We start from the raw sequence: 113,263 nt of genomic DNA on the forward strand, positions 1-113,263 counted from the left end.
CGCGGTGAATGCCGGCAGCTATACGATCACGGCCGGTGGCCTGAGCTCGGACAACTACGCCATCAGCTATGTCGGCGGGACGCTGAACGTCGATCGCAAGGCGCTGACGGTAACCGCTGCCAATGCGACGAAGACGTATGACGGCGTGGCCTTCACGGGCGGCGCTGGCGTGACCTACGCCGGCTTCGTGGCGGGCGAGGACGCGGGTGACCTGGGTGGAACGCTGAGCTACGGCGGTACGGCGCAGGGCGCGGTGAATGCCGGCAGCTATACGATCACGGCCGGGGGGCTGAGCTCGGGCAACTACGCCATCAGCTATGTCGACGGGACGCTGATCGTCGATCGCAAGGCGCTGACGGTAACCGCTGCCAACGCGATGAAGACCTACGACGGCGTCGCGTTCAACGGCGGCAATGGCGTGACCTACGCCGGCTTCGTGGCGGGTGAGGACGCGGCTGACCTGGGCGGGACGCTGAGCTACGGCGGCACGGCACAGGGCGCGGTGAATGCCGGGAATTACACGATCACGGCCGGGGGGCTGAGCTCGGGCAACTACGCCATCAGTTACGTCGGCGGGACACTGAGCGTCGATCGTAAATCGCTGACGGTGACGGCGTCCGACGCGACGAAGACCTATGACGGCCAGTACTTCACGGGCGGCGCCGGCGTGACCTACACCGGTTTCGTGGCGGGTGAGGACGCGGGTGACCTGGGTGGGACGCTGAGCTATGGCGGCACGGCGCAGGGCGCGGTGAATGCTGGGAGCTACACGATCACGGCCGGGGGCCGGAGCTCGGGCAACTATGCCATCACCTATGTGGCCGGCGCACTCGCGGTGGATCGGGCGTCCCTGACCGTCACGGCCGAGGATGCCGAGAGGTTCGAGAGCGAGGGCGATCCGGTGTTCACGGCGCGTTATGACGGCTTCGTGGCCGGCGAGGGGAGCGAGGTCCTGATGGGCAGCCTCGTGTTCGAGACGGCCGCGGATGCGGGGGCAGCGCCCGGGGCCTATGCCATCCATGCATCCGGCTTGTCGGCCGGCAACTACGACATCGCCTATGTCGACGGTGTGCTGACCATCTTCCCGGACCCGGCGACCGAACTGCCAGACGCCGGTGTGATCGAGACCATCACCCAGAACGACGTGCATCGCCGCTTCCTGGCGCGGCCCCTGACACCGCTCGCCGCCCTGCCGATCGACCTCGGCATGCTCCATATCGAGATACGGGGGCAGCCGCTCTTGATGAATCCCTATTTCAGGTCGCTGCTGCAGTTCGGTGCCGCCGCCGCCGGCAGTCCGATGGTGGGCGATGCCGAGGGCCGGAGGGGCTGGCTGCAATGACCAGGATTTTCAAGGCCCTGTCTCGTCCGGCCGCGGTGGCGTTGCTCGCCTTTGCCGTGATGCTTCCGGCCGCCGCCGGGGCGCAGACCCTGCCGTCCGGTGCGGCGCCCGACCGCATCGAGGATCGCATCCGCCTGCCCCCCGTGGTGACGCCGCCCGCAGAGCCGATCGATATTCCCGAGGTCACGCCCCAGGCGGCGCCGACCGGCGCGGAAGCCGTCACCTTCACCCTGAAGGCCGTCGATCTGGTGGGTAATTCGGCCATCGCCGGCGAGACTCTGCTCCCCTTCTTCGCCCCCTACCTGGACCAGGAAGTGTCCCTGGCGACGCTCTACGAGATCGCGGCGGCGATTACCGCCGCCTATCGGGACGCCGGCTATGTCCTGAGCCAGGCGGTGGTCCCCGCCCAGCGCATCACCGATGGCCGTGTCCGGCTCCAGGTCTTCGAAGGCTATGTCGACAAGGTCACGATCCAGGGTGAGGACCCGTCGGGCCGGATCGCGGCGATGGCGGCGGAGATCGCGGCCTCGCGGCCTCTCAGCAGTACCGTGCTGGAACGCTACCTGTTGCTGCTCCAGGATATCGCCGGTCTGTCGGTCCGGGCCATCCTGACGGCGTCGCCCGACGTCCCCGGGGCCGCCGATCTGACCCTGGTGCCGGCGCGGGACGAGCTGCAGGGCTATGTCTCGATCGACAATCGCGGCACGCCCAGCCTCGGCCCCTATCAGGCGACGACGGCCCTGACGATGAACGACCTTTTCGGCTGGGATGGCCGCGCCACCGTTACCCTGTTCACGGCCCCGATCGACGACGAGCTCCTCTACTTCTTGGGGCGGGTCGAGCAGCCGCTCTGGCACGACGGCATGGTGGTCAGCCTGGCGGCGTCCTACAGCCGGACCCGGCCGGGGGCCGCCCTCGAACCCTTCGACAACGAGGGCGAGGCGAAGTCCTTCGATTTCGGCCTCGATCAGGCCATCATCCGCTCCCGCGGGCTGTCGCTCGCCGCGGGTATCGAATTCAACTGGCGGGACTCGACGGCGGATTTCTTCGCCAGGACGTCGCCTGTGAATCTCTACGACGACCACCTCCGGGTCCTGCGGGCCAATCTCGATCTGAATTTCGTCGACGGCTGGTCGGGCACCGACGATCTTTCCCTGACCCTGTCGCAAGGCCTCGGTGTCGCGGGGGCCAGCGACCGGGGCGATACGAATCTGTCGCGCGCCAACGGCGATCCCCGGTTCACCAGTCTCAAGGGCGAATTCGGACGGGTCCAGCCGCTTGGGGCCGTCTTCGCCCTGTCGTTCCGGGGCGCCTTCCAATTTGCCTTCGATCCCCTGCTGGCCTCGGAGGAAATCGGTTTCGGCGCGACCAGCTTCGGCTCGGCCTTCGAATCCTCGAGCATTTCCGGCGACAGCGGCCTGGGCTTGCGCCTGGAGGCCATCTGGTACTGGACATTGCCCCCCGAAGATGCCGGCGGTCTTCAGGTGCAGGGGCAGAGCTATGGCTTCGCCGACGGCGGCTTGATCTGGCAGCGCGATTCTGGTGCCCGGGAGCGAGGCCACGACAGCCTGAGCTCCGTCGGGCTGGGCTCGCGCCTGCAACTGCAACCGGGACTTTTCGGCGGCTGGGAGCTGGCCTTTCCCGTCGTCAATCCCGCCGACACGCCGAAGCCGGACAGCGGCCGGCTCTTCTTCCAACTGGGAGCATCCTTCTGACATGACATCAATGTTCCGCTCGGCGCGTTTCGGGATTGTCCCGGCCGTCCTGCTGCTCGCCCTCGGCGCCATGCCGGCGGGTGCCGCCGAAACGCCGCCGGACATGGAGACGCAGACCTTCGGCAACTGGACCCTGCGCTGCCTCGCCCAGGGCCAGCCGGAAGTGCCCTGCGACATCGTCCAGGCCGCGAACGACAGAGCCACGGGACGGCAGATCATGCAGACGTCCTTCGCCTATGTGGCGACGGAGAAGAAATACATCGGCCAGATCGTGCTGCCCCTCGGCTTCCTGCTGAAGCCCGGCGTGTTGATCCGGATCGACGGGGGGGCGGATATCGCCGACTGGCCCGTCACCCGATGCGAACCCCAGGGGTGCGTCGTCGAAACCCTGCTCGAGGCGAATGCCCTCGAGCCCTTCCGCCGGCACGACGACGCGACTGTCATCGTGCTCGACCAGCAGGGCAAGCCCCTGGCCTATCCCTTGAGCTTCAAGGGCTTCGCCGCCGCGCTCGATGCCCTGACCGCCAGACTTGCCGCAACCGCCACCAAGACCAAGTGAGGCCATGATGACCGTCACCACCGGAACCAAGACCGCGGAAGTCGAATCCGCCGACGCCCGTCTGCCGCTGTTCTACGAACGGCCCGAGATCCTGGATTCGGGCCGCCATGGCACCATTGCCCTCCAGCCGCTGACCGATTTCGGCTTCGCCCGCAAGACCAATTCCCTGCCGGTCACGGCCGAGGAATTCTTCGAGATGGCGGGCCATTATCCGATCGTCTTCGTGCCCGGCGCCGAGGCGGCGCCGGTCGTCGTCATCGGTCTCGGCGGCGATCACAATCTCTTCGTCGAGGCGGACGGGCGTTGGGCGCAGGGCCATCCCGTTCCGGCCTATGTCCGGCGCTATCCCTTCATTCTGTTCGAGCCCAAGGGCGGCGAACGGTTGCCGCTGTGCGTCGACATGGCGGCCGGCGTGATCGGCGAGAAGGCCGAAGGCGGCGAGGGCGAACCCCTGTTCGACGGTGCAGGGCCGACCGCGGTCGCCAAACATGCGCTCGCCTTCTGCGAAGACTATCAACGCCAGATCGTCGCGACGCGGGCGCTGTCGGCCGCGCTGATGGAGGCGGACCTCCTGGTGGAACGCAAGATCACGATCGCCGCGGGGGCGGGCGGGCGGCACGAAATGGTCGGCCTCCTGATCGTCGACGAGGAAAAATTCAATGCTTTGCCCGACGACACTGTCCTCGCTTGGCGCCGCAACGGCTACCTGGCGGCCGTCTATGCCCATCTCCTGTCGATGCGCCGCTGGCCCGATCTCGCCCTGAGGTTCGAGGGCACGGTCGCCAAGCCGGCGACGACGAACTGACAAGGCTGTTAACAAGCATGAAATAGGGATGCCATTACGGGGGTGGTCGCGGCGCAGACGGTGCCGGGGACAGGGGCACCGCCTCATGCGACGGCGTCGAAGAGCAATTTGCGATGACATCTGGCCCCCGCAACCAAATTCAGCCCACGGGCGAAAGCCCGTGGGCTTTTGCTGTCCCTGACCTCACGCCCGCAAACTCTGGCCGGATGCGGGACAAGCTTCTGAACGAGCCCCTGTTCTTCAGCCTGCGTCACGCCCGCGAGGCGGGTGCCGACTGGATAGAGGATTACAACCCCGAGCCGCCATGGAGCATCAGCGATTGTGGATGAAGCTCGTGATCAGGTCGCCAACCAGTTCGGGGGCTTCGTGGTGAGGGCCATGGCCCATGCGGGGCAGGACGAACAGATGCAGGCTCTCCCAGTCACGGACGAGGGGGTACCAGTTTGGCGTCGGAAAAACGATCTCGTGGTCGCCGGCGATCACCAGGATCGGAATGCCGGCCCGGGCGAGGAAATCGCGATAGCCGGCGGTGTCGGGGAACAGGTCATCGGCGCTGCGATCCTTCAGCAGACGCAGATAGACCTCGGGAGCGATCGGCGGGCTGCGGTCGGCGCCGCGCGCCGCGATGCGAAGATGCGAGGCCGCCGCCGCCGCCCGGCTGCGCGCCGAGAGGGGCTCGAAGAAGAGCACGGTCTCGTCTTCGAGATCGTTCTCGGGCTTCAGCGCGCGCTCGAAGAAGATGGGGTCGGGCGCATGTTCGAGCCGGCCCGGCGGCGTGGTGCCGATGAGGATGAGATGGCTCACGCGCTCGGGCACCAGCGCGGTCACCACCTGGGCGGCCATGCCGCCGAGCGACCAGCCGCCGATGACGAAACGCTCGAGACCGAGGGCATCGGCCAGGTCGATGGCATCGCGCGCCAGGGCTTCCGCGCGATAGCTGGCCTCGCCCGAAGATTGCCCGAGGCCGCTGTAATCGAAGGTGATCACGCGGAAATGCGCGGCGAGACGGTCGAGGAAGGCGGGATCCCAACTGTCCAGCACGCCCCTGAAGCGCAGGCAGAGCAGGAGCGGCATGCCCGTGCCCAGCTCGCGATAGGCGATGCGGCGCCCCCCGATCTGGGCGAAGCGGGTGGCGACGGTGGTCGCCGTGACGGTCGATGCGGTCGTGTCCATGGCGGGCTCCCTCGGGATATCGCGTGCTGCCGGCCCTCACTGTGAGGGCGACCGGGCGAGGCGGAAATTCTCCGATCGCTTGGCGGAGCCATACCAAGGTGTGATCCCGGCAATCCCCGGTCCGATGGCGCGGGCGGGCACCCGCGAGCAATGATTCGGCCCTGCACCGGCGACAGCCCCTCTCCCTGACCGGTGCGATCGCGCCTTGGTTCCGCCCGGACCGCTGCGCGACGGGCGGGCCGGCCAGATCATCCCCCATGGCCGGCTCGCCCGGCCTTTCCGCCGGGGCTGGCTGCCAAACCAAGGTATACTTGCCCGGACATCCTCCCCCTCCCACCATGGCACTTGCGTCGAGGACGGTGGCTGTCGCCGGACGCGCTCCGGAAAGGTTCCGTCATGGCCGTCGTCGTCTCTTTCGCCCGTCCGACCCCGGCCCTGCCCACGGCTGTCGCCGGGCACGCGGGCCGGGACGGACGCTGGTAATGGCGGTGGCGGCGCTGATCGTCGCGATCGTCGACGACGACGACGGGTTGCGCCGGGCCCTGTCGAGCCTGCTGCGCGCGGAGGGCATGGCCGTCCGCGCCTTCGAGAGCGCGGAAGCCTTTCTGGCGGCCTCGGCGATGGAGATGCCGGATGCCGTTCTGACCGACATCCAGATGCCGGGCATGAGTGGCCTCGACCTGCAGGACCGCCTGAGCCGCCTGCATCCAGGCTTGCCGGTATTGGTCATGACGGCCCTGCCGGATCGACCCCTGCGCGAGCGGGCGCTGTCTTCCGGCGCGGTCACGGTCCTCGATAAGCCAATCGACGCCGATCTCCTGCTCGCGCGATTGCAGGGCTTGGCCAACAGGGGGGAAGACTGATGGCACGGATCGCATATCCTCTGGCATCATCCGCCGCATCGGCGCGTTCGCGAGGTGTCGACATGACCGGGACCGAGGCCATCGTCCACATCGTCGACGACGATCCTTCCATGCGCACGGCGGTCGCCGCGTTGCTGCGCTCGGTCGGGATGCGCTCGGCGACCTATGAATCCTGTCTCGATTTTCTCGCCGCGGCGCCATCCGACGTCGCCGGCTGCCTGCTGCTCGACGTGCGGCTGCCCGGGCTGTCCGGGCTCGACTTCCAGGCGCGGATGCGCGAACTCGGTGTCGAGTTGCCGGTGATCATGATCACCGCGCATGGCGACGTGCCGATGACCGTGCGCGCCATGAAGGCGGGCGCGGTGGATTTCCTGCCCAAGCCCTTCCGCGATCAGGACCTGCTCGACGCGGTCAATGCCGCGATTGCCCAGGATGTCCGGCGCCGCGCCGCGGGGGACCAGATCCGGGCCCTGCGCGCCCTGCACGAGAGCCTGTCCCTGCGCGAGCGGCAGGTGATGGCGCTGGTCACGGCCGGCCTGCTCAACAAGCAGGCGGCCCATGAACTCGGCCTCAGCGAGATCACGGTGAAGATCTATCGCGCCGGCGCCATGAAGAAGATGGGCGCGCGCACCCTGGCGGAACTGGTGCGCATGGCGGAGCGTCTCAATTCAGGGGATGGCCGGCCCTGACCTCCGCGGTGACGGCGCCGGACAGCGGGGGCAGGCTTACGGTGAAACGCGCGCCCTCGGCGTGATTTTCCGCGCTGATGCTGCCGCCATGGGCCTGGACGATCGACCGGCAGATCGAAAGCCCAATGCCCATGCCTTCGGGTTTCGTCGTGAAGAAGCCATTGAACAGAAGGTCCAGATTCTCGTCGGCGATGCCCGAGCCGGTATCGGCGACGCTGATGCGGATCTCGCCGTCGCGCCCTCCGCGGGTCGAGACCGTCAGGCGCTTCGGCTTCGGACCGTTGCCGGCCATGGCATGGATGGCGTTGAGCGCCAGGTTGACGATCACCTGTTGCACCTGGACCCGGTCGCCGGTGAAGTCCGGAATATCCTCGCCGAGGTCGAGCGCGAGGTCGACCGCCTTCGACTGGCATTCGTGGCGCACGATCAGCAGCGAATCCTCGACGACGTCGTTGATCGCCAGCGGCGACAGCACGGGATCGCGTTTCAGGGCCATGCCGCGGATGCGCGCGATGATGTCGCTGGCGCGCTGGGCGTCGTCGACCATCTGGCGGGCCAGGGTGGCGACCTCGGTCAGGTCGGGCTCGCGCCGGTTCAGCCAGCGCAGGCTGGCCTGGCCGAGCGCGGAAATGGCCGCCAGGGGCTGGTTCACCTCATGGGCGATCGAGGCGGTCAATTCCCCCAGGGTGGAGATGCGGGCCGCGTGCGAGAAATCGGCCTGGGCCTGACGCAGCCTTTCCTCGGCGCGCTTGCGGTCGTCGATGTCGACGGTGGCGATCACCGTGACGCCCAACTCCTGCAGTGCCGGCGGGTAGGAGATGGAAAAGGCGACGTCGATCTCCTGACCGGCGAGGGTCATCATGCGCGTCTCCTCGAAATGGCCGCCGCGTCCGGCCCAGCGCGCCTCCAGCGACCGGCGGAACGGGCCCGGGTTGCGATGCCAGTAGCGATAGGCGGTGGTGCCCGCGAACTGGTCGGCATCGCGCCCCCCGCACAGGCGCACGGTCGCGGCATTGACCTCGCGCACCGTGACCGATTCCATGCAGTGGCGCAGGAATTCCGGGTGCTCGTCGAGGTAGGCGGAAAGATCGGCGATGCCGGCCCGCTTCAATCCGGCCAGCAGCCCGACGAGACGCGACGTGTCGCATTGCCAGAGCGCGACGGGCATGTGCCGGAACAGGTCGCCATAGCGCCGCTCGCTCTGGCCAAGGGCGCGGTCGGCCTTCTTGCGCTCGCTGATGTCGACGAAACCGACGACATTGATGCCCCGGTCCATCAATTCCGCCGGGAAGGACATGGTGTAGATGACGTCGACGACATTGCCGGCCCAGGTATCGACCTGCGTCTCCTCGGTGTAGGACGGTCGGCCGGTCAGGCGCGCGATCAGCGAGCGGCGGATGGTATCCGGGCGCTGCTTCCAGCCCCAGGCGATCGGTCCCTTCATGGCCTCGACCGACGGGCATTCGAACAGGCGCAGGGCCTCGGCGTTGGCGCCCTCGATCCGGGGCAATTGCAGCGCCTCGTCGATGAAGGCCGGATGGTCGCGGATATAGGCCGGCAGATCGTCGATCCCTTCGGCGCGCAGGGCCGCCAGCCGGGCGAAGAGCGGCTTCATGTCGAGCTGGAACAGGGCGACCGGCATGTGATGGAAGAGATCGCGATAGCGATGTTCGCTCAGCGCCAGCTCGCGGTAGGCGCGCTTGTGGTCGCCGATGTCGAGCAGGCTGATCAGCACATTCTCGCCGCGCGGCCGGGCCGGCGTGGTCCAGGTGGTGAATTTCACGTCGATCAGGCCGCCGCGCGCGGTCGACAGGCGCAATTCGACCGCGTCGAAGCGACGGTGGTGGAAACGGCTGACGAAGGCGCGGCGGAAGGCCCATTCACTCTCCGCCGGCACGAAGGGCCCGGCCGAGCCGAGCACGGCCTGGCGTGACGGCGCCTCGAGCAGCTCCGACGCCTTCTCGTTGGCGTCGACGAGGCGGATCGCCTCGATGCCCCGGCGCACCAGCGCGGGCTCGGCATCGAAATGACGATCGAGATCGGTCACCCCTGCCGCCCGCAGGTCTTCGAGCAGGTCGTCGACCGCTTCCATGTCGGCCTCGAGATAGCCGACGGCCATGGCCTCGAACAGACGGCGGTAACGCTCCTCGGTGCGTTTGCGCTCGGCCTCGGCCTTGCGCCTCTCGGTCAGGTCGATGACGCCGACCAGCACCGTGCCCTTGGCCTTGTGCCCACTCGGCCAGCAGACGGTGAAGAGGGCGTCGATGCGCCGTCCGTCATAGGCGGTGACCACGGTTTCGGTGCTGTAGCGGTCTTCGCGGCGGGCGGCGGCGATCAGGGATTCGGCGAAGACATGGCGGCTGTCGGCGGGCCAGGCCCAGCTCATGGGGCCGGACAGGATCACCTCGCGCGGGGCGCCGAACATCTCGGCGGTGGTTTCGTTCACGTCGATCACAGCAACCGACTCGATCGCCGCGTCGATGAAGTCGGGGTGGCTGCGCAGGTAACCGGGTACGTCCTTGACGCCGGCGGCGACCAGTTCGCCAATTGCCTTCCGCACGCGCGAGAAATCGAGTTCCCAGAAGGAAGCCGCCATGGCGTGGAAGATGTTTCGATAGCGGTGGGCCTCGATCTCGGAGGCGCTGGCGTCCTCGGTGTCGCGGGTCCATTCGGCGATGCCAACGGCCTTGCCCTCGGCATCGCGGCGCAAGGCTGCCCGGATCGACAGGCGGCATTCCCGCCCGTCTGCCCTCGTGCGGTAGATCTCGCCCTCGAAAGCGCCCTGGGCCAGGACCATGTCGCGCAGCGCCTCGAGACCGAAGGGGTGGCGCGAGAGCAGCAGCCGGTCGATGTCCTCGCCGACCGCGACCGCCGCCGGCCAGCCGTAGAGCCGGGCCGCGCCGGTGTTCCAGCTTCCGATGCGACCGTCGAGGCCGCGCAGGACGACGGCGTCGGGCACCAGTTCGGCAAGGGCAAGGATGCTGTCGAGGCTCACCGCTGCCGCTCCTGTTCGGGAAGGATACTTTCGTATAGGGCGGACAACCCTATCGCCATATTCAGCATCGGGCATCGCCCCCGCATTGTCGAAGGCCTACCGAGACCTTCGACGGGGAGACGATCACGATGCCCGACAGCACGCCTTCGACCGAGGAAATCTTCATCCCCGAAACCGCGCCCCGGATCTTCGCCCGGGTCTGGCGCCCGGCGGCGGCGCGCGCCGTGATCGCCATCTGCCACGGCGTCAATTCGCACAGCGGCCAGTATCTCTGGGCGGCGGAGCGCATGGCCCGCCTCGGCTTCGCCGTCTACGCCCTCGACCTGCGGGGACGCGGCCGCTCGGACGGGGAGCGCTTCTTCGTCGAGCGTATCGACGACTATGTGGCCGATCTCTCGGCACTGATCGCCTTCGCCAAGGCGCGCGAGCCGGGCCTGCCCGTCTATCTGCTGGGCCATTCGGCGGGCGGGGTCGTTGCCTGCAGCTATGCGCTCGACCATCAGGTCGAACTCGCCGGCCTGATCTGCGAGAGTTTCGCCTTCCAGGTGCCCGCGCCCGCCTTCGCCCTCGGCCTGATCAAAGGGATCAGTCACATTGCCCCCCGGGTGCCCGTCCTGCGCCTTCGGAACGAAGATTTTTCGCGAGATCCGGCCGTCGTCAAGTCATTGAACGCGGATCCCCTCATCGCGGGTGAAAGACAGCCGGCGGCGACCGTCGCCGCGCTCGTCCGGGCCGACGAGCGTCTGCGCCGGGATTTCCCGCTCGTCCGCCTGCCGGTGCTGATCCTCCATGGCACCGCCGACAAGGCGACCGTGCCCGCGGGCAGCCGCTTCTTCCACGAGACTGCGGGGGCGGCGGACAAGACGCTGAAGCTCTACGACGGTCATTTCCACGACCTGCTGGCCGACCGGGGGCGGGACGAGGTTCTGGCCGACATCCTGGCCTGGATCGAGGCCCGGCTGCCGCGCCTCAAGGCGGCCTGATCCCTGACGAGACCGGAAGGACCGACCCCATGACCAAACCCCATCTCACCCACGCGAATGGCGCCCCCGTCGCCGACAACCTGAACATCGAAACCGCCGGATCGCGCGGGCCGGCGCTGCTCCAGGACATCTGGCTGCTCGAGAAGCTGGCACATTTCGACCGCGAGGTGATCCCCGAGCGCCGGATGCACGCCAAGGGCTCGGGCGCCTACGGCAGTTTCACCGTGACCGCCGACATCAGCCGCTACACGAAGGCCAGGGTCTTCGACGGCATCGGCCGCAAGACCCCGGTCTTCGTCCGCTTCTCGACCGTCGCCGGCGAGCGCGGCGCGGCCGATGCCGAGCGCGACATCCGTGGCTTCGCGGTGAAATTCTATACCGAAGAGGGCAATTGGGACCTGGTGGGTAACAACACGCCGGTCTTCTTCTTCCGCGACCCCTTGCGCTTTCCCGATCTCAACCACGCGGTGAAGCGCGATCCCCGCACCGGGATGCGCAGTGCCGCCAACAATTGGGACTTCTGGACCCTGCTGCCCGAGGCGCTGCATCAGGTCACCATCGTCATGAGCGAGCGGGGCATCCCGAAATCCTATCGCGCCATGCATGGTTTCGGCTCCCACACCTTCAGCCTGATCAACGCGGCGGGGGAACGGGTCTGGGTGAAGTTCCACCTGCGCTGCCGCCAGGCGATCGAGAATTTGTCGGATGACGAGGCCGCCGCACTGATCGGCCAGGACCGCGAGAGCCATCAGCGCGATCTCTTCGAGGCGATCGAGCGCGGGGAACGCCCGGCCTGGACCCTGTGCCTCCAGGTGATGACCGAGGAACAGGCGCGCGGTCACCGGCACAATCCCTTCGACCTGACCAAGGTCTGGCCGAAGCGCGACTATCCGCTGATCGAAGTGGGCGTGCTCGAACTCGACCGTAACCCCGACAATGTCTTCGCCGAGGTCGAGCAGGCGGCCTTCAGCCCGGCCAATATCGTGCCCGGCATCGGTTTCTCGCCCGACCGCATGTTGCAGGCCCGGCTGTTCTCCTATGGCGATGCCCAGCGTTACCGGCTGGGGGTCAATTTCAACGCGATCCCGGTCAATGCGCCGCGCTGTCCCGTCCATGCCTATCACCGCGACGGCGCAATGCGGACTGACGGCAATCTGGGCGCGACGCCGCACTACTATCCGAATTCCCGCGGCGAATGGGACGTCGCCCCCGGCGCCGGCGTACCGCCCCTGCCGCTCGACGGGGTCGCGGGCCATTGGGACCACCGGCTGGACGATGACCACTACGAACAGCCGGGCGCCCTGTTCGAGCTGATGACGGTGTCCGAGCGCAAGTCCCTGTTCTGGAACACGGCCCGTAGCATCGCCGACGCCGACCTCGCGACCAAGCGGCGCCACATCGCCAACTGCGCCAAGGCGCATCCCGCCTATGGCGCCGGGGTCGCCGCCGCTCTCGGTCTGTCGGTCGAACAGGCCGCGGAATAGGGGCCTGAAACGCGACGCCCCGCCCCGGGGGACCGGGGCGGGGCGTTTCGGCGTCCGGCGGTCAGAGCGCGTCCAGCAGGGCCCTGGTGGTCAGGATGGCATGGGCGAAGGTCGGGCCGTTGATCTCGTGCGCGCATTGCAGGGCGAGGGGGCTCGCCGCCGCCGTGGCGTCGCGCACCAGGGTCACATGGTAGCCGAGTTCGGCGGCGAAACGGCCGGTCGCCTCGATGCAGGTATTGGCGATCAGGCCGATCAGGATGACATGGGTCACCTTGTGCTGCTTCAGCAGCATGTCGAGGTCGGTATTGGCGAAGCCGCTGGCCCCCCAATGTTCCTTGACCACGGTATCGCCGGGCCGCGGGGCGAAATCGGGAAACCATTCGGCGCCCCAGCTTCCCTTGGCGAAGACCTGATGCCGCGCCGCGCCGAGCTGATAGGGCGAGGGATGATCCCAGTTCTCGAGGTCGCCCGGCACCCATTGGCGGTGGGGCACGATGAAGACCGGCAGGCCGGCCGCCCGGGCGGCGGCGAGGACAGCGCGGAGATTGTCGTGCAGCTGCTGGGCCTCGGCGACCTCCTTGACCAGTGGCCAGAGCTTGCCGCCTTCCGCGAGGAAGTCGTTGTAGGGGTCGACGAAAAGCAGGGCGCTGCGCGCCGGTTCGTAGCTCGGGGTGTCGGATCGGGACATGGAGGCGCTCTCCTGGAGGGGTGACGAAGGGGCTTCGCCGCCGGCCATTGTCCGATCGCTGTGGGTTACGCCGCAGTCCTACACTCGTGTCACCGCGCCATACTTAGGTTTGCTCCGAACGCTCCCCCGTCTGATTGAGCGCGGGGGGCGTCGGCGGCGATCCTTGCTCGTCGCCGGATGAGCCGGTGACAGGCGAGTGCCGATGGCTCGGCGCCGCCGGACGAGCCGCTCATGCCTGACGGAACCGCGCCATGACCGATACAGCCGAAGCCCATATCACGCGGCGCACCGCCCTCGTCGGCGGTCTGTTTGCCGGGGCGGTCGCCGCCGGCCTGCCCACGCCGCTTTTCGCCAGCACCCAGAAGGAAGGGGACAGCAAGATGCCCAAGATCACCACCAAGGATGGCACCGAGATCTTCTACAAGGACTGGGGTCCGAAAAGCGCGACGCCCGTCGTGTTCCATCACGGCTGGCCGCTCAGTGCGGACGACTGGGACAACCAGATGATGTTCTTCCTGCTGCAGGGCTATCGCGTGATCGCCCATGACCGGCGCGGCCACGGTCGTTCGACCCAGACCTTCGCCGGCAACGAGATGGACACCTATGCCGCCGACGTCGCGGCGCTGACCGATCACCTGGATCTGAAGGGCGCGATCCATGTCGGCCATTCGACCGGCGGGGGCGAGGTCGCCCATTACGTCGCCCGCGCCAAGCCCGGCCGGGTCGCCAAGGCGGTGTTGATCGGCGCGGTGCCGCCGATCATGGTCAAGTCCGAGAAGAACCCGGGCGGCCTGCCGATCGAAGTCTTCGACGGTTTCCGCGCCGCCCTCGTCGCCAATCGGGCGCAGTTCTTCCTCGATGTGCCGGCGGGGCCCTTCTACGGTTACAACCGCCCGGGGGCCAAGGTCAGCCAGGGCGTGATCGAGAACTGGTGGCGGCAGGGCATGATGGGCGGCGCCAAGGCCCATTACGACTGCATCAAGGCCTTCTCGGAAACCGATTTCACCGAGGACCTGAAGGCGATCGAGGTGCCGACACTGGTCATGCATGGCGATGACGACCAGATCGTGCCCTATGCCGATTCGGCGCCGCTCTCGGTCAAGCTGCTGAAGAAGGGCACGCTGAAGACCTATGCCGGCCTGCCGCATGGTCTGTGCACGACCCATCCCGAGGTGGTCAACCCCGACCTGCTCGCCTTCTTCAAGAGCTGAGGCCCGGTCTGTCGCCGGCCGTCCGTGCTCGGGTACGGCCGGCCGGCGGTGGCGCCGACACGACAGAATTCCCGCCTGCCGCCGACCAGGGGAGCCTTGCCATGATGGAACCAAGCGATGCGGGGGCCGGCGCGCTGCCCGAACTCTTCACCTCGATCGCCACGGCCGAGATCGACGTCGCCTTCGACAGGATTGACCTGACGGACTGGGTCTTCGGCCTGTCATCCGCCGAATATGAAATGTGTTCGGCCGACCATATCGCCTGCGCCTCGACCACGGCGCCGGACGGCCGGCGCCTGTCGATCAATGTCGAGGCGATCGGCGGTGACGTCCTGATCCAGCGCTATGTCGAGGACGTCTCCTCGCCGTCGCTTTGCCGCCTGCGATCCACGTCGGATCTCCTGCACCGGCTGGGGCCGGCGACGATCGGCATCGTCTGGGAATTCTCCGTCGAAGCCCTGGCCGGTAACCGCTGCCGTTTCACGAACAGGATCGTCGGCAGCGCGACGCCCGAACTGCTCGACCTGTTCGAGCGGAACGCGGTGCCGCTGTCGGCGGCGGCGGCGCAGATGCAGTCGCTGACCGATGTCCACAACGCCGGCGAGACGCCATGGTTCGCTCGGAACATCGCGGCGAAGGCGCGGGGCGCTGCCGGCGAGGGGCGGCCGGTTCCACCCCTCGATCTCGACGCGCCCCTGATCGGCGTTTCGCGCTGTACGGCACCTGTCGACGTCGCGATCGACGACATCGACCTTTCGGCCTGGCTGTTCTCGCTGACCGACGCGGACTATCGGGCATGTTCGGTCGCGCATATCGCCGCCGGGGGAAACGTCATGGCCGACGGCCGGCGGTTCTCGCTGAATGTCGAGCGGCCGCGGTCGCTGCTGGTCCAGAAGTACCAGGAGGTCGAAAGCGGCCGGACCCTCTGCCGTGTCGTTTCTCCGCGCTCGGACATGTTCACGCCCCAGGGAAGAAGCAGCCTCCACGTCACCTGGGAACTGCGGCTGGCGCCGACAGGCCCGGATAGCTGCGCCCTGACCAACCTCGTCGAATTGCGCAGCACCCCGGAATTCGAGGCGGGGCTGGCCGCGGCCGGCCTTTCGATGGAGACGGTGAAACCGCCCCTTCTCGCCGCCCTGTCGGCCCATAACGCAGAAGAAACCCCGAACTTCGCGGCCGACCTCTCGATGAAGGTCCGCCCGCAATGTCGCGGGTCGTCGTGAAACATGTAAATCGACAGGCGTTCAGGCCGCCGCCTCGAACCGCAACTTGACATGAAATCCAGCCCCGTGACCTGACGCCCGCGCGCTCATCCAGGGGGAGGCGGAGACCGGCGGTTACAGCCACGCATGGCAGGAACGGAATGCCGCTTCCCTTGCTTGCGCAGGCCGGCGGCGTAGGCTGCCGGTGTCTCCTGGCCGAGCGACGAATACGGCCGCTCGGTGCTGTAAACAAGGGCTCGTCCAGAAGCTCGTCCCGCCTCCGGCCGTTAGAGCTTTGGCGTTCCAGCGCGCCGGGCACGGCATGACACCCGCAGGATCCCCGCCCGGTCGACGCGCAGGTCAAGCGGCAACCGGATCATAGCTCGAGATAACGTCGCCAGATCGACTTGCCCAGACGGTCGTAACCGTCCATCGCCGCGATGAGGGGCGAGAGCGTGTCCTGTGCACGGAGCGCCGCGGGCAACAGCGGATCGCGGATGATGGCGCGCACGGCCTCGCGCCCGACCAGCAGTGTTTCGGCCGCGGCCTCGACCAGCGGCAGGTTGGGCACGCGGCCGGCGCTCGACACCAGTCGCGCCGTCAGTCCGGATTGGGCTGTCTGCAATTCCGCCACGGGCCAGAGGGTCGTGAAACGGGCCTGCCGCGCATCGTCGAGGGCCATGGCCTCAACCACCAGCAGGCTGGGCGCGCTGCCAAGCACGGTGAGCCTCTGGCGCATGGCCGCCGCGCCGCCTTCCAGATTGTCCGGCCGGGTCCAGATATTGGTTTCGGCCTCGGCGAAACCTTCGAGTTCCAGGGCCTGCATGGTGTGGCGCCAGGTCGTGCGATTGGCGCGTTCGGCGGGGCCGGCGAAGGCAAGCAGCCAGCCCCCGCCCCAGGGCCGGCAACGCCGCTGCACGTCGCGCCAGCCCATGACCCGGTGTTGCAGGGGCGCCGCGCCGGCACCGATCGTGTAACGTCCACGGTCCACGGCGCGCACGCGCCCCTCCTGGCACAGGCGGGTAAGGGCGGTGCGGATCCCGGTTGCCTCCAGCCCCAGGGCGGTGCCGGCGCGGATCAGGTCCCGCGTCGAGAAATCGGGCGGCTCGCCCGTATCCAGCAGATCGAGGATCAGGGTTCGCGCGCTGATGGCGGCGCGACCTTCCGTCAGATATTCGTTGCTAATCGTGTCCATCTTAGACAAAGTCTGTAACAAATAAATGAGGGGGAGGGAACATGCAGCCTTTGAGCGGCATAAGGGTCGTCGATCTTACCAGCGTGGTCGCGGGGCCTCTAGCAACCAAGCTCATGGCCGAACAGGGCGCCGAGGTCTGGAAGATCGAACCGGTGGAAGGCGACCGATCCCGCATGGTCGGTTTCGCTCCGGTCGCGGGCTTCAGCTCGACCCACCTCGTCGTCAACGCGGGCAAGCAGTCGGTGGCGCTGGATCTGACGCGCGAGGAAGGGCGGGCATTGCTGCGCCCGTTGATCGCCCGAGCCGACATTCTGATTCATAATTTCCGGCCTGGCGTGATGGACCGGATGGGGCTCCCGGTCGAAACGCTCTGGTCGATCAAGCCCGACCTCGTCATCGTTCGGGTCGCCGGCTTCGGCCAGCAGGGCCCGATGAGTGGCGACAGGGCCTATGATCCGGTCGTCCAGGCGGAATCGGGCATGGTGAGCTGGACCGGCGAGGGTCCGGTTCTGGCGCCACAGTGGATCTGCGACAAGGTCTCGGGCCTTTACGCGGCGCAGGCCGCGATGGCGGCCCTCGTCGCGCGCGAACGGACCGGCAAGGGCAGCGTGGTCGACATCTCGATGCTCGAAGCCGCGGTCGCTTTCGGCTGGATGGACATTCATGGCGCGGAAGTGGTGGTCGATCGGTCCGAGCCGGTGGCCGATGTCGCCATGGTCTATCGGCCCTGGGCGACCGCGGACGGCTGGATTGTCGTCGTCATGCTGTCGCAGGAAGAGTTCGCCGGCTGGTCCCGGGCCATCGGCATGCCGGACCTGCTGTCCGATCCCCGGTTCGAGACCATGCGGCTGCGCTTCCTGAACTGGGCTGAATTGCGTGACCGCTGCAGCGCGGCGGTCGCGGCGCTCACGACCGACGAGGCCCTGTCCCGGCTCGGGCGGGAAGGGGTTCCGTGCGGACGGGCCAATCGCTCCACCACGCTGCCCGATCACGCCCAGTTGCGGCATGACGATTTCCTGCCGGTGACGGTTCATCCCGAGGCCGGGCGCATCCGCCGGGCGAGGCCGGTCGCGCGCTTCGACGGTATGCGCGGGCAGGAAGACCTGTTCGCGCCAGCCATCGGCGAGCATACGCGGGCCGTGCTCGCGGCGGCCGGGGTCCCGCCGCAGGAGATAGAGGCCTCCCTCGCCTCCGGGGCCGCCCTTGCCAAAGGAGAGATCGGCAAATGACATACGAAACCTTGCTCTACAGTGTCGAGAACCGCACGGCGACCATCACCCTGAACCGCCCCGATCGGTTCAACGCGATCGCCGGCCTGATGCCGAGGGAAATCCGCGCGGCGGTCGAGCGGGCGGAAGCGGATCACGATGTCCATGTCATCGTGCTGCGCGGGGCCGGCCAGGGCTTTTGTGGCGGCTACGATCTGAAGCATTATGCCGAACGCACGGGCGAAATCAGCGGGTCGCAGGACATGCCCTGGGACCCGACCCTCGATTTCCGCATGATGTGGCGCAATACCCAGGACTTCATGGCACTATGGCGGTCGAGCAAGCCGACCATCGCCCGCGTCCACGGCGCCGCGGTCGCGGGCGGATCGGACATCGCGCTTTGCTGTGATTTCCTGATCATGGCCGAGGATGCCCGCATCGGCTATCCGCCCGCCAGGGTCTGGGGCGTGCCGACGCCCGCGATGTGGGTCTATCGCCTGGGGCCGCAGATGGCGAAGCGCATGATGATGACCGGTGACCTGATCGACGGCCCGGAGGCCGTGCGCATCGGCCTCGCGCTCGAGACGGTGCCGGAAGCGGACCTCGATGCCGCGGTGGAGCGCCTGGCGGGCAGGCTTCGCGGCGTGCCGAAGAACCAGCTGATGATGACCAAGATGGTGGTGAACCAGGCTTACGAAAACATGGGCCTGAACAATACCCAGATGTTCGCTACCTTCTTCGACGGTGTGTCGCGTCATTCGCCCGAAGGAATCTGGTTCCGCGAGCGCGCGCAGGAGGTCGGCTTCAAGCAGGCGGTCGCGGAGCGGGACAGCGGCGATCCCATCGCCAGCCAGGCATCCAAGCGCCTCGCCGATGCCGATTGAGGGAGAGAGATCATGTCCAGCCTGAAACCTCTGAGCCATCTCGAGACCCACGAGGTGTTCAACCAGCCGCCGCCCTTCGAGGGGGTGAACCTGTTCACCGGCGATCTCGCCCTGGTCGAGGCGCTGCGCAAGGCCGGCGGCGGCACCCATGAGGCCCGGCTTGGCGCGCTCGGTGCCCAGGCCGGGACGGCCGAGGTGATCGACTGGGGTTACGAAGCCAATCGCAAGACGCCGGAACTGGATACTTTCGACCGCTACGGCCGGCGTATCGACGAGGTGCGTTTTCACCCGGCCTATCACCAGTTGATGGCCTTCGGTCTCGACAATGGCTTCGCGTCCATCGCCTGGGACGGCTCGCCCGCCGGGCATGTCGGCCATGCCGCGATCCTGTTCCTGGCCGGCCAGGCGGATTCCGGCACCATCTGCCCGATGACCATGACCTATGCCGCCGTGCCGGCGCTGCGGGCCGAACCCTCGGTGGCCGAGGTCTGGGTGCCGCGCATCCAGGCCGGCCGCTACGATCCCGCCGCGCGCCCTGCCTCGGAGAAGGCCGGCGTCACCATCGGCATGGCGATGACCGAGAAGCAGGGCGGCTCCGACGTTCGCGCCAATACCACGAAGGCCGTGCCGACGGACGAGGATGGCTGGTACAGCCTGACCGGCCACAAGTGGTTCTGCTCGGCCCCCATGTGCGACGCCTTCCTGACCCTCGCCTATGCTCCCGGCGGCATGACCTGCTTCCTGGTGCCGCGCTGGCTGCCGAGTGGCGAGCGCAACGCCGGCTTCCGGGTGATGCGCCTCAAGGACAAGCTGGGCGACCGTTCCAACGCGTCGTCCGAGATCGAGTATCACGGCGCGCTGGCCCAGCGCCTCGGACCCGAGGGGCGCGGCGTCGCCACCATCATCCAGATGGTCCAGCACACAAGGCTCGACTGTGTCGTCGGCTCGGCGCAGATCATGCGCGGCGCCGTCGCCCAGGCGCTGTGGCATACCGCCAACCGCTCGGCCTTCCAGCGCCGGCTGGTCGACCAGCCGGCCATGGCGGCCGTGCTGGCCGATCTCGCGCTCGAGAGCGAGGCGGCGACCACGCTTGGCTTCCGGCTCGCCCAGGCTTTCGATGCCGAAGATCCGATCGCGCGCCTGCTGACGCCGGTCGCCAAATACTGGGTCTGCAAGCGCACGCCCGGTGTCGTCTACGAGGCGATGGAGTGCCACGGCGGCGCCGGTTACATCGAGACGGGGCCGATGGCCCGGCTGTTCCGCCAGTCGCCGCTGAACGCGATCTGGGAAGGCTCGGGCAATGTCATCGCCCTTGACGTGCTGCGCGCGATGGCGCGCGAGCCCGAGGGCGTGGTCGCTCTCCAGCACTATCTCGCCGCCCAGACCGGCAGGAACGGCGACTACGACCGCTGGCTCGGCGCCATCGACCTTGACGCCGTCACCGAGGGCAACGCCCGGCTGCTGGTCGAGAGACTGGCCCTGGCCGCCCAGGCTGCCGTGCTGCTCGAATGGGACAATCCTGTGGCCGATGCCTTCTGCGCCCTCCGCCTGCGCGAACGCGGCAGCATCTACGGCGCCTTCGACAGCGCCATCGACACCCGCGCCATCATCGACCGCGCCATGCCCCGCGCCTGAGGGGCGCTGCGCTTTCACGAACCGGCCACGGTCGTGGCCACGACAGAAAAGGAAGGGACGGATCTTCGACCCGCCCCTTCCCCCCTGTCACACTAAGACTGATCCGCGCACAAAGACAGGCTTGGTGTGAAGCTTCGGCAACTCTTCCGGCAGGGTCTCCCAGTCGAGGACATGGCTGACGATCCGGCGCGGGTCCACCCGCCCGCTCTGTGCGAGATCGAGGGCATGGGGAATGTTCACCCGCACATTGTCCCGACCCACGCGCAGGTTCACGGCGTTCAGGTACATCTGGAACAGCGGCAATTCCCCGGTGATGAAGTGGTTGCCCGCGCTTTCGCACATGCCTTCCGGCTCGAGGCAGCAGCAGGCCGTCGCGAGATGCTTGGTGTTGCCGGTCGATTCGATGGCGATGTCGAATACCTGCTGTCCCGCCTCGATCGCCTCGGCCGTCTCGGCGCCATAGCTTTCGGCGATGGCGCGGCGTCCGGCATCGGGATCGACATAGAGCCGGCGCGAGGCGCCGAGGGCACGCGCGATGTCGCAGACATAAAGGCCGATACTGCCCCGGCTGAGGATGAGCACGGTGGCGCCGGGCTTTCGTTGCAGGTGCGGCGCGACGAGGCGCCACGCGAGCGAGAAATTATCGCTGGCCGAGGCCATGGCGATCGGGTCCAGCCCGGCGGGCAGGGGGACCAGCATGGTGTCGGCATAGGGCACGCGGACAAGATCGGAAAACAGCCCGCCCCAGTCACCGCCGATGGGCGCGCCGAACATGGCGAGGCGCGGCACCTGCCGGCAATGGGCGGTCAGTCCCGCGCGGCAGCGGTCGCAGCGGCCACAGGAAATGTGCCACGGCACGACCACTAGATCGCCCGGCCCGACATGGGTGACGCCGGGGCCGGTCTCGACCACTTCGGCGACGCATTCATGGCCGATGGCGAAAGGCGGCGGGGTGGGCGCGCGGCCACCGATGATGGACTTGTCGACGTCGCAGGTCGTCGCCGCGACCGGTTTCACGATGGCGTCGTAGCGGGACTCGATCCTGGGGTCGGGGCGTTCGCGCCATTCGACCTTGCGGTCACCGATGTAGACCAATTCTCTCATGTCGGGCACCCGCCGCAAAAAACATCCGCGTGGTCGACCCCGGCCCGCTGTCTTTCGGGTTTCGGGGGCAGGCGATGTGACCGGACCCGGTTCATTCGGGCCCGGTCGCAATGATGAAGGTTACTGTCCGGTGAAGGCGGGCGGGCGCTTCTGCATCATGGCCATGGCGCCTTCCAGCGCATCGGCGCTTTTGGCCAGCTGGGCCTGCGTCGCGTCGAGGGCGTCGAAGGCTGCGGCTTCCCCGGTCTGAAGGTAGCGCAGGGAGGATCGCTTGGTCTCGCGAACGGCGAGCGGGGCGTTGGCGGCGATCCTGCTGGCGACATCCAGCGCGCTGGCCATGACCTCGGCCGCCGGCACGACTTTCTGCACGATGCCGATCCGGTAGGCGGTCGCCGCGTCGAACTTGTCGCCGGTCAGCAGATATTGCATGGCGTTGCCCCAGCCGGCGTTCTGCAGCCAGCGCACGGTACCGCCGCCGGACACCATGATGCCGCGCGCGACCTCGACCTGGGTGAACATGCAGTCGTCGCCGGCGATCACGATATCGCACGCCAGCATGATCTCGATCCCCACGGTGAAGACGAGGCCCGATACGGCCGCGACCAGCGGCTTGGTGCAGCGCGCCTTCAGTTGCAGGGGGTCGATGCCGGAAAACACGGGGGCGGGCTGCTCGCCGGCCATGATCGGCACGAATTTCATCAGATCGAGGCCGGCGGTGAAATTACCGGCGTCGCCATGGACGATGCCGACCCGGAGTTCGGGATCGTTTTCCAGCCGGTCGAGGGCTTCGGCAAGGCCGGCCATCATCTCGGGGGTGAAGCTGTTCTTCTTTTCCGGCCGGGAGATGCCGATCTTCAGGATGTGACCCTCGACCGAGGTCACGATACGTCCATTGTCACTCATCTGCTTCTCCTCGTTGATTATCGGGCGGTATCGGCGGGGCTTGCGATGGGGCGCCAGACCGGCCAGGGGAAGGGCGGCGCGCCCGGCTCTTCAGCGACCCTGAGCGCACGGACATTCCAGGCGATCATGTTGTAGAGGCCGGCCAGGGTAACGACCTCGATTACGTCCGCTTCGCTCAGTGTCCGGCGGGCCATGGCGAAGCTCTCGTCGCTCACGTCGTGACGCTCGACCAGATCGTCGATCAGGCGGACGATCGCCTGCTGCCGCTCGGTCCAGAGCGCCGGGGTCAACGGGCTGCGAACCGTGTCCTCGATCTGTGACGCGGTCATGCCGCCGGTCTTGCCGAAATAGGCGACATGCACGCCCCATTCATGGGCGGCGCCGAGGCGGCCCGTGATGCGCAGGATCACCAGTTCGCGTTCCAGATCGCTGATCTGGCCGGTGTGCATCAGGCCGCGGCGCGACAGCAGGGGCGCTTCGGCGAAGGCGAGGAAGACTTTCTCGTTGCGGGCGACCGTTTGATAGAGGCCGGGCACGGTGAAGGGCGGTGGCACCGCCTTCGCGAAGGCGGCCGCGATGTCGGGGCCGGGCGGCGATGGCAGGGGGGCGACCCGGGGCGGGGCGTGCCGGCTTGTCTTCGAGTCCATCCATTTCCTCCCGACGAATAAAGACTGTTCGGTCTGTTTTTGGGCACGCGAAACTCCGGCCTAGCAGAGCGCCCGGCGGATCGCTTCGATGCGGGCCGGCGTGAACACCCCGCTGTCGAGCAGGTCGAGGATAGACAGGACATCCCCGCGCGAGCCCCAACTGCCTTCGTCGATGATCTGGAACGTCACCCACCAGGTCGGTGGCGGCTCGGGCAGGCCCAGGACCTCGGCCGCGCCGTTCAGGATGTTGCGGATCACTTCCCGCCGGACCTCGGCGGGCCAGGCCGCTGCCATGACCTTGATCTCGAAGGTGATCACGTCGAGCGGTATCGGGTACGCGGACAGCAATTTGCCGCCAATCGCCATGTGATCGCGCGGCAGCTCCGTGAACTGGACCTGGAAGCCGACGCGGGCGGCGGCCACCTTCTGCCCGACTTCCGGGACCAGGACGGCGTCGGTCAGCACTTCGGCCAGCCGCGCCCTGTCGCCAGCGGTCAGTCGCGCATCGGGCGCAGTCACGCGGATGATGGTCATGTTCCCTCCGTCAGTCCGTATTTAAGACCGTTCGGTCTTAAATACGCGAAGGCGGTCAGGCGAGCAAGGCCGATTTCATATAGGCCTCGATCATCTCGAGGGCGGCTTCACCGGGCAGGCGCGCGCGCTGGACCATCGTCAGCATCACGGCACCCTCGAGGGTCGCGACGATGGCGAGGGCGGCCCTGTCGGGGGCGATCTCGGGCCGAACGCCGCCCTCGGCCTGCCCGGCGGCGAGCAGGCGAGCAATGATCTCCGCCATGCGATCGAGGGACTGGCGCGCCCGGGTCCGCAGCCATTCCGGCCCGTTCGCGCCTTCGACGGCCCCCTTCAGCAAGGGGCAACCGCCGCGCAGGGGAAAATGGCGGCCGTAATCCCGATAGGCGGCGATGAGCCGAAACAGGCGCTCGACCGCCCGGCCCGGGCCCCGTTCGATGTCGAGCATGAAGCGCAGTGCGAGCTCGGTCGCATGGTCGTAGGCGGCCATGGCGACCTCGTCGCGGCTGGCGAAATGATTGTAGAGGCCGCCCTTCTGCAAACCCGCCGCGGCCAGGATGGCCGAGACCGGGGTGGCGACATAGCCGTCGACATTCATCAAGGCCGCGGCCTGCCGAATGATGCGGGCACGGGTGTCATCGCCTTTGGACATGGCTGCCATCGCTAGAAAAAGGACCGTTGGGTCTTTTCGTGCGCTTTCCGCTTTCAGTCAAGGCACAAGGCGACCAGGCGTCGCGTTTCCACCGACCGCAAAATATTCATTTTGCCAATTTCGGAAACCGGTTCACATCGCTGCCCGATTTCTGGAGAAGCTGGCGCGCGACCTCACCCTCAAACGGTGCCTGATCACGCCATCTTCATGACGCCCCGGCCGCTTCCGCCCGTCCACTCGACATCCGACGACGTCTCTCGGGTGGATCGAAAGATTTCGGCATCACGCCTTCGAATGGCCAAACAGGCGCCGTGCCGTCAGTCGGGCCTGACCGCGACCGTTGCCGCCGGGTCCCAGCCAAGCTCCACCGTGGTGCCTTCCGCCGGCAGGGCCTGCGCATTCTCGATCCCGAGATTGAGGGCGAGGGCCAGTCCCGAGGCGCAGCGCAACGAAACTTCGGCGTGGGTGCCAAGGAAGATGGCGGTTTCGACCGTGGCCTTTCGGCTGTTGGGGCCGGGGCCGAGCATGAGTTTCTGCGGGCGGAGGGCGAGGAGGAGGCTGTCGCCGATCCCGGCCGGGCGGGTCCCCAAGGCATGGACCACCGGGCCGTCGGCGGTGTCGAGGGTGGCGATGCCGGCGTCGATACCCGTCACCTTGCCTTCGATGAAATTGCTCTTGCCGAGAAAGTCGGCGACGAAGCGGGTCTCGGGCGCGTCATAGAGCGCGCGGGGGGCGCCCAGCTGTTCGATCTTGCCGGCGCGCATGATGGCGATCCGGTCGGACATCGCCATCGCCTCTTCCTGATCGTGGGTGACGTTGACGAAGGTGCGGCCGAGGCGGCGGTGCAGCTGGCGCAGTTCCAGCTGAAGGTCGTGGCGCAGCTTCTTGTCGAGGGCCCCCATCGGCTCGTCGAGCAGGAGCATCTTGGGCGAGAACACGAGGGCGCGGGCGAGGGCCACGCGCTGCTGCTGCCCGCCCGAAAGCTGCTTGGGCAGGCGGGTGGCGAGATGGCCGAGTTGCACGAGGTCGAGGGCGTCGCGCACCTTGGCCGCGATCTCGGGTTTGCCGAGGCCGCGCACCTTCAGCGGATAGCCGACATTGCCGGCGACAGTCATATGGGGGAACAGGGCGTAACCCTGAAACACCACGCCGAAATCCCGCTTCTCGGGCGCAAGGGCGGTGATCGAGCTGCCGCCTACGAAAATGTCGCCGTGGGTCGGCTCGACAAAGCCGGCGAGCGCCATCAGGAGGGTGCTTTTGCCCGAGCCGGACGGCCCGAGCAGGGTGAGGAATTCGCCCGCCGCGACGTGGAGGTTCACATCGTCGAGCGCGCGGAAGTCGCCGTAATATTTGGAGAGGCCGTAGAGGCGGATATCCTGGCCGGCGCTTTCGTCCGTCATGACACGTCCTTGGGTTTGGCGCGGGCGAGGTCGCGCAGCAGGTAGATCGCGGCGACGATCACGGTCGCGCCGATCATCAGGGTGGAAACCGCGGCGACCGCGGGGTCGATATTGTCGCGGATGTCGGACCAGATCTTGCGCGGCAGGGTATAGACGCTGCGCGACGAGACGAACAGCGTCACGATGATCTCGTCCCACGAGATGACGAAGGCGAAGAGACCGCCGGTGAGGAGGCCCGCCTTCACATTGGGCACGATCACGTCACGCACGGTGCGGAACGGCCCGGCGCCGAGGCTGCGCGCCGCCTGGGCGATGCGGGGGTCCAGCCCCTCGAGCGCGGCCGAGACGGTCATGAAGACGAAGGGCATGCCCAGAATGGCGTGGGACAGGATGACCCCGAACACCGTGTCGAACAGCCCGAGGGTCACCCAGGCGCGCGACAGGGCGAGGGCGGTGACGATGGGCGGCACGATCATCGGCATCAGGGCGAGCACGCCGATGATGCGCGCGGCCCGGCCGCCGATCCGCCACAGACCGATGGCCGCCGCGCCGCCGGTGAAGGTGGCGATCAGCGTGGCGCCGATGCCGACCATGGCGCTGTCGCCCAGCGCGCCCAGCCAGGCATCCTCGGTAAAGACGCTGGCGTAATGGCGCAGCGAAAGCTCGCCCTGCGGCATCGACAGAAATCGCTCCGGCGTCAGCGACAGCGGCACCGAGATGAACATGGGCGCCAGCAGGAAGCCGACAACGATCCAGGCGATGGTGACGCAAAGGATCAACCCGGGGGTAAGGCGGCGGGTCATCAGCCGAAGCCTTTCTTCAGGCCGACCGTCTTCGCCATGATCCCGATCAGGACGAGGGTGAGGACGAGAAGGACGACCGACTGCGCCGCGCCGAAGCCCCAGCGCACGGTCTGCAGGATGGCGACCGAGACGGATTCCGCCAGCATGACCACGCGCCCGCCGCCGAGAATGGCCGGCGTCACATAGAAGCCGAGGCCGAAGACGAAGACGATCACCGTCGCCGCGAAGACGCCGGGCAGGGTCAGCGGCAGATAGACCTTGAGGAAGGTGGTCACCGCCCCGGCGCCGAGGCTGCGCGAGGCGAACAGGAGGCGCTGGTCGATGCCGCGCATCACCGCGAAGATGGGCAGCACGGCGTAGGGAATGAGGTAATGCACCATGCCGATGACGACGCCGAGTTCGTTACGGACGAGGGCCAGAGGCTGGTCGATGGCGCCCGACTGCATCAGCCAGTCGTTCACCGGCCCCTGGTCGCGCAGCAGCACGAGCCAGGAAAAGGCCCGGATCAGCACGGAAATCCACAGGGGCACGAGCACGGCGACGACGAGGATGCGCTGATGCGTCTCCCGGACATGGGCCATGGCGAAGGCGACGCAGAAGCCGAGCACGATGGAGATCACCGTGGTGATCGCGCAGAGGCGCAAGGTCGTCAGCAGCACCTTCAGCGGGCCGCTGGCGGTCGCGATCCGTTCGTAATTGTCGAGGCCGGGCTTCGGATCGCTGACGCTGAGCAACAGGACATTGCCCAGCGGCAGCAGGTAAAGGCAGACGACGAGGATCAGGATCGGCGCGACCAGCCACCAGTGCGGATCGAGATGGCCCCGCGCATCGCGCAGGGCCACCCGAAAGCCGGTCGGTCGTGCCGTCTTGTCAGCCGGCGACGGCATCGAGCCAGGTGTTCAGTTCGGTGTCGTAATGATCCGCATACCACTGCTCGTTGCGGATGATGCCGACATCGAGATGCGAGGTCGGGTTGAGGCGCTTCTGTTCCTCGCTCAGCAGGGCAAGGGCGGCCGGATTGGCCGGGCCGTTGCCCATGGCGTCCAGCAGCTTGATCTGCTTCTTGGGGTCCTGGGTCGAGGCGATGAACTTCTGCGCCGCGGCGACATTCTTGCCGCCCTTCGGAATGCACCAGGCGCCCGGGCTGGCGATCTGCTGGTTCCAGATCCAGCCCACGCGGCCCTTGGTGTCGCGCTCCAGCACGGAACAGCGGGTGTTCCAGATGTTGCCCATGACGACTTCGCCGTCGAGGAACAGCTGCTGGCTCGACGCGCCCGAATCCCACAGGACGAGGTTGTCGCCGAGCGACTTCACCATCTCGACGACCAGCTTCATGTCGATCGGATAGACCTCTTCCGGCTTCTTGCCGGCGGCCAGCATGAAGATTTCCGGCATCCCCATGAACCATTTCCACAGGGTGCGCTTGCCCGGGAATTTCTTCAGGTCGAAGAAGTCGGCCCAGCTGGTCGGCGCTTCCGGCAGCTTGGTCTTGTCATAGGCGAGAACGTAGGAATAGACGTAGTTGCCGGCCGAGAGCGGGAACTTGTTCCACTCGAAATAGCCCTTGGGATCGACCACGGAATAGTCGATCGGCTCGAGGTAGTCGGGGCCGAGCTGCAGGCCATAGAAGCCGTCGCCGTCCGACACGTCCCAGATCACGTTCTTCTCGTCGACCATCTTCTTGATGTTGCCCGGCAGCGGCCCGGCGCCGTCGATATTCACCTTGGTTCCCGTCGCCTCGGCGAAGGGCGCGGTCCAGGCGTCCGTATAGGCCTTGACCGCGTCGCCGCCGAAGTTGGAAATCGTGATCTCGCCCGCCGCCATTGCGCGCTTCGCGCCGAGGCCGACGCCGGCTGCGGAGACGCCCAGAATCGCGCAGAGGCTCAGAAAGTCGCGCCGGTTCACCCGGCCGCGCGCGTAAAGGTCCTTGGCGATCGCAAGGGAATCCTCGCGGTGAAGGTCTCGATCCATGCCGCTCTCCACATCTATTGCCTGGCCGCCTGTCGTCCGGGCATGATCACTTTTTAATGCACTTATGTTGCACCGCACGATGATGAAAACCAAACCTTTAGTTAAGTGGAGTCGAAACTGAAGAAGATGACCACCGCCGCGCGGACCCAGCAGGTCTTCCGCGGGGCGATTTCCGACGGCGATCTGCGCCTTTTGCGGGTCTTCCGCACCGTGGTCGAAAACGGCGGTTTCACGGCGGCGGAGGTTGCCCTGAACAAGTCGAAATCGGCCATCAGTCTCGACATCGGCCATCTCGAGCAGCGCATGGGCACGAAACTCTGCGTGCGCGGCCGGGCCGGCTTTCGTCTGACCGACGAAGGACAGATCGTCTATCTCGCCTCGCTCCAGCTGTTCAACGACGTCGAGAAATTTCGCGACCGGGTGGCGACCGCTGTCAAGGCCCTGACCGGCCGGGTCTCGCTGTTGCTGGTCGATAATCTCGTTTCGGTCGCGGCGGGGCCGATGACCCGGGCCATCGCCGAATTCGTCCGCCGCCATCCCAAGGTGGAAATCACCATGGAATCGGCGACCCCGGCCGGGGTCGAACAGGGCATCCTGGAAGGCGAGGCCGATCTCGGCGTCTCGGTCGTGCCGCGGGAAATCGCCTCGATCGAGATGATCCCGCTGTTCCGCGAGGAATTGCGCCTCTATTGCAGCCGGGGCCACGAACTCGCCCAGCGCGGGCTGGCGGGCCTGACGCCGGACGAGGTGCGGCAGCATCGGCTGGTCATGCCCGGCGTGACCGAGGACCCGGGCTTCGGCGCCGTGGTCGCCGGCTTTCCCAAGGATGCCAAGGCGAGCAATATCGACTGCCGCATCCTTCTCGTGCTCTCGGGCGCGTTCCTCGGCTTCCTGCCGCCTCATTTCGCCGATCCCTGGATCGAGAGCGGCGAACTGGTGGAAGTGATGCCGGAGCATTTCCGGACCGAGAACACTTTCTATGTGATGTTCAAGAAATCGACGCGGCAAAGCGCGGCCGGCTCGGCCTTCCTCTCCATCCTGCTCAGCCATTTCGAGAAGGCCAAGCGGATGGAGGTGACCAAGCTCGGTCAGCTGGTCTAGGGGCGGAAGGCGCCCTTGCCGGCACGAGATCCCGGCCTGCGCCGGGATGACGCTTTTTTTCAGAAGTCGTCACTCCGGCGAAGGCCGGAGTCTTGACACGAGTAAGTCTCCGCTCACGCCTCGGCGAACAGGCGGCGGGCGTGGTCGCGCAGGATCAGGGCATCCTCCGCCCGGTCCGAGAGTTCGAGCCCGTCCGCCCCGGTGATCGCATAGTCGCGGGGGCCGAGTTCGCACAGGAAGATCAGCCGCTCGTCCGCGCCCGCGCGCTGTTTCCACAGGCGGAAGCCTTCCTTCCACCAGCCGAGGAAGAGATCGAGCCAGGGCTTCGTCTGCGGGAACTGCACCGGTAGCTGGACCTGACAGCGGCTGGCGATGCGGCCCTGGAACGAGTCGGATCGGGCGAGCAGGCGGGTGATCTGGCCGTGATATTCGCCATAGAGCGGGAACGTCATCTCCCGCCCGACGACATAGTGCGACAGGTCGGCGGCGAGGCGCATCTCGGGGATCGCGTCGAGCAGTTGCAGGGTCGCGAACATGTCGTTGGTGATGCAGTTGCGGTGCGTCTCGAACTGCAGGGGCACGCCTTCCTCGGCGGCGAGGCGCAGCCAGTCGCGGATGACCGGGATCATGCCGTCGACCGAAACCGGCATCACCTGACCGACGACGACGACGAAGGGCGCGCCGATGTCCTTGGCGAGGTGCAGCGCCGGGCGCAGATCCTCGATCGACTTCGGAAAGGCGGTCAGCAGCCCGCCGAGGCCGGTGCGCGCGAAATGCGGCACCGTCTCCTTCGCCTGTTCGAGGGTGAGGGCGCCGAGGTCGATGGCCATGCCCTCGTAGCCCGCCGCCTTCACGGCATCGAAACGCTCGCCCACCGGGGTCTCGGGCACGCCCGGCAGGCGCAGCTCGGTCGCCCACAGGGCCTGATAGACGGCCAGCTCAGGCATTGGCCGTCACCTTGGCGTCTTCGCGGTTGGTGTGGTCGACGATCCAGGGGCGGTCCATCGGATAATCGGCTTCGGTATGGCCGGCCAGTTTCTTCATCACCTGCCACTGGAAGCCGAGATAGGTCATGGAATAGGGCTTGATGCCGTTGCCGTCGAAAATCTCGGCGTGCAGCTGCTTCAGCTTCCAGAACGGCACGCCCGGGAAGGCATGATGGGCGGTGTGATACTGCATGTTCCAGCAGACCCAGCGCAGCAGGGCGTTGGTGCGGGTCGAGCGGGTGTTGGTCAGGATGTTCTGCTCGTGCGACAGGCCAAGGTGCTCGATGGTGTTCTGCAGCTGATGCGCCCATTTGGTCAGCAGCAGCGGCGCCAGCCAGTATTGCACGGCGGCCCAGCTGCCGAACCAGACCGAGACGGCGGCAATGACGAGGTAGCCGAGCATGTGCAGCCGCGCCTCGAGGATCACGTCCTTGCGGCGGATTTCGGGGATATAGGGCTCGATCACGATGCCGAAGCAGAAGCGGACGATGCGCGAGATGCGCGAATACCAGTAGCTCGGCCCGAGAAACCACATCAGATAGCCGAACAGGGAATAGGGCCCGCGCACCAGCTCGCCATCCTTTTCCCAGTCCTGGGTGTGGCGGTGATGGGCGGTGTGCTGGATCTGGTCGAAATCGCGCGGGTACAGCAGGACGAAACCGGTGAGCCGGCCGAAGATCTCGTTCAGGCTGCGCGTCTTGAACACGGTCCAGTGCGACAGCTCGTGCTGGCCGGCATAAAGAAAGTTGAGCAGGGCGCCGTGGATCAGGAAGGCGGGAACCGCCCACCAGCTGCCCCAAGTCTGCGACAGCAGCCAGCCGGTGGCGAGGATCGCGGCGACATGGCTGCCCAGCTGAAGCGCGCCGATGCCGTCGGAGCGTTGGGACAATGCGTGCAGCCGCGCCGGCTTGATCAGGGTTTTGCGAACGAAGACTTCATCCATGGCGCCGGAACTCCTGGCTCGAACTGGAACAATGCCAGAATGATCCTTCAGCGCGCCGCCTGTGGAAATCCGAACGCCGATAATGTCACTTGAGTAAAAACTGAACCAATCACAGCGCAGGCGGCGCCGGCCGGCTGGCGACATAGAAGGCGCAGGCCAGCATCAAGGCGCCGACCCCCGCCGCCAGCCACAGGCCCGGCCGGCTGCCGATCAGGAACACGCCATAGCCGACGGCCATGCCCGACAGGGCGAAGGTCTTGCCCCGGCGCGAGATGGCGCCATAGCGTCGCCAGTCGCGTAAAGTGGGGCCGAAGCGCGGGTGATCCATCAGCCAGGCTTCGAGCCGGGGCGAGGAGCGGGCGAAACAGGCCGCGGCGAGAATGAGGAAGATGGTGGTCGGCATCACCGGCAGAAAGGCGCCCAGCACCGCGAGCCCCGTCATCACGAGCCCGAGCACCAGGAAAAAGCCGCGCCTTGCGCTGTCCATACCCGTCACCGTCGATCGTCGCACCGGCCGCCGGCCGCTATCGCTGGACTGGACCATAAACCCGCCCGCAGGCCAAGCGTTACAGCTTGTGCCGATCACCCGGGCTATTCGGGCGGGCGCCGCATCAAGACGCGGCGCGGCGGCTGACCCTCCAGCGTGCCGCGCCACGAGCCGTCGCCGACCGGCTTCAGGTGGAAGACCTGTTCGTCGGCGACATCGGCGCTCGGGTTGAAGCTGATGATCAGGCCGCCGTCGACCAGCACGATATCGGTGATCTCGGCGGTGACGCCGTCCCAGTCGCAGGCGGTGGCGGGATCGGGACAGAGGCCGGGCAGGGCGGTGAAGACGCCGGCCGCGCGCGGCTCGTCCGCGCCATGGGTGATGTCGAGGGCGACCAGCGGCATGTCGCCGCCGTCGTCGAGCACGATGCGCCAGCTGCCGTCGAGTTCGCCCGGCACCGCGACGTCATTGGCGACGCCGGGGGGCAATTCGTCCTCCGCCGGGGTCGGCGAGGCGATATTGGGGGGCGGCGCCGTCTCCGCCGCCAACGCGGCGGGGGACAGGACAAGCAGGGCGAGCGCGGCGAGGGCAATCCTCAAGGCAGCACCCGGTCCAGCCAGGCCGAGGCATCGGCCGCCATCTCTTCCCAGCCCGGTTCCGAGACCATCCAGTGGCTGAACCCATCGTAGAGCCGGAAGGCGGTCTTGCCCTCGGTGTCGCGGTAGCGGTCGGCGATGCGCTTGACCGTGCGGGCGGAGTTCACCTTGTCGGCGCTGCCGGCGAGGGCCAGCACCGGGCATTTCACCGTCCAGGGCTCGACCCGGCTGGCCCGGCGCATATCCCAGGTCGAATGCATGATCTCGAACACCGCGCGACCCGATTCGGGCACGAAGCGCGAGAAGATCTGGCGCCGTTCCTCGCGCGGGAGGCGGTTCAGCGTATGGTCGGCGGCGACGCGGTAGACGGGATGGATCGGCCCGTCCCAGAACACGCCGAGGGTGGCGACCATGCCGACCGCCGACAGAATCTCGAAATCGGTCGACGGAATGACACCCCAGGGCGGGCTGGGGGCCAGCAGCACCGCCGCCCGGGCGAGGCCGCGCCCGGCCAGCATCTGGGCGATCAACCCGCCCATCGAATGGCCGACGATCACCGGCTTGTCCGGCAGCGTCCGGATCAGCCGGGCCAGGTCGTCGGCATAGTCGACGAGGCTGGTGCGGCCGAGGTCCGGATGCGGCCGGCCGTGCGCCGGCGTGTCGTGATGAAGCAGATTGGGCGTGTGGCAGGTCCAGCCGGCGGCGGTCATCGCCTCGGCCCAGCAGGCCATGGCCCAGCCGCCGGTGAAGGCGCCGTGGATCAGGACCATGTGGCCCTTGTCGCCGCTCATCGCGCCGCCCCCCCGAACAGCGGGGCGAATTCGGCGACGATCTCCTGATAGAGGTCGCGTTTGAACGGCACGATCAGGTCGGGCAATTGATGATGCTCGACCCAGCGCCAGGCGGCGAATTCCGGGTGGCTGGTCGCGATGTTGATGTCGGCGTCGGTGCCGAGGAAGCGCATGGCGTACCACTTCTGGCGCTGCCCGCGGTAGCGACCCTTCCACACCTTGGGGATCAGCTCGAGCGGCAGGTCGTAATTCAGCCAGCCCGCCGATTCCGCGATGATTTCCGCCTTCTCGGTGCCGATTTCCTCGCCCAGCTCGCGCATGGCGGCGGTTTGCGGCTCCTCGCCGTCGTCGATGCCGCCCTGGGGCATCTGCCAGGCCTCGACCAGATTGTCGATCCGCTGCCCGACAAAGACGAGACCCGCGGGATTGATCAGCATGATCCCGACGCAGGGGCGATAGGGCAGGGCGTTGATATCCATCATGTTACTCGGCATACGGAAAGGTGGGGCGGGCGGGTCATTCGGTGGCGATCGTGTCGGCCAGCGCCGAAGCCGGGGCGAGGACGAGGCCGCGCGCCTCCAGCCCGGCGGCCCAGCTGGCGATACGCTCGATCGAGCCAGGATAGTCGGAGGCAATGCCGATGGCGGCGCCGTTCTGCCGCGCGAAACGCTCCAGCTCGGCGAGGCGGGCATCGACGGCCGCACGGGTCGGCGTCGCGTCGATGAAGCGGGTGGCGACGGCGCGCGGCAGGCCCATGTGGCCGGCGACGGCGGGAATGGCCGACTGCTCGGCGGTGCGGCTGTCGACGATCATCAGCCCGCGCGCCTTCAGCAGCGTCGCGGTTGCCTGAACGGCCCCGGCGTCGGCGGTGTAGCGCGAGCCCATATAGGTCATGACGCCGACATAACCCGTGGTGCGCGCCAGCGTCCATTCGAGGCGCGAGCGGTTGTCGGCCGCGGACAGATTCGTCATCAGCGCCTTGGGGCCGGGATCGCTGGTCGGGAAATCGACCGGCTCCATCGGCACCTGGATCAGCAATTCGTGGCCGCCGGCCCGGGCCCGCGCCGACCATTCGTCGAGATTCCGGGCATAGGGCGTGAAGGCCAGGGTGACATCGGGCGGCAGCTTGTCGATCGCCTCGGCGGAGGTCGATTCCTTGAGACCGAGACCGGCGACGATGATCGCGATGCGCGGCCGGGCGGTCTTGTCGCCGAAGGGCCGCGCATAGACCTGCCAGGGCTGGCGCCCATCAGGCCCGACGACAGGCAGCAGACCGTCACGGCCGTTTTCCACCAGGGCGGGATCGGGCGCGGGCGCCAGGGCAATGCCGCCGGGCGAAGCCGCCGGGGCCGATACCGGGGCGTCCCCGGCATCGGTGGACGGCGCCACGGGCGCGGGGGCCGGCTCGGTGCTTGCGGGTTGGGGGGCGGGGGCCGGAACAGCCTCGGGCGCAGGCGCAACGCCCTGCCCGTCGTGCTGGACAGGGGCCTCCGCCGGCGGGGGCGGAACTGCTGGCGCCGCGACCGGCTCGGGCGGCGGCAGCACCTGTTCGGGGGCGGGCGCGGCGTGGGGAACGGCGACTGCCGGCTCCGCCTCGGCGGCGGCTTCGGCCTTCGGGGCGGGGGGCAGGGCGACGATGACGCCGCCGCCCGGGCCGTCGCTCCCGGTGACCGCGGCCCAGGCAATCAGCCCGCCGATCGCGGCCACCGCGAGCATGACCGCCAGCGGCAGCACGGCGGGCCGCCGCGACGGCGCTCCCGATACCGGGCGATCTGCGGCGGGCGGTGCCGCCGGGCGATCCTGCTCCGGGTTCACCGCGGCGCCGTCAGTTGGCGATCTTGCCGTCGACCACCTTCAGCGTGGCGATCTGGGCGAGCGCCTGGTCGAGCTGCACGTCCTTGGCCCGGTCTTCCGGGATTTCCTCGGCGCTGCGCGGCGCCTCGGTCGCGCCGCCGGCCCCGTTGCCCTCGCTGTCACCCTGCAGGTGGTTGGGCAGATCCGCTTCCGAGCGCATCTGCGGCACGTCCTCGGGCTTGGCGCCGTCGGGCAGGGGCTGGAGCACCTGCTTGTCCGGCTCGATGCCCTTGGCCTGGATCGAACGACCCGACGGCGTGTAATAGCGGGCCGTGGTCAGGCGCAGGGCGCCCTGGTTGGGCAGCGGGATGATGGTCTGGACCGAGCCCTTGCCGAACGACCGGGTGCCCATGATCAGGGCCCGCTTGTGGTCCTGCAGGGCGCCCGCGACGATTTCCGAGGCCGAGGCCGAGCCGCCGTTGATCAGGACGACGACCGGCTTGCCGGCCATCAGGTCGCCCTGGGTGGCGCTGTAGCGCGAGACGTCGTCGGGCTTGCGCCCCCGTGTCGAGACGATTTCGCCCCGGTCGAGGAATTCGTCGGAAATCGCGATGGCCTGGTCGAGCAGGCCGCCCGGATTGTTGCGCAGGTCAAGGACGACGCCCTTGACCTTGTCCGGGCCGATTTCCTTGGACAGATCGGCGATGGCCTTCTTCACCCCGGCGTCGACCTGTTCGTTGAACTGGGTGACGCGGACATAGATCACGTCGCCCTCGCGGCGCGAGCGGACGGCGCGGATCTTGATCACGGCGCGGGTCAGGGTCAGGTCGAAGGGCTTGGCGATGCCTTCGCGCTTGACCGAGATGACGATCTTGGAATCCACGGGCCCGCGCATCTTCTCGACCGCTTCCTGCAGCGTGAGGCCGAGCACGTCCTTGCCGTCGAGCGAGACGATATAGTCGCCGGTCTTGAGGCCCGCGCGGGAAGCGGGGGTCTCGTCGATCGGCGTCACCACCTTGACGAAGCCGTTTTCCATCGTGACCTCGATGCCGAGGCCGCCGAATTCGCCGCGGGTCTGCACCTGCATGTCGCCGAAGGCCTTGGCGTTCATGTAGCTGGAGTGCGGGTCGAGCGAGGCGAGCATCCCGTTGATCGCGGCTTCCACCAGCTTCTCGTCGGTCACTTCGTCGACATAGTCGCTCTTGACCCGTTCGTAGACGTCGCCGAACAGGTTCAGCTGACGATAGGTCTCGGCGGAGCCGGCCTGCACGCACATGGGAATGGCTGCACCCGTCGCAAAGGCGAGGAAGGCCACGACTGCTCGATTCATTCGCATCATCCGCTTACCCTAGTCGCACCGGATATCAGCCAGGGGGTCAGATCCACCGGCTCTCCGTCGTGCCTCAGCTCGACATACAACACCGGCCGGGCGCCGTCACGGGCGCTTTCCATCTGACCGACCGGTTCGCCCGCCAAAACCTTCTGACCGACCGTCACGTCGATCCGTGCCATCCCCGCAAGCAGCAGATGATACCCGTCGCCTTGCGACAGGATCAAGAGCTGCCCGTAACCCGAAAACACTCCGGCGAAGGCGACATCCGCCGCCGCGGGCGCCGTGACCTGCGCATCGGGCCTGGTCGCGATGCGGAACCCGCGCGAGGTCAGGCCATTGGCCTGGCGGTCGCCGAACCGGGTGGTGATCTCGCCCGCCGCCGGCCAGGCCAGCTTGCCCTTCAGGCTGGAAAAGCGGGCCATGACCGCGGGCCGCGCGGGCGCCGCCGGGGTCGCCGGTTCGGCGGTGACGGCGGCGACCTGCCCGGGCTTCGACGCCGCGGCCTGTTCCGCCTCTTGCGCCGCCGCGCGCTCGGCTTCGGCGGCGGCGGCGGCGGCCTCACGCTCGCGCCGCGCCTTCTCGACCGCGGCCAGCAGGTCCTCGACCGATTTCGCCTTGGCCGCCAGCTGGTCGACCCGTTTCGTCTCGGCCTCGACCAATGTGTCGAGGCGCTTGCTGTCCTCGGCCTTTTTCGCCAGCAGCCGGTCGATTTCCACCCGCTCGTCCGCGAGCGAGGCGAGGGTGGCGCCCAGCCGCACCCGGTCGGTGGCGAGGCGGGCGCGCAGCGCGGTCAGCGAGGCGAGATCGCGGCTCAGGGTGACGGCGCGGCTGCGCAGCTCGGGCACCAGATCGCGCAGCACGGTGCCGGTATGGGCCAGTTCGACCGCAGTCTGGCGCCGCGCCATCAGGAGGACGGGGGGCCGGCGCGACAGGCGGGTGAGGGCGCCCAGCAGGCGCGACAGGGCGGCGCGGCGATCCGACAGGGCGGCCAGCTTCTCGGCCTCCGAGGCGCCGAGTTCCGCCAGCCGACGCTCGATCGCGTCGGCGTCGGCCTCCTGCTGGCGCAGGGTGGCGGCGCGCTGGACGAGCTGGGCCTTCAGCGTGGCGACCTCGTCGGTCAGGCGGGCACGCTCGCCCGCGACTTCGGCCTGACGCTTGCGCGCGGCCTCCAGTTCCGACTGGACGGCGCGCAGGTCGTCCGGGCTGGCGTCCTGACCGAGGGCGGTGGCGCAGGGGCCGGCCGCCAGGGTCAGGGCAAGGGCGAGGGTCAGGCCGGCCTTAGGCGCGGGCACGGCGTTCGGGCAGGGCTGCGGCGTCGGCCTGGGCCGGCACCAGCAGGCTGTTCCCGGTCATCGCCGCGGGCTGCGGCAGACCGAGGAAGGGCAGCAGGGTGGGGGCGATATCGGCCAGCCGGCCGTCGCCGAGGGCGACCTCGCTCCGCGCATTGAACAGGAAAGCCGGCACCAGATTGGTGGTGTGGGCGGTATAGGCGCCATGGGTTTCCGGGTCGACCATCTGTTCGATATTGCCGTGGTCGGCGGTGACCAGCATGACGCCGCCGGCCGCCTCGACCGCCGCCGTCAGCCGGCCGAGGCAGGCGTCGATGGTTTCGACCGCCTGGATCGCCGCGTCCATGATGCCGGTGTGGCCGACCATGTCGGGATTGGCGAAATTGACGACGATGAGGTCGTAAGTCTTGCCGGCGATCGCCTCGACCAGCCGGTCGGTCACTTCCCGGGCCGACATCGCCGGGGCGAGGTCATAGGTCGCGACCTTGGGGCTGTTGATCAGGATGCGATCCTCGCCCTCGAACACCGTTTCTTCGCCGCCGTTGAAGAAGAAGGTGACATGGGCGTATTTCTCGGTCTCGGCGATGCGCAGCTGGGTCTTGCCGGCCTTGGCGACCACGGCGCCCAGCGGGTCTTCCACCCGCTCAGCCGGGAAGATGGCCGGCACAAAGCCGTTCAGCTGGCTGGAATATTCGACCATGCCGGCGATGCCCGCGAACTGCGGCAGGCGCGCCCGGGGGAAACCGTCGAAATGGGGATCGAGCAGGGCGACGAGGATTTCACGCGCCCGGTCGGCGCGGAAATTGGCCATGATCAGGCCATCGCCATCGTGCATCCCGCGATAATGGCCGATGGCGGCCGGCTTCACGAATTCGTCGGTCACGCCCTCGGCATAGGAGGCTTCGATGGCCGCCCGCGCGCTGGCGGCGGCGACACCCTCGGCCTCGACCATGGCCTTGAACGCGAGGCCGACGCGGTCCCAGCGCTTGTCGCGGTCCATGGCGAAATAGCGGCCCGAGACGGTGCCCATGCTCCAGTCCGGCACGCCATCGAGGGAAGCCTCGAAATCGGCGAGGAACTCGAGCGCGCTCTTGGGCGGCGTGTCGCGCCCGTCGAGGAAGCCGTGGACGATGACCTTCAGGCCATGGCCCGAGGCGATGCGGACCAGCGCGGCCATGTGGTCCTGATGGGAATGGACGCCGCCGGGCGACAAGAGGCCGAGAATATGCAGGGCGCCGCCTTTGGCCTTGGTCGCCTCGATCGCCTTCAGCAGCACGGCATTCTCGGCCAGCGTGCCGTCGGACACCGCCTGGTCGATGCGCGGCAGATCCTGCATGACGACGCGGCCGCCGCCCAGATTCATGTGGCCGACCTCGGAATTGCCCATCTGGCCTTCCGGCAGGCCGACCGACAGGCCGGAGGTGCGGATCAGGCTGTGCGGGCAGGTTTCGAGCAGGCGGCTGTAGTTCGGCGTCTTCGCCTTCGCGATCGCATTGTCGTCCCCGCCCTCGCGCCAGCCCCAGCCATCGAGGATGCACAGCACCACCGGCTTCTGCGGGATCACGGAAAGGGTTGCGTCGGTCATGGCGGGGAACCTTGGTAACGATCAGGACTTAACAAATAACTCACGCCCGGTGATATGGATGCCCGTCGATGATGGTGGCGGCGCGGTATAGCTGCTCTGCAAGCATCGCACGGACCATCAGGTGGGGCCATGTCGCAGGGCCGAAGGAATAGCAGAAGGCCGCCTTCTTGCGAATATTCTCGTCGTGCCCGTCGGCGCCGCCGATCAGGAAAGCCACTTTCCCGGCGCCCTGATCGCGGAAACGCTCCAGCTTGCCCGCCAGGGCTTCGGACGACAGCACCTCGCCCCGTCCGTCCATGGCGACGATGGCCGCGCCGGGGGGCACGGCCGCCAGCAGCAATTCGCCCTCGCGCTTCTGGCGGGCGGCGCCCGCCATGCGCTTCTCCTCGACCTCGACCAGCTCGATGGCGGGTTTCAGCCGCGCCGAATAGGTCTCGAACAGCAGGCGTTCCGGGTCCTTGGCCCCGAACCGCCCGACCGCGAGGATGGACAGTCTCAGGCCCAGCATCTTCGGTCGTCGCCGGCGATCACTCTTCGCCGGGGCGGAAATCCGCCTGCCACATCTTCTCCAGCTTGTAGAAATCGCGGACTTCCGGCCGGAACAGATGGACGATGACATCGCCCGCGTCGATCAGCACCCAGTCGCCGGCCGACTTGCCCTCGGTCCGGCAGGGGCCCAGCTTCGCCTCGTCCACCGCCTTGACGACGTAATCGGCGAGGGCGGTCACCTGACGGCCCGAACGGCCGTTGGCGATCACCATGTAATCGGCGATGGACGACTTGCCGGCGAGGTCGATGCTCAGGATTTCTTCCGCCTTGTTGTCGTCCAGCGTCTTCACGACGAGGTCGAGCAGGGCGCGGGCGGCATCGCTGGCCGGGGCCGGCTTCTTCTTCGCCCGCGACTTCGGCTTCTTGCGCTCGGCTTCCATGTCGACGGCGATCAGCACCGCCTCGGTCTCGGCCGGGGCGGTCTTGCGGACGCGGATGCGCTTCGGCTTCTCGGCCGGGGCTTCCGCCTCGGGCTCGGGCGCCGCATCGGCCTTTTTGGCGCGGACGCGCTTCGGCTTTTCCGCCGGGGCCTCGGCCTCGGCTTCGAGCGGGGCGGCGGCTTCGGCCTTTTTGGCGCGGCTGCGCTTCGGCTTTTCCTCGGCGGCGGGCGCCGCTTCGGCTTCGGCCGCCTTCAGGCGCTTGGCCGGTTTCTTCTTGGGTGCGGTGTCTTCGGCGGGGGCGGCGATGATCGCGTCCTCGACGGTTTTCTTGCGCGGAGCCAGGGTCGGGTCCTCCTAGAGATCCGCGGCCCGTGCGGCGGCGCGCAGGGCGGTGGCGGATGCGGGGTTCAGTTTCATGGTCACGAAGGCCCAGGCCGGGGGCCGGTCGTATTTCAAATGGCGGCGGGCGTTGCCGCCGCGCCGCACGGCGGCGAAGCGATGCGCGGCCGGGCCGCCCAATGCCGCCAGAGAATAGGTAGGCCGGTCGAAGACGGCAACGGCGACATCGCCGAAGATGCGCCGCCAGTCGCGCCAGCGATGAATGGTGGCGAGATTATCCGCCCCCATCAGCCAGACGAAACGCGCCCTCGGGAAACGCTTCCGCAGGGCCCGGATGGTCTGGGCGGTATAGACTGTGCCCAGCCGCGTCTCGATATCGGTCACCAGCACCCTGGGGTGGCGGGCGATGGCCCCGGCCGAGGCGAGACGGGCGGCCAGCGGCGCCATGTCCGCCGCCGATTTCAGCGGGTTCTGCGGCGAGACCAGCCACCACACCCGGTCGAGGCCGAGATGGCGCAGCGCGGCGAGGCTCAGGTCCCGGTGCCCGTCATGGGCGGGATTGAACGAGCCGCCGAACAGGCCAATGGCAAGGCCCCGCGCTTCCCCCGCGATCTTCAGACGGCCGAGGCTCAAGGTCGGATCTGGCCCGTGCCGCGCACCAGATATTTCATCGTGGTCAGCTGTTCGGCGCCGACCGGGCCGCGGGCGTGCAGCCGGCCGGTGGCGATGCCGATCTCCGCCCCGAAGCCGAATTCGCCGCCATCGGCGAATTGGGTCGAGGCATTGAGGGCGACGATGGCGGAATCGACCCCGGACAGGAAGGCTTCGGCCGCCGCCGCGTCCTCGGTCACGATGGCGTCGGTGTGATGGCTGCCGTGGCGCTCGATATGGGCGATGGCGTCGCTAACACCATGCACCAGCTTCATGGCGACGATGGGCTCGAGATATTCCGTGTCCCAGTCGGCCTCCGCCGCCGGCTTCACCCGGGGGTCGACACCTTGGGTCGCCGCGTCGCCCCGGACTTCGCAGCCGGCGTCGAGCAGCATCCGGGCGAGCGGGGCGAGCTGGTCCTTCGCGGCCTCGTCCACCAGCACGGTCTCGGCCGCGCCGCAGACGCCGGTGCGGCGCAGCTTGGCATTGCGCACGATGGTCAGCGCCTTTTCGGGATCGGCGCCGCCGTCGACATAGACATGGTTGTTGCCGTCGAGATGGGCGAGCACGGGCACCCGCGCGTCGGACTGCACGCGCGCGACCAGCGACTTGCCGCCGCGCGGCACGATCACGTCGATCAGCCCCTGCGCCGTCAGCATGGCGCCCACGGCCGCGCGGTCGGCCACCGGCACCAGCTGGACCGCGTCCGCCGGAACACCAGCCGAGGCCAGCCCCGCGACAAAGGCGGCATGAATGGCGCGCGACGAATTCAGCGCCTCCGAGCCGCCGCGCAGGATGACGGCATTGCCCGAACGGACACAGAGCGCGCCGGCATCCGCCGTCACATTGGGCCGGCTTTCATAGACGATGCCGATGACGCCGATGGGCACCCGCACCTGCTGGATGCGCAGGCCATTCGGCCGCTCCCATTCGGCGGCCACGGTATTCACCGGATCGGCGATCCCGGCGACCGCCTCGACCCCGGCGGCGATGCCCTCGATCCGGGCCTCGTTCAGCATCAGGCGGTCGAGCAGGGCATGGGTCAGGCCCAGGGACCGGCCGCGTTCCATGTCGATCGCATTGGCGGCGAGAATGGCAGGGGCGGCGGCGCGGATGGCGGCGGCCCCGGCGCGCAGCGCGGCGGTGCGCGCCTCCGCGTTCAGGCTGGCCAGCACGCGGGCGGCGGCGCGGGCGCGCTTCGCCATGTCGGTGACGAGGCTTGCGGCGTCGAGGGCGGTTTCGGTCTTTTCGGCGGTTGCGTCGCGCATTTTTCTATCCGTCGATCGCGAGATCGTCGCGGTGGATCATCTCGTCCCGGCCACGGTAGCCGAGGATATGCTCGATTTCACCGGATTTGTGCCCGGCGATGGCGCGCGCGTCCTCGGCGCCGTAAGCGATCAGGCCCCGGCCCAGCGCCCGTCCCTCCGGGCCGACCACCATCACGGCATCGCCCCGGCTGAACTCGCCCTCGACCGCGCGGACACCCGCCGGCAGCAGGCTCTTGCCTTGGGCGAGGGCACGCGCCGCGCCTTCGTCGACCACCAGCCGGCCCTTGGGGCCAAGGCTGCCGCCGATCCACATCTTGCGCGCCTGGCGCGGGCTGCGGTCGGCGAGGAACCAGGTGCAGTTGGCACCGCTCTCCAGCGCGGAAATCGGCCGCTCGACCTGGCCTGCGCAGATCACCATGGAACAGCCGGCGGCCAGCGCGACGCGCGCCGCCTCGACCTTGGTGATCATGCCGCCGGTGCCGACGCCGGAGACCGGCTCGCCCGCCATCGCCTCGATCTCGGGCGTGATGCCGGTGACGACATCGAGCCGGCGCGCGCTCGGATCGGTGTTCGGGTTGGCGGTATAAAGGCCGTCGATGTCGGAAAGAAGGACCAGGCAGTCGGCGGTGGCGAGTTCGGCCACCCGGGCCGCCAGCCGGTCGTTGTCGCCATAGCGGATTTCCGAGGTGGCGACCGTGTCGTTCTCGTTGATCACGGGGACGGCGCCGAGGCGCAGCAGGGTCGCCATGGTGCTGCGGCCGTTCAGATAACGCCGCCGGCTCTCGGTATCGTCGAGGGTCAGCAGGATCTGCGCCGTGGTCAGGCCGTGTTCGCCCAGCACATCCTGCCAGGCATGGCTCAGGCGAATCTGGCCGACGGCGGCCGCCGCCTGCTTTTCCTCGAGTTTCAGCACGCCCTTGGGCAGGCCGAGATGGCGCCGGCCGAGGGCTATCGCTCCGGAAGAGACGATGACGACATCCTGGCCGCGCGCCTTGATCGCGGCGACGTCGGCGGCGATACCTTCCAGCCATTGGCGGCGCAGCTTGCCGCTGGCCTGATCGACCAGCAGGGCCGAGCCGATCTTGACGACGATGCGCCCGGCCGCCTGCAGGCGGTCGCGGCTGGAAAGGGGATTGGTTTCGACGATGCTCATGACGCTGCCCCGGAGGCGGGATGACACGGGTAAGGGTTCAGTCCTTGCCGTGCGTCACGGTCGCCACACCTCGGGCTTGCCGGGGACATGGTCGGGGCGGGCTTCCAGGGCTTCCTGCGCGCGCTGCTCGTGGATGGGCGCGATGGCGGTGCGCAGCAGATCGGTGATGCCCTGGCCGGTCTGGCCGGAAATAATGTGGATCGCCTTCCGCGATTTCCGGGCGGAACGGGCGATGGCGCCGGCCTTTGCCTCGATCTCCTCGGGCGACAGGGCGTCGCATTTGTTGAGGGCGATGATCTCGGGCTTCTCGATCAGCCCCTCGCCATAGTGGCGCAGTTCGCGCCGGATCATGCGATAGGCTGCCTGCGGGTCTTCCTGCGTGCCGTCAACGAGGTGGATCAGCACGTTGCAACGCTCGACATGCGCAAGGAACTGGGCGCCGAGGCCGACGCCTTCCGACGCGCCCTCGATGAGGCCCGGCAGGTCGGCGAGCACGAATTCATCGCCATCGACCGCGACGACGCCCAATTGGGGCTTCAGCGTGGTGAAGGGGTAATCGGCGATCTTGGGCCGGGCGCGCGAGGTCGCGGCGAGGAAGGTCGACTTGCCGGCATTGGGCAGGCCGATCAGCCCGGCGTCGGCGATCAGCTTCAGGCGCAGGATGACGGTCATCTCGATCCCGGGCTGGCCGGGATTGGCATGGCGCGGCGCCTGATTGCCGGGGCCCTTGAAATGGGCATTGCCGAAGCCGCCGTTGCCGCCCTTGGCGAGGACGATCTTCTCGCCCGCCTTGGTGAAATCGTAGAGGATTTCCTCTTCGTCCTCGTCGAGGATCTGGGTGCCCATCGGCACTTTCAGCACGATGTCGGCGCCGGCCGCGCCGTGGCGGTCCTTGCCCATGCCATGGATGCCGGTGCCGGCCTTGAAGTGCTGCTGGTAGCGATAGTCGAGCAGGGTGTTCAGGTTCTGCACGCATTCGATCACGACGTCGCCGCCGCGCCCGCCGTCGCCGCCGTCCGGGCCGCCGAACTCGATGAATTTCTCGCGCCGGAACGAGACGCAGCCGGCGCCGCCGCTGCCGCTCTTCACATAAATCTTGGCGTAATCGAGGAATTTCATCGTGGGTAAACCTGAAAAAGGAAACGGGCCCGGCGCGATCACGCCGGACCCGTCAATTCCCGCTTCATCGCCGCGGGTCCTTGCGGGCCGCGGCAGGGGCGCGGCAGATTACTCCGCCGCCACCGGGAGTTCTTCGACCGAGACATAGGTCCGGCCCAGCTTGCCGATGGCAAACTTCACCTTGCCGACGACCAGCGCGAAGATCGTGTGATCCTTGCCGAGGCCGACGTTGGCGCCGGGATGGAACTTGGTGCCGCGCTGACGGATGATGATGTTGCCGGGGATCACGGCTTCGCCGCCGAACTTCTTGACCCCGAGGCGACGGCCGTCCGAATCGCGACCGTTACGGGACGAGCCGCCTGCTTTTTTATGAGCCATGGTTTGCTCCTATCTCTCGTAACCGCGCGATCAGGCGACGGCGATGCTGGTGATCTTCAGGACGGTCAGGTCCTGGCGATGGCCGTTCTTGCGGCGCGAATTCTGGCGGCGACGCTTCTTGAAGACGATCAGCTTCGGGCCGCGGGCCTGGCCGACGATCTCGGCGGTGACCGTGGCACCGGCGACCGTGGGCGCGCCGATGGTGACATTCTCGCCCTCGCCGACCATCAGAACCTGGTCCAGCGACAGGGAGGCACCGGCTTCGCCTTCGAGGCGTTCGACGGTGATGACTTCGTTCTCGACGACCTTGTACTGCTTGCCGCCGGTCTTGATAACCGCAAACATTCGACCCAGTCCTTCTTGCACAGGCTATTCCGCCTGCTGCCGTCTTCCGCGGCAGGGGCCCGACTGGAGCCCATAAGTTAAAACCACGGCGGACGCCTGCCCACCGCGAGACGGCGCACTATAGCGATGAAGATGGGGGAGTCAACGCCTGATCAGCGGGCCTTGGACAGCGCGTCGAAGTCTTCGGTGCGGAACAGCGCCCGCTTGACGCTGACGTTGTTGGCTTTGTCGACAGTGCCGGTGAAAACGGCCGGGATGGTGTCGGACAACGCGATGGGATCCCTCCGCTCCGCGCCGGGCGCGGGGTCGAAGTTGAGCACCACATGGACATTGGCCGTGGCGATGAAGCGCTCGCCATCGTTCGCCATCGTGACATAGACTGGTTCGATCACGCGCGTTTCGGTGCGGCTGGACAGCGTGTCCAGCTTATCCTTCCAGTCCGGCAGATTGGCCATTCGCTCGATATCGGTAACGGCCCGCCGAACCAAAGACCTGGGATCCTCTGGACCTGCCGTATTGCGCAAGGCGCTGTTCATCGCCATCCGACTGCCAGCCTTTCGCAACGACAGGTGCGATTCAGCGCACCACCATCAAATGAGCCCGCTCCCTGAACCGAGGCCTATGCCCCGCTCATGACGCCAGCGAAGAGTATGGCACAACGCATCGAGATCACAATAGATCACCGCCCGATCAATGCCGATATAGTGCAGTCGCCGTTGGAAAAAAGGCTTCATGGCACTCGGTATTTGAAATTTTTCCGGCGGATTCTTTGGGCTCCAGGGCATGAACGGGTCGCGATGGATGGTGAAAAAGCCTCGCTGCGCCGAAAGGCGGGGCGCCGCTATGGAAGGGGAGAGAAGCGCGACATCGTGGTCGATGCCGAAGGGGCTTGACTGCGCGTGCGATGCGTCGATCTGCGGGATGCCGATCTTCGACAGCGCGACGACCTCACCCGGGAAGTCCCGGGACTCCGTCGAGGGCTCGATCGCGAAATAACAGGCGATCAGGGGATTGCTCGTCCAGTCCAGCAATCGGGTCGGCAGACCGTGGTGCTGTGCGAGCGCGAGCCAGGCCCAATCGTCCTTGGGTCTGCCGTCGTCGAAGAGATGGCTGAGCCGGCGGAACTCGAGGAACAGCGACTGCTCCTCCTGCAAGAGCGTGCGTTTTTCAGCGTCGCCGCCGACCAGGGCCTCGATTTCCAGCCGCCGTTCCTTCGCCTTCCCCCGGCCGATGGAGGGCTTCAGTTCATAAGCCTTGTTGGAATGTCCCCGGAACAGCCATGGGTCGCCGCTATGCGCGTCCACCCATTCGAGAAACTGGCGCCAATGCTGCGCGGCTTCAAACTTGGCATCTCTCGAAGGGTCGGGCACGTCTTACCCCGAATGATTGCATCGCCGGAAAGTAAACCAACCCCGTGGAGGGGCTTCAATCGGAAATGCCGGTCGGCAGCGGATTACGGCAGCCCCAGCCGGACAGCACGGCGGCGACCGCCTCGGCCGTGAAGTGGCGGGCGGCCTCGCGGTCGTAGCCCTCGGCCAGCAGGGCATCGTAATCGGAAAAGCCGTGGCGGGCATAGGCGACCAGCGCCGCCCAGGCGGCGACCGGCGCCGGGGCATGGGCCATCTGGCGCGAGCCCAGCGCCCGGTCGATCACCGCCGTTCGGTCCTTCGCCGGCAGGGCCGGGGCCTCGATATCCAGCGCCCGCCCGATCGCCTCCGCCCGTTTCACCCGATGCCTCCCGCCAAGCCCGTCGCCAGCCTACAAAAAACCCTTTGCAACCGGCACTGTCCTCGGCTATCTCTCCCCGCCTTGACGACCCGATGTCTCGCGGAGAGGTGCCAGAGTGGTCGATCGGGGCGGTCTCGAAAACCGTTGTACCTTCGCGGGTACCGTGGGTTCGAATCCCACCCTCTCCGCCACTTCCCCTTGATCGTTTTGCGGTTTCGGCCTTCCTGAAAGGCGCCGCGCAGGGTGTGACCGCAAGCGGCGCCTCGTCGGCGTCAGGTCGGGCCGCCCGGTCTGCCATGTAATGAAGCCCGATGGAATGAAGGTGCGGGCCGTCCCGGACAAAAGGGACGGTGCCTGCAGGCTCGGATATGGCGACTGCGTCCGGCGTGGGTATCGCGAAGGTCGGCATCACATCGGCCTTGCGGCCGGCTGACGCTGTCGGTTCAGGGGGCTGGCCATTGAGCGAGACCGAAGGCGTGAGCCGGGCTCGCGGGTCAAGCCACGCCGTCCCGGACGATTCGGATCGTCGGCGCTAACGCATTGCTTTCAAAGGTATGATTGGCAAAGGGATGATTGGCGCGCCCGAAGAGATTCGAACTCCTGACCCTCAGATTCGTAGTCTGATGCTCTATCCAGCTGAGCTACGGGCGCGCTGTCCATCATGCGGCGTGGCCGCTTCGGAGGCCGGGAAGCTAGCCGAAGGGGGCAGGGCTTGCAACAGGGAATTTTCGGGAATTTTGTGGCCGTCGCGGCGCCCCTGTGTCGCTCGCCGGGCGGTGTGGCCAGACGAGGGCGCGACTTAATGGCAACGATATGGAATCTTTCGGTTTTCGGCGCTTGTCGCCCCATGGCCCTTGTGGCTAGTATCGCTCCCGGCTTGAGGGGGCTGCTAAGGGTGCGGTCGGGCTGGGTGCGCGGGTTTTTCCGATTCGGCGCCTGGCCGGACTAGGTTGGCAGCAGCCCGGCTGTTGGAGAACGAGTGAACCGGGATGGCTTTCGCGACCGAACGTGCCGTTGATTTTGCCGTGCGCCCCGCGGCCGCGTCCTTGCTTTCGCAGGTGCGGCGCAGTCGCTTCCGTCCCGTGGCCGCGCTCGTGCTTTCCGCCGTCGCCCTCGGCGGTTGCTCGTGGTTCGCGCCGACGCCGCCCGTCGGCAATACCGGCCTGCCGAGCGATTTCGAGATCACCTCGACCGGAACCATCGTCGGCCGCAAGGTCGAACAGCTGCAGAGCGATCTCGGCCGCCTGAAATCCGCCGTCGATGCGCAGCAGCAGAATTACAACGCCCTGCTGTCGCAGACCGTGCGCTCCTCCGAGGCCTATCACGGCGTCGTCGCCGCGGTGCAGGCGCGGCTGCAGCTCGGCACGACCCCGGGCAACCCGCTGCTGGTCCAGCAGTGGAACCAGGCCCAGCGCGAGCTGGACAATGTCACGGGCAATGTGACCGCCCTCGGTCAGCTGGCCAGCCAGGTGTCCTCGTCCTCGACTTCGGCGGCCTATCTGCTCGATTCGACCCGCGCCGCCCTTGGTCTGTCGGGTGGTATCGACCAGGACCGCATCGCCCTCAACCTGATCGAAGACGATACTTCGCGTCTGCTCGTCCGCATCGACCGGCTGATGACCGCGCTGTCGGACCAGATTTCGCGCCAGACCGTCTATGTCTCGGGCGAGCGCTCGAATCTGACCACCCTCGCCCTCGCGATCAAGAACGGCGAGCTTTATGGCGATTCGATCGCGACGCGCACCTTCACGCCCAGCCGGGTGTCCGCGACGCCGACCTTCTACGAGGCGCCCCCGGCCGCCGAGGCGGTGCTGGATGACCGCCGGCCGCTCGTCGTGATCCGTTTCGACCAGCCGGGTGTCGCCTATCAGCAGGCGCTCTATACCGCCGTCTCCAAGGTGCTGGAGCAGCGGCCGCAGACCGGCTTCGATCTGGTCGCGGTCAGCCCCGCCGGCGGCAGCGCGTCGGAAGTCGCGATGAATCAGAACAAGTCGAAGCAGAACGCCCAGGGCGTGCTGCGCACCCTGACCGACATGGGGCTGCCGTCCGACCGTGTCTCGGTCGCGGCCACCACGAGCGCCGATGCCGCGGTGCCGGAAGTCCGGCTCTATATCCGCTGATCCTGCCCCGGCGCTTCCGCGCCGGGCTGCTGCATCTCCCGACTATTCCGACGGACCCCAGCTGTCCCGATATGACCGCAGTTCGCCGAGGCTTGCCGCTTCGTAGACGCCGCGCGCCACCGCCCGGGCCAGGCAATCCGCCGCCAGATGGCCCAGCCGCGCGATGGCAAGGGCCGGGGGGGCATCGAGCGGCCGGCGCCCGGTCGAAACGGCGAAGACCGTGTCGCCGTCGAAGGGCGTGTGAGCGGGGCGCAGCGCTCGGGCCAGTCCGTCCTGCGCCTGCATGGCGAAACGCTTGGCCTGCGCCTTGTCCAGGCTGACATTGGTGGCGACGATGGCGATGGTGGTGTGGCCGCCCATCACCACCTTGCCGTCAGCGGGCAGATCGTAGTCGGGCGGGCGCACGGCCTCGGCCCGGCCGGGCTTGCGGCCGCCGAATTCGTCGCCCCATTCAAAGGGGTGCGCCCAGAACACCGGACTGCCCGGCATCAGCGCGCTGCCGACGGCATTGACCGCGACCAGCGCCCCGACCTCGATGCCGTCGACGACGACGGAGGCGGAACCGAGCCCGCCCTTCAGCCTGCCGCAGACCGCGCCATAACCCGCGCCCGCATTGCCGAGGGCGAAATCGAGCCCGACGGCACGCAGCGCGTCCACGCCCAGCCGGCGATAGGGTGGTTCCAGTCCCCAGGCCTTGTCGCCGCCATTGCCGAGGTCGAACAGGATCGCGGAGGGCACCACGGGCACCCGCATGGGCGCGCTGCCGATCTCGATGCCGATACCGGCGGCCGAGAGCGCGGCCGTCACCCCGTCCGCCGCGCCGAGCCCGAAGACGGAGCCGCCGGACAGCACCAGGGCATGAAAATCGCTGAGGAAATTCACCGGATCGAGACTGTCGGTCTCGCGCGTGCCGGGGGCGCCGCCGCGCTGATCGACCGCCATCACCGCGGGTTGATCGGGCAGCAGCACGGTGACGCCGCTGCGCCGCGCGAGGTCTTCGGCGTTGCCGACCCGAAGGCCGGACACATCGGTGATGAGGTTGCGCGGGCCGGGGACAGGGCCCAGGCGTTCGTTCACTTCGCGCCGAGCCGTTCGGCGACCTCGGCGGCGAGGGCGCGGATTTCCTCGGCCGCCGGGCTCTTGCCCTGCGCCTCGGTGACGCCGAGACCGTCGAGCAGGCTGGCGGCGAAGGCGGTACGATTGCCGAGGCGGGACAGCGCCACCGGATAGCCGGCCTTGGCGATTTCGCGCAGCACCTGTTCGTTCAGATTGCCGCGGGGCGAGACGCGGTTCAGCACCAGCATGAAGGGCACCTTGCTGGTGCCGGCGAGATCGAGCGTCGGCTTGGTCGCCCACATGTCCATGGGCGAGAGCTGCATCGGCACCAGCATCAGGTCGGCGGCGCGGATCGCGGTCTTGGCGGTCGATTCCGTGTGGGGCGGGCTGTCGACCACGACGATGTCACCCTCGCGCCGGGCGCGGTCGATCTCGGTCCCGGCCTTCCAGCCGGGTGCCGCCTTGACCGGAATGGCGACATTGCCGACACCGAAGGCCGCCCGCACCCGCACCCAGGCGGCCAGGCTCTGCTGCGGGTCGGTATCGACCACCACGACCCTGTGCCCGGCTTCCGCCAGGGCGACGGCGAGATGGGCCGCCACCGTCGTCTTGCCGGCGCCGCCCTTCTGCTGCGCGACCGTCACCACCTTCGCCATGTCGTGCCCCCGATTCGTCGCCATATCCCTTGGTTGCGTTGCAGGATAAGACGCCCTGTCACGAGATAGAAGCGAAACAGGCGCCCCGGGGACACGGAGTCGCGGTCAGACGAACTCGAAGTCCGATGCCGCGATGGTGAAGGCAGCGGCGCTGCGGATTTCGATCACGCTGGTCGGATCGGCCAGCAGGGTCAGGGTCACCACCGTGGTGCCATCGCCCGCGATGGCGAAATCCGACAGGTCGTCGGCGACGGTGCCGGTGACGCGCAGGAGGTCGATGCCGTCCTCCCAGTCGGTGATGGTGTCGTGGCCGAAGTCCCGGGCGGTGAACAGGAAACGGTCGAGCTGGGTGCCGCCGGTCAACGTGTCGTCGCCTTCCTCGCCCCGCAGGAAATCGCGGCCCGAGCCACCGGACAGGGTATCGTTGCCGCGCCCGCCGAACAGCGTGTCGTTCTCGCCGCCGCCAAACAGGCGATCGTCGCCGCGCCCGCCGCGCAATGTGTCCTGGCCGCCCTGGCCTTCGAGCTTGTCGATGTCGTCGCCGCCGATCAGCTCGTTGCGCCCATCGTCGCCGCGCAGGACGTTCCGCCCCGTGGCCGAGCCGAGGATGTTCTCGATCCCGCTGAAAGTGTCGCCTTCGGCGTCGCCGGTGCCCGCTCGCGCACCGTCGAGCGAAACGGTGACACCCGCCGAATCGGCATAGCTGGCGGTGTCGACGCCATCGCCGCCGTTCAGGGTGTCCGCCCCGGCGCCGCCGGCCAGCACGTCGTCGCCGCCGTCGCCCTGCAACGTGTCGTCGCCGCCGCGGCCGTCCATCAGGTCGGCATCTCCGCCGCCCGACAGCGTGTCGCCGTCCCCGCCGCCGCGCAGGGTGTCGGCGAAGTCGGAGCCGACGAAACTCTCGATCGAGCGATAGGTGTCGCCGGTGGCGAAGCCGGTGTTCAGGCTGCCGTCGGCGAGATCGAGGGTGATGCCGGCCGTGGCCAGGAAATAGCTGGCCCGGTCGGCGCCCTGGCCGCCGTCGAAATTCTCCCGGCCGGCGCCGGCGATGAAATTGTCGCTGCTGCCGAGGCCCTCGAAGCTGAGATCCTGATCGCCGCCGATGAAGATGTCGATGAACTGGCTACCGCGGAACGCCTCGATCGAGACAAAACTGTCGCCGGTCGCGTCGCCGCTGGTGAACTCGGGCGCGGTCCGCAGGTCGAGGACGACGCTGCGGATCGAGTTTTCGTAAGACGCGGTGTCGAAGCCGTCGCCGCCGTCGAGCGTATCGCCGCCGATCCCGCCGATCAGCACGTCATTCTCGCCGCCGCCCTGCAGCGTGTCGGCGAGATTGCCGCCCACCAGCGTGTCGGCGCCGCGCCCGCCGCGCAGGGTCATGGCCTGATCCACAGCGCCGCGGATTTCGTCGTCGAACGCCGTGCCCTCGATGATCTCGACGCTGACGAAGGTGTCGCCCGCCGCATCGCCCCGGCCAAAGCCGGCATCGTTCATGTCGAGGGCGATGCGCGAGGCCGCGCCGGCATAGCTCGCGGTATCGGTGCCGTCGCCCCCGTCGAGTGCATCGGCGCCGCCCGCGCCGATCAGCGTGTCGTCGCCCGCGTCGCCGAACAGCTGGTCATTCCACAGCCCGCCATCCAGCCGGTCGTCGCCGCCGTCGCCGTGCAGCACGTCGTCGCCCGACTGGCCGATCAGCGTGTCACCGCTGGCGCCGCCGTCGAACCGGTTGCCGGCATCGTCGCCGGACATGACATCGGCGAAAGCCGAGCCGACCCAGCGTTCGATGCTGAAGAATGTATCGCCCGCCGCGTCGCCCGAATTGGCTGCCGGCGTCGCCAGATTCAGCGTGATGGCGAAGGCGGCCGTCTCGTAGGACGCGGTATCGAAACCGTCGCCGCCCGACAGCTTGTCCTTGCTGCCACCGCCGATCAGCGTGTCGTCGCCGCCGAGGCCGGAAAGTTCGTTGATACCCTTGTCGCCGATCAGACGGTCGTCGTGAGACGAGCCGATCAGATTCTCGATGCTGGTCAGGATGTCGCCCGCGGCCTCGCCGGTGAAGCCCTGGCCGAGGGTAAGGTCGACATGAACCGGCTTTTGCGACAGGCGATAGGTCGCCGTGTCGGTGCCGACCCCGCCATTCAGCCGGTCGCCGCCGGTGCCGCCCATCAGGATGTCGTCGCCGTCGCCGCCCTGGATGTCGTCGTCGCCGCCGTTGCCGCGCAGGTCGTCCGCGCCGCCGAAGCCGCGCAGCCGGTTCACATTGTCGTCGGCCAGAACGAAGTCGCCGGCCTCGGTGCCGTCGACATTCTCGATGCCGAAGATCGTGTCCGACAGGCCCGAGGCGGAAGCATTGCCACCGCTGCCGAAATCCTGCAGCGAGACGCTGACCGGCCCCGCGATGTCGCGATAGCTGACGGTGTCCGTGCCCGTGCCACCGTCGATCAGATTGATGCCGAGGCCGCCCGCCAGCGTGTCGTCGCCGGCCAGGCCGAACAGGTCGTCGTTGCCGTCCCGCCCCTCGAAGACATTGGCGACCGCCTTGCTCTCGCCCTTGATGATGTCGCGGAAGCGCGAGCCGATGACATTCTCGACACTGGTCAGACGGTCGCCTTCGGCGAAGCCGCCAGTGCCGGCGCTGCCGTCGGTCGAGATGGTGACGCCGGCGGTCGAAATCTGGTAATCGGCCGTATCGGTGCCGGTGCCGCCGTCCAGCCGGTCGGCGCCGCCCCGGCCGTCCAGCACGTCATTGCCGCCGAGGCCCTTCAGGATGTTGGCGCCGTCGCCGCCGCCGAGAAAATCGCCGAACGCCGAGCCGGTCAGATTCTCGATGCTGATCAGCCGGTCGCCCAATTCGTCGGAATTGCCGATGATGATGTTGATGTCGGCGGTCCGGATCGACACCGATACGCCGGTGGGCGCGCTTTCGTAGCTCGCCGTGTCGTTGCCGTCGCCGCCGTCGAGCGTGTCCGCGCCGCCCCGGCCTTCGAGGATGTCGTCGCCGCCGAAGCCGCGCACGGTCTGTGCCGTGTTGTCGCCCCGGAATTCGTCGGCCTGGGCGCGGCTCGCGTCCATCTCGAAAATCTCGACGCTGCTGTAGCTGACGTCGGCGATGCGGTTGTTGGCGCTGTTGGTGAAGGCGAAGCCGGAACGGCCGGCCTCCATGTCGACGAAGACGCCCTTCACGCCCACGGGGAACAGGGGTTCCGAATCGCTCGGCTCCTCGTCGCCGGTGCCGGCGATGTCGTAGCGGACGATGTCGGTGCCGCTGCCGCCGAGGATCGTCTCGCTGCCGGCGTCGTCGAACAGGATGTCGTTGCCCGAGCCGCCGTCCAGCGTGTCGTTGCCGAGGCCGCCGTGCAGGATGTCGTCGTCGCCGTCGCCGAACAATCTGTCGTCGCCGCCGTCGCCGAAGATTTCATCGTCGCCCGAGCCACCGTGGAATTCGTCGTTGCCGCCGCTGCTCCAGGTGCTGAAGCCATGGGCGGCGAAGTTGAAGGCGACGCGGGCGGGGCCGCCGCTCCACGCGCCGTCGGCGATGAAATCGTCGCCGCCGAAGCCGAAGACGATGTCGTTGCCGCCCCGGCCGTAGATATCGTCGGCGCCGCTGGTGACGCCGTCGGCGCCATCGAGCGTTTCGGCCGAGGTCGTGCCGCGAATGTCTGCCATCGTCTTCTCCCCGATCTTGCGGTATCTGGAGCGCCCGCCCTGCGACAGGCAGGGAGTCCCGTTGACTGTCGCGTGCGCGGCAGGTCGGAAAACGGACGGTCTCCAAGCATACTGCCGGCCCCTGGGCTCCCCCCTTGCGGCCGGCACGTTAGAAGTAATGCCGGGAGCGGCGCTCGGCAACCGGGGGCGGGGCGTCGGGGCGTGACCCTGGTCACATTCGCATCGAATGTCCGGGGGCGGGGACTCCGGTTGACTTCGGCGCCAAGCCCCCTTATAGACCGTGGCTCGTTTCGGCAAGGCGCGGACCGCGTGCCCTGCCGGCCCATGATATATGGAGTAATCCGGTGAAGCGGACCTATCAACCCAGCGCCCTGGTGCGCAAGCGCCGTCATGGCTTCCGTTCGCGCATGTCGACCGTCGGTGGCCGGCTGGTGATCGCCCGCCGTCGCGCCAAGGGTCGCAAGCGTCTTTCGGCCTGACGGCCATGCCGGCCATCGACGGGCCGGCCTTGACGGATTTGCCGCAGCCGCATGAGCGCCCCGACCAAGGGGCATTCGTGCGGCTGCGGCTTGTTCGCTTGAAGACACGGCAGGAGTTCTTGGCGGTGGCTGGGGCAAGGCGCAAGTTCACGACCCCGGGCCTGATGCTTCAGGCCATGGCCCGCGCCGATGCCGATACGGCGGAAGCGAGGGTCGGCTTCACCGCGTCGCGCAAGGTGGGCAATGCCGTGGTGCGCAATCGCTCCAAGCGCCGTCTGCGCGCCCTTGCCGCCGAAATTCTGTCCGCCCGCGCGGCCGGCGCGACCGATTATGTCCTGGTCTGCCGTCAGGAAACCGCGGTGCGCCCGTTCGACGAATTGCGCCGCGACCTGACGACCGCGCTCGGCCGGCTGAAGCTGTTGCGGGACGCGGCGCCATGATCGGCCGGCTGTCCGCGCTCGCCACCGCGCTGCTCAGCCTGCCGGTGCTGATCTGGCGCTATCTGATCTCGCCCGCCCTGCCGCCGGCCTGCCGCTACATGCCCAGCTGCTCGGAATATGCCCTCGATGCCCTGCGCATCCATGGTCCGGTCCGCGGCAGCCTGCTGACTGTTCATCGCCTGTGCCGCTGCCATCCGTTCGGCGGCCATGGCTACGACCCCGTGCCGCCCCCGGGCGCGGGCCGTTTCGCTTGCCGCCCTGCGGCATCCCCCTCCATCACGCCCACAGGTGCCGGTGATGCCCGATAATCGCAATCTGATCCTGGCGGTCATCGCCTCGGTCCTGATCCTGCTCGGCTTCAACTATTTCATCGACGCGCCGCGCCAGCGCGCGCGCCAGGAGGCGGCCGCCACCGCCGCGGCCACCGCCCCGGCGACACCGGGCAGCAGCAGCGCCAATGCACCGGCCGCCGCAGCCGATCCGGTCGCCCTGAACGCCGTCGGCCCCGACGTGCCGATGGAGCGTCCGGCGGCCCTCGCGCTCAGCCCGCGCCTCGACATCGAGTCGGCGCGCCTGCATGGCTCGATCGCGCTGAAGGGTGGCCGTGTCGACGACGTGACCCTGCGTGACTATCGCGAGACCACCGATCCCGCCAGCCCGGAGATCAAGCTGCTCTCCCCGCTCGGCTCGATGACGCCCTATTTCGCCGAATTCGGCTGGGTCGCCCCCGCCGGCAGCACGGTGAAGCTGCCGGACGCCGATACCCTCTGGTCGGGTTCGGGCAAGCTGACCGAGAAGACCCCGGTCACCCTGACCTGGGACAACGGTCAGGGCGTCGTCTTCACCCGCGTCATCGCCCTCGACGAGAACTACATGTTCACGATCGAGGACAAGATCGCCAACAACACCGGTGCCCCGCTCGCCCTGTTCCCGCGCGCCCTCGTCGCCCGGGTCGAGATGCCGGCGACCGAAGGCCTGTTCATCCTGCACGAAGGGCCGATCGGCATCCTGAACGGCAAGCTGGAAGAACACGACTACAAGAGCATGAAGGAAGAGGCGGTCCCGCCCGCGACCACCAAGGGCGGCTGGATCGGCATCACCGACAAATACTGGCTCTCGGCCATTGTTCCTGACCAGTCGGCGGAAGTGACGGCGAAATTCGCCCATGCCCGCTATGGCGACCGCGACCGCTTCGAGGTGAATTACACCGGCGGCGCGCTCGATGTCGCCGCGGGCGCCAGCTGCACGGTCACCCACCGCCTGTTCGCGGGCGCCAAGATCGTCGACCTGCTGCAGTCCTATCGCGACAAGCTGGGCATCGAGCGGTTTGAATATGCCGTCGACTTCGGCTGGTTCTTTTTCCTCACCAAGCCGATCTTCGTCATCCTCGACCAGCTGTACCGCCTCGTCGGCAATTTCGGCGTCGCCATCCTGATCCTGACCCTGGTGATCAAGGGCCTGTTCTACCCGCTGGCCAGCAAGTCCTACCGGGCGATGAACAAGATGAAGGACGCGCAGCCCGAGATGCAGCGCATCCGCGAGCAGTTCGCCGACGACAAGGCCCGCCAGCAGCAGGAGCTTATGGCGCTCTACAAGCGCGAGAAGATCAATCCGCTGGCCGGCTGCCTGCCCATCGTGATCCAGATCCCGGTGTTCTTCTCGCTCTACAAGGTGCTTTACGTCACCATCGAGATGCGCCACGCGCCCTTCTTCGGCTGGATTCAGGATCTGTCGGCGCCCGATCCGACCCATATCCTGAACCTCTTCGGCCTCATCCCGTGGGATCCGCCGGGCTTCCTCGCCCTTGGTGTCTGGCCGATCCTGATGGGCATTTCGATGTTCCTGCAGCAGCGCATGAACCCGGCGCCGCCCGATCCCATTCAGCAGCGCATCTTCATGTTCATGCCGATCATCTTCACCTTCTTCCTGGCGTCCTTCCCGGCCGGTCTCGTCATCTACTGGACGTGGAACAACCTGCTGTCGATCGCCCAGCAGTGGGTGATCCGCCGCCAGACCCCGGCGCCGGTGGCTGTCGCCGCGACGGGCGCCGCCCCGGCGGCCAAGACCCTGCCGGGCCGCTCCGGCTCGCCCACCGGCGGTCGTCCGCCGGGCAAGCGGTGACCGACAAGCTGCGGCCCGAGGATGGCGCCGCCACGCCCGAGACGATCGAGGCGGGGCGGAAGCTGTTCGCGGCCGAATGCCAGTTCACCTGGGGCGCCAGCAAGCTCGCCGAGCTTCCGCCCCCCGGCCTGCCCGAGATCGCCTTCGCCGGCCGCTCCAACGTCGGCAAGTCGTCGCTGGTCAACGCGCTGACCGGGCGCACCACGCTGGCCCGTGTGTCCAACACCCCGGGCCGCACCCAGCAGCTGAATTTCTTCAACCTGGGCGACCGGCTCAGCCTCGTCGACCTGCCCGGCTATGGTTTCGCCAAGGTCTCCAAGGACAAGGTCGCCCAATGGGTCGACCTGACGGAAACCTTCCTTGCCGGGCGGCCGAACCTGAAGCGTGTCCTCGTCCTGATCGACAGCCGCCACGGCCCCAAGGCGCCGGACGAGGCGGCGATGAAGCTGCTCGACAAGTCGGCCGTGTCCTATCAGATCGTGCTGACCAAGACCGACAAGCTGAAACCGGCCGAGCTGGAAGCCATGACGAAAAAGGTCGCCGAGGCGATCCGGCCCCATGTCGCCGCTCATCCGGTGATCATGCCGACCTCGAGCGAGACCGGCGCCGGCATCCCGGAATTGCGGGCGGCCCTCGCGGCGCTTGGAATTCCGGCCGCATTGGGTTAAGCGAAGCCCATCCTCCGTGACAAGGAAGCCGTGATGAGTGACAAGCCGGATACCGCAGCCGCCGAACGGGCCGACCTGAAACTGCGCACCCGCTGGCTGCATTCCGCGGCGACCATCACGGAAGCGCTGCCCTACATGCGGCGCTATGCCGACAGCAGCTTCGTCGTCAAATACGGCGGCCATGCCATGGGCGACGACGCGGCGGCCAAGGCCTTCGCCCGCGACATCGTCCTTCTGAAGCAGGTCGGCATCAATCCCATCGTCGTCCACGGCGGCGGCCCCCAGATCGGCAAGATGCTGGAGCGGCTGGGCATCAAGTCGTCCTTCATCGACGGCCTCCGCGTTACCGACCAGCCGGCGGTCGAAGTCGTGGAGATGGTCCTCGCCGGCTCGATCAACAAGCAGATCGTCGGCGCGATCAATGCCGCCGGTGGCAATGCCATCGGCATTTCCGGCAAGGACGGCCCGCTGATCCGTGCCCGCAAGCTGACCAAGACCAAGCGCGATCCCGAATCGAACATCGAGAAGGTGCTCGACTACGGTTTCGTGGGCGAGCCGGAATCGGTCGATCCCCGCGTGCTCTATCTGTTCGAGCGTTCGGACTTCATCCCCGTGGTCGCGCCCATCGGCATCAGCGAGGATGGCGATACCTACAACATCAACGCCGATACCGCGGCGGGGGCCATCGCCTCGGCCATGCGCGCCTCGCGCTTCCTGCTGCTGACCGATGTGCCGGGCGTGCTCGACAAGGACGGCAAGCTGATCGACCGCATGACGGCACAGCAGGCCCGCGCCCTGATCGCCGACGGCACCATCCATGGCGGCATGATCCCCAAGGTCGAAACCTGCCTCGATGCGGTCGACAACGGCGTCGAAGCGGCGGTGATCCTGGACGGCCGCACACCCCATGCCCTGCTGCTCGAAACCTTCACCGCCCACGGCGCGGGCACGATGATCGAGAATCCGGCCTTCGCCGGGCGCGGCACCGAACGCCAGCCGGGCTGAGGCGCTTCGGCGGCGCTAGTCGCCGAAGATCGACCAGTTCATCCGCCGCGACACAAGCTCGAGCGCGGCGGAGCCGAGCACGGAATTGCCCTGGGCGTCCAGCCCGGGCGACCAGACGGCGATAGACGCCTTGCCCGGGACCACGGCCAATATGCCGCCGCCCACGCCGCTCTTCGCCGGGATGCCGACGCGGAAGGCGAAATCGCCCGAACCGTCGTAATGGCCGCAGGTCAGCATCAGGGCATTGATGCGCTTCGCCCGTTCGGACGAGATCACCTTGCCGCCGGCCGTCGGATGGCGCCCGCCGAAGGCGAGATAGCGCCCGGCCATGGCCAGCTGGCGGCAGCTCATGGCGATGGCGCAGTGATGGAAATAGACCCCGAGCACGAGATCGACCGGGTTGCGCAGGTTGCCGCAGGCCCGCAGGTAATTGGCCAGCGCGGCGTTGCGAAAGCCCGTGGCCTGTTCCGAACGGGCGACCGCGCTGTCGATATGGATGCTCTCGTCATCCGACACAAAATGCAGGAAGCGCAGGATCTCGCCCAGCGCCACCTTGGGCGTGTGACCGGCCAGGATCGCGTCGGCGACGGCGATGGCGCCCGCGTTGATGAAGGGATTGCGCGGAATGCCCTTCTCGTATTCCAGCTGGACGATGGAATTGAACGGGTTGCCTGACGGCTCCCGCCCGACGCGCTGCCACAGGGCATCGCCGACCTTGCCGAGGGCGAGGGTCAGGGTGAAGACCTTGGACACGCTCTGGATCGAGAACAGCGTATCGCCATCCCCGGCGACATGCGTGTCCCCATCGGCACCGACGACAGCGATGCCGAAGCCCGCGGGGTCGACCCCGGCCAGTTCCGGGATATAGCTGGCGACGGTGCCGCGCTCCTCGCGGGCGGCCATTTCGGCCGCGATGTCATGAACGAGTGAGTTGAGATCGACCAAGACGCAACCTTCCGCCGTCCGGCGCCTGCGATGGGCAATTTTCCCATCGGCTTACCAAATCTTAGGAAAGCCCGGCCGATAGTCGTCGGCAACGGATTTCAGGTCGAGGGATCATTCTCCATGTTCGCACGCCGCAGGGAAGCCGAAGCCGTCGCTTCTGCCGAACTTACCGAAGTCAAGGGCGAGCTCGCCGCCCTCAAGCAGATGCTCGATTCCATGCCGGTCAACGTCATGATGTGCGAGCTGAAGGACTTCTCCATCACCTATCTCAACAAGACGTCGATCGAGACCCTGCGCAAGCTCGAGCATCTGCTGCCGGTGAAGGCGGATCAGCTGCTCGGCCGCTCGATCGATATCTTCCACAAGAACCCGAGCCACCAGCGCCGGCTGCTGGCCGACCCGAAGAACCTGCCGCACCGTGCCCGCATCAAGCTCGGGCCCGAGACGCTGGATCTTCAGGTCTCGGCGATCTATGACGCGACCGGCAAATATCTCGGCCCCATGCTGACCTGGTCGATCATCACCGATTTCGTCCGCCAGGAGCGGGACACCAAGCGCCTGATGCGCATGCTCGACGACATGCCGATCAACGTCATGACCGCCGACAAGGACACGCTCGAGATCAACTACATCAACCGCACCTCGATCAATACCCTGCGCGCGGTCGAGCATCTGCTGCCGATCAAGGCCGACAAGGCACTCGGCACCTGCATCGACATCTTCCACAAGAATCCGTCGCACCAGCGCCGGATGCTGGCCGACCATCGCAATCTGCCGCATTCCGCCAAGATCAGGCTCGGGCCCGAGACGCTTGACCTGCGCGTTTCCGCCATCATGGATGATGACGGCAGCTATATCGGCCCCATGGTCACCTGGTCGATCATCACCAAGACCGTGCAGGTGATCGACAGCTTCGAGCAGAATGTGAAGACCGCGGTCGAATCCGTCGCCGGCTCGGCCGACGAGATGCGCGGCGCGGCCGAAGTCATGTCCAACGTGGTGCAGGAGACGGTGGTCCAGTCCGAGACCATCGCCGCCAACGCCAACGAAGCCTCCGCCAACGTCCAGACCGTCGCCGCCGCGACCGAGGAACTGGCCGCTTCCGTCGCCGAGATCGGCCGCCAGGCCACCCAGTCCTCGACCGTGGCCCAGGCCGCGGTGACCCAGGCCGAAAAAACCAACGTCACCGTGAAGGGCCTCGCCGAGGCGTCCGAAAAGATTGGCGCGGTGGTCAAGCTGATCAACGACATCGCCGGCCAGACCAACCTCCTCGCGCTCAACGCGACGATCGAGGCGGCCCGCGCCGGCGAGGCTGGCAAGGGCTTCGCCGTCGTCGCCTCGGAAGTGAAGAACCTCGCCAATCAGACCGCCAAGGCGACCGAGGAAATCGCCGGCCAGATCACCTCGATCCAGGGCGCAACCCACGACGCGGTGGGCGCGATCACGGCGATCACCCAGACCATCGGCCAGATCAACGAAATCGCTGGCGCCATCGCCGCCGCGGTCGAGCAGCAGGGCAGCGCGGTGCACGAGATCAGCCGCAACGTCCAGGAAGCAGCCGGCGGCACGCGCGAAGTTACCAATAATGTCGGGATGCTGAGCCGCGCGACCAGCGAATCCGGCGCCGCGGTCGGCAAGGTCGCCAATGCCGCGACCTCGCTCGCCGATCAGGCGGCCCTGATGCGCCGCGAGGTCGACAAGTTCCTCGAAGAGGTGAAGAAGCTGTAACGGCGACTTCACGGCACAAAAAAACGGCCGGGCAATCGCCCGGCCGTTTCGTTTTGCGCGAGGTGCGAAATCAGCCGCGGCGCTCGACCATCATCTGCTTGATGCCGGCGATCGCCTTCGCCGGGTTCAGCCCCTTGGGGCAGGTGTTGGCGCAGTTCATGATCGTGTGGCAACGATAGAGGCGGAACGGATCCTCGAGATTGTCGAGGCGCTCGCCCGTGCCTTCGTCGCGGGTGTCGACCAGCCAGCGGTAGGCCTGGAGCAGGATGGCCGGGCCGAGGTAACGGTCGCCATTCCACCAGTAGCTGGGGCAGGAGGTCGAGCAGCAGGCGCAGAGGATGCACTCGTAGAGACCGTCGAGCTTCTCGCGGTCGTCCTTCGACTGCAGGCGCTCGCGGGTCGGCGCCGGGGTCTGCGTCTGCATCCACGGCTTGATCGAGGCATATTGCGCGTAGAAGTGGGTCAGGTCCGGCACCAGATCCTTCACCACCGGCATATGCGGCAGCGGATAGATCTTCACCTCGCCCTTCACGTCCTCGATCGCCTTGGTGCAGGCGAGCGTGTTGCCCCCGTCGATGTTCATCGCGCAGGAACCGCACACGCCTTCGCGGCAGGACCGGCGGAAGGTGAGGGAGGGATCGACCTCGTTCTTGATCTTGATCAGCGCGTCGAGAACCATCGGCCCGCACTGGTCCAGATCGACCTCGAAGGTATCGAGGCTGGGATTCTGGCCCTTGTCCGGGTCATAGCGATAGATCTTGAACGCCTTCACGCGCTTGGCGCCCGTCTTGGCCTTCACCGTCTTGCCGGTGCCGACCTTCGAATTCTTGGGCAGTGCAAATTCGACCATTGGCCTTGCCTTTCTATCCCGCCGCGTCAGTACACGCGCGGACGCGGCGTGATGTATTCGATCTCGTCGGTGAGCGTATAGGTGTGCACCGGACGGTAGTCGATCGTCACGTTGCCCTTCTCGTCCGCCCAGGCGAGGGTATGCTTCATCCAGGTCTCGTCGTTCCGGTCGGGGAAGTCCTCGCGGGCATGGGCGCCGCGGCTTTCCTGACGGTTGGCGGCGCCATGCATGGTGACCATGGCCTGACGCAGCAGATTGTCGAGTTCCAGGGTTTCCTGCAGGTCGGTGTTGTAGATCATCGAGCGGTCGGTCGTGCCGATGTCGCCCCACATGTTCCACACTTCACCGATCAGCTGCTTGCCTTCCTCCAGCACCTCGCCGGTGCGGAAGACGGCGCAGTTGTTCTGCATCACGCGCTGCATCTTGCCCCGGACCTGCGCGGTCGAGGACGAGCCCTTGGCATGGCGCAGGTCATCGAAGCGGTTCAGCGCGAAATCGGCCGAATCCTTGGCCAGGTCCTTCTGCGCTTCGCCCGGCTTCACGATCTCGGCGGCGCGGATCGCGGCGGCGCGGCCGAACACCACGAGGTCGATCAGCGAGTTGGAGCCGAGGCGGTTGGCGCCATGCACCGAGACGCAGGCCGCCTCGCCGATCGCCATCAGGCCGGGGATCACCGCATCCGGGTTGCCGTCCTTCAGGGTGACGACCTCGCCGAAGTAATTGGTCGGGATGCCGCCCATGTTGTAGTGCACGGTCGGAATGACCGGGATCGGCTGCTTGGTCACGTCGACACCGGCGAAGATCTTGGCCGATTCCGAGATGCCCGGCAGGCGCTCGTGCAGGATCTTCGGATCGAGATGTTCGAGGTGCAGGTAGATGTGATCCTTGTTCGGGCCGACGCCGCGGCCCTCGCGGATCTCGATGGTCATGGCGCGCGAGACGACGTCGCGGGACGCCAGATCCTTGGCCGAGGGGGCGTAGCGTTCCATGAACCGCTCGCCCTCGGAGTTGCGCAGGATGCCGCCTTCGCCGCGCGAGCCTTCGGTGATCAGGCAGCCCGAGCCGTAGATGCCGGTCGGATGGAATTGCACGAATTCCATGTCCTGCAGGGCCATCCCTGCGCGCAGCACCATGCCGCCGCCGTCGCCGGTGCAGGTATGGGCCGAGGTCGCCGAGAAGAAGGCGCGGCCATAGCCGCCGGTGGCCAGAACGACGATCTTCGCCCGGAAGCGATGGATCGAGCCGTCCTCGAGGCACCAGGCGATGACGCCCCGGCACTCGCCGTTCTCCATGATCAGGTCGAGCACGAAATACTCGATGAAGAACTGGGCGTCGAAGCGTAAGGACTGCTGGTACAGCGTGTGCAGGATGGCGTGGCCGGTCCGGTCGGCGGCGGCGCAGGTGCGCTGGGCCTGGCCCTTGCCGTAATGGGTGGTCATGCCGCCGAAGGCGCGCTGGTAGATCTTGCCTTCGGGCGTGCGCGAGAAGGGCACGCCGTAGTGTTCGAGCTCGATCACGGCGGCCGGGGCCTCGCGACACATGTATTCGATGGCGTCCTGGTCGCCCAGCCAGTCCGACCCCTTCACGGTGTCGTACATGTGGAAGCGCCAGTCGTCCTCGCCCATGTTGCCGAGGGCGGCGGAAATGCCGCCCTGCGCCGCCACGGTGTGGGAGCGGGTCGGGAAGACCTTGGTGATGCAGGCGGTCTTGAGGCCGCGCTCGGCCATGCCGAAGGTGGCACGAAGGCCGGCGCCGCCGGCGCCGACAACCACGACATCATAGGTATGGTCGATGATGGAATAAGCCTGGGTCATGGACGTCACTCAGATCGCGATTTTGAGGATCGAGAAGAGGGCCGCGACCGCCAGGGCCACGGTCGCGAAATTGACCAGCAGCTGGACCACGATCTTGGTCGACTCGGTGTGGATATAGTCTTCGATCACGACCTGGGCACCCAGCTTCAGGTGCCAGAAGCCGACGCCGACGAAGAGGCCGAGCAGCACGGCGACGAGCGGCTGCGCCACCCAGGCGGTGAAGACTTCATAAGGGCTGCCGGCGAGCACGACCAGGCTGGCGACGAACCAGATGGTCAGCGGCACCAGGGCGATCGCCGAGACGCGCTGCAGCCACCAGTGATGGGTGCCATCCTTGGCCGAGCCGAGGCCGCGAACGGCGCCCAGCGGCGAGCGGAGCGAGGAACGGGGGGAAGCCATGTTCTTTATCGTCCTCAGAGAATGAAGGCCAGCAGCCAGATGACCACGGTCAGGATCACCGAACCGGCGACCACCGCGACCGAAGCCTTGTGCGAGACGACCTTGTCGAAGCCCCAGCCGGCATCCCAGAACAGGTGCCGCAGGCCGTTCAGCAGGTGGAAGCACAGCGCCAGCGTGAAGCCGAACAGGATAAGGAGGCCGAGGAAGGACCCGGCGAACCACTGGAAGCCGGCATAGGCCTCGGGGCCAGAAGCGGCGGCGACCAGCCACCAGGTCAGCAGCAGGGTGCCGAAGCCAAGGCCGACGCCCGTGGCACGGTGGGTGATCGACGCAATTGCGGTCAGCGGCAGGCGGTAGACCTGGAGATGCGGCGAAAGCGGACGCTCGACTTGAGCCATCGCTGGTCCTCTTTTTCTGAAGGTCGAACCCCCGCCCGACCTGGGAACTGCCCTTGCAAGGGCTGAATGCCGGCGGACGCGAGGTCCGCAGGCGGCCTGATACTAAAGGCGGATCACCGCCAGTCAACGAAACCTAAGTCAAAAGTCCCAAAACCCATTTTCATCGTCATCCCGGCGAAGGCCGGGATCTTTCGAAGATTGGCTTCGGCGCCTTTTCGTCGCGAGGTCCCGGCCTTCGCCGGGACGACGCATCCCTATGTCAGCGGCGCGGGATCAGCACCCAGTAATCGAAATCGAGCACGACATTCTCGCCCGACTCGGGGAAGTCGGCGCAGGGCAGGTTCTTGGTCGCCAGGGTGCGGATGCGCAGCGCGCCCACGTCCTTGCGGCCCTCGATCTCGGCCTTGTCCTTCACTTCCGACCAGGCAAAGACGGTATCGCCCGCGAAGGTCGGCGCGGCATGGCGGCCGCCGTTGATCGCCGCGACGAAAACCGCGTTGCCGAGACCGTTGAACGACAGCGCCCGCGCCAGCGAGATGATGTGGCCACCGTACATCAGGCGCCGGCCGAAACGGCCGTCCTTCTCGGTGAACTGGTTGAAATGCACCCGCGCGGTGTTCTGGTAGAGGCGGGTCGCCATCATGTGCTCGGCTTCCTCGATCGTCATGCCGTCGACATGGTCGATCTTCTCGCCCACCGCATAGTCATCCCAGAGGTGGGGCGAGCCGGAAAGCGCGGTATCGAAGCTGGACAGGTCGAGGCCGGCCGGCACGGTCAGGAAGTCGGGCGTCACCACCGGCGCGAGTTCGGGCACCACGGCCTCGGGCGCCGGGCTCGCCTTGTCGCGCTTCCGCACCATCACCCAGCGGCAATAGTCGAGCACGAGGTCGCCCAGATCGTCGCGGCCCGTCGAGCGGACGTAGACGGTGCCGGTTTCCTTGTTCGAGTTTTCCTTGAGGCCGATCACGGTCGAAACCGTGGACAGGGTCGTGCCCGGCGCCACCAGCTTGTGGAAGCGCCCCTGCGCGTAGCCGAGATTGGCGACGGCATTCAGCGAGACATCCGGCACGGTCTTGCCGAAGACGACGTGGAAGGTCAGCAGATCATCGACCGGCGCGCCCTTCAGCCCGGCCGAACGGGCGAAGGCGGCGGAGGACTGGACGACGAAGCGGCTGCCGGTCAGCGCGGTATAGAGCGCGACGTCGCCGTCGGTCACCGTGCGCGGCGTCGCGTGCACCAGTTCCTGGCCGACCTTGAAGTCCTCGAAGAAATTGCCTTTGGCGGTCTTGGGGGCGGTCTTGGTGGTCATCTCGTCACCCCCGGGCCGCGATGGCGTCGGCCAGGGCGCAGATGCGCTTGGCATTCTCGACGTGCAGGTTCTCGATCAGCTTGCCCTCGACGAGGACGACCCCCTTGCCCTCGGCCTCGGCCGCGGCGAAGGCGTCGATGATCTTGCGCGACCAGGCGATCTCGCCCTCCGACGGGGCGAAGACGACATTGGCGCCCTCGACCTGGCCGGGATGGATCAACGTCTTGCCGTCGAAGCCGAGTTCGACGCCCTGCAGGCAGGAGGCGCGATAGCCCTCCTCGTCCTTGAGGTCGAGATAGACGCCGTCGAGGATCGAGAGGCCATAGGCGCGCGCCGCCAGCATGGTGATGCCGAGCGAGGTGAGCATGGGCAGGCGCATCGGCGTGTGGCGCGAATGCAGGTCCTTGGTCAGGTCCGAGGTGCCCATGACGAAGCAAGTGAGGCGCTTCGAGGAAGCGGCGATCTCGGCCGCGCGCAGAATGCCCAGCGGGGTTTCCATCATCGCCCAGATCGTGGTCGAGGCCGGCGCGCCGACCTCGTTCAGCAGGGCCTCGGCCTTCAGGATGGTCGCCGGGTCTTCGACCTTGGGCAGCAGGATCGCGTCGGGGCCGAGCGGGGCCAGCGCCTTGATGTCGTCGATGCCCCAGGGCGTTTCCAGCCCATTGGTGCGGACGATCACCTCGCGGAAGCCATAGCCGCCGGTCTTCAGCGCCTCGGCGATCTGGTTGCGGGCCAGCTCCTTGGCATCGACCGCGACCGCATCCTCGAGATCGAGGATCAGACCGTCCGCCGGCAGGCTGCGCGCCTTGTCGAGGGCACGGGCATTGGCGCCCGGCATATAGAGGACAGAGCGGCGCGGCCGGACAGTGCTCATGGTTTCCCCGTTCGATCGGAAAAAAGATGACGAAAATTGGGCTGACTATAGTCAGCGGACGACGACAGGCAAGGCTGCAACGCAGCAAAAATGCGGCGACACGGCGGCGGCCCGGTCCATCACGACTTGTCCGGCCATCCGCAGGCCGCGCGCAGCGGCTTGGCCGCCTCTTCGAGACCCGAAATCGGAAACTCCACCGTCAGCTCCGATTCGTTGTAGGGCATGGCGCGGATCAGCAGCCGGTCGTGGCCGAACAGCTTGCGCAGCCAGGGAATGGCGCTGCCGCCATCCCAGAGGCCCAGCGCCTCATTGTCGCTGGAAACGGCCATGTTGATCTTCTGCGCCTTTTCCCCGTCGATACGGTAGGTGACCCTCCCGCCCCCCTGATGGTCGGACATGAAGAAGCCGGCGAAGTCGACCCAGGCCGAGGTCGTGCCCTCGCGGCAGGCGATGAACAGGAGCGCGGTCACGCTGTCGCCGTAGCGCCCGCGCATCGGCTCGCTCGCGTCCAGCACCATGAAGACATTCTTGCTGTCGTCGATCTTCGAGGTTTCCTCGGTCACCACCCATTTCGAGCTGGTGGGAAGAGCCTTCGGCGGCGCGGGCTGGAAAACGCGATCGAAGCAGGCGAGACGCTCCACGCTGTTCTCGATTTTCGCGCAGGCGGCGGGATCGCCCTCGGCGGCGGCCTGGGCCGTGCTCAGGCCGACCGATACGATGACACCCCCCGCGAGGGCCGATAGACTGCGCATGTCCTCTCCAATCGTCACAATACATCCGGCGCGAATGCCTTTGCCCGCGAGACTAATCGGGAAATCCTTGGCGAAAGTTGAATGATGCGACCGCCCTCCGTGCCGACCGTCCTCTCCTTCCAGTCCCGAGTCGCGGCGGGCCATGTCGGCAGCGCCGCCGCCAGTCCCGTCCTCCAGATGCTGGGCTGCGAGGTGATCGAGGTGCCGACGGTGATCCTTTCCGCCCATCCGGGCCACGGCCGGCCGGGGGGCGGGGCGCTGCCGGCGGCCCTGCTCGACGGCATCGTCGACGGGCTGGAGCGGGTCGGCCGTCTCGACGGGATCGACGGCGTGATCGTCGGCTATCTCGGCACGGTCGAGAATGGCGCGGTCGCGGCCCGCGCCGTCGAACGGGTCCGGGCGCGCAATCCGAAGACCAGCGTGCTGGTCGATCCGGTGATCGGCGACCGCGATGGCGGGCGCTATGTCGCCGACGGCATTCTCGAGTGTTTCCGCGACCGGCTGATCCCCCTTGCCGATATCGTGAAGCCCAATCATTTCGAGCTGGAAGCCCTGACCGGCCGGCCCGTCGCCACGCTCGACGAGGCCGCCGGGGCGCTGGAAGCCCTTAAGGTGCCGTTCCCCCTCGTCACCTCGCTGGACTGGGGCGGCGACCTCGCCACCCTCGCCCTGATCGGGGGACGGCGCCTGATGGCGCGGACGAAACCGGTGGCGCTGCCGCCCCATGGCCTCGGCGATACGCTGGCCGCCGTCCTGATGGCGCATCTCGTCCGGGGGCTGGCGGCGGAGGCGGCGCTGGCGCGGGCCATCGGCGCGGTCGAGGCGCTGATCGGGGCGAGCCGCGCCCTTGGTCTCGACGAATTGCCGCTGGTCGCTGCCGCCCCGCTCGTCACGCATGGCCCGCCGCGCCCGCTGGTCCCCGTTTAAGCCGGTCCTCTGTTGAGAAAGGCGCGGAAGCAGCCTATATAGCGGCCATGGACGGCATTCCCTTTATCAAGATGCATGGCCTCGGCAATGACTTCGTCATCATCGAGAGCCGCAACTCCCCCGTGGAGATCAACGTGGCGCTGGCGCAGGCGATCGCCAACCGGCGCACCGGTGTCGGCTGCGACCAGCTGATCGTGCTGGAGTCGTCGGACAAGGCCGATGCCTTCATGCGCATCTGGAACCCGGATGGCTCGGAGGCCGGCGCCTGCGGCAACGCCACGCGCTGCGTCGGTGCCCTGCTGATCGCCGGGGCCCGCCGCAACGAGGTGGTCATCGAGACGGTCTCGGGCCTCCTGCGCGCCTCCTCCGCGCCCGACGGCTATATCACCGTCGACATGGGCGAGCCGCGCCTCGACTGGGAGCAGATCCCGCTGGCGCGCGCCATGGACACGGTAAAGCTCGACTATGCCGCCGCCCCCGGCATCGCCTCGCCCGCGGCGGTCAGCATGGGCAATCCCCATGTCGTCTTCTTCGTCGACGATGCCGAAAGCGTGAAGGTCGAAGCCCTCGGCCCCGCGATCGAGCATGATCCGCTGTTCCCCCAGCGCACCAATGTCTCCTTCGTCTCGAAGCAGCAGGATGGCTCGCTCCGCGTCGTCGTGTGGGAGCGCGGCGCCGGCCGGACGCTGGCCTGCGGCACCGCCGCCTGCGCCACGGTCGTCGCCGCCACCCGCCGCGGTCTCGTCGACCGCAAGGCGGTGATCTGGATGGATGGCGGCCGCCTCGACATGGAATGGCGGGAGTCGGACGGCCATGTGATCATGACCGGCCCCATTGCCGTCGCCTTCTCGGGCGTGATCGCCCTGCCGCCCCGGGTGAAGGCCGCCTGAGGCCCCATGTCCGCCGGGATCGAGGTCATCACCTTCGGCTGCCGCCTCAACGCCTATGAATCCGAGGTGATGAAGCGGCACGCCGAAAACGCCGGCCTCGATCATGCGGTCATCGTCAATACCTGCGCCGTCACCTCGGAGGCGGTGCGCCAGGCCCGCCAGGCCATCCGCAAGGCCCGGCGCGAAAACCCGAAGGCGAAGCTGATCGTCACCGGCTGCGCCGCGCAGGTCGAGCCCGAGCGTTTCGCCGAAATGGCCGAGGTCGATCAGGTCGTCGGCAACATGGAAAAAATGGCGGCCGAGACCTGGTCGCCCGATTTCGGCATCGGCGAGACCGAGAAGGTCCGCGTTGCCGACATCATGGCCGTGCGCGAGACCGCCGGCCATCTGGTCGAAGGCTTCGAGGGCCGCGCCCGCGCCTTCGTCCAGGTCCAGAACGGCTGCGATCACCGCTGCACCTTCTGCATCATTCCCTATGGCCGGGGGCCGTCCCGCTCCGTGCCCATGGGCGCCGTGGTCGACGAGGTCCGCCGCCTCGTCGCCGCCGGCCACAACGAGGTGGTGCTGACCGGCGTCGACCTCACGTCTTACGGCGAGGATCTGCCGGGCACCCCCAGCCTCGGCCAGCTGACCCGCCGCCTGCTGAAGGCGGTACCCGAATTGCCGCGCCTACGCATTTCCTCGATCGACGCCGCCGAGGCGGACGAGGACCTGATCGCCGCCCTCGCCGAGGAAGAGCGGCTGATGCCGCATCTCCACCTCTCGCTCCAGGCCGGCAATGACCTGATCCTCAAGCGGATGAAGCGCCGTCACCTCCGCGCCGACGCCATCCGCTTCGCCGCCCGCCTGCGCGAGGTCCGGCCGGATATCGCGCTGGGCGCCGATTTCATCGCCGGTTTCCCGACCGAGACCGAGGACGCCTTCGAGGACACGCTCCGCCTCGTCGACGAGGCGGGCCTGACCTATCTCCACGTCTTTCCCTTCTCGCCCCGGCCGGGCACGCCCGCCGCCAAGATGCCCCAGGTCGGCCGCGCCGTGGCCAAGGCCCGGGCGGAGCGCCTGCGCGCCAAGGGCGACGAGGCGCTGCACCGCTTCCTCGACGGAAGGATCGGACAGACCGAACAGGTCATCGTCGAGACCCCGGACATCGCCCGCAGCGCGCATTTCGCCGCCGTCCGCCTGGCCGCGCCGGCCCGGCCGGGCGATATCCTTCGCGTTACCATTGGCGCCCGCGCGGGCGCGGAGCTTGTCGCCGCATGACCGATATCGAAAACGAAGGCACGGGCGAGAAGAAATCGGGCTGGTTCGGCCGTCTGAAGGCGGGATTGTCCCGCTCCTCTTCCTCCCTCGGCCAGTCGATTTCCGGCCTGTTCAAGAAGCGCAAGCTCGACGACGAGACGCTGGACGAGCTGGAAGAAGCCCTGATCCAGGCCGATCTCGGCGTCGCCGTCGCGACCGAAGTGCGCGAGGCCCTGTCCAAGGGCCGCTTCGGCAAGGAAATCGGTGATGACGAGGTCAAGGCCGTCCTCGGCGGCGAAATCTCGCGCATCCTGAAATATTCCGAAAAGCCGCTGGTGGTCGAAGCCAGCCGCCGGCCCCACGTCATTCTGATGGTCGGCGTCAACGGCAGCGGCAAGACGACGACCATCGGCAAGCTGGCCAGCCGCTTCAAGGCGCAGGGCCTCAAGGTGATGATGGCGGCGGGCGATACCTTCCGCGCCGCCGCGATCGAACAGCTCGCGGTCTGGGGCGAGCGTTCGGGCGTGCCCGTCGTCACCCGCCCCGCCGGCTCCGATGCCGCCGGCCTTGCCTTCGATGCCCTCGAACAGGCGAAGCGCGAAGGCTATGACGTGCTGCTGATCGACACCGCCGGCCGGCTGCAGAACAAGGAAGGCCTGATGGCCGAACTGACCAAGATCGAGCGGGTGATCAAGAAGCTGGACGAGAGCGCGCCCCACGACACCATCCTGGTGCTGGACGCGACGACGGGCCAGAACGCGGTCAATCAGGTCGATGTGTTCGAGCGCGTGGCCAAGATCACCGGCGTCATCATGACCAAGCTGGACGGCACCGCGCGGGGCGGCGTCCTCGTCGCCGTGTCGAAGAAATACTGGATGCCGATCCACGCCATCGGCGTCGGCGAAGGCATCGACGACCTGCAGGACTTCAACGCCGACGCTTTCGCCAAGGCGCTGGTCGGCACGGCGGAAAGGGCCTGACCATGGCTTCCTCCGCCCCGACCGCGCACAAGAGCAAGATCAACCCGCTGCTGCGCCTCGTCCTCGAGGCGGGGCCGCTCGGCGTGTTCTTCTTCTGCAATTCGCGCTTCGGCATCTTCACCGCGACCGGCGCCTTCATGGCCGCGACCGTGGCCGCCCTTGGCGTCAACTGGGCGCTGGAGCGGCGGCTGCCGGTGATGCCCCTCGTCTCGGGCATCTTCGTCCTCGTCTTCGGCGGACTCACGCTCTATCTCGAGGACGAGCTGTTCATCAAGCTGAAGCCGACCATCGTCAACTGCCTGTTCGCCGTCATCCTGCTGGGCGGTCTCGCCACCGGGCGGGCGCTGCTGAAGCCGCTGTTCGGCGCCGCCTTCCAGCTGGACGACGCGGGCTGGCGCAGCCTTACCTTCCGCTGGGCGCTGTTCTTCATCGTGCTCGCCATCGTCAACGAAGTCGTCTGGCGCAATTTCACCACCGAGACCTGGGCCGCCTTCAAGGTCTTCGGCATCATGCCGCTGACCATCCTCTTCACCATCGCCCAGATGCCGCTGATCCTGCGCCACCAGCTGCCGGAAGAGCCGCCGGCCGCGTAATTGCCCCCGTCGCGTTGATTGACCCTGTCGCGGCAGGGGTGAAGCGCATTATCCTCGGGTACCGGCGCGGGGATGAAGGGGACGAGGATGCGTTTTTCCGTCTGTCACCAGAGCCTGTATCGCTATTCCCTGCCGATCCGCCTCGGCACCCATGTCGTCCGCCTGTCGCCGCGCCTCGACAATGCCGCCGCCATCCAGCGCAGCCTGATCGTCGATCCGCCGCCGAGCTTTCGCGACGACAGCCTGGACCGTTTCGGCAATCCGGTGACGACGCTGGATTTTTCCGGTTACACCAGCCATCTGCGGATCGAAAGCCGGTTCGAGATCGAGACTTTCGTGCCGGTCTCCCCGGCCGGCTTCGCCTTTCCGCCCCTGCCCTGGCCGGCACCGGCCGAGCCCTGGCTGACCGACTATCTGGCGGGCGATCCGGTCGCGCCCAGCGTGCAGGATTTCGCCGCCGGCCTCGCGCAGGACGTCGGCTGGGCCGCGGTGCCCTTTCTCGAGCATCTGAACCGGACCCTGTTCACCCGCACCGATCGCCACATCCGGGTCGACGGCGCGGCGCAGGACCCGGCCCACACGCTGGCCAGCGCAAGGGGGGCCTGCCGCGACCTGACCGTGCTGTTCATGGCGGCCTGCCGCTGGATGGGCATTCCCGCCCGTTTCGTCAGCGGCTATCAGGCGCAGGCGGAAAGCGTCGACGGCCGCCGCCACCTGCACGCCTGGCCCGACGTCTTCCTGCCCGGCTTCGGCTGGACCGGTTTCGATCCGACCCATGGCCTGCCGGTGACCGACGGCCATGTCCCGCTCTGCGCCGCGCCCGGGCAGGCGGAAACCATGCCGATCGAGGGCGGCTTCTGGTTCGACGGCACCGAGATTACCTCGACCCTCGATTACACGGTCGAGATCGACACCAGGACCTGAGCCACCGTCCGCTCAATCCCTGAAGTCGAGGCGAAGCTCGGCCGCCGCGCCGGCCTTTCGGGTGCGGGCATTGTCGGCGAGGCGGTTGATCAGATAGCCCGCCATGCGCCGGGGCGCCTCGCTGTCCTCCAGCATTTCCTGATGTCCCGGCGGATGGGTCGCCAGCACGGGCAGGGCGCCGCGATAGCGGATGAAGATGGTCAGGTTGAATTCGTCCTGCCGGGTTTCCAGCTCGATGGTGCCGGCTTCGGGCGCCAGCAATTCGCTGTCGCGCAGCAGCTCGAAGGCTTGCCAGCACGCGAGTTCGGCTTTCTTGACCACCTCGTGGCGGGCGCCCCACAGCCGCCCTTGCGCCTCGATGAAGGCGATCATGTCCTCGAAATGGGTGTCGGCGACAGCGAAGGACCGGCGGGTGCGGCGCTGGATGCCGACGCGGAACAGGGCCTGCAGCAGGACGGCGATGGTCAGGGCGAGGGCGAATTGCGAGAAGGCGATATATTGCGCGCCGGGCCACAGGCGCTCCAGCTGGTCATGGATGTCGGCATAGGTCAGGCCAACCAGCAGCGCGATGCCGATCGCGAGCGTACGCCGGTTGTCGAGCATCCGCGAGCCGATCATCTGGATGCCGCCGACGGTCGCGAAGGACGACAGGAACAGGAACAGCGCCCCCAGCACTTCCGGCGGTACGATCATCCAGGCGACGATGATCTTGGGGCACAGCGCGACGAGGAACAGCAGGCCGGCGGTCCAGATCGCCAGATGCCGGCTGGTGCAGCCCGAGGCGAGGGCAAGGCTGGCCGCGCCGCCGCTGGCCGCCATGGGCATGGCATTGATCAGCGAGGCGAAGACCTGGGCGATGCCCTCGGCGCGCACGCCGCGGCCGACGGAATCGAGGTCCGGCCGCTTGAAATCGGCATCGTTGAAGCGCTGGGCGACCGTTTGCACCCCCATCGAGGTCAGCGACAGGGAAAAGCCGGTGATCACGGCGGGGATCACGGCGGCGCCATCGAAATGCCAGCCGAACTGCTGGAGTGTCGGCAGGCGCAACAGGGCGGCCGCATCGAAGGTGGCGAGGTCGACCGGCGTCAACATGCCGGCGAGGGCGGAAAGGGCGAGGCCGCAGCCAAGGCCGGTCACCGTCGCGAACAGTTTCAGGCCGCCCCGGCCCCAGACATTGCAGGCGATCATGACCGCGAGGGTGGCGCCCGCGACGGCGGCGCGCCCCGGCTCCGGCGGCCCTTCCGCCGGTCCTGAAAAGATCAGCTTCAGGCCGATGATGCCGATGCCGGCACCGATCAGCAGCATGGCGAGGCCGGCGATTTCGACGGTGAAGATCGCCCGCAGGCGCTTGATCAGGTAACTGAACAGGATCATCGACAGGCCGCTGACCGCGAACATGCCGAAGCCGCCGCCCAGGCCCGTATGGGCAAGCCCGAGGCCGAGCACCGGCAGGACCGAGGTGGTGCCCTGTACCGGCAGGAAGATGCCCGCGCCGATGCCGAAACGGCCCCAGGCCTGCAGCAGCAGGGCGACGGCCGAGTAGATCAGGCCGCAGGCGGCGAGATTCTGGAATGCCGCCGCGTCCATCCCGGCGCCCCGGGCGAAGACGGCGGGCACCCCCATCAGCGCGCCGAGAAACGCCACCTGTTGCAGGGCGAGGCCGAAGGCGAAACGGGGCGGCGGAATCTCTTCCAGCCAGTAGAGCAGCGTATCGGGGCGGCGCATGGGGTTGTCGGAACCGAAGATGTCTCAGAGCACGGGGAACAGGCGGGTCTCTCCCGGTTTCGTTTGCCACAGGTCGCCGGTCTCGAGATCGAACCACCAGCCGTGCAGTTGCAGGTCGCCTGCCTCGACCCGCGCCTTCAGCCAGGGATAGGTCAGAAGATTGTCGAGCGAGCCGGCGATGGCCGCCCGCTCCACGAGGGCCGGATTATCCTTGAGCAGGTCGAGCGAGATTTCCCGCCGCCCGCCATTGCCATCGCTGGTGACATGGATCCGACAGGCGTCGAGCGCCAGCTCGACCCAGTCGTTGATGAAGTCGCGCGCCATGCGCTTGCCTTCGGCGCTGCCGATCAGGGCCTTGATGCCGCCGCAATGGGCATGGCCCATGACGACGATGTGATCGACCTTCAGGTCGCGCACGGCATATTCGATGGCGGCCCCGGTGCCGGGCAGCGACGCCCCCTGCCGGTAGGGCGGCACCAGATTGGCGACATTGCGCAGGGTGAACAGCTCCCCCGGCTCGGCGCCCGACAGCAGGGCGGGATCGACCCGGCTGTCCGAACAGGAAATCATCAGTGTCGCGGGGGCCTGACCGTCCTCGACCAGTGACCGCATGAGGCCGGGTTCGGCGCCGTAATGGCGTGCCTTGAAGGCACGGATGCCGGCGGTGAGATGGCTGATGTCGCGGCAGGTGCAGCCGGCGGCTCGATCCTCGTTCAATCTGTCCCCCTGAAGCTGTCGATACATGTTCCGTCGCCCGGCCGTCACAGGGCCCGGGCGGTGACCAGGAAACCGTAACCAAACCGGGCCGGCGCCAGCGCGCAGGCGCCGTCGTCCAGAAGGCCGAGCAGGCGCGAATGGGTGACCGCGCTTTCTGGCAGCAGGCTCTCGCTCGTCAGCCACTCGATGGCGAAGCCCGCTTCCGCGAGGTCGCGCCGGATCTCGGCCCCGGTGAAGAGGTGGTAGAACAGGGGGATCGCGCCCTGTTCCAGCGGCCGCTCGTAGCGGATATCGCCCGGCTCCAGCGCGCCTTCGGCGATCAGCGGCCGGCAGGCGCGCTGACGGGCGCGGAAGCGCCGCGCCGCGTTGGGCAGGCCCAGCACCAGCCGGCCTTCAGGGGCGAGCGCGTGGCGAAGCTGGGCCAGGAGCTCGATTCGGCTCCGACGTCCGGCGACATGGCCGAGCACGCCGAAGCCGAGCAGCGCGACATCGAAGCCGCCCTGCGCCAGCGCGCGCCGGTAGGTCTCGTCGTCGGCGTCGCACACCTCGACGCGCCCGGCAATGCCCATCGCGCTGGAGGCCGCGCGAAGATGCTGGCGCGCGACGGCGCTGATATCGACCGCCAGCACTTCGGCGTTTCGACGATGGGCAAGGTCGAAGCAATAGCGCCCTTCGCCCGCGCCATAATCCAGCAGGCGCCCGCCCACCGGCAGCAAGCGGTCGAGCAGCCGCAGGGTGCGCCGGTTCGGCCGGGGATAACGGGACAGATAGACGCCGGAGGAGAAATAGGCGTCATAGCTGCGCCCCATGTCGCCACGCTCCAAGGCCGTGCTCCAGCTGTTTCGATCGAGGGTGAAGGACAAGATGGTCTTCCTAATCGGGGGGGGCCGGGGGCGGGTCAGTGATCGAAATGCAGGCGCATGAATGACCCGCCGCCGGCCGTGTCGGCACCACATGTGGTGCGGTCGGCAAGCCGGTGGACGAGCACGGTCGAGACCTTGGCGATGGCGCCGTCGATCGCCTCGTCTCCGCCGTCGAGGACGCCCGACAGATCGGGCAGGGTGCTGTCCGGCAAGGGCAGCGGGGGGCCGCTGTGGAGCAGTTCGATATCGAAATTCAGCTCGTCGAAGCGCCCGGCGACGGCGGTCACCCGGCGGCCGTCGCCGGCCGCCTCGATGGCTTCGACCGCCTCGACCGCCGCTTGTCCGGCGCGGCGCACGACATCGCGCCGGGCGGCCCAGGCGCCGCCCATGCTCTCGATGAAATCCGTGACCTCGAGCGCGGTGCCGGGGGCCTCGGCCGGGATGTCCAGGCGGCCCGACTGGCGGATGCCGAGGCGGAACAGCTGGTTCAGCACGATGGCGAGCGCGCCCGTGACGATGAAGCCGCTGCCGACGAGGTGGTGCAGCGATGGTGGGGCATGGGCGGCCATGCCCGGCATCAGCATGACCGCGACGCCGCCGACCAGCGACAGGCCGATGATGAAGACGCCCCTGGTGTCGAGCTGGCGCGAGGCGACGAGGTCGATACCCGCCGCGATCAGAAAGGCCGAGGAGTAAAGCTCGATGGCGCCGATCACCGGGGTCGGGATCAGGGTCAGCGCCATGGTCACCTGTGGCAGCAGGGCAATGACGCCCAGCAGCGCGGCGATGACCAGCCCGGCATAGCGGCTGGTCGCCCGGCTGGCATGGCACAGGCCGATATTGGCCGAGGAGGTGGCGGTCGCCATGCCGCCCAGCAACCCGCCCAGGAAATCGCCAATGCCGGCGGCGAGAATGCCGCGCCCGGCCTGTTTCATGTCCGGTCGGCGCCAGTCGGCGTCATCCATCCGGTCCATCAGGATGAAGCTGCCGATGGCGTCGATCTGCACCAGAAGGGCGGCGAAGGCGACCGCGATCAGGGCGCCGGTCGGCACGTCGAACACCGGGGTGACGATGGTGGGCAGGGCGACGGCGGGCACGCTCGCCAGCGCCTCGCCCCCCGAGAGGCGGCCCAGCGCCAGGGCGGTCAAAACCCCGCCCAGAATGCCGATCAGCAGCGAGAACAGTTTCAGCCGCTGCCCGCCCCAGATCGACAGGCCGATGACGAGGCCAAGGGTGACCGCGGCGATGACGAGGCTGGCGCCGTCCGGCGCCATGTCGGGACCGAGGCCGGCGGCGTGGGTAAAGGCGCCCTGTACCAGCGACACGCCGCCGATCAGCACGACGAGGCCGACGACGATGGGCGGAAACAGGCCGCGCAGGCGCGCGGTCAGCGGCGCGACGGCAAGGGCGACGAGGGCGCAGGCGATGGTGATCGCGGTCATGCCGCCGGGGCCCGTCTCGGTCAGGATCGGCGCCGCTTGCGTCACCAGCAGGGGCGCCGGAATATGGACGATCAGCGCGCCCGAGCCGATCCGGCCGCCGAAGGCCTGCAGCGCGGTGCCAAGAGCCATGGTCAGGATGGTGACCGCCAGCAGGGTCCTGGTGTCCTCAACCCCGAAGTTGGCATTCTTGGCAAGGGCGAGGACATAGGCCGACAGACCGAGCGCCATCGCCACATGCTGGAGACCGAGGGGCAGCAGGGTCGAGAGCGGCGCGGTCTCGTCGGCGGCGAGGGCAAGGTCGCGCGGGCGGCGCCGGGGGCGCGACGGAGCCAGGCGAAAGGCCATCATCGCCCCAGGCCCCGGATGCCCCGCCACCGACCGATATACGCCATGCCGCGCTCCCGCCTGAACCCGTCGCGGCACCTCTGCCGCCGCCCATTCTCATTGTATCCATTATTGTGCTAATTTTTACCACTACGGATGCATTTTGGTCGGCGTGGATCAAGCAAGGGCGAGAGTACGATGAGCATCACATTCGAGACGGCGGGTCAGACGGTGGTCGCCAGCCTTCAGGGGCGCCTCGACAGCACCAATTCCCCGGCGGTGGAGGCCGAATTGGTCGGCCGCATCGGCCCGTCGGGCTTCGTGCTGGATTTCTCGCGCCTCGACTATATTTCGAGCGCGGGCCTTCGGGTCGTCCTCGTCGTCGCCAAGCGGCTGAAACAGGCGGGCGGCGGCTTCGTGCTGGCCGGCCTGCAGCCGCATATCCGGGATGTATTCGAAATCTCCGGCTTCCTCGGCATTCTCGACGTCGCCGGCACCAAGGCCGAGGCGCTGGCCCGGTTCTGAGGCGCTGGCCCCCGTCCATCGGGCGGGGGCTTGCGGCCCAAACGCGGACGAACGGCGTATCGCGCCGCGAGGCGTGCTGGCTTCTCGAATGTTCGGAGCGTGTTCCGGATTTCAGCGAACGGCGAGCTTGCGCCGTTGGCGTCCCCAAGGGACGGCGAACTGTGTGCAGACATCATATTGAAATATATAGATATTTGGCGATTTTTCCTGTCTTGGAAATTCTCTCGATACCATGAAAAATACCATGATTCTTCATGGATGTTGGCGCACACGGGCGCACAACGGCGGATTCTCCTTCCCCTCATTTTTGAGGAAAAGGCCCGGTAGAGGCACCCTCAAAACCTCCACCGGTGGCCAGAGGAGGGGCGAAATTTTCTCAAATACGCCGGAAGGGTCACCCTCAAAACCCTCAAAACCTCCACCGGTGGCCAGAGGAGGGGCGAAATTTTCTCAAATACGCCGGAAGGGTCACCCTCAAAACCCTCAAAACCTCCACCGGTGGCCAGAGGAGGGGCGAAATTTTCTCAAATACGCCGGAAGGGTCACCCTCAAAACCCTCAAAACCTCCACCGGTGGCCAGAGGAGGGGCGAAATTTTCTCAAATACGCCGGAAGGGTCACCCTCAAAACCCTCAAAACCTCCACCGGTGGCCAGAGGAGGGGCGAAATTTTCTCAAATACGCCGGAAGGGTCACCCTCAAAACCCTCAAAACCTCCACCGGTGGCCAGAGGAGGGGCGAAATTTTCTCAAATACGCCGGAAGGGTCACCCTCAAAACCCTCGAAACCCCGATTTCTGGATCAGGCTGGGCTGTGACAGTCGCGACACTTCGAGGTGAGGCAGCTGCGCACCATGAGCAGGGGTATTACGATGAGGCCGTGAAACCGGGGCCGGCTGAAAATTCAGCCGATCCTCATGGCCGGAGCCGGGGTCGGCCCAAATATGGGCATACCCTTTCCTCCATCGGAGGAAACCTCGCCGGCCAGTCCCCCCAATAGGGGACCACCCCAGATTTGGGGCGGCGCGGCCGTGGATGGTCTCGTTCCTGGAAACGAGGCCCCAACAAAGTCAGGATAGCTGATCGAGTTCGGTGCGGGTGACTTGCGGTCACGTGCAAGGGCGCAAAGAAAAGACCCCGCAGGCTTGTTATCGCCGGTGCGGGGCCTGTCACCTCGCGGTGATCTTAAGGCTCAGGAGCGTTTGATCTTCGGCAAATCCTGTCGACCGGACACTTCCGGCCCGTCATGGGGAAGAACAAACTGCGCCTGCTGCTTGAGCGTCATCACTCCAAGCAATCCCGTCATCGGACGGGCTGGGCCATCCTGATAGGGGTCTTTGGCGGCCATTGTCCGCCCACGATCAACCTTTTCGGCCAGTGCCATGTCACACCTTCCGATAGCAGTAGCGAGGCCCGCTCTTAGGCTGCACTAAGGTAAAGCCAAATCCTTCATAACGGCTTATCAAGCCATCAACGGGATCAATAATCTTGAGTTCCGACCGACCGAGCGCCTGGCTTTCCCTACAGCTCGCCCCCAAACAACCCAGCCGGCGCAAATGGGCCTTCATCGCCTGACTCAATCTGACGCGCCCTTCCGCAGCCTGACCCCCGGCCCTTCGCCGTTCTGTTCGATGAAGATCACTCCGGCAGATTCGAGGGCGGTACGGATGGCGGCGAGGGTGGCGGGATTGGGAACCCCCTGGCCATTCTCGAAGCGGGTAACGGTAGCGATGCCAACTTTGGCGGCTCGCGCAAGATCGCGAATTCCCCAATCAACTGCCGCTCGGGCCATTTTGGATTGTATAGGTGTAATCATATGATGACACTATCATCATTCGATGCTTGACGCCACCAGCGCAAACGTGATTACCCTGTAATCATCGCTTAAGCGATCGGTCCGGCGGGAAGGTGGAAGCTCCCATGCCGGACCTGACCACAACCTGAATGGATAGGATTCGGATCATGGCTGATCGCGACAATACCCTCACTTTGCCCGCTGGCAACCGCCAGCCGGTCTATATCCCGCCGCCGGCCCCGCCGCGCCCGCGCCTTCACCGCCTCGCCCGCGTCCTGGCGGCGCGGATTTTCCTGGCCCTTGCCGGTCTTGCGACCGCCGCCGCCGCATGGGCGATGCCGAACGTGGAGGGCTGAACCATGAACAAGTGCGAATTGCTGGACCTGACAGACGAAATCGGCAGCGCCCGGACTCTTGCCGTTGCGCTGCAGGCCGCGGCGGCAAGCCTGCCGGACAGGCGCATGATGAGTGCATTGGCCGAGTTGGGGTCTCTGATCGAAGCCCGTCTCGACAGTGCTGTGGGGACGCTGAATGCCCGCATCGAGGCAGTGATTGAGGGGGAGGCTTAGACATGAGCTACGACCGAGACCTTGCCCTGGAAACGATTGCGGGCATCGACCGGCTTGCCAAGGCAATCGAGCTTACCGCCAGCGTGCTCACCGACATCAAGCCGAAAGAGGCGATTTCTTCACTGGCGGTCATGGTGACGGACGAGACGGAAACCTTGCGGAACTGGATCGCCCGCCGCTTTGGGGGAGACGGCCATGGCGAAGCCTGATCCGATGCCGATCCCCCGCCGCCGCAAGGGGCCGGATATGAGCCTGACCAATCGCGGCCGGCAGCGTCTGAACCGGCAAACCCGCCTGCGAATCGAAGCCTTAGTCGAGACCTTGATTGCGATCCTGGACGAGTCGGACGGTGATCCCGACGAGGAAGTGAGCGACGCGCCGGAAATGGACGACGCAGATAGCGGCGCCATGATTGATGAGCCGCTATTCAATGAACGACTGCATCGCGCGCTCCGCTTTCATGTGCCCGGGCGGACGGTCGAGAGTGATGGGACCGTGCGAGTTGACGGCGCGGTTATCGGGCGATGGCGGCGGCTGTAGCGGACGGGCGTCGGGTCGAAGATTGACGGGCCCGTGAGCGAAGCAAATGCCCGCCGCCCCGATGCGGCCTAAATTTTCAAATGACGTGAAACGTCATTTAACCCTTGCGCACCTCCAAATGACGTATTAGGTTATTTTAGGTCAAAGAGGCGCGTTTCATGTTGGATCGAGACAAGGTCGTCAATTGGTGGACGGGGCGGATATCCGATCAGGAACTTGCCGAATGGACTGGCATGGCCCCTCGCGCCGTGGCAATCGTGCTGGGCTTGCCCTCCATGCGCGCCGGCGTCACTGGTGGAGGCCGGGGCAGTCGTCACGTCCGCCGCATCAATCCGAAGACGAGGAACGCCGTGGCAATTGTTCACGCGCTCAGTGAGGCTGGCTTGCCACTGGAACTTGCCGCCAACATCATCGGCGCGACGCCTGCGATTGCGGCCATGCCGACAGAAATCGTTGATTATCGAGATCCGAGCTACGGTATTCGTTCCATGATGTCGGTCGATCCGAAAGGAAACTGGCTCCTGACCGACATGGTGCCCTGGCATGTGTGGGAGCGCTTTGTCTTTCCCTGCTACAGCATCGACAACCCAAATCCGACAGCCGGCGATATCGTGAACGTGCCTTATGACGCCTTCGAGCCGAACACCGAGCGCGGGACGATGCGGGTCGACCGTTCAGCCCAAGGATTGCCCAATGTCGAACTCAAACCCTTGACCGAAAAGCCGGTCTATGCCGGCGAAGTCGACCCCCTCGGTCTTTACGCCTACGAGAACTACCGGACCGAGGCGCTGCCGCGTTTTGATGACCATGTTCTGATTGTGAATGGACGATGGATTTTCACCAAGAGCCCCGATCCAAGCCCCATGGATACCATGAGTGACCTCATGAGTGGCATATCAGACGGCAGCAATCCGATTGAATACGACCTCGACCCCGTTTCAGTGATCGAGGCCGATAGAAAGACCGTCAGAGCGATTGGCTTTGGCCGGGACCAAGAAGAACAGAATCGCGCCCTATATCACCTCGACAACTTCGACAGTCTGCTGAACGTGAATGCCACGCTCGCCTTGAGGAAAATGAAGCGGAGGGCATACGGCCTGCCTGTATCTGAGCCTTCCGCTCCATTGCCCTGGGATGAGCGCGTCAAGATCGCTCAGAAATACCTGCCGCCCACGCTTGGCCATTTGAGCACTTAGTAGTTACAGAGCCTGCCTAACTAGTCGGGAAGCACGCGATTTCCCGAAACGCCACCACCTTGCCTCGAAGGAGCCATCGAATGCCGCACGAACGCCCCGAAGCCCTGACAATCGAGCAGGTTTGCAACCTTCTCGGTATCAGTCGTTCCACCGTCTACAAGCTGGCTGCTGCCGGCCAGTTGACGAAGCTGAAGCTGGCCGGCTGCACCCGCTTCCCGCGCGATCAGGTCGAGGCCCTGGCGAAGGGTGCGGCCCATGGCTGAAGCGATGATCGCCGAAATCGTGAAGAACCGCCGGGAGACCGTCCGCGTCTCCCTGTCGGAATACGAGGGCCACGACCTCGCCAATCTTCGGGTCTGGTTCCGCGCGGAAGACGACCAGATGCGCCCAGGCAAGGCTGGCCTGGCCTTGCGTATTGACCGCGTGCCCGCCCTGATCGAGGGGCTTCAGGCCCTGATGATCGAGGCCGGCAAGCGCGGCCTGGTCGAGGGCTGATTCCATGTCCGGCCGGCGCTTCGACATTGCCGCCATCAAGTCCAGGGTCGTCATGTCCACCGTTGCCGCCAAGGCTGGCGTGAAGCTGGATCGGGCCGGCGCCGGCAAGTTCATGGGCTGCTGCCCATTTCACGATGACCGCACCCCCTCGCTGGCGATAGACGACGGGAAGGGGCTGTGGCGTTGCCATGGCTGCGGCGCGGGCGGTGACTGCTTTGCCTTCGTGCAGAGGATCGAGGGCCTGCCTTTCATGAAGGCGGTTCGCCTGCTGGCGGAAGATGGCGATGTTCAAGTCGCTGCCCAGCCCCGGAATGCTCGACCCATCGGGAATGATGACAGTCGTCTGGTCGAGATCGCCCGGCGCATCTGGGAAGAGACCGGCCCGCACGGCATGGTGACCGCCTATCTGCGCGGCAGGGGCATCGCAATATCGCCGCCGGCCACGCTGCGCTTTCACCCCGCGCTCTTTCACCGCGCCACCGGGTTGAAGCTGCCGGCGATGGTGGGAGCGGTCAACATCTGGCCAAGTCGCGAGATCACAGGAATTCACCGCACATGGCTGACCGAGGATGGCCGCAAGGCCCCGGTGAGCAGCAACAAGATGACCTTGGGAAACTGCAAGGGCGGAGCCGTCCGCCTGGCACCGCCCGGGCCTGTGCTGGTGATCGGTGAAGGGGTCGAGACGGTGCTGTCCGTGATGCAGGCAACCGGCCTGCCGGGCTGGTCCGCCATGAACGCCAGCAACCTGTCCGCCATCGTGCTGCCGGACGAAGCCCGCGAAATCATCATTGCCGCCGACAACGACGCCAGCGGCACCGGCGAACGCGAGGCACGCAAGGCGGCCGACCGCTTCACCGCAGAGGGCAGAATCGCCCGGATCGCCATGCCGGATCATCCCGGCATCGACTTCAACGATATCGTGCAAGAGGCCGTGGAACATGCTTGATTTCAATGCCGCCACGCCCGATGGCAACGAGAAGATTCGCCGGTTGATCGCCGCCGCGCCGGCCCATGAACCGGGGTCATCTTGGCCAGTACCCAAGCCCCTGGTCTCGACCTTGCCCGCAGTGGCCCGATTGGAGCCGGAGATGCTGCCCGACGCTATCCGGGGATATGTCCTCGATGTGTCGGCGCGGTCGCAATGCCCGGTCGATTTCGTCGCGGTTTGCGCGCTGGTTGGTCTCGCCTCGATGCTGGGCAACAAGATCAGGATCAGGCCGAAGCAGTTCGACGACTGGACCATCGTGCCGAACCTGTGGGGCGCGATCATCGGCCGGCCCTCCGCCATGAAGTCGCCCTCCATGACAGCTGCGCTGGCGCCGGTCTATGCCCTTCAGGACGAGGCCCGGAAGAATTGGGAGGCCGATTGCGCCGCCCGGAAGATCGACGCTGAAGTGGCCGATATCGCCAAGGGCGCGGCGAAGAAGAAGGCGAGAATGGCGGCCGAGAAGGGCGACCTCGATCAGGCTCGGGATTTGATCCAGGGGGCCGGCGGCGACAATGACGAAGACCCGCCGCAACCCCGTTTCATCATCAACGATGCGACGGTCGAGAAGCTGGGCGAACTGCTGAACGAGAACCCCAACGGCTTGACGCAGGTTCGTGACGAACTCGCCGGCTGGCTGGGCCGGATGGAATCCGAGGAGCATTGCACCGACCGCGCCTTTTATCTCGAAGCCTTCAACGGCGACAGCCCCTTCACCTATGACCGCATCGGACGGGGAACCATCCAGATTGCGGCCTGCACCCTGTCGCTGATCGGGGGCATTCAGCCTTCCCGCCTGGCGCCACTGGTGCGCGGCGCGCTGACCGGGGCCGGCAATGACGGGCTGATCCAGCGCCTTCAACTGGCGGTTTGGCCCGACGACAGCAAGGATTGGACGTGGATCGACCGCCGGCCGGACGAGGCGGCGCGCGAATCCTATTTCCTTGCCTTCCGGCATCTGCACGCCCTGGCCCCGGTGGACCTTCCGGCCAGTGCTGAAGACATGCCGACAGTGATGCGCTTCGACGAAGAGGCTCAAGGGCTGTTCCGGGAATGGATGGAGGAAATCCAGATCAGGGCACGAGCCGGCGGTCTGCCTTCGGTGATGGAAAGCCATATCCTGAAGATGCCGAAGACGGTGGCCGCGCTTGCCCTGTTGTTCGAGCTGCTGGACGGGGAGCGGGTCGTGGTTGGCAAGGTCGCCACGGCCCGCGCGCTAGATTGGGCTGATTATCTCGAAAGCCATGCCCGCCGGGTCTACGCCGCAGGCGAAACAATGATCGAGGATGGCGCCCGGCTGATCTGGTCGAGGCGCAAGCAATTGCCCGACGCCTTCACTGCGAGGGACATCCACCAGAAGGCATGGGCCGGCCTGACCGACCGCGAGACGGTGGGGGACATTCTCGAAATGCTGACCGACCTGCAATGGGTCGGGGCGGAACGAAAGACCGACAGTGCCGGCGGCCGACCGACGATCACCTATTCGTGGAATCCCCGGCTGATTGGCAAAGAGGGCTGACCATGGGCCGATGGATGCAGCGGGTAACCGAGAGACCGAAAATCGAGAACATCCCGGATACGGAACCCTCAAAACCCTCGAAAGCAGGTTTTGAAGGTTTTGAGGGTGGCGCATCCGGCCTTTCTGAAAAAATCGAGTTGGGTTTTGAGGGTTTTGAGGGTGCCCTCAAGGGCGCATTTGAAGAATTCGCGGCACCCGATCCCGCCGAAATCGTGGAACGCGCCGCCCTGATGGAAGACAGTGGTATCCCCCGTGGCTGGGCTGATGGCCTCGCGCGCCTGGCGTCGATGCCCCCGCCCGAGGAATGGGGCCGCGACTGGCGATCCGTCCGGGACGGCATCCTGCGCTTCGCCGACCGCCTCGCCGCTGACCCTTGGGCTGCCAAGGCGCATCGTCTGGGCTGGACTGCTGCCGACCTGTTCGGTGTCAATGCCGCCGCCCCTGCCGCCCGGCTGGACTGCCGGGGTGCCGCCACCTTCATCGGCGACGCGGAAATCTATCTGATCACCGATGAGGCCATCGTCGTCGGCAACACCACCGGCAAACGCTTGCGTATAACCCGGCCGAAAACGAAAGGCGGAGTGCCTCTCTGGGAGGTCCGCTGATGCTGGACCGCCAGAAACTGGCCAAGATTCTGGCCCGCGCGGAAAGCGATCATGACGCAGAAGCACTGACGGCCGTGCGCATGGCGGTCAAGCTGGCAAGAGGCGCGGGCATGACCTTGGGCCAAGCGGTCGAGGGGGGAGCGGCGGCGGCCCAGATCAGAGAGCCGCGATCCCAAAGCGCGCAAGTCGATCAGGGGACTTGGGATCGGGGCTATTGGGCTGGGAAAAGGGCCGGGGTGGCCGAAGCGTTCGGCCCGATGGAACATGAGCGAGCCGGATTCCGGCGCCACATTGACGCGCTGGAAGCGGAACTTGAGCAGTACCGTCCGGCCCTTGACTGGAAGGCTTTGGCCCGTGCCTATGCCGAAGAAGGAAAACGCTGGGGGTCCGCCAAAGCAAAGGCAATTGCAGGGCGTGCCCTGAGAAATGAACTGACCGTCGAGGACAAGATTACCCTTCGTCACTTTGCCGGAAATAAAAATCAATAGTGCCGTCTGTAACTGTTCGTATGTGTTCTTGGGCGTATATCTGCGCGCTTAAATTATGTATTTGAATTGACCGAAGTAGCGCGAGTCCTGATCTGATGGGTTAGGGACACGCGCAATGAAATTCAACCTTTTCAAGAGCTGGCTTCGGCCGGCGGAAACCCGATCCCTGGCGACACCCTCGCCGGAGATGCTGGCCCTGTTCGGTGCGGGAACCACCGCCGCCGGCATCGCCGTCGGTCCCGAGACGGCCCTACGATCCCCGACCGCCGCCGCCTGCGTCCGAGCGATTGCCGAGACCATCGGTGCCCTGCCGATCCATGTCTTCCAGCGCACCGATGCCGGCCGGGAACGGGACACGGCCCATCCGGTCGCCGGCCTGCTGGCAGGAGACGCCAATCCCTGGACATCCTCGGTCGAGTTGCGAACCGCCCTTCAGGTCGATGCGCTGCTGCACGGCCGGGCCTTCGCCCTGTTGATCAAATCCGGGGGCCGGGTGCGTGAGCTGCACCGGCTTGCGCCTTCGGCGGTGGCGGTCGAGACCGACGACGAGACGGGCGAACCGCTCTTTCGGGTCAACCTTCGGGCCGGCGGACAGAGGACCTATTCCTGGTCGGACATCCTGTTCCTGCAAACCCCCGGCGGCACCATCGACCGGCCCATCAACCTGACCGATCTGGCCCGGGAAGCAATCGGTCTCGACCTCGCCATGGCGGAACATCAAGGCCGGCTGTTCTCGTCGGGCGCGCGGCCCTCTGGTGTCCTCGAATACGGCAAGGCCCTGTCGCCAGAGGTGGTCAAGCGTCTGCGAGCGTCCTTCGATGCCCAGCACGCCGGGGCCGGAAACAGCGGCAAAACACTGATCCTCGAAGACGGCATGGTGTTCAAGTCCATGCAGTTCAATTCGGTGGACCTTCAGTTCCTCGAACTTCGCCGCTTCGCCGTGCAGGAGATCGCCCGGACCTATCGCGTGCCGGGCACGCTGATTGGCGATCTGGAACGGGCGACGTGGCGGAATGTCGAGGAGCTTTCCCGCCAGTTCCTGACCTTCACGCTTCTGCCCTGGCTGGACATATGGGAGGCGGCCCTTGCCCGCGTCCTGTTCACCCCCCGCGAACGCACGACCCGCTTCCTCGAATTCGTCACCGACGATCTGCTGCGCGGCGATATCACTGCCCGCTTCACCGCGCTGGGGCAGGCCGTTGGCGCCCCCTGGATGAAACCGAACGAAGCCCGCGCGCTTGAGAACCGCCCGCCCGTTGAAGGCGGCGATGAGCTGGTCAGGCAGGCGGGCCAGACCGGGGCGAACATCCGGCCTTTGGTCAAGGATCAATCACAATGACCGAAGCCCGCGCCCTCGACCTTCTAGAAGTCCGATTCGATGCCGGCGACGATACTGGTTTGATCGAGGGTTTCGCCGCCCGGTTCGACGAGGCGGACAGCTATGGCGACGTTATCGAGCGCGGCGCCTTCGCGGCCTCCCTCGCGGAACATCGGGCCGCTGAAACCATGCCCGTCATGCTGTGGTCTCATGATCCAGCCGACGCTATCGGCAGGTGGGACGCAATCGAGGAAACCGGCGAAGGCTTGAAGGTTCGGGGCCGCTTGAACCTCGACGTTCAGCGCGCCCGCGAGGCGCGCTCCCTGATCCAGTCTGGCGCCGTGTCCGGTCTGTCGATTGGCTTTCGCGTGCGCAAGGCCCTGGCGGGAGCCGGCGGCGCCCGCACCGTGCGCGAGATCGAGCTTCACGAAATCAGCATCGTGTCACTGCCGGCGGCCAAGCGCGCCCGGGTGACGAGCATTCGCAGCGCCGACGTGTCGGCAGAACAGGAGGCCAGCATGGCCGAAGTGCAGACCGGCGCCGCACCGGACAAGGGCGGCAATGAGGAAATCACCCTTCAGGCAGTGGCCGAACGGGTGGACAAGATCGAGGAAATCCTGACCCGCAACGAAATCCGGTCGCAGCGGCCGGGCGCCCAGACGAAAGCCGAGGAAGGGATCGAGGCTCGAGCCTTTACCGGCTTCGTCCGTCGTGGCCGCGAGGCGCTGGCGGTGGATGAAGTCCGCGCCCTGGTGGTGGCGGATGACACGGCCGGCGGCTACCTCGCCCCGGCGGAATTCCAGAAGGAGCTTTTGCGCAACCTGGTCGAGGTCTCGCCGGTGCGTCAGGCTGCCCGCGTGTCCAGCACCGCCGCCGGCTCGGTGATTCTGCCGAAGCGCAGCGCCGCCCCCACTGCGTCATGGGTCGGCGAGACCGAGGACCGCCCTGAAACCGCGCCGGCCTATGGTCAGGTGGAAATCTTCGTGCATGAGGCGGCGGCCTATATCGACGTGTCGACCAAGCTGCTCGAAGACTCCGCCCTCAACGTCACCAATGAACTGGCCTTCGACTTCGCCGAAGAGTTCGGCCGGATCGAGGGCCTTGCCTTCCTCAAGGGCGACGGGGTGAAGAAGCCTCGCGGGCTGATGGCCCATGGCGATGTGGCGAGCGTTCCCAACGGTCACGCGACCAATCTGGCGTCGGATGCGCTGATCAACCTCATGCACGCGCTGCCGGCCTTCTATCGCAACCGCGGGGCCTGGCTGATGAACGCCGGCACCATCGGCACGGTGCGCAAGCTGAAGACCGGCGGCGGCGATTACATCTGGCGTGACGGGCTGGCGGACGGCAATCCCCCGACCATCCTGGGGCGCCCGGTGATCGAAGCGCCGGACATGGATGCGGTGGCCGACGGGACCTATCCGATCCTGTTCGGCGACATCCAGTCCGCCTATCGCATCGTGGACAAGGTGGCCGTGTCGATCCTGCGCGATCCCTACAGCCAGGCGACCAAGGGCCTCGTCCGCTTCCACGCCCGGCGCCGCACCGGCGGTGACGTGGTGAAGGCCGAGGCCATCCGCAAACTGAAGATGGCCGTGAGCTGAGGAGACCTGTCATGCGTGATCTGACCCATTCCATCGGTCCGGTGCAGGCGGTAAAGCCCGTCGTCCTCACCGCCACCGACACCAGCGCGGCCGTCGACCTCGCGGGCTTCAACGCTGCCGGCATCGTCGTGTCCACCGGCGCCATCGCGGGTAGCGGCGACTTCACCGCCAAGCTGCAGGAGAGCGACACCACCACGTCCGGCGACTTCGACGATGTGGCCGCTGGTGATCTGATCGGTTCCTTTCCCGCGTCTCTCGCGGCGGACAGCACGGTGAAGGTCGGCTATGTCGGCAACAAGCGGTATGTCCGCACGGTGGTCACCAAGAACAGTGGCACGTCCATTGCCGCCTCGGTGGTGGTGATCAGGGGCCATGCCGACACCCGGCCGGTGGCCTGATGCTGACCGTTATCACCCCCGCCAGCGGCACCGCCTTGACCACGGTCGAGACGGTAAAGGCCGGTCTCGACCTGACGGGGGCCGATGACGACGCATGGCTTGCCGATACCATCGACCGGGTTTCTGATCGGATTACGGGCTGGTGCGGCCGGGTATTCGGACAAGAGACGGTGCGGGAGACATTCCGCCTCCATCGCCCCTTGCCGTCCTTGATCCTGTCGCGCTGGCCCGTGGCTTCGATTGCCAGCGCAGTCGAGGACGGGGCGCCCTTAAGTCCTGATGCTTTCGAGATTTCGGCCTCGGACGGCATCCTGTACCGCCTCAATGCCAAGGGCCGATACCTGTCGTGGCCCCCGGCAACCGTGGCGGTCGAATATACGGCCGGCTGGCTACTGCCGGGGCAGGCTGGGCGCAATATGCCGGGCGACATCGAACAGGCGGCCATCGACTTGGTGACGCGGGCCTATCGTGCCCGGGGACGCGACCCGGCCTTGCGGTCGGAGGATGTGCCCGACGTATATGCGGCCTCCTATTTCGATACCGCCAAGGCCTTCGACAACGGTCTGCCCCCGGACCTGGCCAGCGCACTGGCCCGCTATCGAACGCCAGGGGTGGCCTGATGCCTATCGCCGCCCCTCGCGTATGCAAATGTGGCGCCGTCGTGCGCGGCCGGTGCCCGTCCTGCACGCGGGCTTACGACCAGACGCGGGGCGGTGCGCGGCGACGTGGTTATGACCACCAATGGCAACGGGTGCGAGCTGCCTTCCTTGCGGCGCATCCGGTCTGCTGTGTGGCGGGCTGCGGCAAACCGGCGACCGATGCCGACCATATCCAGAGCGTGCGGGATCGCCCCGACCTGCGGCTTGCCCCCTCGAACCTGCGGCCGATGTGTCACGCGCACCACAGCCAGCGGACGAGCCGGGATCAGGTGCCCAGAGGGAGGGTCTGAACTTGGCCTGCCTGGGGGTGGGGACCGACCGGGGGTCGAATTCCAGACAGAGGTCAAAATGGGGTTTTTCAGGCGAGAGATCAGGCGATGAAGGGACGGAAGGGACATCTGGCACTGGTGACGGGCGATGCCTCGCCCTCTCGCTGCCCTGCGCCGCCGCCTTACCTGTCCGACCAGGCCAAGCGGGAATGGAAGCGGGTGGCGACCGACCTGCACAAACGCCGCCTGCTGGGGCCGGACATGCTGGCCACACTCGAAAGCTACTGCATCGCGGTGGGCATCGTCCGCGAGACCGAAGACATCATGCGGGCAGAAGGCCGAATGATGGCAAGCGAGGAGGGCCCGAAGCCTCACCCGGCATTCAGGATGCAGTCAGCCGCGATGCGCGAGGCGCGGCTTCTCGCCGCTGAACTGGCCTTGACCCCGCACCGGCGCGGCAAGAAAGGCCCCGAAGGGATGGGCGATGACGACGACCTTTCCGACCTGGGTCTTTGATCAGTCCGAGATTCCCGACCCGCACGGCTATGGCGACCGGGCGGTGCGGTTCCTGCGCGCCCTGAAACACCCAAAGTCCCGACAACCCGGCAACGGCTTCGAGGTATCGCCCTGGCAGGAACGCATCGTTCGCCGGATCTATGGCCCCTGCGATGAGACCGGCCGGCGCCTGGTGCGCACGGTCTTCATGCTGCTGCCGCGCGGCAACCGGAAGACGGCCCTTGGAGCCGCGCTGGCCCTGCTGCACACATTCGGCCCTGAACGAGTGCCCGGGGGTCAAGCCATCGCCGCCGCGGCTGATCATAAGCAGGCCCGCATCTCGTTCGAGGAAGCTGTTGGCATCGTCCGGGCTGACAGGCGTGTGGAGCGCGCAACCTCGGTGGTGGACTATAAGAATAGGCTCACTCACCCCAAATCTGGGGCCTTCCTCGAAGCCATCGCGGCCGATGCCGGCACCCAGCACGGTCGAACCCCCACCTTCGTCCTGGCGGACGAACTTCACGCCTGGAAGAAGCGCGACCTATGGGATGTGCTGCGTACCGGCCTGGTCAAGGTCTCGGGATCGCTGCTTGTGGTGATCACCACCGCCGGCCGGGGCCAGGAGAACATTGCCCATGACATCTATGCCTATGCCCGGAAGGTGGCACTAGGCGAGGTGATCGACCCTGGCTTCCTGCCCATCCTGTTCGAGACGCCGCGCGATGCCGATTGGCGCGATGAAGACGTGTGGCGCGCGGTCAATCCGGGTCTGCCCTATGGCTTCCCCGACATCGAGGGGCTGCGCCAGCTGGCCCGCGAGGCAGAGAACCGGCCGGCTGATCGCGAAGCCTTCCGCCAACTGCACCTGAATGTGTGGCTGGATCAGAGCGCCGATCCCTTCGTTGACATGGCCATCTATGACCATGGCGCGGCGCCGGTCGATCTGGATGAACTCGCAAGCCGGCCTTGCTGGTTGGCGGTGGACCTATCCAGCAATACCGACCTGACCGTGGTGGTGGCCTGCTGGCGCGCCGAAGATGATGGCTTCGTGGTCTGGCCTTGGTTCTTCTGCCCGGCCGACAATCTGCGCAAGCGGGCGGATCGGGACATGGTGCCCTATCCCCTGTGGGCGGAAGGCGGCTTCATCACCCCGACACCCGGCAACGTGGTGGACTATCGCGCCGTCGAGGACACGATTCGCGACTTGTGCACCCGGTTCGACGTGCGGGAAATCGCCTTCGACCCGCACCTTGCCCAACAGATGATGAACAACCTTGGGAGTGATGGCTTCCCCGTGGTCGCCATGCGCCAAGGCTGGATCACCATGGCCCCGGCGGTAAAGGAGTTGGAGCGGGCCATTGCCGGCGGCCAATTCCAGCACGGTGGACACCCGGTGTTGCGCTGGAACTTCGACAATGTGGCGGTGGAGACCGACCGCGCCGGCAACCGGATGATGACCAAGGGCAAGAGCCGAGACCGCATTGACGGGGCCGTGGCATCGGCCATGGCCGTGGCCCGCGCGGCAGCGGCCGGTTCCATGAGATCGGTCTATGAGACCGACGAGAGGAGGGAGGGGTTCGTCTTCATTTGAACCCTCGCCGGCGGGGCCTTGCTTGAGGATAGCCGGAAGCGCGCAAAGTCGGGAGTGGCGCTGCGATAACAACCCCGAACGCTGGCGGCAGGTCTCTCCCTCGCGTGGCCGGAAGAGGGCCGGGTCGCCTATGGGCACCCGGCCTTTCGCATCTTGTAAAACATAGGTTTCGAGGGTTTTGAGGGTGCCTCTACCGACCTGCCACGAAAATTTCGGGAAGTTTTGAAGGTTTTGAGGGTGGCCTTATCGAGCCTTTTCCGAAATTTCAGCCTTCGCGACGAGGGCATCCAGATAATCGGCCCATGCCTGCATCATCTTTCGCCGCTGTTCCATGTAGGTCGCCCGGCGATAGGCCGCCTTCACCTGATCGGGTTCCTTGTGGGCTAACTGCCGGTCGATCCAGGCCGGATCGAAGCCCTGCTCAGACAACAGACTATCGGCCATGGCCCGGAAGCCATGGGCGGTCATCTCGCCAGCGAAGCCATTGCGCTTGATCGCCATCAGGGCCGTGCCCTCGGAGATATGGCCTGTCTTCGAGCGGTCAGAGGCGAAGACATGGGCATTCCGTCCGGTGACCGGCTTCAACCCCTTCAGGATCGCCACCGCTTGGGTGGACAAGGGCACGGTGTGTTCGGCGCGGGTCTTCACCCGTTCGGGAGGAATGGTCCATGTGGCCTTGTGCAGGTCGATTTCCGACCACCGGGCACGGCACAGCTCTTTGCCCGGCCGGGTAAAGACCAGGGGCATGAATTTCAGCAGGGCAACCACCACAGGGTCACCGCGATAGGCATGGATCATGAGCATGAGGTCAGTCACCCGGTCGGGATCGGTGACGGCGGCATGGTTCTTTGTGGCGTGCCGGCGAACAGCCCCCTTCAGGCTGGGCACGGGGTCCGCCGTCACCCGCCGGCCGCTCTGGATGGCATAGCGAAAGACCTGCCCGCACTTCTGCAGGATGCGCCGCGCGGTCCTGATCCCCTTGGCCTCGATTTCGTCGGCGAGGCGCAGCAGGTCCGGGGCCTCGACTTCGGCAACCGCCATGGCGCCGATGACCGGGAAAGCGTGGGTTTCCATCATCGAGAGATTGCGGGCATGGGTGCCGGGGTCCAACTCCTTGGCTTCCCTTTCCAGCCATTCGCGGGCCACGGCCTCGAAAGTGGCGATACCCATACCTGCCGTTGCCCGCTTGGCCTGTTGCTTCGCGGCGGCGGGGTCGATCCCCTCCGATAGCAACCGCCTTGCCTCCCTGACTCTTTCCCTGGCATCGGCAAGGGAGACGGTCGGATAGGCCCCGAAGGTTGTGGTCTTCTGTTTGCCGGCGAAGGTGTAGTTCAGTCGCCACAGCTTCGACCCGCTAGGACTGACCAGGAGGTAGAGACCGGCGCCATCCGCCTTCTTATAGGGGGTCGATTCGGGCTGAAAGGCGCGGATCGCCTTGTCTGTCAGGGCCATCATGGTATCGGCGCCCATGGTATCGGCGCCGCCTCAGGGATTCGATACCATGACCCTGCCGCGATACCATGGATCATACCATGGAAATTTCTGGCTGCGGGCGCACGGATACGGACACCGACGCACAGGCTAAGGGGAAAAAAGCTAGGTTTTCTGGGGGTTTCTGGACGGATACGCACAAGGGCGAACGTCTGCAAATAGCCAGTTGGCGTCCCCAAGGGGATTCGAACCCCTGTTACCGCCGTGAGAGGGCGATGTCCTAGGCCTCTAGACGATGGGGACCAGAGCCGGGAGAGGCGGGTTAATAGCCGCTCCCGGCGTGCCGATCAAGTGTTTTCTGCGGCAGGCGGCAAGGCCGCGGCCAGCAGGGCGTCGATGCTGGCGAGGTCGGTGTCGAAAGCGGTGACGAAACGGTAGAGGCCGGCCTCGCTCGCCGGGTCGGCCGGTGGCGCGCCCCAGGGGTAGAAGTGATAGCCGGCGCGCAGCAGGCGATCGGCGATCGCGAGCGGCAGGCGCACGAACAGCTCGTTGCCATCGACCGGGTGATCGAGGTCGACCCCCGGCAGGTCGATGAGGCCAAGGGCGAGATGGCGCGCCGCCTCATTGGCGTGGGCGGCATTCTTCAGCCACAGGTCGTCGTCGAGATAGGCGAGGAGCTGGGCCGAGAGGAAGCGCATCTTCGAGAACAGATGGCCCGCGCGCTTGCGCCGGAACAGGAAATTCTCGGCAGAAGCAGGGTCGAAGAAGATCACCGCCTCGGCGGCGAGGGCGCCGTTCTTGGTCGCGCCGAAGGACAGGGCCTCGACCCCCGCCTTCCAGGTCACCTCGGCCGGGGTGCAGCCGAGGCTGGCGACGGCATTGGCGAAGCGGGCGCCGTCCATGTGCAGATGCAGAGATTCGGTGCGGCAGAAAGCGGCAATGGCGGCGATCTCGGCCGGGGCATAGACCGTGCCGCATTCGCTCGCCTGGGTGATCGAGACGACGGCGGGTTGGACCTGATGCTGGTCGCCCTTGCGGAGGGGCGCGATGCGGGCGGCGAGGGCGGCCGGGGTCAGTTTTCCATCCGGCGCCGGCACGGCCATGATGCGGGCGCCGGTCATCGCCTCGACCGCGCCGCATTCGTCGACCTCGACATGGGCTTCCGCTCCGGCCAGCACGCCGCCCCAGGGCGGGGTCAGGGCCGAGAGGGCAAGGGCATTGGCGGCGGTGCCGGTCGCGACTGGATACACCGCGACTTCGCGCTCGAAGACCTCGCACAGGCGCTTCGTCAGGGCCTCGGTCAGCGGATCGGCGCCATAAGCCGGCATCGGCCCGGCCGCCGCCGCTTCCGCCAGCGCGGCGACGATCTTCGGATGGGCGCCTGTGACATTGTCGGACGAGAAATTCATGGGCAAACCTCGAGATACGCTTCGCAAAACCCGTCCGGCCCCGGCCACCAGGCCCGGCAGGCGCCGTCCGCCCCGACGATGAGCCAGACCAGACTGTGATCATAGGCGCCTTCCCGGTCGCGGGGCGAGGGGATGGGCGCGCTGGCAGGATGGGAATGATAGAGCCCGACAATACGCCGGCCGACGGCCCGCGCCTCGCGCTGCAGCTTCAGGTGCAGGGCGGCGTCGATCTCGAAGGTGTCGAGCGCACCGTCCGGGGCGAGGTTGGGCGAGGGCAGGGCTTCGTCGGCGAAGGCGTCCCCCCTTTCAGCGTCATCCCGGCGCGGGCCGGGATCGCGGGACGGGAAGGGCGCCTCTCTCGTCCAAAGGCCCCGGCCTGCGCCGGGGCGACGGGTTTCAGGGGGCAATCCTTCGGCGGCGGGACCGAGCAGGAAACCGCAGGCTTCGCGCGGGTGCTCGGCCGCGGCATGGGCGCGCAGGGCGGCGAGCGCGGCGGCCGAAAGACGCAGCGCCCGTGCCATCGGTCAGGGGGCGCCGGCGGTCAGGGCGGTGCTGCCCACGGCCTGCCCGGTCGCTGGGTCGATGAAGAGCAGGCGCTCGGCACCGGAGGCGGCGCGCAGGCGCAGGACCAGCCGGTCGCCGGCGCCTGTCGTCTCGATCAGGGTCTCGCCCGCCGGAATCTCGATCGCCGCCGCGATGGCGCCTTTTTTGCCGCCTACCTTGGTCGCCAGCCCGTAGATGAACAGGGCCATCATGACGAGGAAGATGACGCCGAGGATGATCACAACGGCCTTGAGGCCACGGGGGTTGCTGGGCAACTCTTCAGCCATGATGGATATGCTCGCGACGCTTCATAATCTGGTGGTGCAGGATGCCGCAGGCGGTGATCGCCTGGATCGTTTCCTCGCCACGGCCACCGGCCTGTCGCGGGTGCGACTGAAAGGCCTGATCGAGGCCGGCCGGGTCACGGTCGACGGGGCGACCATAGAGGACGCCTCGGCCAGGGTCAAACCGGGTCAGTCGGTGGTGCTGGGCGTGCCGCCCGCCGCGCCGGCCGCCCCGGTCGCGCAGGCGATGGATCTGGTGATCCCTTACGAGGACGAACATCTGATCGTGGTCGACAAGCCGGCCGGGCTCGTCGTCCATCCCGCGCCCGGCAATCCGGACGGCACCCTGGTCAACGCGCTGCTCGATCATTGCCGGGGCAGTCTCTCCGGTATTGGCGGGGTGGAGCGGCCGGGCATCGTCCACCGCATCGACAAGGACACCTCGGGCCTTCTGGTCGTCGCCAAGACCGAGGCGGCGCATCATGGCCTCGCCGATCTGTTCGCCCGCCACGATCTCGACCGCGGCTACAAGGCCGTGGTCTGGGGCAGTCCGGCAAGCAACGAGGGCACGGTGGACCGGCCCATCGCCCGTTCGCGCTTCGACCGCAAGAAGATGGCCATCGTCGAGGACGGCAAGCCCGCGATCACCCATTGGCGGGTGGAGCGACGCTTCGGCCGGCCGCCGTCGGCCAGCCTGCTCGACTGCCGGCTGGAGACCGGGCGTACCCATCAAATCCGGGTGCATCTGACCTCCCTCGGCCATGCGCTGGTCGGCGATCCGGTCTATGGCCGGGTGCCGCGCGGCGCGCCCAGCGCGGCGGCGGCTTTCGACAGGCAGGCGCTTCACGCATGGCTGCTCGGCTTCCGGCATCCGATCAGCGCGGAACTTCTGCGATTTGAGAGCGAACTCCCAAACGATATGTCGGATTTGCTTGACAGTCTGGAATCTATCTAAACAATGACGATATCCGATTGCCTCACTCAGGTATTGCGCGACCCCGCCGATTTCCCGACTGTTGGGGCAAGCACATTTCCCGGCCGACGCCAGGAGGTAAACCCATGAGCGTTCCCTCGACCATGAAAATGCCGGCCCTGCCCGACGAAGGCAGCCTCAGCCGCTATCTCTCCGAAATCCGCAAGTTCCCGATGCTGGAGCCGGAGGAGGAATTCATGCTGGCCAAGGCCTGGCGGGAGCATGGCGATTCGGAAGCCGCGCACCGGCTGGTGACCAGCCACCTGCGCCTCGTCGCCAAGATCGCCATGGGGTATCGCGGCTATGGCCTGCCGGTGTCCGAGCTGATTTCGGAAGGCAACGTCGGCATGATGCAGGCGGTGAAACGCTTCGAGCCGGACAAGGGCTTCCGCCTCGCGACCTATGCCATGTGGTGGATCCGGGCGGCGATCCAGGAATATATCCTGCGCTCGTGGAGCCTCGTTAAGATCGGCACCACGGCGGCGCAGAAGAAGCTGTTCTTCAACCTGCGCCGGATGAAGGGCAAGCTGGCCGCGCTGGAAGAGGGCGATCTGAAGCCCGAGCATGTCGCGCAGATCGCCCACAAGCTGGCGGTGACCGAGGCGGACGTCGTCTCGATGAACCGCCGCCTCGCCGCGCCCGACCACAGCCTGAACGCGCCCTTGCGCGTCGACGGCGAGGGCGAGTGGCAGGACTGGCTGGTGGACGAGACGCCGGACCAGGAAGTCCGCCTTGCCGAGCGCGAGGAAATGGATATCCGCCGCGGCCTGCTGAAAGACGCCATGGGCGGCCTGACCGAGCGCGAGCGCGACATCCTGCAGCGCCGCCGTCTCGTGGAAGAGCCAGTGACGCTGGAAGACCTGAGCCAGGAATACGGTATCAGCCGCGAGCGTGTGCGCCAGATCGAGGTGCGGGCGTTCGAGAAATTGCAGAAGGCGATGCGCAATGCCGCCCATGGTCAGGCGCGTCCCGCGCTGATCGGCGCCGCCGCCGACTGACCTTGCCCTGATGGGCAGCGCCCCCGGCCTCGGCCGGGGGCGGAACCCCGCCGATCAGTAGATCGAGAAGGGGAAATACTTGTCGTTGATCGTCTTGTAGGTGCCGTCCTCGAGGATCTCCTTGATCGCCTTGTTGAGGGCGAGGCGGAGTTCGTCGTCACCCTTGCGCACGGCGATGCCGACGCCGTCGCCCAGGATTTCGCGCGGCTCGTACATGGCGGGGCCGACGAAGTCGAATTTGGCGCCGGCTTCGGTCTTCAGCCATTCGGCGGTCACCAGCTTGTCGACGAGGGCGGCCTCGACGCGGCCGGCCGACAGGTCGGCGTAAAGCTCGTCGACGGTCGCGTAGAGCTTCACCGTCGAGTCCTTGTAGACCGCTTCCAGCATGTTGGCCTGAATGGTCGAGGACTGGGCGCCCAGGGTCTTGCCCGCCATGGCCTTGGCCGAGGCGTCGCCGACGTCGGTGCCCTTGGCGGCGACGAACTGGGTCGGGGTGTTGTAATATTTATCCGAGAAGTCGACGACCTTCTTGCGTTCGGCGGTGATCGACATCGAGGCGACGATGGCGTCGTACTTCTTGGTCTGCAGGGCGGGGATGATGCCGTCCCAATCCTGCGCGACGAATTCGCACTTCACCTTCATCTTGTCGCACAGGGCCTTGGCGATATCGACGTCGAAGCCCTGGAGCTTGCCTTCCGAGTCGATGAAGTTGAACGGGGGATAGGCGCCCTCCGTCCCGATGCGGACGACTTTCTCTTCCGCCGAAGCGGGCGCGGTACCGAGGCCGATGGCCGCCAGGATGGTGGCGGCGGCCGCCAGGACGCGCAGGCCGCTGTTCGTGCGAAGGCCAAAGAACATGTTCTGATCCCCCAGAGGTTTCGGACGCCGCCAGCGTCGCGCGCTTGGACAGGGAGATCAAGCGCCTTGGGTGTTTTCCGCGTTCGGTGCCGGGGCCGTCGCCCCGGTGGCGTGGAGGGAAGCCTCGGGCGAGGTTTCGGCGGGGACGTCGGGCGTTGCCGCGGCGACGGGCGCGCTGGTGGTGTCGGGGGCGGTCCCGGAGGCGGTGTCGACCTCGCTCCCGACCACGGGATCGTCGACGGCGCGGCGACGGCGTCGCAGCAGCACCACGACGATGGCGCCGACGCCGCCCAGCAAGCCGCCGATGACCGCGCCGACCAGCGCGGTCGAACCCATGGCCTGCCATTCGCTGCGATTCGGCACCGGCAGGGCGGCCGGCATGGCACTGTCGTCGTTGGTGAACTGCAGGTCGGCCATGCCTTCGGACATTTGCCCGATCAGGGTCTCGAACACCGACTTGCCGGTGGCGGCGCTGCCGTCATAGGCGCTGAACAGATTGATGTTCACCGGAATCTGCCGGACCAGCCCAACCCCGGCGACGCCCGCGACCATGGTCTTTTCCGTGCCGCGCCCCTGCAGGCTGGTGGTGCCGACATAGATCGCGAGTTCGTCGCGGGCGATCACCGCGAAGACGGGCTTCGGCGCGTCGGACGGCTTGCTCGCCTTCGCCTGGGCTTCGCCGTTGGCGGCCACTTCCTCGATCGTCGCGGTCGGAAAGGGCTTGGCGACGGCATTCAGATAGGACGGTCGCGAATCGGTCACCCGCTCGATCTGGGCGCCCTGGGTCAGCAGCAGGACCTGGCCGAAGTGATCGAGCACGGCGCGGTCGCCGTTGCGCAGATCGACCAGTTCGTTGCAGTCGCCGAAGGCGAGGGCGATGCGCATGGTCTCGCTCACGGCGCCGCGCATGGCGAGGATCAACTGCGCTTCGGCCGGCCGCGATTCGTCGAGCACGCAATAGCCGGCGAGGGGCGCGATTTCGAGGGTTTCGCCATTGCCAATGTCGACCCCGACCGCCTCGGCCGCGCGCGGCAGCAGCACGGTGGCGGCAGCGAGGCCGGCGCCCAGGGCCAGGGCTGCGGAGAAGCGGGAGCGGAGGCGCATCATCAAGGCGGGAACCATCGGCCGGCGGAACACGAGTCGGTCGGCTTGCGGCCGACATTCGCGCAACGTTACCTTTGGATCAGCGCGTGGAAAGACAAAAAACGACCGCATCGCGCAAGAGGGAGAACAAATTGACCGGCTTTCGTGACATCGCTTCCGGGCTTCGCTTTCCGGAAGGCCCCGTCGTCCTGCCCGACGGCGACATCCTCGTCGTTGAAATCGAACGCGGCACCCTGACCAGGGTCGCGCCGGACGGACGGCTGAGCGTGGTCGCCCATTTGGGCGGCGGCCCGAATGGCGCCGCCCTCGGCCCCGACGGCTGCGTTTATGTCTGCAACAACGGCGGCTTCGAATTCGCCGACCTCGGCGGCGTGCTGGTGCCGGGCCATCAGGCGCATGACTATGGCGGCGGCTGCATCCAGCGCGTGGACCTGTCGACCGGCAAGGCCGAGGTGATCTACACCCACGCCGGCGACATCGCCCTGAAAGGGCCGAATGACATCGTCTTCGATGCCCATGGCGGCTTCTGGTTCACCGACCACGGCAAATCGCGCGACCGCGACCGCGATACCACGGGCGTCTTCTACGCCCGGCCTGACGGCAGTTTCATCGAGGAAGTGATCTTCCCGTTGCAGGCGCCGAACGGCATCGGCCTGTCGCCCGACGGCGACACGCTCTATGTCGCCGAAACCTTCACCGGCCGGGTGTGGTCCTTCGCCGTCACCGGGCCGGGGCGAATCGGGGGCGAGCCCGGCATCCTTGGCCACCCCGGCAATCTGCTGCTGGCGCCGGGCGGGCTCAATCTGTTCGACAGTCTCGGGGTCGACGGCGAGGGCCATGTCTGCGTCGCCACCCTGATCAACGGCGGTATCACCACCGTCTCGCCCGACGGGCGCGAGGTGGCGCATATTCCCTTCCCCGATCCGCTGACCACCAATATCTGCTTCGGCGGTCCGGATCTGCGCACCGCCTATGTCACCCTGTCGGGGACGGGGCGGCTGGTGGCCTGCGACTGGCCGCGCAAGGGATTGCGGCTGAATTACGCCTGATCGTCGGCCTTCCCCTTATCACCGGAGGGGGCGCGGCGGGCGATGGACGGCCGGGAGAGGTTTTTTCCCGGCCGCTTCCTGGAAATGTCACCGAATTGGTATATTCTTCGGCCATCGGGCATTGCGCGACAAAATGGCGCGCCATCATACAGACCTGACAAATAGTCAGCATAAGTCATTGGGTTGGCGCCACTTTTCCCGTCGTGGCATTTACGCCACAGTTTGCGATGCACCCAAAGCCTCAATCAATCCACAAGACTTGACACCGTTTTGGGAACGGTGTCGGGTAAGGGTGTCATGCGGCATTCGCAATGCTGCAATGCAATAAAGCGGAAGCGCCAATAACAATTCGGGGTCTGGAGCGGGGCACCGCGATCCAGAGGGTGGGAGGCCAAGTTGAAGAATTCACACGAAATTCGTGCGCGTCTGGCGTTCGGTGGCAGCTTCGCTGCGCTCATGGCGGCCGCGCTTCTCTCGAATCCGGCGGCTGCCGCCGAATTCCAGGCCGGCGATGTGGCGATCACCACGCAGGTCACGATTTCCGCCGGTTTCGGCATCCGCACGCAGGATCGCGACGCCCAGCTGATCTGCCCGCAGAACTATGCCGGCGGCAGCGCGACCACCTGCAACGGCGACGACGGCAACCTGAATTTCGACAAGGGCGATATGGTCTTCGCGCCGGTCCGCGCCCAGGGCGAGGCGACGGCGCAGTGGCAGAATTTCACCTTCTATGTCCGCGGTCAGGCCTATTACGACGCCGTCTATGACAATGGCGACTTCTCGACCCAGGGCGGCGTCGCCGTTCCCGGCTACCGCGACATGTCGGGCCGCCAGTCGGATGCCGCCAGCAATGTCTCGTCCTTCGACTACGAGCTGATGGACCTCTGGGTTCGCGGCAATTTCGACATCGGCGACCGTCAGCTCTCGGTCAAGCTCGGCCAGCAGACCATCGGCTGGGGCGAAGCCGCGGTGACCCCGCTGTCGCTCGCGCAAGTGAACTCCTCCGACCAGTCGAAGCTGCGCGTGCCGGGCGCCGAAATCCGCGACGCCGTGCAGGCCATGCCGGCGATCGACATTTCCTATGAACTCGGCGCCGGCCTCAGCGTCGAAGCCTTCTACCAGTTCGACTTCCGCAAGTCGGTCACCGATCCGCAGGGCAGCTTCTTCAGCACGACCGACATCGGCGGCAAGGGCGGCGTCGGCTTCGGCGTCAAGGGCGACTACGACATCATTCCGCCGAACGCGACCAATTTCGCCACCGGCAATGTGCCGCTGTCGGTGCCACAGGCAAAATTTGAAAGCAATTCGGACGGCAAGAACTGGGGCGCAGCGGTGCGTTACTACTCGCCCGAGCTGAACGATACCGAATTCGGCTTCTATTTCGCCAACATCCAGCCGCGCAGCCCGGTCCCGGTGTTCTACATCGCCGAGGACGACAAATACATCAACACCGCGGTCGAGGCCGGCACAGCCCTGCCGGGTCTCATCGCCAAAGAGGTGGCTAATTACGCGGCGACGGGGAAGACGCCCGCGGAGATCGCCGCCTACCAGACCTTCCTCGCCACCAATGCCAAGGCGCAGGGCGGCCTGATCGTTCAGGAGAATGCCCGCAACAGCAAGATCGTCCTGGAAAACCCGGGCGAAGTGCAGATGGTCGGCGCCAGCTTCAACACCAATCTCGATGCCCTCGGCATCTCGCTCGCCGGCGAACTCGCGCTGCAGCACGATCTGCCGGTGCTGATCGACGGCGAAACCTGGGCGACCGACTTTTCCTGCGGTCTCTACGGCGCTGTCCTGACCGGCGGTGTTCCCCTGCCCTGCAGTCATCCTGCGATTGGTCTCAAGAACCAGCTGAGCGACTACCTCGGCTCGACCACCAATCGCCCCGGCGCGCGGGTCGCGGGCTATCTGCTTGAGGACGTCTATACTTACGTCCTGCGCAGCATCAAATCCTTCGGCTCGACCGACACGCTGCCGTCGTTGATCGGCGCCAATTCCGCTTCGCTGCTGCTTGAATTCGGCGGTGTCTATATGGACCTTCCGGATCCCGGCGTGCTGACCATGGACGCTGGCGGCACGGGCACCATCGGCGACGGCAGCAGCACCGATCCCCGCGCCAGCAAGCTCAGCGGCGCGACCGAATGGTCGGGCGGCCTGACCATGGCGCTGTCCGCCAGCTACCCGGACGCGATCCTGGGCGCGAACCTCACCCCCGCGCTTCGGGTGCAGACCGGCCTCTTCGGCATTACGCCGCTGACGGGCGGTTACACCCGGGAGGCGACCGCGGTGACCTTCGCGCTCGACGCCGACTATCTGCTGCAGTGGAAGGGCTCGATCGGTTACACGACCTACTTCGGTGCCGGCCGTCAGAACCTGCTGAACGACCGCGACTTCTTCCAGATGACGCTCAGCTACTCGTTCTAAGACTGGGGGGGAAGGGATCTGCCCTGATCCTGAAAGACATAACGATAAAAAGACATCGGGCCGCGCGCTGCGCGGCCCAAGCGGGAGACATCGCATGAAACGTATCGCGTATCTTGGGCTCACCCTCGGTCTCGTCGCCTTCGGCGCCGCGGCCCATGCCGCCGGCGGCGCCGATCAGGTTGCCCGCATCGGCGTCGATCTCACCCCGATGGGCGCTGTCAAGGCGGGCAATGCCGACGGCACGATCCCGGCCTGGGATGGCGGCCTGAAGGCGCCGCCGGCGGGCTATGCCCCCGGTCAGCGGCTGGTCGATCCCTTTCCGGGCGACAAGGTGAAATTCACCATCACCGGGCAGAATGTCGATCAATATGCCGCCAAGCTCTCGCCCGGCCAGATCGCCCTCCTGAAGACCTATTCCACCTACAAGATGAATGTCTACGAGACGCGGCGCAGCTGCTCGTATTCGCAGAAGGTCTATGACGCGACCAAGAAGAACGCGACCTTCGCCAAGCTCTCGGCCGACGGCAACGGCCTCGAGGAAGGCCTCGTCGGCGTGCCCTTCCCGCTGGCCACGGAAGGCATCGAGTTCTTCTGGAACCATCGCTTCCGCCCGCATCTCGGCTTCAAGTTCAAGCGCGCCTTCGCCCTCGCGGCGGTCAATCGCAACGGCGACTACACGCTGGTCAAGAGCCAGGACGAAGGCATCCTGCACTACATGGGCCCGGGCCTGCGCACCGAGGGCGATGCCACCAGCCTGAAGCAGCTGAACAACGTCTGGATCACCTATCTGTCGATGACCACGGCGCCCGCCCGCATCGCCGGCTCGATCATCCTCGTGCTCGACAACATCAACGACGCCGATGGCCCCCGTCAGGCCTGGCAGTACAATCCCGGCACCCGCCGCGTGCTGCGCGCCCCCGACCTCGCCTTCGACAATCCGGGCACCAACGCCGACGGCCTGACCACGATCGACCAGTTCGACGTGATGAACGGCTCCCCCGAGCGTTACACCTGGAAGAACAACGGCGTGAAGGAAGCCTATATCGGCTATAACGCCTATAAGGCCAACGCGACGAAATACGCCGACTTCCTCACCGCGCAGCATCCCAATCAGGACGTGATGCGTTACGAACTGCACCGGGTGCACGAGGTCGAGGCGAACCTGCGCGAAGGCGCCCGCCACGTCTATGCCAAGCGCGTCTTCTTCCAGGACGAGGACAGCTGGACCTTCGCCAACGTCTCGCTCTACGACAGCCGCGGCCAGCTGTGGCGGGTCCAGGACGCGCCGATCATCAACTATTACGACGCGCAGTCCTGCAATCAGGCCTTCGAGATCGACTACGACCTGCAGTCGGGCCGTTATCTCGCCCAGACCATGAACATGGAAGAGACGCCGATCGACACCAACGCGACCGAGCTGCAGCCCGAGCGCTACACCCCGGATGCCATCCGGCGTCTGTCGACCCGCTGATCGCAGCGCCATCGCGTGTCATGGGGCGGCCCTTCGGGGCCGCCCTTTTCTTTGCCCGCAGATCCCTCCGCATTGGTCGCTGTTGCCGGGAAAACGGCGCCATCAGGGCGCGACAATCTGACGCAAGTCGTGAAAGAATTCGCACCAGAAGCGAGAAAACTCGCGGCGGGCACGGCAGGCGGACGTAAAGAGTTCCGTCCGACAGATAAGCCGGCACCGCAACCTGGGGGGGCGCGATGACGGTGCGGACGAAAGCCCGGCGCGGGGGGCGCGGGTTGTTGCGGTCGGTATCGGGGGCCGGGGTCGGCGGTGCCTTGCTGTCCGCGGGACTGGCAGGCGCGATCGACCTCGAGTGGGGGGAGGTCTCGGGCAGCATCATCACGTCCCTCTCCGTGGGCACGCAGATGCGCCTCGCCGACCGCGATCCGCGCAATATCGGCTACGCCAACGGCGGCCGCAGTCCGACCGCCGGCAATGACGACGGCAATCTGAACTTCGATCAATACGATCTGCTGACGCTGATCGGCACGGCGACGAGCGAAGTCAGCCTGCGCTGGCGCGACTACGGCCTCTATGTCCGGGGCACCGCCTTTTACGACTATATCGCCGACAACAACGATCTGGCCGACAACGGGCCGGACACGAGACGGTGGCGCGGCGAATATTCGATGAATGGGCAGGAGAAGGCCCGTTACGCCGCCCGGATGCTCGACTACTACGTCTCGGGCCATTTCGATGTGCTGGGCCATGACCTGTCGGTCCGCCTCGGCAGTCAGGTGCTGAACTGGGGCGAGGCCCTGTTCACCATCAACGCGATCTCGGTGATCAATCCGATCGACGTCGCCCGCATCCGCGTCCCCGGGGCGGAGTTGCGTGACGCGCTCATTCCCATCCCCATGATCTCCGCCGCCTATGAATTCGGTGGCGGCCTGTCGATGGAAGGCTTCGTCGCCTTCGATTTCGAGCCCTACCGGCTGGAGGCCTGCGGCAGCTTCTTTTCCGCGACCGACACATTCTGCAATGGCACGCAGGGCGTCGGTGTCGGCACCGATTTCCAGGATGCCCGTTCCTATTACAAGGGGCGCGACGATCCCCAGGACAATGGCGCCGAATACGACGGCATCTCCGCCGACTTGCCGACCGACGACGAGGCCGCGGGGACCGACTGGGGTATCGCCCTGCGTTACTATTCGCCCGAACTGAACAACACGGAATTCGGCCTCTATTTCATCAATTATCAGAGCCGGCTGCCCTCGATCCGGGTCTATTCCGACTATCGCAATCCGCAGACCGGCACGCTGAACGGCCTGCCCTATCTGGCCGAGCCCTTCGGCACGCGGCCCCGCTCGACCGTGCTCGACAATCTCGATCACGGCAGCCTGACGCTTTATTATCCGGACGACGTCCAGCTGCTCGGCCTTTCGTTCAACACGACGATCGACAGTCTCGGCGTCGCCCTCAACGGCGAGGTCTCGTGGAAGCACGATGTGCCGGTGTGGATATCCGAGCCGGTGCTGACCTTCACGGTCTACAATTATGCCGGCGGCAATCCCCTGCTCGCGGGCGAGGCGCTGGGCTTCGCGCCCTATGTCGAGACCGGCTATCCCTTCGACGAGGATCCGCAAGGCCCGGTGCGTCTGACCCTCGACGAGCGCCACGACATGTGGAACGCCAATCTGCGGGTGACCCGCATCCTGCCCACGACCAACGCGCTGGTCTCCCTCCTCGGCGCCAATGCGGCGACCATCCTGATCGAGGCGGCGGCGATCTATGTCGATATCGACCCGGACGGCCCTTACGACTATGCCGCCTACGGCCAGAACGGCTTTACCGGCTTCCACACAAGGCCGCTCGCCGCCGCGCCGGGGGTGGTGGCGCAGCCGTCGGTCAGCCTGCCCGAACAGGGCGACCCCCGTATTCCCGCGACCTGGAAGCCGCCAACCCAATGGTCGGGCGGCGTCCAGGGCCTGATCTTCGCCGACTATCCGGACGCCTTCGGCAGCGGGGTCAATATCACGCCTTTCCTCGCCTTTTCCACCGGCCTGTTCGGGACGACGCCGGCGCCCAATCCCGGCTTCACCAAGAGCCTGAATTCGCTCTACCTCGGCTTCAAGGCGGATTACCTCGGCATCTATTCCCTGCAGGTCGCCTATTTCAAGAGCTGGGGCGCGGGCGGCGGCGGGGGTGGTTCGCGCAACCCCTATATCGACCGCGACTTCGTCGGCATGACCCTGTCCTGCGTCTTCTGACGCCGGGGCCGGGCGGCTCTCCAGGGCAGGGTAAAGGCCGGGTTAAAAAATGACGCCGATTACGATCCGGCCCCTCCATAGCTGACAAATCTGACGGTATCTCCGGAACGGGGGCATTATTCCGGCTCACGGATTTATTTTGACGCGACAAGGCGCCCTCGCTATGCGTAAACGGAAAGGCCCGACGAGACGAAGCGGGCGCCGCGTTCATTCAGGCATATCGGATGAACCGGTCAGTTGCGTGCAGGAGGGGAGCCGAGGTCATGGGTACCGCCATTCGCGGTGCAGCCGGGGGGCAGAATGCGCCCTCGTGTGCATCGAAAAAAATGACGCCACACACTGAATCCAAGCGTCGTCGGGTCACCCCCGCGACGATGACGGCCCTTGTCGTCCTGTCGCTCGCGGTGCCGGCCTTCGCCGTCGAATTCGACCTGACCGACGAAATTTCCGGCTCGATCATCACCTCGCTGTCGACCGGCCTGCAGATGCGCGTCGCCGACCGCGACCGGCGCAACTATGGTCTCTACAACGGTGGCCTCAGCCATTCGGCGAGCACCGACGACGGCAACCTGAATTTCGACAAATACGACGTCTTCTCGCAGATCTCGACGATCTCGTCGGAAGTCAGCCTGAAGTGGCGGGATTTCTTCCTCTATGCCCGCGGCACGGCGTTCTACGATTCCATCGCCGACATGAACAATCTGTCGGAGAACGGCCCGGAAGAGCGGCCCTATCGCGGCCAGTATAATCCGAAGGCCCAGGAAAACGCGCGTTACGACGCCGAGATGCTGGACTACCTCGTCGGCTACAATTACCAGCTCGGCGACCGCTACGGCGTCGTGAAGATCGGCAACCAGGTGCTGAACTGGGGCGAAGCCCTGTTCACCATCGGCGGCATTTCGGTCATCAATCCGATCAATGTCTCGAAGATCCGCGTGCCCGGCGCCGAACTGCGCGACGCGCTGATCCCCGTGCCGATGATCTCGAACTCGATCGACCTGTTCCAGGGCGTCTCGCTCGAGGCCTTCTACCAATGGGGTTTCGAGCCCTTCAAGCTCGAGGCCTGCGGCAGCTACTTCTCCTTCACCGACGCGCTGTGCGACGGCGCCGAAGGCATTTCGGTGCTGACCGATTACGGCGATGCCCGCTCGTACAACGCCGGCACCGGCCAGTCGACGGCCTCGTTCGACGTGCCCGCCTCGGTGGGCGGCCCCGACCTCTATTCCGTCAACATGCGGCTGCAGGACGACCAGCCGGATTCGGTGAACGACTGGGGCGTCGCCCTGCGCGCCCTGGTGCCCGAGCTGAACAACACCGAATTCCAGCTCTATTACATGCGCTATACCAGCCGCCTGCCCTCGCTGCGGGCCGTGGTGCCGCATGATGCGCCGGGCACCGGCCATGTCAGCGGCACGGAACTGGTGACCAATGCCCCCGCCCTGCTTGGCGGCGTGCTGAACGGCCTCGGCGTCGATCAGCTCGACGGTCTCGTCACCACGCTGAACAGCCTGCTGAATTCGCCGGTCGGCTCGTCCGTCGCGGACCTCGTCGCCGCGCTGGCCGATCCGCTGGCCCAGCCGCTGGTCGATGCCCTGATCGACAATGGCTCGGGCGGGGTCTATGGCACCTATCCGCGCTCGGCCGTGCTCGAGAACCTGAACAACACGGTCCTGCACAAATATTATCCGGGCGGGATCGACATGGTCGGCTTCGCCTTCAACACGCTCGAGGAATGGACCGGCGTCGCGATCAATTTCGAGCTGTCCTACAAGCACAATGTGCCGGTCTTCACCTCGGAAACCAATTTCGTCGTCACGACCTATAACGCGGCGGGCGGCGTGCCGATCGACCCGGTGACCAATGCGCCGATCACCGCTCTCGGCCTGCCGGCGGAAAACCCCGGCATCGCGCCCATCGTGAATGTGCCGGGCAGCCAGACGCCGGACCTGACGACCAGCGGCCCCAACACGATCTATCTCGACAAGCGCCAGGACATGTGGCTGGCGTCGATGCGCTTCACCAAGCTCTTCGCCTCGACCGACACGCTGACCAGCCTGCTCGGCGCGTCCTCGGTCACGGCGCTGGTCGAATTCGGCGCGCTCTATTTCGACCTGCAGAAGGATGTGAAATACGCATCCTACGGCCAGTTCGGCTATTCGGGCTTCGGCACGTCGCCGCTCAATGTCGGCGGCCTGACCGTTGTGCCGACGCTGATGGCGACCGATCTGCCGCCCTATGGCGACTACGGATTCTACTTCCCCGAGACCGGCAAGGCGCCGACGCGCTGGTCCGGTGGTGTCCAGGGCTTGATCTTCTGGGATTACCCGGACATTTTGACGGGTGTCACGCTTACGCCCGCCATTGGTTTCTCGTCCGGCCTGTTCGGCATCACGCCCTCGCCGCACCCGGGGTTCACCAAGGGCGTCAACTCGGTAAACCTGCAGCTCAAGGCGGAGTATCTGAGCAACACCTCGGTCATCCTCAACTACTACAAGAGTTGGGGCGGTGGCGGCGGTGCGGCAGGGTCGCGTAACCCGTATATCGACCGCGATTTCGTCGGCCTGACCTTCAACTACCAATTCTAAGAAAAGCGCCTCACGCTGCCCAGGAGGAGACAAGAATGAAACGCGCAACGGCCGCCCTTGCCGGTCTGATGCTGGCGGGTATCGCCGCCTCGTCGGCTTTTGCCAAGGTGCCGCAGTCCGAGGTCGATCGCCTCGGCAAGGATCTGACCCCGCTGGGCGCGGTCAAGGCGGGTAACGCCGATGGCTCGATCCCCGCGTGGGCCGGCGGCATCACCACCCCGCCCGCCGGCTACAAGCCCGGCGGCAAATATGTCGATCCGTTCCCGAACGACCAAGTGAAGTTCGTGATCGACGGCAAGAATGTCGATCAGTACAAGGACAAGCTGGCGGTCGGCGCCGTCGCCATGCTGAAGCTCTATCCGACCGCGAAGCTGAAGGTCTTCGAGACTCGCCGCACCTGCTCGCTGCCGGAACGTGTCTACGAGGCGAACAAGCGCAACGCCGCCACCGCGACCCTGACCGAAGACCAGAACGGCCTCAACGACGCGCTGCTGGGCAACCCGTTCCCGATCCCGACCAATGGTGTCGAGGCGATCTGGAATCACCGCCTGCGCTATCGCGGCTTCAAGTTCCGCCGCTATTTCGCCTCGGCCGCGGTGAACCGTGATGGTTCCTACACGATCTTCAAGAACGAAGACTTCGGCATCCTGCACTACAACGGCCCGGGCCTCGCCACGGTCGGCGATGTCAGCGACATCAAGCAGCTGAACAACATCGGCATTTCCTACATCAACATCACGACCTCGCCCGCCCGCCTTGCCGGCAGCGTCGTCCTCGTGCATGACACGATCAACGCCAAGGACATGCCGCGTCAGGCCTGGGTCTATAACCCCGGCACCCGCCGCGTGCTGCGCGCCCCGGAACTGGCCTACGACAACCCGCTGTACAACACCGACGGCCTGGCCACGACCGACCAGTTCGACATGTATAACGGCGCGACCGACCGCTACAACTTCGAGCTTCTGCCGAAGAAGGAGCTGTACATCGGCTACAACAATTACGCGGTCAATGTGCCCTACAAGGACCTGCTGACCCCGAACACGTTGAACCCCGATTACGGCCGCTATGAACTGCACCGCGTCTGGGTCGTCGATGCCAAGCTGAAGGAAGGCACCCGCCACGTCTTCGGTCGCCGCACCTTCTATCTCGACGAGGACAGCTGGAACATCGCCCAGGTCGACCTCTACGATACCCGCCAGCAGCTGTGGCGCTTCCAGGAAGGCCCGATCTCCAACGCGTATGAGCTGCCGCTGTGCACGTCGGCGGTCGAAGTGACCTACGACCTGCAGTCCGGCCGCTATATCGTCTTCGCCCTGAAGAACGAGGAAAAGCAGTTCAACCTGAACGCCCAGGACGTCGATCCGGCCCAGTTCACGCCGGACGCCATCCGTCGCCTCGGCACGCGCTGAACGATTGACACCACTTTTGGGGGAGGGCGCAGCCTAGGCTGCGCCCTTTTTCGTTGATCGGTCCCGA

112 protein-coding genes and 3 tRNA genes are annotated in these 113,263 nt (G+C 66.7%); 56 read left to right on the forward strand and 59 right to left on the reverse strand.

Features of this window, described 5'->3' with window-relative positions; translation table 11 throughout:
• The 5 genes from DKG74_RS21725 to DKG74_RS21730 form a co-directional block, all read left to right on the forward strand.
• On the forward strand, positions 1–1,342 hold a 1,342-nt coding region (locus DKG74_RS21725; protein ID WP_279340862.1), incomplete at its 5' end, for an MBG domain-containing protein.
• On the forward strand, positions 1,339–3,057 hold the full coding sequence (locus DKG74_RS08390; RefSeq protein WP_109904662.1) for a ShlB/FhaC/HecB family hemolysin secretion/activation protein: 1,719 nt from the start codon (positions 1,339–1,341) through the stop codon (positions 3,055–3,057). The genes DKG74_RS21725 and DKG74_RS08390, both read left to right, overlap by 4 nt.
• A 1-nt stretch (position 3,058) precedes the next feature.
• On the forward strand, positions 3,059–3,616 hold the full coding sequence (locus DKG74_RS08395) for an invasion associated locus B family protein (RefSeq protein WP_109904664.1): 558 nt from the start codon (positions 3,059–3,061) through the stop codon (positions 3,614–3,616).
• Positions 3,617–3,620: 4 nt separating this feature from the next.
• Positions 3,621–4,421: a SapC family protein gene (locus tag DKG74_RS08400; protein WP_109904666.1), complete on the forward strand. Its 801-nt coding sequence runs from the start codon at positions 3,621–3,623 to the stop codon at positions 4,419–4,421.
• Positions 4,422–4,627: 206 nt separating this feature from the next.
• A complete protein-coding gene (locus tag DKG74_RS21730) occupies positions 4,628–4,750 on the forward strand; it encodes an integrase core domain-containing protein (protein WP_165837596.1) in 123 nt (40 codons plus the stop codon).
• Here DKG74_RS21730 and DKG74_RS08410 read toward each other — a convergent pair.
• Positions 4,734–5,594: an alpha/beta fold hydrolase gene (locus tag DKG74_RS08410; protein ID WP_109904670.1), complete on the reverse strand. Its 861-nt coding sequence runs from the start codon at positions 5,592–5,594 to the stop codon at positions 4,734–4,736. The genes DKG74_RS21730 and DKG74_RS08410 overlap by 17 nt on opposite strands.
• A 482-nt stretch (positions 5,595–6,076) precedes the next feature.
• Here DKG74_RS08410 and DKG74_RS08415 point away from each other — a divergent pair, with 482 nt between their 5' ends.
• Positions 6,077–6,457, forward strand: a complete 381-nt coding sequence (locus DKG74_RS08415) for a response regulator transcription factor (protein WP_109904672.1) — start codon at positions 6,077–6,079, stop codon at positions 6,455–6,457.
• A gap of 62 nt (positions 6,458–6,519) precedes the next feature.
• Positions 6,520–7,146 carry a response regulator transcription factor gene (locus DKG74_RS08420; protein ID WP_109904674.1) on the forward strand — a complete coding sequence of 209 codons (627 nt, stop codon included), beginning with the start codon at positions 6,520–6,522 and terminating at the stop codon, positions 7,144–7,146.
• Here the strand turns inward: DKG74_RS08420 and DKG74_RS08425 are convergent.
• Entirely contained in the window at positions 7,121–10,141 is a 3,021-nt protein-coding gene (locus DKG74_RS08425; RefSeq protein ID WP_165837597.1) for a PAS domain S-box protein, read from the reverse strand. The two genes, DKG74_RS08420 and DKG74_RS08425, sit on opposite strands and share 26 nt — an antisense overlap.
• Before the next feature lie 128 nt (positions 10,142–10,269).
• Here DKG74_RS08425 and DKG74_RS08430 point away from each other — a divergent pair, with 128 nt between their 5' ends.
• On the forward strand, positions 10,270–11,124 hold the full coding sequence (locus DKG74_RS08430) for an alpha/beta hydrolase (protein ID WP_109904678.1): 855 nt from the start codon (positions 10,270–10,272) through the stop codon (positions 11,122–11,124).
• A gap of 29 nt (positions 11,125–11,153) precedes the next feature.
• Entirely contained in the window at positions 11,154–12,608 is a 1,455-nt protein-coding gene (locus DKG74_RS08435) for a catalase (RefSeq protein WP_109904680.1), read from the forward strand.
• 61 nt (positions 12,609–12,669) lie between these two features.
• Here DKG74_RS08435 and DKG74_RS08440 read toward each other — a convergent pair whose 3' ends face one another.
• Positions 12,670–13,296, reverse strand: a complete 627-nt coding sequence (locus DKG74_RS08440; RefSeq protein WP_109905180.1) for a cysteine hydrolase family protein — start codon at positions 13,294–13,296, stop codon at positions 12,670–12,672.
• 380 nt (positions 13,297–13,676) lie between these two features.
• On the opposite strand from DKG74_RS08440, the gene DKG74_RS08445 reads away from it, so the two are divergent.
• Together DKG74_RS08445 and DKG74_RS08450 are read left to right on the forward strand one after the other, a co-directional pair.
• The gene (locus tag DKG74_RS08445) at positions 13,677–14,507 is read left to right on the forward strand and encodes an alpha/beta fold hydrolase (RefSeq protein ID WP_109905182.1); all 831 of its coding nucleotides are present in this window, start codon (positions 13,677–13,679) and stop codon (positions 14,505–14,507) included.
• 101 nt (positions 14,508–14,608) lie between these two features.
• Positions 14,609–15,730: a hypothetical protein gene (locus tag DKG74_RS08450; RefSeq protein ID WP_109904682.1), complete on the forward strand. Its 1,122-nt coding sequence runs from the start codon at positions 14,609–14,611 to the stop codon at positions 15,728–15,730.
• Positions 15,731–16,085: 355 nt separating this feature from the next.
• Here the strand turns inward: DKG74_RS08450 and DKG74_RS08455 are convergent, their stop codons facing one another.
• Positions 16,086–16,904, reverse strand: a complete 819-nt coding sequence (locus tag DKG74_RS08455; protein WP_109904684.1) for a hypothetical protein — start codon at positions 16,902–16,904, stop codon at positions 16,086–16,088.
• A 41-nt stretch (positions 16,905–16,945) separates the two neighbouring features.
• Between DKG74_RS08455 and DKG74_RS08460 the strand changes: the two genes are divergently transcribed.
• The 3 genes from DKG74_RS08460 to DKG74_RS08470 are packed head-to-tail and all read left to right on the forward strand — an operon-like array spanning position 16,946 to position 20,631.
• Complete coding sequence (locus DKG74_RS08460; protein WP_109904686.1) at positions 16,946–18,133, forward strand: CaiB/BaiF CoA transferase family protein; 1,188 nt, start codon at positions 16,946–16,948, stop codon at positions 18,131–18,133.
• Entirely contained in the window at positions 18,130–18,996 is an 867-nt protein-coding gene (locus tag DKG74_RS08465; RefSeq protein ID WP_109904688.1) for a crotonase/enoyl-CoA hydratase family protein, read from the forward strand. The genes DKG74_RS08460 and DKG74_RS08465 overlap by 4 nt, the downstream gene beginning before the upstream one ends.
• 12 nt (positions 18,997–19,008) lie before the next feature.
• Positions 19,009–20,631, forward strand: coding sequence for an acyl-CoA dehydrogenase family protein (locus DKG74_RS08470; RefSeq protein WP_109904690.1), 1,623 nt, complete (start codon positions 19,009–19,011; stop codon positions 20,629–20,631).
• Positions 20,632–20,718: 87 nt separating this feature from the next.
• On the opposite strand, the gene DKG74_RS08475 is transcribed toward DKG74_RS08470, so the two are convergent.
• From DKG74_RS08475 to DKG74_RS08515, 9 genes are all read right to left on the reverse strand, one after another.
• The gene (locus DKG74_RS08475) at positions 20,719–21,735 is read right to left on the reverse strand and encodes a zinc-dependent alcohol dehydrogenase (protein ID WP_109904692.1); all 1,017 of its coding nucleotides are present in this window, start codon (positions 21,733–21,735) and stop codon (positions 20,719–20,721) included.
• 120 nt (positions 21,736–21,855) lie between these two features.
• Positions 21,856–22,638 (reverse strand): crotonase/enoyl-CoA hydratase family protein, encoded by a 783-nt coding sequence (locus DKG74_RS08480; protein WP_109904694.1) that lies wholly within the window; start codon positions 22,636–22,638, stop codon positions 21,856–21,858.
• A 17-nt stretch (positions 22,639–22,655) separates the two neighbouring features.
• Positions 22,656–23,285 carry a carboxymuconolactone decarboxylase family protein gene (locus tag DKG74_RS08485; protein ID WP_109904696.1) on the reverse strand — a complete coding sequence of 210 codons (630 nt, stop codon included), beginning with the start codon at positions 23,283–23,285 and terminating at the stop codon, positions 22,656–22,658.
• A gap of 60 nt (positions 23,286–23,345) precedes the next feature.
• Positions 23,346–23,819, reverse strand: a complete 474-nt coding sequence (locus DKG74_RS08490; RefSeq protein WP_109904698.1) for a tautomerase family protein — start codon at positions 23,817–23,819, stop codon at positions 23,346–23,348.
• 55 nt (positions 23,820–23,874) lie between these two features.
• A complete protein-coding gene (locus tag DKG74_RS08495; protein ID WP_165837598.1) occupies positions 23,875–24,468 on the reverse strand; it encodes a TetR/AcrR family transcriptional regulator in 594 nt (197 codons plus the stop codon).
• A gap of 317 nt (positions 24,469–24,785) precedes the next feature.
• Positions 24,786–25,868 (reverse strand): ABC transporter ATP-binding protein, encoded by a 1,083-nt coding sequence (locus DKG74_RS08500; protein ID WP_109904702.1) that lies wholly within the window; start codon positions 25,866–25,868, stop codon positions 24,786–24,788.
• Positions 25,865–26,671: an ABC transporter permease gene (locus tag DKG74_RS08505; protein WP_109904704.1), complete on the reverse strand. Its 807-nt coding sequence runs from the start codon at positions 26,669–26,671 to the stop codon at positions 25,865–25,867. The genes DKG74_RS08500 and DKG74_RS08505 overlap by 4 nt, the downstream gene beginning before the upstream one ends.
• Complete coding sequence (locus DKG74_RS08510; protein WP_109904706.1) at positions 26,671–27,558, reverse strand: ABC transporter permease; 888 nt, start codon at positions 27,556–27,558, stop codon at positions 26,671–26,673. The genes DKG74_RS08505 and DKG74_RS08510 overlap by 1 nt, the downstream gene beginning before the upstream one ends.
• Complete coding sequence (locus DKG74_RS08515) at positions 27,542–28,642, reverse strand: ABC transporter substrate-binding protein (protein ID WP_165837599.1); 1,101 nt, start codon at positions 28,640–28,642, stop codon at positions 27,542–27,544. The genes DKG74_RS08510 and DKG74_RS08515 overlap by 17 nt, the downstream gene beginning before the upstream one ends.
• A 126-nt stretch (positions 28,643–28,768) precedes the next feature.
• Between DKG74_RS08515 and DKG74_RS21475 the strand changes: the two genes are divergently transcribed.
• On the forward strand, positions 28,769–29,743 hold the full coding sequence (locus DKG74_RS21475; RefSeq protein WP_133251543.1) for a LysR family transcriptional regulator: 975 nt from the start codon (positions 28,769–28,771) through the stop codon (positions 29,741–29,743).
• 113 nt (positions 29,744–29,856) lie between these two features.
• On the opposite strand, the gene DKG74_RS08520 is transcribed toward DKG74_RS21475, so the two are convergent.
• The 21 genes from DKG74_RS08520 to DKG74_RS08625 all read right to left on the reverse strand — a co-directional run bounded on the left by DKG74_RS08520 (position 29,857) and on the right by DKG74_RS08625 (position 47,457).
• A complete protein-coding gene (locus DKG74_RS08520) occupies positions 29,857–30,690 on the reverse strand; it encodes a sugar phosphate isomerase/epimerase family protein (protein ID WP_109904710.1) in 834 nt (277 codons plus the stop codon).
• Entirely contained in the window at positions 30,683–31,672 is a 990-nt protein-coding gene (locus tag DKG74_RS08525; RefSeq protein WP_109904712.1) for a fatty acid desaturase, read from the reverse strand. The genes DKG74_RS08520 and DKG74_RS08525 overlap by 8 nt, the downstream gene beginning before the upstream one ends.
• A 109-nt stretch (positions 31,673–31,781) precedes the next feature.
• A complete protein-coding gene (locus DKG74_RS08530; RefSeq protein ID WP_243404067.1) occupies positions 31,782–32,159 on the reverse strand; it encodes a YbaN family protein in 378 nt (125 codons plus the stop codon).
• Between the two features lie 104 nt (positions 32,160–32,263).
• Complete coding sequence (locus DKG74_RS08535; protein ID WP_109904716.1) at positions 32,264–32,758, reverse strand: hypothetical protein; 495 nt, start codon at positions 32,756–32,758, stop codon at positions 32,264–32,266.
• Positions 32,755–33,546: an alpha/beta hydrolase gene (locus DKG74_RS08540; RefSeq protein WP_109904718.1), complete on the reverse strand. Its 792-nt coding sequence runs from the start codon at positions 33,544–33,546 to the stop codon at positions 32,755–32,757. Before DKG74_RS08540 ends, DKG74_RS08535 begins: the two co-directional genes overlap by 4 nt.
• Entirely contained in the window at positions 33,543–34,040 is a 498-nt protein-coding gene (locus DKG74_RS08545) for an RNA pyrophosphohydrolase (protein ID WP_207779297.1), read from the reverse strand. Before DKG74_RS08545 ends, DKG74_RS08540 begins: the two co-directional genes overlap by 4 nt.
• Before the next feature lie 22 nt (positions 34,041–34,062).
• Entirely contained in the window at positions 34,063–35,280 is a 1,218-nt protein-coding gene (locus tag DKG74_RS08550; RefSeq protein ID WP_109904722.1) for a divergent polysaccharide deacetylase family protein, read from the reverse strand.
• A gap of 91 nt (positions 35,281–35,371) precedes the next feature.
• Positions 35,372–36,670 (reverse strand): S41 family peptidase, encoded by a 1,299-nt coding sequence (locus tag DKG74_RS08555; RefSeq protein ID WP_207779298.1) that lies wholly within the window; start codon positions 36,668–36,670, stop codon positions 35,372–35,374.
• 5 nt (positions 36,671–36,675) lie between these two features.
• Entirely contained in the window at positions 36,676–37,965 is a 1,290-nt protein-coding gene (locus DKG74_RS08560) for a murein hydrolase activator EnvC family protein (protein ID WP_109904726.1), read from the reverse strand.
• Positions 37,952–39,547 (reverse strand): 2,3-bisphosphoglycerate-independent phosphoglycerate mutase, encoded by a 1,596-nt coding sequence (gpmI, locus tag DKG74_RS08565; protein ID WP_109904728.1) that lies wholly within the window; start codon positions 39,545–39,547, stop codon positions 37,952–37,954. The genes DKG74_RS08560 and gpmI overlap by 14 nt, the downstream gene beginning before the upstream one ends.
• 40 nt (positions 39,548–39,587) lie before the next feature.
• Positions 39,588–40,055, reverse strand: coding sequence for a 23S rRNA (pseudouridine(1915)-N(3))-methyltransferase RlmH (locus DKG74_RS08570; protein WP_341475852.1), 468 nt, complete (start codon positions 40,053–40,055; stop codon positions 39,588–39,590).
• A 19-nt stretch (positions 40,056–40,074) separates the two neighbouring features.
• Positions 40,075–40,494, reverse strand: a complete 420-nt coding sequence (gene rsfS / locus DKG74_RS08575; protein WP_243404069.1) for a ribosome silencing factor — start codon at positions 40,492–40,494, stop codon at positions 40,075–40,077.
• A 336-nt stretch (positions 40,495–40,830) separates the two neighbouring features.
• Complete coding sequence (locus DKG74_RS08585) at positions 40,831–41,448, reverse strand: nicotinate-nucleotide adenylyltransferase (protein WP_109904732.1); 618 nt, start codon at positions 41,446–41,448, stop codon at positions 40,831–40,833.
• On the reverse strand, positions 41,445–42,734 hold the full coding sequence (locus DKG74_RS08590; RefSeq protein ID WP_109904734.1) for a glutamate-5-semialdehyde dehydrogenase: 1,290 nt from the start codon (positions 42,732–42,734) through the stop codon (positions 41,445–41,447). Before DKG74_RS08590 ends, DKG74_RS08585 begins: the two co-directional genes overlap by 4 nt.
• A gap of 4 nt (positions 42,735–42,738) precedes the next feature.
• On the reverse strand, positions 42,739–43,887 hold the full coding sequence (proB, locus tag DKG74_RS08595) for a glutamate 5-kinase (protein WP_109904736.1): 1,149 nt from the start codon (positions 43,885–43,887) through the stop codon (positions 42,739–42,741).
• A 54-nt stretch (positions 43,888–43,941) separates the two neighbouring features.
• Positions 43,942–45,006, reverse strand: coding sequence for a GTPase ObgE (gene obgE, locus DKG74_RS08600; protein WP_109904738.1), 1,065 nt, complete (start codon positions 45,004–45,006; stop codon positions 43,942–43,944).
• A 108-nt stretch (positions 45,007–45,114) separates the two neighbouring features.
• The gene (gene rpmA / locus DKG74_RS08605) at positions 45,115–45,384 is read right to left on the reverse strand and encodes a 50S ribosomal protein L27 (protein WP_109904740.1); all 270 of its coding nucleotides are present in this window, start codon (positions 45,382–45,384) and stop codon (positions 45,115–45,117) included.
• A 30-nt stretch (positions 45,385–45,414) separates the two neighbouring features.
• A complete protein-coding gene (gene rplU, locus DKG74_RS08610; protein ID WP_109904742.1) occupies positions 45,415–45,729 on the reverse strand; it encodes a 50S ribosomal protein L21 in 315 nt (104 codons plus the stop codon).
• Positions 45,730–45,881: 152 nt separating this feature from the next.
• Positions 45,882–46,184: a hypothetical protein gene (locus tag DKG74_RS08615; protein ID WP_109904744.1), complete on the reverse strand. Its 303-nt coding sequence runs from the start codon at positions 46,182–46,184 to the stop codon at positions 45,882–45,884.
• Positions 46,185–46,319: 135 nt separating this feature from the next.
• The gene (locus tag DKG74_RS08620) at positions 46,320–47,099 is read right to left on the reverse strand and encodes an FRG domain-containing protein (protein WP_109904746.1); all 780 of its coding nucleotides are present in this window, start codon (positions 47,097–47,099) and stop codon (positions 46,320–46,322) included.
• A 55-nt stretch (positions 47,100–47,154) separates the two neighbouring features.
• Positions 47,155–47,457: a DUF2293 domain-containing protein gene (locus DKG74_RS08625; RefSeq protein ID WP_109904748.1), complete on the reverse strand. Its 303-nt coding sequence runs from the start codon at positions 47,455–47,457 to the stop codon at positions 47,155–47,157.
• A gap of 101 nt (positions 47,458–47,558) precedes the next feature.
• Between DKG74_RS08625 and DKG74_RS08630 the strand changes: the two genes are divergently transcribed.
• Positions 47,559–47,648: transfer RNA gene (locus DKG74_RS08630), tRNA-Ser, on the forward strand.
• Positions 47,649–48,031: 383 nt separating this feature from the next.
• On the opposite strand, the gene DKG74_RS08635 is transcribed toward DKG74_RS08630, so the two are convergent.
• Positions 48,032–48,108, reverse strand: a tRNA-Arg gene (locus DKG74_RS08635).
• A 338-nt stretch (positions 48,109–48,446) separates the two neighbouring features.
• On the opposite strand from DKG74_RS08635, the gene DKG74_RS08640 reads away from it, so the two are divergent.
• A complete protein-coding gene (locus tag DKG74_RS08640) occupies positions 48,447–49,577 on the forward strand; it encodes a hypothetical protein (RefSeq protein ID WP_243404070.1) in 1,131 nt (376 codons plus the stop codon).
• A 42-nt stretch (positions 49,578–49,619) separates the two neighbouring features.
• On the opposite strand, the gene DKG74_RS08645 is transcribed toward DKG74_RS08640, so the two are convergent.
• The 3 genes from DKG74_RS08645 to DKG74_RS08655 form a co-directional block, all read right to left on the reverse strand.
• The gene (locus DKG74_RS08645) at positions 49,620–50,654 is read right to left on the reverse strand and encodes a P1 family peptidase (protein WP_207779299.1); all 1,035 of its coding nucleotides are present in this window, start codon (positions 50,652–50,654) and stop codon (positions 49,620–49,622) included.
• On the reverse strand, positions 50,651–51,289 hold the full coding sequence (gene parA / locus DKG74_RS08650) for a ParA family partition ATPase (RefSeq protein WP_109904750.1): 639 nt from the start codon (positions 51,287–51,289) through the stop codon (positions 50,651–50,653). The genes DKG74_RS08645 and parA overlap by 4 nt, the downstream gene beginning before the upstream one ends.
• Positions 51,290–51,394: 105 nt before the next feature.
• Complete coding sequence (locus DKG74_RS08655) at positions 51,395–54,955, reverse strand: calcium-binding protein (RefSeq protein WP_109904752.1); 3,561 nt, start codon at positions 54,953–54,955, stop codon at positions 51,395–51,397.
• Between the two features lie 344 nt (positions 54,956–55,299).
• On the opposite strand from DKG74_RS08655, the gene rpmH reads away from it, so the two are divergent.
• The 6 genes from rpmH (at position 55,300) to argB (ending at position 59,668) form a co-directional block, all read left to right on the forward strand.
• Positions 55,300–55,434 (forward strand): 50S ribosomal protein L34, encoded by a 135-nt coding sequence (rpmH, locus tag DKG74_RS08660; RefSeq protein WP_109904754.1) that lies wholly within the window; start codon positions 55,300–55,302, stop codon positions 55,432–55,434.
• A 77-nt stretch (positions 55,435–55,511) separates the two neighbouring features.
• The gene (gene rnpA / locus DKG74_RS08665; protein WP_279340866.1) at positions 55,512–55,874 is read left to right on the forward strand and encodes a ribonuclease P protein component; all 363 of its coding nucleotides are present in this window, start codon (positions 55,512–55,514) and stop codon (positions 55,872–55,874) included.
• Complete coding sequence (yidD, locus tag DKG74_RS08670) at positions 55,871–56,182, forward strand: membrane protein insertion efficiency factor YidD (protein WP_109904758.1); 312 nt, start codon at positions 55,871–55,873, stop codon at positions 56,180–56,182. Before rnpA ends, yidD begins: the two co-directional genes overlap by 4 nt.
• Positions 56,172–57,995 carry a membrane protein insertase YidC gene (gene yidC, locus DKG74_RS08675; RefSeq protein WP_109904760.1) on the forward strand — a complete coding sequence of 608 codons (1,824 nt, stop codon included), beginning with the start codon at positions 56,172–56,174 and terminating at the stop codon, positions 57,993–57,995. Before yidD ends, yidC begins: the two co-directional genes overlap by 11 nt.
• Positions 57,992–58,663 carry a ribosome biogenesis GTP-binding protein YihA/YsxC gene (yihA, locus tag DKG74_RS08680; protein ID WP_109904762.1) on the forward strand — a complete coding sequence of 224 codons (672 nt, stop codon included), beginning with the start codon at positions 57,992–57,994 and terminating at the stop codon, positions 58,661–58,663. Before yidC ends, yihA begins: the two co-directional genes overlap by 4 nt.
• Before the next feature lie 33 nt (positions 58,664–58,696).
• A complete protein-coding gene (argB, locus tag DKG74_RS08685) occupies positions 58,697–59,668 on the forward strand; it encodes an acetylglutamate kinase (protein WP_109904764.1) in 972 nt (323 codons plus the stop codon).
• Positions 59,669–59,683: 15 nt separating this feature from the next.
• On the opposite strand, the gene DKG74_RS08690 is transcribed toward argB, so the two are convergent.
• Entirely contained in the window at positions 59,684–60,613 is a 930-nt protein-coding gene (locus tag DKG74_RS08690; RefSeq protein ID WP_109904766.1) for a glutaminase, read from the reverse strand.
• A gap of 120 nt (positions 60,614–60,733) precedes the next feature.
• On the opposite strand from DKG74_RS08690, the gene DKG74_RS08695 reads away from it, so the two are divergent.
• Positions 60,734–62,341, forward strand: a complete 1,608-nt coding sequence (locus tag DKG74_RS08695) for a methyl-accepting chemotaxis protein (protein WP_165837600.1) — start codon at positions 60,734–60,736, stop codon at positions 62,339–62,341.
• A 70-nt stretch (positions 62,342–62,411) separates the two neighbouring features.
• Here the strand turns inward: DKG74_RS08695 and DKG74_RS08700 are convergent, their stop codons facing one another.
• The 7 genes from DKG74_RS08700 to DKG74_RS08730 form a co-directional block, all read right to left on the reverse strand.
• The gene (locus tag DKG74_RS08700; protein WP_109904770.1) at positions 62,412–63,191 is read right to left on the reverse strand and encodes a succinate dehydrogenase iron-sulfur subunit; all 780 of its coding nucleotides are present in this window, start codon (positions 63,189–63,191) and stop codon (positions 62,412–62,414) included.
• Positions 63,192–63,217: 26 nt separating this feature from the next.
• The gene (gene sdhA, locus DKG74_RS08705) at positions 63,218–65,005 is read right to left on the reverse strand and encodes a succinate dehydrogenase flavoprotein subunit (protein ID WP_109904772.1); all 1,788 of its coding nucleotides are present in this window, start codon (positions 65,003–65,005) and stop codon (positions 63,218–63,220) included.
• A gap of 9 nt (positions 65,006–65,014) precedes the next feature.
• Complete coding sequence (sdhD, locus tag DKG74_RS08710; protein ID WP_109904774.1) at positions 65,015–65,404, reverse strand: succinate dehydrogenase, hydrophobic membrane anchor protein; 390 nt, start codon at positions 65,402–65,404, stop codon at positions 65,015–65,017.
• A 14-nt stretch (positions 65,405–65,418) separates the two neighbouring features.
• Entirely contained in the window at positions 65,419–65,802 is a 384-nt protein-coding gene (sdhC, locus tag DKG74_RS08715) for a succinate dehydrogenase, cytochrome b556 subunit (protein ID WP_109904776.1), read from the reverse strand.
• Between the two features lie 259 nt (positions 65,803–66,061).
• Entirely contained in the window at positions 66,062–67,111 is a 1,050-nt protein-coding gene (locus DKG74_RS08720) for a MaoC family dehydratase (RefSeq protein WP_109904778.1), read from the reverse strand.
• A 4-nt stretch (positions 67,112–67,115) separates the two neighbouring features.
• Positions 67,116–67,985, reverse strand: coding sequence for an HpcH/HpaI aldolase/citrate lyase family protein (locus DKG74_RS08725; protein WP_109904780.1), 870 nt, complete (start codon positions 67,983–67,985; stop codon positions 67,116–67,118).
• A gap of 119 nt (positions 67,986–68,104) precedes the next feature.
• On the reverse strand, positions 68,105–68,737 hold the full coding sequence (locus tag DKG74_RS08730; protein ID WP_165837601.1) for a type VI secretion system-associated protein TagO: 633 nt from the start codon (positions 68,735–68,737) through the stop codon (positions 68,105–68,107).
• A gap of 81 nt (positions 68,738–68,818) precedes the next feature.
• On the opposite strand from DKG74_RS08730, the gene pdxY reads away from it, so the two are divergent.
• The 6 genes from pdxY (at position 68,819) to DKG74_RS08760 (ending at position 74,290) form a co-directional block, all read left to right on the forward strand.
• On the forward strand, positions 68,819–69,664 hold the full coding sequence (gene pdxY / locus DKG74_RS08735; RefSeq protein WP_109904784.1) for a pyridoxal kinase: 846 nt from the start codon (positions 68,819–68,821) through the stop codon (positions 69,662–69,664).
• 47 nt (positions 69,665–69,711) lie between these two features.
• Positions 69,712–70,554: a diaminopimelate epimerase gene (dapF, locus tag DKG74_RS08740; RefSeq protein WP_109904786.1), complete on the forward strand. Its 843-nt coding sequence runs from the start codon at positions 69,712–69,714 to the stop codon at positions 70,552–70,554.
• A gap of 6 nt (positions 70,555–70,560) precedes the next feature.
• Positions 70,561–71,814: a tRNA (N(6)-L-threonylcarbamoyladenosine(37)-C(2))-methylthiotransferase MtaB gene (mtaB, locus tag DKG74_RS08745; RefSeq protein WP_109904788.1), complete on the forward strand. Its 1,254-nt coding sequence runs from the start codon at positions 70,561–70,563 to the stop codon at positions 71,812–71,814.
• Entirely contained in the window at positions 71,811–72,773 is a 963-nt protein-coding gene (gene ftsY, locus DKG74_RS08750) for a signal recognition particle-docking protein FtsY (RefSeq protein ID WP_109904790.1), read from the forward strand. Before mtaB ends, ftsY begins: the two co-directional genes overlap by 4 nt.
• 2 nt (positions 72,774–72,775) lie before the next feature.
• A complete protein-coding gene (locus DKG74_RS08755) occupies positions 72,776–73,366 on the forward strand; it encodes a septation protein A (RefSeq protein ID WP_109904792.1) in 591 nt (196 codons plus the stop codon).
• Between the two features lie 87 nt (positions 73,367–73,453).
• Positions 73,454–74,290 carry a transglutaminase family protein gene (locus DKG74_RS08760; RefSeq protein WP_109904794.1) on the forward strand — a complete coding sequence of 279 codons (837 nt, stop codon included), beginning with the start codon at positions 73,454–73,456 and terminating at the stop codon, positions 74,288–74,290.
• 12 nt (positions 74,291–74,302) lie between these two features.
• On the opposite strand, the gene DKG74_RS08765 is transcribed toward DKG74_RS08760, so the two are convergent.
• The 4 genes from DKG74_RS08765 to DKG74_RS08780 are packed head-to-tail and all read right to left on the reverse strand — an operon-like array spanning position 74,303 to position 79,385.
• A complete protein-coding gene (locus tag DKG74_RS08765) occupies positions 74,303–76,015 on the reverse strand; it encodes a solute carrier family 23 protein (protein WP_109904796.1) in 1,713 nt (570 codons plus the stop codon).
• 24 nt (positions 76,016–76,039) lie between these two features.
• The gene (locus tag DKG74_RS08770; protein WP_243404072.1) at positions 76,040–76,732 is read right to left on the reverse strand and encodes a carbonic anhydrase; all 693 of its coding nucleotides are present in this window, start codon (positions 76,730–76,732) and stop codon (positions 76,040–76,042) included.
• Positions 76,733–76,776: 44 nt separating this feature from the next.
• Positions 76,777–77,595 carry a class I SAM-dependent methyltransferase gene (locus DKG74_RS08775; protein ID WP_165837602.1) on the reverse strand — a complete coding sequence of 273 codons (819 nt, stop codon included), beginning with the start codon at positions 77,593–77,595 and terminating at the stop codon, positions 76,777–76,779.
• 35 nt (positions 77,596–77,630) lie between these two features.
• Positions 77,631–79,385: a solute carrier family 23 protein gene (locus tag DKG74_RS08780; RefSeq protein WP_109904802.1), complete on the reverse strand. Its 1,755-nt coding sequence runs from the start codon at positions 79,383–79,385 to the stop codon at positions 77,631–77,633.
• 174 nt (positions 79,386–79,559) lie between these two features.
• Between DKG74_RS08780 and DKG74_RS08785 the strand changes: the two genes are divergently transcribed.
• On the forward strand, positions 79,560–79,886 hold the full coding sequence (locus DKG74_RS08785) for an STAS domain-containing protein (protein ID WP_109904804.1): 327 nt from the start codon (positions 79,560–79,562) through the stop codon (positions 79,884–79,886).
• Between the two features lie 1,189 nt (positions 79,887–81,075).
• On the opposite strand, the gene DKG74_RS21480 is transcribed toward DKG74_RS08785, so the two are convergent.
• Positions 81,076–81,267, reverse strand: coding sequence for a hypothetical protein (locus DKG74_RS21480; protein ID WP_133251544.1), 192 nt, complete (start codon positions 81,265–81,267; stop codon positions 81,076–81,078).
• A gap of 192 nt (positions 81,268–81,459) precedes the next feature.
• Entirely contained in the window at positions 81,460–81,699 is a 240-nt protein-coding gene (locus DKG74_RS08790) for a helix-turn-helix domain-containing protein (protein ID WP_109904806.1), read from the reverse strand.
• 146 nt (positions 81,700–81,845) lie between these two features.
• On the opposite strand from DKG74_RS08790, the gene DKG74_RS08795 reads away from it, so the two are divergent.
• The 17 genes from DKG74_RS08795 (at position 81,846) to DKG74_RS08880 (ending at position 94,409) form a co-directional block, all read left to right on the forward strand.
• Positions 81,846–82,034: a hypothetical protein gene (locus tag DKG74_RS08795; protein ID WP_109904808.1), complete on the forward strand. Its 189-nt coding sequence runs from the start codon at positions 81,846–81,848 to the stop codon at positions 82,032–82,034.
• 3 nt (positions 82,035–82,037) lie between these two features.
• On the forward strand, positions 82,038–82,247 hold the full coding sequence (locus DKG74_RS08800) for a hypothetical protein (RefSeq protein ID WP_109904810.1): 210 nt from the start codon (positions 82,038–82,040) through the stop codon (positions 82,245–82,247).
• A 2-nt stretch (positions 82,248–82,249) separates the two neighbouring features.
• The gene (locus DKG74_RS08805; RefSeq protein ID WP_109904812.1) at positions 82,250–82,456 is read left to right on the forward strand and encodes a hypothetical protein; all 207 of its coding nucleotides are present in this window, start codon (positions 82,250–82,252) and stop codon (positions 82,454–82,456) included.
• Positions 82,443–82,787 carry a hypothetical protein gene (locus DKG74_RS08810; protein ID WP_133251545.1) on the forward strand — a complete coding sequence of 115 codons (345 nt, stop codon included), beginning with the start codon at positions 82,443–82,445 and terminating at the stop codon, positions 82,785–82,787. The genes DKG74_RS08805 and DKG74_RS08810 overlap by 14 nt, the downstream gene beginning before the upstream one ends.
• Before the next feature lie 158 nt (positions 82,788–82,945).
• Complete coding sequence (locus DKG74_RS08815) at positions 82,946–83,983, forward strand: hypothetical protein (protein ID WP_109904816.1); 1,038 nt, start codon at positions 82,946–82,948, stop codon at positions 83,981–83,983.
• Between the two features lie 80 nt (positions 83,984–84,063).
• Positions 84,064–84,246: a helix-turn-helix transcriptional regulator gene (locus DKG74_RS08820; RefSeq protein WP_109904818.1), complete on the forward strand. Its 183-nt coding sequence runs from the start codon at positions 84,064–84,066 to the stop codon at positions 84,244–84,246.
• Positions 84,239–84,478, forward strand: coding sequence for a transcriptional coactivator p15/PC4 family protein (locus DKG74_RS08825; protein ID WP_109904820.1), 240 nt, complete (start codon positions 84,239–84,241; stop codon positions 84,476–84,478). The genes DKG74_RS08820 and DKG74_RS08825 overlap by 8 nt, the downstream gene beginning before the upstream one ends.
• A gap of 4 nt (positions 84,479–84,482) precedes the next feature.
• Positions 84,483–85,424, forward strand: a complete 942-nt coding sequence (locus tag DKG74_RS08830) for a DUF7146 domain-containing protein (protein WP_109904822.1) — start codon at positions 84,483–84,485, stop codon at positions 85,422–85,424.
• Between the two features lie 142 nt (positions 85,425–85,566).
• Entirely contained in the window at positions 85,567–86,982 is a 1,416-nt protein-coding gene (locus tag DKG74_RS08835; RefSeq protein ID WP_207779301.1) for a YfjI family protein, read from the forward strand.
• Between the two features lie 14 nt (positions 86,983–86,996).
• Positions 86,997–87,587, forward strand: coding sequence for a hypothetical protein (locus tag DKG74_RS08840; RefSeq protein ID WP_133251546.1), 591 nt, complete (start codon positions 86,997–86,999; stop codon positions 87,585–87,587).
• A complete protein-coding gene (locus DKG74_RS08845) occupies positions 87,587–88,075 on the forward strand; it encodes a hypothetical protein (RefSeq protein ID WP_109904828.1) in 489 nt (162 codons plus the stop codon). The genes DKG74_RS08840 and DKG74_RS08845 overlap by 1 nt, the downstream gene beginning before the upstream one ends.
• A 115-nt stretch (positions 88,076–88,190) precedes the next feature.
• Positions 88,191–89,414, forward strand: a complete 1,224-nt coding sequence (locus tag DKG74_RS08850) for a phage portal protein (protein WP_109904830.1) — start codon at positions 88,191–88,193, stop codon at positions 89,412–89,414.
• Positions 89,411–90,997, forward strand: coding sequence for a phage major capsid protein (locus DKG74_RS08855; RefSeq protein WP_109904832.1), 1,587 nt, complete (start codon positions 89,411–89,413; stop codon positions 90,995–90,997). The genes DKG74_RS08850 and DKG74_RS08855 overlap by 4 nt, the downstream gene beginning before the upstream one ends.
• 11 nt (positions 90,998–91,008) lie before the next feature.
• Positions 91,009–91,395 carry a hypothetical protein gene (locus DKG74_RS08860; protein WP_109904834.1) on the forward strand — a complete coding sequence of 129 codons (387 nt, stop codon included), beginning with the start codon at positions 91,009–91,011 and terminating at the stop codon, positions 91,393–91,395.
• Positions 91,395–92,015, forward strand: a complete 621-nt coding sequence (locus DKG74_RS08865) for a hypothetical protein (protein ID WP_109904836.1) — start codon at positions 91,395–91,397, stop codon at positions 92,013–92,015. The genes DKG74_RS08860 and DKG74_RS08865 overlap by 1 nt, the downstream gene beginning before the upstream one ends.
• A gap of 416 nt (positions 92,016–92,431) precedes the next feature.
• On the forward strand, positions 92,432–92,839 hold the full coding sequence (locus DKG74_RS08875) for a phage terminase small subunit P27 family (RefSeq protein ID WP_109904838.1): 408 nt from the start codon (positions 92,432–92,434) through the stop codon (positions 92,837–92,839).
• Positions 92,808–94,409 carry a terminase large subunit gene (locus DKG74_RS08880; RefSeq protein WP_109904840.1) on the forward strand — a complete coding sequence of 534 codons (1,602 nt, stop codon included), beginning with the start codon at positions 92,808–92,810 and terminating at the stop codon, positions 94,407–94,409. The genes DKG74_RS08875 and DKG74_RS08880 overlap by 32 nt, the downstream gene beginning before the upstream one ends.
• Before the next feature lie 243 nt (positions 94,410–94,652).
• On the opposite strand, the gene DKG74_RS08885 is transcribed toward DKG74_RS08880, so the two are convergent.
• The 5 genes from DKG74_RS08885 to DKG74_RS08905 form a co-directional block, all read right to left on the reverse strand.
• On the reverse strand, positions 94,653–95,864 hold the full coding sequence (locus DKG74_RS08885) for a tyrosine-type recombinase/integrase (RefSeq protein ID WP_165837603.1): 1,212 nt from the start codon (positions 95,862–95,864) through the stop codon (positions 94,653–94,655).
• A 203-nt stretch (positions 95,865–96,067) separates the two neighbouring features.
• A tRNA-Glu gene (locus DKG74_RS08890) sits at positions 96,068–96,143 on the reverse strand.
• Positions 96,144–96,187: 44 nt separating this feature from the next.
• Complete coding sequence (locus tag DKG74_RS08895; protein WP_109904844.1) at positions 96,188–97,249, reverse strand: threonine aldolase family protein; 1,062 nt, start codon at positions 97,247–97,249, stop codon at positions 96,188–96,190.
• Positions 97,246–97,770, reverse strand: coding sequence for a M67 family metallopeptidase (locus DKG74_RS08900; RefSeq protein ID WP_109904846.1), 525 nt, complete (start codon positions 97,768–97,770; stop codon positions 97,246–97,248). Before DKG74_RS08900 ends, DKG74_RS08895 begins: the two co-directional genes overlap by 4 nt.
• Before the next feature lie 3 nt (positions 97,771–97,773).
• Positions 97,774–98,079: a hypothetical protein gene (locus tag DKG74_RS08905; RefSeq protein WP_109904848.1), complete on the reverse strand. Its 306-nt coding sequence runs from the start codon at positions 98,077–98,079 to the stop codon at positions 97,774–97,776.
• On the opposite strand from DKG74_RS08905, the gene DKG74_RS08910 reads away from it, so the two are divergent.
• Together DKG74_RS08910 and rpoH are read left to right on the forward strand one after the other, a co-directional pair.
• Entirely contained in the window at positions 98,078–99,031 is a 954-nt protein-coding gene (locus tag DKG74_RS08910) for an RluA family pseudouridine synthase (RefSeq protein ID WP_109904850.1), read from the forward strand. The genes DKG74_RS08905 and DKG74_RS08910 overlap by 2 nt on opposite strands.
• Positions 99,032–99,135: 104 nt before the next feature.
• Positions 99,136–100,047, forward strand: a complete 912-nt coding sequence (rpoH, locus tag DKG74_RS08915) for an RNA polymerase sigma factor RpoH (RefSeq protein ID WP_243404073.1) — start codon at positions 99,136–99,138, stop codon at positions 100,045–100,047.
• A 54-nt stretch (positions 100,048–100,101) separates the two neighbouring features.
• Here rpoH and DKG74_RS08920 read toward each other — a convergent pair whose 3' ends face one another.
• Both DKG74_RS08920 and DKG74_RS08925 read right to left on the reverse strand, forming a co-directional pair.
• The gene (locus DKG74_RS08920; protein WP_109904852.1) at positions 100,102–100,905 is read right to left on the reverse strand and encodes an ABC transporter substrate-binding protein; all 804 of its coding nucleotides are present in this window, start codon (positions 100,903–100,905) and stop codon (positions 100,102–100,104) included.
• 57 nt (positions 100,906–100,962) lie between these two features.
• On the reverse strand, positions 100,963–102,015 hold the full coding sequence (locus DKG74_RS08925; RefSeq protein ID WP_133251547.1) for a hypothetical protein: 1,053 nt from the start codon (positions 102,013–102,015) through the stop codon (positions 100,963–100,965).
• Between the two features lie 125 nt (positions 102,016–102,140).
• Between DKG74_RS08925 and DKG74_RS08930 the strand changes: the two genes are divergently transcribed.
• From DKG74_RS08930 to DKG74_RS08955, 6 genes are all read left to right on the forward strand, one after another.
• On the forward strand, positions 102,141–103,058 hold the full coding sequence (locus DKG74_RS08930) for an SMP-30/gluconolactonase/LRE family protein (protein ID WP_109904856.1): 918 nt from the start codon (positions 102,141–102,143) through the stop codon (positions 103,056–103,058).
• A gap of 396 nt (positions 103,059–103,454) precedes the next feature.
• Positions 103,455–105,482: a DUF1302 domain-containing protein gene (locus DKG74_RS08935; RefSeq protein ID WP_133251548.1), complete on the forward strand. Its 2,028-nt coding sequence runs from the start codon at positions 103,455–103,457 to the stop codon at positions 105,480–105,482.
• Between the two features lie 94 nt (positions 105,483–105,576).
• On the forward strand, positions 105,577–106,953 hold the full coding sequence (locus tag DKG74_RS08940; RefSeq protein WP_109904860.1) for a DUF1329 domain-containing protein: 1,377 nt from the start codon (positions 105,577–105,579) through the stop codon (positions 106,951–106,953).
• Between the two features lie 275 nt (positions 106,954–107,228).
• Entirely contained in the window at positions 107,229–109,202 is a 1,974-nt protein-coding gene (locus DKG74_RS08945; protein ID WP_165837604.1) for a DUF1302 domain-containing protein, read from the forward strand.
• A 326-nt stretch (positions 109,203–109,528) separates the two neighbouring features.
• The gene (locus DKG74_RS08950) at positions 109,529–111,787 is read left to right on the forward strand and encodes a DUF1302 domain-containing protein (protein ID WP_165837605.1); all 2,259 of its coding nucleotides are present in this window, start codon (positions 109,529–109,531) and stop codon (positions 111,785–111,787) included.
• Between the two features lie 35 nt (positions 111,788–111,822).
• Entirely contained in the window at positions 111,823–113,196 is a 1,374-nt protein-coding gene (locus DKG74_RS08955) for a DUF1329 domain-containing protein (RefSeq protein ID WP_109904866.1), read from the forward strand.
• Positions 113,197–113,263: the final 67 nt, after the last annotated feature.

Origin of the sequence: Zavarzinia aquatilis (assembly GCF_003173035.1) — a bacterium.
Lineage (GTDB): Bacteria > Pseudomonadota > Alphaproteobacteria > Zavarziniales > Zavarziniaceae > Zavarzinia > Zavarzinia aquatilis.

Coding starts and splice junctions, on each gene's coding strand:
- DKG74_RS08390 (WP_109904662.1), top strand. CDS start 1,339: ATGACCAGGATTTTCAAGGCCCTGTCTCGTCCGGCCGCGGTGGCGTTG.
- DKG74_RS08395 (WP_109904664.1), top strand. CDS start 3,059: ATGACATCAATGTTCCGCTCGGCGCGTTTCGGGATTGTCCCGGCCGTC.
- DKG74_RS08400 (WP_109904666.1), top strand. CDS start 3,621: ATGATGACCGTCACCACCGGAACCAAGACCGCGGAAGTCGAATCCGCC.
- DKG74_RS21730 (WP_165837596.1), top strand. CDS start 4,628: ATGCGGGACAAGCTTCTGAACGAGCCCCTGTTCTTCAGCCTGCGTCAC.
- DKG74_RS08410 (WP_109904670.1), bottom strand. CDS start 5,594: ATGGACACGACCGCATCGACCGTCACGGCGACCACCGTCGCCACCCGC.
- DKG74_RS08415 (WP_109904672.1), top strand. CDS start 6,077: ATGGCGGTGGCGGCGCTGATCGTCGCGATCGTCGACGACGACGACGGG.
- DKG74_RS08420 (WP_109904674.1), top strand. CDS start 6,520: ATGACCGGGACCGAGGCCATCGTCCACATCGTCGACGACGATCCTTCC.
- DKG74_RS08430 (WP_109904678.1), top strand. CDS start 10,270: ATGCCCGACAGCACGCCTTCGACCGAGGAAATCTTCATCCCCGAAACC.
- DKG74_RS08435 (WP_109904680.1), top strand. CDS start 11,154: ATGACCAAACCCCATCTCACCCACGCGAATGGCGCCCCCGTCGCCGAC.
- DKG74_RS08440 (WP_109905180.1), bottom strand. CDS start 13,296: ATGTCCCGATCCGACACCCCGAGCTACGAACCGGCGCGCAGCGCCCTG.
- DKG74_RS08445 (WP_109905182.1), top strand. CDS start 13,677: ATGCCCAAGATCACCACCAAGGATGGCACCGAGATCTTCTACAAGGAC.
- DKG74_RS08450 (WP_109904682.1), top strand. CDS start 14,609: ATGATGGAACCAAGCGATGCGGGGGCCGGCGCGCTGCCCGAACTCTTC.
- DKG74_RS08455 (WP_109904684.1), bottom strand. CDS start 16,904: ATGGACACGATTAGCAACGAATATCTGACGGAAGGTCGCGCCGCCATC.
- DKG74_RS08460 (WP_109904686.1), top strand. CDS start 16,946: ATGCAGCCTTTGAGCGGCATAAGGGTCGTCGATCTTACCAGCGTGGTC.
- DKG74_RS08465 (WP_109904688.1), top strand. CDS start 18,130: ATGACATACGAAACCTTGCTCTACAGTGTCGAGAACCGCACGGCGACC.
- DKG74_RS08470 (WP_109904690.1), top strand. CDS start 19,009: ATGTCCAGCCTGAAACCTCTGAGCCATCTCGAGACCCACGAGGTGTTC.
- DKG74_RS08475 (WP_109904692.1), bottom strand. CDS start 21,735: ATGAGAGAATTGGTCTACATCGGTGACCGCAAGGTCGAATGGCGCGAA.
- DKG74_RS08480 (WP_109904694.1), bottom strand. CDS start 22,638: ATGAGTGACAATGGACGTATCGTGACCTCGGTCGAGGGTCACATCCTG.
- DKG74_RS08485 (WP_109904696.1), bottom strand. CDS start 23,285: ATGGACTCGAAGACAAGCCGGCACGCCCCGCCCCGGGTCGCCCCCCTG.
- DKG74_RS08490 (WP_109904698.1), bottom strand. CDS start 23,819: ATGACCATCATCCGCGTGACTGCGCCCGATGCGCGACTGACCGCTGGC.
- DKG74_RS08495 (WP_165837598.1), bottom strand. CDS start 24,468: ATGTCCAAAGGCGATGACACCCGTGCCCGCATCATTCGGCAGGCCGCG.
- DKG74_RS08500 (WP_109904702.1), bottom strand. CDS start 25,868: ATGACGGACGAAAGCGCCGGCCAGGATATCCGCCTCTACGGCCTCTCC.
- DKG74_RS08505 (WP_109904704.1), bottom strand. CDS start 26,671: ATGACCCGCCGCCTTACCCCCGGGTTGATCCTTTGCGTCACCATCGCC.
- DKG74_RS08510 (WP_109904706.1), bottom strand. CDS start 27,558: ATGCCGTCGCCGGCTGACAAGACGGCACGACCGACCGGCTTTCGGGTG.
- DKG74_RS08515 (WP_165837599.1), bottom strand. CDS start 28,642: ATGGATCGAGACCTTCACCGCGAGGATTCCCTTGCGATCGCCAAGGAC.
- DKG74_RS21475 (WP_133251543.1), top strand. CDS start 28,769: ATGACCACCGCCGCGCGGACCCAGCAGGTCTTCCGCGGGGCGATTTCC.
- DKG74_RS08520 (WP_109904710.1), bottom strand. CDS start 30,690: ATGCCTGAGCTGGCCGTCTATCAGGCCCTGTGGGCGACCGAGCTGCGC.
- DKG74_RS08525 (WP_109904712.1), bottom strand. CDS start 31,672: ATGGATGAAGTCTTCGTTCGCAAAACCCTGATCAAGCCGGCGCGGCTG.
- DKG74_RS08530 (WP_243404067.1), bottom strand. CDS start 32,159: ATGGACAGCGCAAGGCGCGGCTTTTTCCTGGTGCTCGGGCTCGTGATG.
- DKG74_RS08540 (WP_109904718.1), bottom strand. CDS start 33,546: ATGAGCGGCGACAAGGGCCACATGGTCCTGATCCACGGCGCCTTCACC.
- DKG74_RS08545 (WP_207779297.1), bottom strand. CDS start 34,040: ATGCCGAGTAACATGATGGATATCAACGCCCTGCCCTATCGCCCCTGC.
- DKG74_RS08555 (WP_207779298.1), bottom strand. CDS start 36,670: ATGAATCGAGCAGTCGTGGCCTTCCTCGCCTTTGCGACGGGTGCAGCC.
- gpmI (WP_109904728.1), bottom strand. CDS start 39,547: ATGACCGACGCAACCCTTTCCGTGATCCCGCAGAAGCCGGTGGTGCTG.
- DKG74_RS08570 (WP_341475852.1), bottom strand. CDS start 40,055: ATGCTGGGCCTGAGACTGTCCATCCTCGCGGTCGGGCGGTTCGGGGCC.
- DKG74_RS08590 (WP_109904734.1), bottom strand. CDS start 42,734: ATGCGCGACGCAACCGCCGAAAAGACCGAAACCGCCCTCGACGCCGCA.
- proB (WP_109904736.1), bottom strand. CDS start 43,887: ATGAGCATCGTCGAAACCAATCCCCTTTCCAGCCGCGACCGCCTGCAG.
- obgE (WP_109904738.1), bottom strand. CDS start 45,006: ATGAAATTCCTCGATTACGCCAAGATTTATGTGAAGAGCGGCAGCGGC.
- rpmA (WP_109904740.1), bottom strand. CDS start 45,384: ATGGCTCATAAAAAAGCAGGCGGCTCGTCCCGTAACGGTCGCGATTCG.
- rplU (WP_109904742.1), bottom strand. CDS start 45,729: ATGTTTGCGGTTATCAAGACCGGCGGCAAGCAGTACAAGGTCGTCGAG.
- DKG74_RS08615 (WP_109904744.1), bottom strand. CDS start 46,184: ATGGCCAATCTGCCGGACTGGAAGGATAAGCTGGACACGCTGTCCAGC.
- DKG74_RS08640 (WP_243404070.1), top strand. CDS start 48,447: ATGGCTTTCGCGACCGAACGTGCCGTTGATTTTGCCGTGCGCCCCGCG.
- parA (WP_109904750.1), bottom strand. CDS start 51,289: ATGGCGAAGGTGGTGACGGTCGCGCAGCAGAAGGGCGGCGCCGGCAAG.
- DKG74_RS08655 (WP_109904752.1), bottom strand. CDS start 54,955: ATGGCAGACATTCGCGGCACGACCTCGGCCGAAACGCTCGATGGCGCC.
- yidD (WP_109904758.1), top strand. CDS start 55,871: ATGATCGGCCGGCTGTCCGCGCTCGCCACCGCGCTGCTCAGCCTGCCG.
- yidC (WP_109904760.1), top strand. CDS start 56,172: ATGCCCGATAATCGCAATCTGATCCTGGCGGTCATCGCCTCGGTCCTG.
- argB (WP_109904764.1), top strand. CDS start 58,697: ATGAGTGACAAGCCGGATACCGCAGCCGCCGAACGGGCCGACCTGAAA.
- DKG74_RS08695 (WP_165837600.1), top strand. CDS start 60,734: ATGTTCGCACGCCGCAGGGAAGCCGAAGCCGTCGCTTCTGCCGAACTT.
- DKG74_RS08700 (WP_109904770.1), bottom strand. CDS start 63,191: ATGGTCGAATTTGCACTGCCCAAGAATTCGAAGGTCGGCACCGGCAAG.
- sdhA (WP_109904772.1), bottom strand. CDS start 65,005: ATGACCCAGGCTTATTCCATCATCGACCATACCTATGATGTCGTGGTT.
- sdhD (WP_109904774.1), bottom strand. CDS start 65,404: ATGGCTTCCCCCCGTTCCTCGCTCCGCTCGCCGCTGGGCGCCGTTCGC.
- sdhC (WP_109904776.1), bottom strand. CDS start 65,802: ATGGCTCAAGTCGAGCGTCCGCTTTCGCCGCATCTCCAGGTCTACCGC.
- DKG74_RS08720 (WP_109904778.1), bottom strand. CDS start 67,111: ATGACCACCAAGACCGCCCCCAAGACCGCCAAAGGCAATTTCTTCGAG.
- DKG74_RS08725 (WP_109904780.1), bottom strand. CDS start 67,985: ATGAGCACTGTCCGGCCGCGCCGCTCTGTCCTCTATATGCCGGGCGCC.
- DKG74_RS08730 (WP_165837601.1), bottom strand. CDS start 68,737: ATGCGCAGTCTATCGGCCCTCGCGGGGGGTGTCATCGTATCGGTCGGC.
- pdxY (WP_109904784.1), top strand. CDS start 68,819: ATGATGCGACCGCCCTCCGTGCCGACCGTCCTCTCCTTCCAGTCCCGA.
- dapF (WP_109904786.1), top strand. CDS start 69,712: ATGGACGGCATTCCCTTTATCAAGATGCATGGCCTCGGCAATGACTTC.
- mtaB (WP_109904788.1), top strand. CDS start 70,561: ATGTCCGCCGGGATCGAGGTCATCACCTTCGGCTGCCGCCTCAACGCC.
- ftsY (WP_109904790.1), top strand. CDS start 71,811: ATGACCGATATCGAAAACGAAGGCACGGGCGAGAAGAAATCGGGCTGG.
- DKG74_RS08755 (WP_109904792.1), top strand. CDS start 72,776: ATGGCTTCCTCCGCCCCGACCGCGCACAAGAGCAAGATCAACCCGCTG.
- DKG74_RS08760 (WP_109904794.1), top strand. CDS start 73,454: ATGCGTTTTTCCGTCTGTCACCAGAGCCTGTATCGCTATTCCCTGCCG.
- DKG74_RS08765 (WP_109904796.1), bottom strand. CDS start 76,015: ATGCGCCGCCCCGATACGCTGCTCTACTGGCTGGAAGAGATTCCGCCG.
- DKG74_RS08780 (WP_109904802.1), bottom strand. CDS start 79,385: ATGATGGCCTTTCGCCTGGCTCCGTCGCGCCCCCGGCGCCGCCCGCGC.
- DKG74_RS08785 (WP_109904804.1), top strand. CDS start 79,560: ATGAGCATCACATTCGAGACGGCGGGTCAGACGGTGGTCGCCAGCCTT.
- DKG74_RS21480 (WP_133251544.1), bottom strand. CDS start 81,267: ATGGCACTGGCCGAAAAGGTTGATCGTGGGCGGACAATGGCCGCCAAA.
- DKG74_RS08790 (WP_109904806.1), bottom strand. CDS start 81,699: ATGATTACACCTATACAATCCAAAATGGCCCGAGCGGCAGTTGATTGG.
- DKG74_RS08795 (WP_109904808.1), top strand. CDS start 81,846: ATGGCTGATCGCGACAATACCCTCACTTTGCCCGCTGGCAACCGCCAG.
- DKG74_RS08800 (WP_109904810.1), top strand. CDS start 82,038: ATGAACAAGTGCGAATTGCTGGACCTGACAGACGAAATCGGCAGCGCC.
- DKG74_RS08805 (WP_109904812.1), top strand. CDS start 82,250: ATGAGCTACGACCGAGACCTTGCCCTGGAAACGATTGCGGGCATCGAC.
- DKG74_RS08810 (WP_133251545.1), top strand. CDS start 82,443: ATGGCGAAGCCTGATCCGATGCCGATCCCCCGCCGCCGCAAGGGGCCG.
- DKG74_RS08815 (WP_109904816.1), top strand. CDS start 82,946: ATGTTGGATCGAGACAAGGTCGTCAATTGGTGGACGGGGCGGATATCC.
- DKG74_RS08820 (WP_109904818.1), top strand. CDS start 84,064: ATGCCGCACGAACGCCCCGAAGCCCTGACAATCGAGCAGGTTTGCAAC.
- DKG74_RS08825 (WP_109904820.1), top strand. CDS start 84,239: ATGGCTGAAGCGATGATCGCCGAAATCGTGAAGAACCGCCGGGAGACC.
- DKG74_RS08830 (WP_109904822.1), top strand. CDS start 84,483: ATGTCCGGCCGGCGCTTCGACATTGCCGCCATCAAGTCCAGGGTCGTC.
- DKG74_RS08835 (WP_207779301.1), top strand. CDS start 85,567: ATGCTGCCCGACGCTATCCGGGGATATGTCCTCGATGTGTCGGCGCGG.
- DKG74_RS08840 (WP_133251546.1), top strand. CDS start 86,997: ATGCAGCGGGTAACCGAGAGACCGAAAATCGAGAACATCCCGGATACG.
- DKG74_RS08845 (WP_109904828.1), top strand. CDS start 87,587: ATGCTGGACCGCCAGAAACTGGCCAAGATTCTGGCCCGCGCGGAAAGC.
- DKG74_RS08850 (WP_109904830.1), top strand. CDS start 88,191: ATGAAATTCAACCTTTTCAAGAGCTGGCTTCGGCCGGCGGAAACCCGA.
- DKG74_RS08855 (WP_109904832.1), top strand. CDS start 89,411: ATGACCGAAGCCCGCGCCCTCGACCTTCTAGAAGTCCGATTCGATGCC.
- DKG74_RS08860 (WP_109904834.1), top strand. CDS start 91,009: ATGCGTGATCTGACCCATTCCATCGGTCCGGTGCAGGCGGTAAAGCCC.
- DKG74_RS08865 (WP_109904836.1), top strand. CDS start 91,395: ATGCTGACCGTTATCACCCCCGCCAGCGGCACCGCCTTGACCACGGTC.
- DKG74_RS08875 (WP_109904838.1), top strand. CDS start 92,432: ATGAAGGGACGGAAGGGACATCTGGCACTGGTGACGGGCGATGCCTCG.
- DKG74_RS08880 (WP_109904840.1), top strand. CDS start 92,808: ATGACGACGACCTTTCCGACCTGGGTCTTTGATCAGTCCGAGATTCCC.
- DKG74_RS08885 (WP_165837603.1), bottom strand. CDS start 95,864: ATGATGGCCCTGACAGACAAGGCGATCCGCGCCTTTCAGCCCGAATCG.
- DKG74_RS08895 (WP_109904844.1), bottom strand. CDS start 97,249: ATGAATTTCTCGTCCGACAATGTCACAGGCGCCCATCCGAAGATCGTC.
- DKG74_RS08900 (WP_109904846.1), bottom strand. CDS start 97,770: ATGGCACGGGCGCTGCGTCTTTCGGCCGCCGCGCTCGCCGCCCTGCGC.
- DKG74_RS08910 (WP_109904850.1), top strand. CDS start 98,078: ATGATGGATATGCTCGCGACGCTTCATAATCTGGTGGTGCAGGATGCC.
- DKG74_RS08905 (WP_109904848.1), bottom strand. CDS start 98,079: ATGGCTGAAGAGTTGCCCAGCAACCCCCGTGGCCTCAAGGCCGTTGTG.
- rpoH (WP_243404073.1), top strand. CDS start 99,136: ATGAGCGTTCCCTCGACCATGAAAATGCCGGCCCTGCCCGACGAAGGC.
- DKG74_RS08920 (WP_109904852.1), bottom strand. CDS start 100,905: ATGTTCTTTGGCCTTCGCACGAACAGCGGCCTGCGCGTCCTGGCGGCC.
- DKG74_RS08940 (WP_109904860.1), top strand. CDS start 105,577: ATGAAACGTATCGCGTATCTTGGGCTCACCCTCGGTCTCGTCGCCTTC.
- DKG74_RS08950 (WP_165837605.1), top strand. CDS start 109,529: ATGACGCCACACACTGAATCCAAGCGTCGTCGGGTCACCCCCGCGACG.
- DKG74_RS08955 (WP_109904866.1), top strand. CDS start 111,823: ATGAAACGCGCAACGGCCGCCCTTGCCGGTCTGATGCTGGCGGGTATC.